A 115,343-nucleotide genomic window follows, 5' to 3' on the forward strand; every position below is an offset into this window, starting at 1 on the left:
GCACCGGTATTCCGCTGGAGACATAATGCCTCCCTGCAATGGAATCTGGACAAATGGAACGCCACGCTGTCGAACAAGTACATGAGCGGCTACCGCGACCAGAACTATGTCGATCCGCAATTCGAGCAAAGCGTCAAGGCTTACTCGGTATGGTCGCTGTCGGGCGCGTACTCGGGCTTCAAGAACACCGAAGTCACCGTGGGCGTGAAAAACCTGCTGAACGAAGATCCACCGTTCAGTAACCAGATCGGCACCTTCCAGTCCGGCTACGATCCGCGTTACGCCGATCCGCTGGGCCGTACTTTCTACGTGCGCGCCACGTACAAGTTTTAAGCTGCTGCGCAACTGATACCAGCTCAAAACTGAAAAGCCCGGAAAGCTTAGCTTTCCGGGCTTTTTTCATGCTGCGCGCCATGTTATTCCGCGTCGCCCTGCAAGCGGCGCTGCTTCACGGCCGCCGCCAGGTTTTCCAGCACGGCCACGCTGGCGCTCCAGTCGATGCAGCCGTCCGTGACGGATTGGCCGTAGATCAATTCCTTGCCAGGGATCAAATCCTGGCGCCCCGCCACCAGGTGCGACTCCACCATCACGCCGACGATGCGGCCATCGCCGGCGGCCACCTGGCTGGCGATGTCGGCGCACACGGGGATCTGGTTTTCCGGTTTTTTCGAGCTGTTCGCATGCGAGGCGTCGATCATCAGGCGCGCCGCCAGTCCCTGCGCGGCGATGGCCTTGCAAGCGTCGTCCACGCTGCTTGCGTCATAGTTCGGGGTTTTTCCGCCACGCAAGATGATGTGACAATCCTCGTTGCCGTTGGTCGAGACGATGGCCGAGTGGCCGCCCTTCGTGACGGACAGAAAATGGTGCGGTTGCGAGGCGGCCTTGATGGCTTCCACGGCGATTTTCACATTGCCATCCGTGCCATTCTTGAAGCCGACCGGGCACGACAGTCCCGACGCCAGCTCGCGGTGCACCTGCGATTCCGTCGTGCGCGCGCCGATGGCGCCCCAGCTGATCAGGTCGGCGATGTATTGCGGACTGATCACGTCGAGGAACTCGGTGCCAGCTGGCAAGCCCAGCTCATTGATATCGCGCAACAGTTCGCGCGCCATGCGCAAGCCGTCGTTGATGCGGAAGCTGTTGTCCATGTACGGGTCGTTGATCAGGCCCTTCCAGCCCACCGTGGTGCGCGGCTTCTCGAAGTAGACGCGCATGACGATTTCCAGTTCGCCCGCGAACCGCGCGCGTTCCTTGACCAGCAGGCGCGCATATTCCATCGCCGCCTTGGTGTCGTGGATGGAGCAAGGCCCGATCACCACCATCAGGCGGTCATCCTGGCCGTGCAAAATACGGTGCAAGGCGATACGGGCGCTGGCGGCGGTCAGTCCGGCTTGCTCCGAGCAGGCGAATTCGCGGATCAGGTGGGACGGCGGGGTCAATTCCTTCATTTCGCGAATTCGCAGATCATCAGTGCGGGGCATCATTTTCTCCAAAATTTAAGGAAGGGTAAAACATCCGGGTAAAAAAACCGCCATCAGTGGCGGTTTTTTAGAATTTGCTGGGATCTCGTTTTTTGCTGCTACGTGAACCGACCGCTACTCCACCGCCTTTTGGGTTGGAATTGCTAAAGTAAAAATAAGCGGTAAAAAAGTGGCGAGCAAACATGCGGTTCATCCATAAGTGATGAATGACTATAAACCTAAATTACAAGGGTTGGCAAGCGTATTTGTCGGCAAAGCCGCATGCCGCAGCCGTTTTACACTGAAAAATACGTCAAAAAGCATAAAAAGTTGCGCGCCGCGAACTGGCATCACCGCCCTGACAACGCTGTGGCCGCCGTGGCACGCACACCACGCCAATCCGTTTTGACCATGGTAATCGGCGCACTACTGATGTAGATCGAATCCCGGCCGGGCCGCACGGCCAAGACTTCAAGGTGCACCTCACCTTTTCCTGTCTGACCTTCCGGAGAATCGCATGATCTACAAAACATCCGTCCATCCACCGTTGCTTTCACCACCACGCATGGGCCTGGCCCTGGCCAGCGCCCTGCTCGCCCTGCCCGTCCTGGCACAGGAAGCGGCCCCCATCGCCCGCGTGGAAATCACCGGCTCGAACATCCGCCGCGCGCAGGCGGAAACGGCGTCGGCCGTCCAAACCCTGAACGCGGCCGACATTGAAAAATCGGGCAAGTCCAGCGTGGCCGAACTGCTGCAAACCCTGGCCGTCGACAACCAGGGCTCCGTGCCCACCACCTTCGGCAACGGCTTTGCCGCCGGCGCTTCCGGCGTTTCGCTGCGGGGCCTGGGCACGGCCTCGACCCTGGTGCTGCTGAACGGACGCCGCGTGGCGCCGTATGGCCTGGCCGACGATGGCCAGAAAGTGTTCGCCGACCTGAACATCATTCCCCTGGAAGCGGTGGAACGGGTGGAAATCCTCAAGGATGGCGCCTCGGCCATCTACGGTTCGGACGCCATCGCGGGCGTGGTCAACGTGATCCTGCGGCGCGACTACCAGGGCACGGCCATCAAGGGCAATTACGGCAAGACGAAGGAGTGGGACGGGCGCGACGCCCGTGCCGCCATCACGCACGGCTTCGGCGACATCGACAGCGACCGCTACAACGTGCTGCTGAACCTCGAGTACAGCGAAAAGGCCGCCATCTGGAACCGCGACCGGGCCGGACGGGGCGCCGTGGGCCGCAGCGACTTGCGCGACCTGGGCTTCAGCGCGCAGGAAACCCTCAGCGGCGCGGGCGCCATCACCACCAACAACGCGGCCGGCAGCGCCGTCAACGGCAATGTACGCAATCCCGACACGCTCGACTACTACAACCGCGGCAACCTGGCCGGCGTGGGTTTTACGCGGACCTTCCCCGGCGCCGCCTGCGGCAACTTCACCACGCATCCGCAGGGCGACCCGGGCGGCGGCTGCCTCACCGATGCCACGCAGCAATATGGCCAGATCCAGCCCAAGCAAAAGAACATCAATTTCTTCGGCCGCGCCGCCTGGCAACTGACACCGGCCTTGCAAACGTATGCCGAACTGAACCTGTATCACAGCGAATCGCATTCGGCCACCACGCCGTCGACGGTCAGCGGCTCGGTCGGCTACCCGGGCGGCCCCGTCAGCAATGCGGGCGTGTCGCTCGGTGCGGCCCACCCGGACAACCCGTATTTCGGCACGGCGGCGCGGCTGCGCTACCTGGCGGCCGACGTGGGGCCGCGCCTGTCGGAAGTCGACTCCACCTTCACGCGCTTCGTCGCCGGCATCAAGGGTAGCGTGGCGGGCTGGGATATCGACAGCGCCTTGCTCTACTCGCAAAACAAGGTGTCGAACGACCTGAACGGCTACCTGCAGCGCGACGTCGCCTTCGCCCTGCTCAACCCGACTGCCGCCAATGTGGCGGCGGCCAGCCTGAATCCCGCGTACGCGGCCCTGCCTGCCGGCAGCCTGTGGCGCATCGCGGAAAACGCGGGCCTCAATTCGCCCGAGCTGTACGCGGCCCTGTCGCCGCGCATCTCGAACGACGCCAAGACGCATATCGCGCAGATCGACTTCAAGGCCAGCCGCGAGGTGGCCAAGCTCGACGGTGGCGGCCTGGGCGTGGCCGTGGGCGCGGAATTCCGCCACGAATCGACGGAACTCAAGCCCACCACGGGCACGGAACGGGGCAATATCATCGGTCTCGGCTATTCCGCCTACAAGGGCAGCCGCAACGCCTCGGCCATCTATGCCGAAGTGCTGGCGCCCGTGCTGAAAACCGTGGAGCTGTCAGGCGCCCTGCGCGCCGACCATTTCACGGACGTGGGCAATTCCTATACGCCGAAAGTGGGCGTGAAATGGACGCCCGTACGCGAACTGGCCCTGCGCGGCACCTTCGCCAAGGGCTTCCGTGCGCCCAGCGCGGCGGAAAACGGCGTCGGCGGCCTGGCCGCGTTCTCCACTGCCAGCGATCCGCTGCGCTGCGCGCTGGGCGTCGAAGTGGCGTGCGATCCCGCGGCGATCGCCGTCATCACCTCGCCCAATCCGGACCTGTCGCCGGAACGTTCGCGCAGCTATTCCGTGGGCGCCGTATGGGACCCGCTGCCGCGCAGCAGCATTTCCGTGGACCTGTGGCAAATCCGCCGCAAGAATGAAATCAACCAGGAGCAGACGGATGCGGCCATTGCCGCCGGCAAGGTGGCGCGCGACCCGTCCACGGCCACGGGCATTTCCGGCGATCCCGGCGCCATCACGGCCGTGCTGGCCAACTATGTAAATTCGGCGCAAACGACGGTGCGCGGCATCGACGTCGACGCCCGCCAGCGCTTCAACCTGGACGGCGGCTACGGCAGCCTGACCTTCGACCTGAAGTGGACGCATCTGTACAAATGGCTGCGCACGGAACAGGATGGCACGCAGCGCGATTTTGCCGGTACGCATGGCAATTGCGATGTATCCAACTGCATGGGCACGCCGGACGACCGCATCAACCTGGGCGCCACCTGGGAACGCCAGAACTGGCGGGTCACGGCCAACGTCAACTACCGCGCGCCGCTCGACAATGTGCTGTTCAAGAACGACCCGGACGGCTGTGCCACGCATTTCGCCGACGGCACGGATGCGCCACGCGGCTGCCGCATCGCCTCGTTCACCACGGTGGACCTGACGGCCCGCTGGCTGGCCACGCCCAAGCTGGAGGTGTTTGCCACGGTGCAAAACCTGTTCGACAAGATCGCCCCGCTCGATCCGCTGACCTATGGCGCGACCGGCTACAACCCGCTCGACTATGCGGGCGCGGCAGGGCGATTCATCAGTGCGGGGGTGAAATACAAATTCTGAGAGATCCAGCAGCCGTGTTGGCACGGCCGATGATGTTGGCGTGATGGTGGTGTCGGGTTACGCGCTTTGCGCTAACCCGACCTACGCGAGCGCCATGTCAGAGAAAGGTCGGATTGGCGGGGCGCAGCCACGCGTCATCCGACGTTGGCCGCGCCGTGTCAAAAAATCAGGCAGTGCCGCCGACCGTGATGCCATCGAGACGCAGGGTCGGCTGTCCCACGCCCACGGGCACGCTTTGCCCCTCCTTGCCGCAGATACCCACGCCCGAGTCCAGGCACATGTCGTTGCCGATCATGGAAACACGGTTGAGCACGTCCGGGCCGTTGCCGATCAGGGTCGCGCCCTTCACCGGGTAGCTGAGCTTGCCGTTTTCGATCATGTACGCTTCGCTGGCCGAGAAGACGAACTTGCCGTTCGTGATGTCGACCTGGCCGCCGCCGAAGTTAACGGCATACAAGCCGTTTTTCACGGAAGCGAGGATCTCGCCCGGATCCTTGTCGCCGCCCAGCATATACGTGTTCGTCATGCGCGGCATGGGCAGGTGGGCGAACGATTCGCGGCGCGCATTGCCCGTCACGGGCATCTTCATCAGGCGCGCATTCATGGTGTCCTGAATGTAACCCTTCAGGATGCCGTCCTCGATCAGGGTGGTGCACTGCGTCGGGTTGCCCTCGTCGTCGATATTGAGCGAACCGCGCCGGCCAGCCAGGGTACCGTCATCGACCACGGTGACGCCCTTGGCGGCCACGCGCTCGCCGATGCGCCCCGAAAACGCGGATGAGCCCTTGCGGTTGAAATCGCCTTCCAGGCCATGGCCGATCGCCTCGTGCAGCAGGATGCCGGGCCAGCCCGGTCCCAGCACGATGGTCATGGGGCCGGCGGGCGCCGGGCGCGCTTCCAGGTTCACCAGGGCAGACTTGACGGCGTCGGCAGCGTACTGTTCCAGCACGGCATCGCTGAAATAGTCATAGCTGAAACGCCCGCCACCACCGGCCGAGCCCGTTTCGCGGCGGCCATTCTGTTCCGCAATCACGGTCAGCGACACGCGCACCAGCGGACGGATGTCGGCCGCCAGCACGCCGTCGCTGCGCAGCACCAGCACCACGTCGTACTCGCCGGCCAGGCCCGCCATCACTTGCACCACCCTTCGATCTTTCGCGCGCGCCATCTTTTCCACACGCTCGAGCAGCTGCACCTTGGCCGTGGCGTCCAGCGAGGCGAGCGGATCGTTGGGCAGGTACAGCGAGCGCCCGCCCTGCGGCTGCATCCGGCCCGCGATCTTGACCCTGCCGGCGCCCGCGCGCGCGATGGTGCGCGTGGCCGCCGCCGCTTCCAGCAGGGCCCGCTCGGAAATGTCGTCGGAATACGCAAACGCCGTCTTGTCGCCGGACACGGCGCGCACGCCCACGCCCTGGTCGATGGAAAAACTGCCCGTCTTGACGATGCCCTCTTCCAGGCTCCAGCCTTCGCTCTTGGTCGACTGGAAATACAGGTCGGCATAGTCGACCTTGTGCGTAAACATCGTGCCCAGGGCTTTCAACAGCTTGTCTTCGTCCAGGCCGAAGGGCGTGAGCAGGATATCGCGCGCCACGGCCAGATTCGATAGATTGGGTTCAAATGGGATCATAGCTCTTTCTCAACATTCAATTTACATCGTCCGGTGAGTGAGTGCCGGCAAGGACTCGCGCACGCCGGCCAAAAACACCAGGTCGATCTCGCCGCTGACCACGCCCTCGCCTTCGGGCAGCACGGCGATCACTTCGCCCCACGGGTCGATCAGCATGCTGTGGCCCCAGGTCCGCCGGCCGTTCGGATGCAAGCCGCCCTGCGCCGAGGCCAGCACATAGCACTGGTTTTCGATGGCACGCGCGCGCAGCAGCACTTCCCAGTGGGCGCTGCCCGTCGTGTGGGTAAACGCGGCCGGCACGACGATCAGCGCGCAATCGCCCATGGCCCGGTACAGTTCCGGGAAACGCAGGTCATAGCAGATGGACAGGCCGACCCGGCCAAACGGCGTCTCGATCGAGCGCACCTGCGCACCGGGCACGATGGTGCGCGATTCGTTGTACGACTCGGCGCCGCGCGTAAAACCGAACAGGTGGATCTTGTCGTAGCGGCCGGCCGGCTCGCCTTGCGGGTCGTACACCAGCGTGGTGTTCAAGACCTTGCCCTCCTGGCCGGAGATCAGGGGCAAGGTGCCGCCGATCAGCCAGATGCCGTGCTGGCGCGCCATCTGCGCCATGCCATCCTGGATCGGCCCGTGGCCGGGCTGTTCCGCATGAGCCAGCTTGTCCGTTTCCTGCTTGCCCATGATGGCCCAGTATTCGGGCAGCACCACCAGCTGCGCGCCAGCGGCGGCGGCCTGCGCCACCAGGCGGTGCGCCGTCGCCAGATTGTCTTCCACGCAAGGCGAGGAAATCATTTGTACTGCTGCAACTGTATGCATCATTGCCACCTCTTATCCTTTCGAACGCCGCGCCTATTTCGCCCCAGCCTCCACGGCTGCGGCGGCAGGAGCGGCGACAGGTTCCAATTTACCACCATCGAGCTTGGTCACGACGGGCGCTTTCCACGGGCCGGCGATCTGCATGTGGTAAGTGAGCGCCTTCATCACGGGGGCGCGCAGGAACAGCTGCGCCAGGAAGCTGCCCAGGCCGATGACGGGATTGACGGCCAGCGCGTACACGAGCGGCCCCGTGCCCAGGTTAAATTCCGGAATCACCACCACGTGCAGGTTCGTCGTTTCATTGGCGATATCGGCCGTGCCATCCATCAGCACGGTGGCCGCCACGCCATGCATCTTGAGGTTGTCGGTGGTCACCACGCCCCGCTTGATGCTGGCGTTGGCCGTGATGCCGTCGAAGGCCAGGCCTTCGGAAAACACGTCGTGGAAATCGAGTTTCAGCAAGCGGGGCAAGGCTTGCAGGCTGAGTACGCCCAACAGCTTGGCCGCGCCCGGATCCTGCTTGAGGAACTGGCCCGATTCCACGTTCATCTCGATCTGCCCCGACAGGGTGGGAATGTCGAGCGAATACGGCAAGCCGTTCCAGGCGATGTCGCCGCTCAGGCGCCCCTTGCCGCGACGCAATGTGTCGGCAAAGCCGAAGCGGTCGAGCAGCTTGCCCGCATCGACGATATCGAGGCCGAAACGCAGGCTGGTCGTGCTTTGTCCGTCCTTGATGACCCATTTGCCACTGCCGCTCAGCGCGCCATCGGGATTCGACAATTGCAGCTTGCCCACGCGCCACTCGCGCCCGCCCGCCGCCATGGTGTTATAGGCCTGCAACTCCAGCCGGCCGATCTTCTTGTTGAACAGTTCAAATTGCTCGGCAACGATATCGAGCGAGGGGATCGACTGGGCGCCGCTTTTCCCTTCCAGCAAATTCTTCACGTCGTTGGCGGCCGACTCCGGAATGATCAGCGACGACAGGCGCGCCGTCATCTTGCCCAGACCGGACGGCGTTTCCAGCCACGTCACATAGCCGGACACTTGTTTCGCGTCAATATTGGCTTGCCACACATCCTTCTGGTGCGTGGCGCCGACCACCACGTTTTCCAGCTTGCGCTCGCCCAGCATCAGTTCGCTGGCCCGGGCCGCCATCATGTCCGGCACCACGTATTGCGCGATATCGGGCGCGTCGTCCGCGCTGCCGCCCGCATCGGCTGGCGCCGCGGCGCCGCCGGCGATCTCGCTGCCGGCGGCGATCCAGCTATCCACGTCCAGGGTTTTCATATTCACGTTGAGCATCATGCCGCTGTCCGGTTCCGGCGCCGGCACGTTCACGCCGATGCCGCCGCGCACCAGGCGCCAGGCATCCTTGCCCTGCTTCTGGCGCTGGTAGCGTGCGGCAATGCCGGAGCCGAGCGCGATGCGGATATCGTCCGTGCGCAGCCCGGCCCCGTTGGCCGCATTGCCCGTCAGGGTGAATTTCACGGGCAGGCTGTCGCCGGCCGGTTTTTTCAGGGGGCGGGAAAATCCAGGCCCAGACCCGTCAAGGGCGACTCCACATTGACCACCACCTGGTGGTCGCGCGCCGTGATCAGGCCGCTGTAGCGCGCGCCGCCGTTCAAATGTTTCGCCAGGCGCTGCAGCACGGGCGCCGGATACGTCTTGCGCAAGCCATCGATGGTCATGTTGCCGGCGAGTTTCACCTGAATGGAACTGTCCGCCTGCGTGCCGCCCGAAATGGCCAGCGGCCCGCCCAGCAGGCTGCCGTTCAAGCCATTCAGGTTGACGCCCTTTTCGTTGAATTCGATCTTGCCCTGCGTGCCCAGCACGGGCGGCATGTCGTGGAACAGCACCACGTCGTTACCCGCCAGCTGCAAGCTGCCCTGCACGGTCGACTCGAGCATGCGCTCGATCGGCAAATGCAATTTGAGGGCCAGCCTGGCGTTGCCCGTCGCCGTCGTTTCATCCGTGAAATGCTCGATCCAGCCCAGCACGGGGCTGGCCGTCACGTACTTGAGGAATTCCTGCATCGGGCCGGCCGCGTTGCCGTCGATATCGAGCAAGGTGTCGAACACGGTCAGGTCGGGGATCACGGCTTTGACGTTCGTCAATGCCACGCCGCCCGTAGTGGCCGTGTCGCCGCGAATTTCCATGCGCGCCCGCTCGAACACAAAGCTGCCCTTGATCTTTTCCGCCTGCGGCCACAAGGGCGCCTTGCCCGCCAGCGGACCGCTTTCCGCAAATTCGCCGGGCGCATAGTTCAAGGTGCCGTTCTCGATCTTGCCGGCTACGCGGAAGTCGCCCCGGTTACGCTGGGCTGGCGTGTCGGCCTTGAAGGGGAAATGTTCGAGCTCACCGCGCAGACGCAGGCTGACATCGTGCGCCATGCCGCCTTCCAGCGCGCCCGTCAGCCAATGGCGCAGGTGCTCGGGCGTTTGCAGCGGCAGATAGCGGCCGATGGTATTGATCTGGAAATTGTCGATCGTGCCCGTCAAGTCGACCTGCCCCAGGTTCTTGCCGTCGAGCGGCAGGCGGTGCGTGCCTTGCAGGGCGACGCGCAAGCCTTGCTGATTGAAATCCAGCTTGTCCAGCTCGACCTGCAGCATATTGGCCGCTTCAAACGTCCAGCGCGCCTGCATCGCGAATTGTTCGAACGGCAAGGCCGGTTCGCTCAAGTACGTGGGCAATTGCAGCACCAGGTCCTGCGCGTCGATGGCAATGGTGCCGCCCTTGTCGCTGGCGTCGATGCTGCCGCTGAGTTTATCGAAGCCGGGAATGGCGGGCGCGGCGGCCTGCGCGGGGCTGCCCGCCGTCTTCGCCACGGCCAGGCGCGCCGGCTGCGCATCCAGGCCAAGGTCGATGAGTTTGCCGCGCAGACGGTAGCTGGCGGGCGCGGCCATCTCGCCTTCCCATTGCGCCGAAAAATCCTGCAAACGCCCGCGCGGCGCCAGGGCGTCGAGGCGCTGGCGCTGCTGCTCGCCCAGCGGCAGCTTGTCGGCCAGCGCGGCCAGGGTTTGCAAATCGAGCGACTTGGCCGTGATTTCCGTGCGCGCCGGCTTGCGCTTCGTGGCAGCGATGAAACGCTCGGACAAGGTCGTGGGCGGCAGGCTGAGGCCGTCGCGTGTTTCCACCGCGAAGTTCGTCAATTCCACCTGATGGCCGTTCGCGCCAAAGGTCGGCTTACCGTCAGGCACCTGCGCCGACAGCTCTTCTTTTGCCGAAATGCGTCCGCTGACCGACAGCAAGTCGAGCGGCGCGATATGCTCGCCCAGCTGCGCCTGCACATCCGTCAAGCCCACGTCGGCCGTGAAGCCGGCCAGGCGCGCGTGGTCCAGGCTCAACCAGGCGCGCAGGGCGCCCTTGCCCTGGCTCAGCTCGAACGGGTAATCGAGATAGCGGCGCCAGGCGGCCAGATCGGCGTTTTTCAGGTCCGCATACAGCTCGCCCTTCCACATCGACACATCGGAGATGCGCGTGCTGAAAGGGGGATGCGTGAAGTGAGCGCGCACATCGATGGGGGCGGCCAGGCTGGCGGGCGGCGTGGCCTGCAAGCCCAGCCGGTGACTGCGCCAGCGGTTGCGCAGCAGCAGATTGACCTGGGACAAAGCCAGCTCCGGCGTGCCGCGCGCTTCATCGGTCCAGCGCACCTTGCCGTCGCGGATGATGACGTCATGCTGCGACAGCAGCCAGTCGGCGCCCTTGCCATCGCTGCCTTGCGTGCTGTCGATCAATACCCCGGCCACGTACAGCTTGCCATCCTTGCTGCGCCGCACGTCCAGATCGGGCCGCGTGATTTCCAGGGTAGTGAAGCGCACGGAACCGAGCACGCTCCACCACGATACGGTGGCCGAGATGCTCGGCAGGCTCAGCGCCTGGCGGCCCGCCTGGTCGCGCAAGGTCACGTCGCCGAGGAAGAGATTCGGCCGCAGGCCGTGCCAGGAGGCATAAATACGCGCGATACTGACGGGGTTGCCCAGCGCGCGGCTGGCCGCCCGCTCGATATCGCCTTTGTAGTAATCAATATTCGGCAAGATCGCGTAGCGCAGGAACAGAAACAGCACGGCGAAGGCAAAATATGCGAGCAGCACCAGTTTGACGGTAAAACCCAGCACATGGTGGGTGGCCAGGTTGGCCATGCGATAGGCGGCACGCAGCCGCTGCCAGCGCAGGGCCAATGGCACATGTTCTGTCACGCTTGCTTCTGGCGGTTTTTGCATCAATAAGCTAATAAACGGGCCCGGCGTCAAATAATGGCAAAAATCGTCTGCATTCGTGGTGCGCGCCTGCATCCTTGCGCTTGCGTCTGAGCAAAGCCTCCCTTACCATCGTCCGGAAGAGCACGCACTGCCGGCGGCTTAGCGCCAGCGGCACAATTTTACCGCATCCCCCGCCGTTCGCAGCCAAGTTAAACAAGAACATGCACGCAGCATCCACGAGACCCTAACCGATACCATGAGCACACAGCCTTTGATTTCCGCCTCCCGTTTCTACCAGCGCTGGCTGGACGCCGCCCCCGAGCGCGCCGCACAGGTAGCGCAACTGGTGCGCGCGCCGCTGGACGGGCTCGACTTTGCCGCCGCGCTGGCCGGGCAGGCGAACGCCGCCACGCCGCCGCTGCCGCCCGAGCGGGCCATGCGCCGCCTGCGCAACCTGCTGGTATGCGGCCTGATCGTGCGCGATCTGGGCGGCCAGGCGGACTTGAACGAAGTCGTCACGGCCATGACGGGCTTTGCCGATTTCGCCATCCGCACGCATGTGGACGCCATCATGGCCGAGATGGTGGCCCTGCACGGCATGCCCGTCGGCGAGGAATCGGGCGAGGAACAGGCCTTGATGGTGCTGGCGATGGGCAAGCAGGGCGGCGGCGAGCTGAACGTCTCGTCGGACATCGACCTGATCTTTGTGTATCCGGAAGATGGCGACACGCAAGCGACCCAGCCAGGCCAGCGCAGCCTGTCGAATCACGAGTTTTTCATTCGCATGGGCAAGAAACTGATCGCCGCCCTGGCCGAGATCACGCAGGACGGTTTTACTTTCCGCGTGGACATGGCCTTGCGCCCGAATGGCAATTCGGGGCCGCTGGCGGCCAGCCTGAGCATGGTGGAACAATACCTGATCGTGCAGGGCCGCGAATGGGAGCGCTACGCCTGGGTCAAGGCACGCGCCGTGACGGGCAAGTCCGAAGACATCGCGTCGCTCGACGCCATCGTGCGCCCCTTCGTCTTTCGCCGCTACCTCGATTTCGGCGTCATCGACGCCATCCGCACCATGCACGGCCAGATCCGCGCCGAAGTCAACCGCCAGGAGCGGCTGCACCCGGACCGCAGCAACAACGTCAAGCTGGGCCGTGGCGGCATCCGCGAAATCGAATTCCTCGCGCAAGTATTCCAATTGATACGGGGCGGGCGCGACGCCGAACTGCGCGAGCGCTCCACGCGCGCCACCCTGCGCACGGTGGCGGACAAGGGCTTGCTGGAACCGGCCATCGTGGAACAGTTGCTCGGTTCCTACACTTTCTTACGCAACCTCGAACACCGGCTGCAGTATCTTGACGATGCACAGACACACACCCTGCCCGCGAATGACGCCGACCGTCTCACCGTGGCGCAGATGATGGGCTTGCCCGACACGCCCACCCTGCTGGCCCGGCTGGAAGTGCACCGCGTGTTTGTCGCCGGTCAATTCGACGAAATGTTCAGCGACAAGAGCAGCGGCACGCCGCCGGCCGACACGGGCATCGACCCGCAAACCTCGAACGACTGCGCCGCCTCGGACCAGCAGGAAGCCATCGAGGCGCGCTTTGCCGCCCTCGGTTTCCATGAGCCGGCCGCCTGCGCGCGCCGCCTGCTGGCCACCTGGCAAGCACCGCGCCTGCAATCCTTGCCCGAGGCAAGCCGCACGCGTCTGGTCGCCCTCGTCAATTCCGCCCTGCCCCTGATCACCGACTGCTCCGTTTCCAACGGCAACGCCAGCCAGCTGGCCACCCTGGGCCGGCTGCTCGATTTCCTGGAAGCCATCGCGCGCCGCTCGGCCTATCTGTCGCTGCTGACGGAATACCCGCACACCCTGGAGCGTGTGGTGCGCATGGTGTGCGCCAGCGGCTGGGCCGCCACCTTCCTCACGCAGCACCCGATCCTGCTCGACGAGTTGCTCGATGAGCGCATCCGCAACACGGTGCCGGATCCGGCCGCGCTGGCGCTGGACCTGCAACGCCAGCTCGACGACGCCCCCGGCGACACGGAGCGGCAGATGGATATCCTGCGCGAAATGCACCACGCGCAGCTGTTCCAGTGCCTGGCGCAAGACCTGGCGGGCGACCTGAGCGTGGAAAAACTGGCCGATTACCTGTCGCAGCTGGCCGACATCATCGTCGCCGCCACCGTGCAAGCCGTGTGGCAAACCTTGCCCACGCGCCACCGCGAGGTGCCGAAATTCGCCGTCATCGCATATGGCAAGCTGGGCGGCAAGGAACTGGGCTATGTCTCGGACCTCGACGTCATCTTCCTGTTCGACGACGACGACCAGGAAGCGCCCGGCCTGTACGCCAAGCTGGCGCAGCGTTTCATCACCTGGATGACCTCGCACACCTCGGCCGGCATCCTGTTCGACATCGACATCGCCCTGCGCCCCGACGGCGCCTCGGGCATGCTGGTGTCCAGCGTGCAGGCGTTCGAGCGCTACCAGAGCAGCGCGGCCTGGGTGTGGGAACACCAGGCGCTCACGCGCGCGCGCTTTTGCGCCGGCGACGTCAGCATCGGCAAGCATTTCGAACGCATCCGCGACACGATCTTGCGCAAGGAGCGCCCGGAAAACGGCCCGCTCAAGGGCGAAGTGGTGGCCATGCGCAAGAAAATGCTCGATGCGCATCCGCCCCGCCCCGGCAGCTTTGACTTGAAGCAGGATCCGGGCGGCATGATCGACATCGAATTCATGGTGCAATACCTGGTGCTGCAGCATGCGGCGCAGTATCCGCAGCTGACGGCCAACTCGGGCAATATCGCCCTGCTGCGCCTGTGCGGCGAGCTGGGACTGATCGACGCGCAACTGGCGACCCTCGTTGCCGACGCCTACCGCGCGCTGCGCAAGCTGCAGCACCAGTTGCGCCTGCAAGGGCAGGATCTGGCCCGCGTGGAACCGGAGCGGGTGCGCGTGCATGCGGAGAATGTCATGCGCCTGTGGCAAGCCATCTTCGGCGCCGCGGCCTGAGGCCGGCCCGGGCATGCCGCTTCATTACCTGTCCCGCCTGAGCGGATCGGCGCGCGATACGCAAGCCAATCTGCAGCTGGGCTGCGTGCTGGCGCTGGTGGCCGGCGCCGTGAACGCGGGCGGTTTTCTCGCCATCGGCGGCTATACCTCGCACATGACGGGCATCGTCTCGGGCATGGCGGATGACCTGGCGCTGGGCAACGTCACGGTAGCCCTGGCCGCGCTGGGCGCCTGGCTGGCCTTTGTCAGCGGCGCGGCCGTCACGGCCATCATGGTGAACTGGGGCAAGCGGCGCCGGCTGCACAGCCAGTTCGCCGCCAGCCTGCTGCTGGAGGCGGCGCTATTGCTGCTGTTCGGCCTGGCGGGCAACTACCTCGCGGCCATGCCCGACGTGCTGGGTCCCGTCACCATCTTGCTGCTGTGCTTTGTGATGGGCTTGCAGAACGCCATCATCACCAAGATTTCGGGCGCCGTCATCCGCACCACGCACGTGACGGGCCTGTCGACCGACATCGGCATCGAACTGGGCAAGATGGCGTATTACAACCGCAGGAAATTGCCGGACCGGATGGTGAAGGTCAACCGGGGCAAGCTGAGGACGCACAGCCTGCTGATCAGCTGTTTCTTCATCGGCGGCGTCAGCGGCGCACTGGCCTTCAAGCACATCGGCTTTCCGGCAGCCACCATCATCCTCGCCGGCGTGCTGACTTTACTGTCGGGCGTGCCCGTGCTGCGCGACTTGCGCGTCATGTGGCGCTTTTACCGGCGCCGGCTGTGGAAACAAAAATGCCGTCCAGACCAGGTCTGAACGGCATCACCTTGCTATGCTGAATTACTGCTGCGCGGTCTTGTTGCCGGCAGCCGGACCAATATAGCGGTTAATGAAGCTGTACACGGCTTCTCCCCACTTGATGTTGTTGCTTTCCTTGGACCAGCCATGGCCCTCGCCCGTCATCACCATCCATTCAACCGTATTACCTTGTTTGAGCAACTGGTCGCGCATTTTTTCGCCGTGAATCAGGGGCACGCGGCGATCTTCGCTACCATAGGCCATCAGCACGGGCGCCTTGATCTTGTCCGCATGATCGATCGCCGATACCTTCCGGAAATACACGTCGTCGGTCTTCGGATCACCGTGCATTTTCGTGCCGATGTTATCCATCACAGGACCGGAGACATCGGACCAGTTGACAGTAAACAACATTTTCACGTCCGTCACGCCCACCCAGTTGATGCCGCATTTGTACAGGTCGGGATTCTTCACCAGGCCGTACATGGTGGCATAGCCGCCATAGCTGGCGCCGATGATGCAGACGCGGTTGCGATCGACCACGCCCTGCTTGACCAGTTCCTCGATACCGTCCGTGATGTCATCCTGCATGGCCAGACCCCATTGCTTCCAGCCCGCCGTATGGTGCTTCCACCCCAGGCCGGTCGACATGCGAAATTGCGGTTGCATCACGGCAAAGCCGCGTGAAGCGAGCATCTGCGTGATCGGATCGTAGCCAAAGCTGTCGCGCGCATGCGGGCCACCGTGGATATACGCCACCAGCGGCAGGGCCTTGGGCGTGCGGCCTTCCGGCAAGGTCAGGTAGGCCGGGATGGTCAGGCCATCGCGCGCCTTGTAGCGGATAACCGTCTGCTCGGAAAGTTTCTTGCCGTCCAGTGAGGGCTTGACACTGTACAGCGGCTCCAGCGTCTTCTTCAAGGTATCGAAGTAATACAGCTTGCCCACGTTATTGACGCCGGTGGTGACAACGACGGCGCGGTTGCCGCGCCACTGGAATTCCACGTGCTCGCCAGGCAGGCTGGCGTCGAGCGAAGCCTGCAGGCGCGCATAGTCTTCGTCAAAATAATACATTTCCGGCTTCATGCCGTTGACGGCCACGCCCACCACCTTCTTGCGCGCTTCATCAAAGATCAGGCCGCCCGCGATATCGGCTTCCGCATGTTCGGCGATCAGCTCTCCCGCCGTATTGGTGGCGCTGTTCCAGATATGCACGCCGGCCTTGTCGCGGCCATTGAAGCGTCCGGCCACGAACAGGGTCTTGTTATCAAAATCAAATCCCAGCGGATTCATTTCCTTGCCTTCATCCAGATACGCCTTGTAAATCGCTTTCCACGGCGCCTTCTCGTCATCGCGCAGGTACACGGTTTGCACGATACGCTTGCTGCCGTCTTCCACCGTCATGGCCGATGCCACGCGGATCACATTATTATGGTCAAGCACCCAGCCGCTGACGGCGCCCGGATTATTAAAGGTCAACAAGGCCATGCGGCCGTTCGTCGTATCGAGGCGGAACACGTCGCTGGCGCCCAGGTCGGCATCGCGGCCCCGCTCGTTGTTGACGACAATCAAGTCGTTGCTGTCGCCGCCCACACGCTGCAGCACGGACACGGGCTTGTACGGCATGCCCGAGCTCATCGATTCCTTCACGCTGATCACCAGCTTGCGAAAGCCGCTGCCGTCGCTGTTGACGGCGAACAAACCACCGCCGGTCTGCTTTTCCAGTACTTCTTCGCTGCCTTTGCTGATGCTGAACACCAGGCGCTTGTTGTTGACCCAAATGGGGTTGGCCACGTTCCAGTCCGGATCGGAAGCCACCACGGTCGAAGCCCTGGTATCGAGATTGATGACCGCCAGCACGAAGCGCCCATTGCGCGGCGTCAACACCGCCATGCTTTGACCATCGGGCGACAGGATGGGGCGGCCGCTGAACTCCGCTTTCTTGAAAAATTCGGCAATGGGAATGGATTCGTCGGCGCGCACGCTTGCGCTGTACAGGCCGCTACTGAGTAACAAGGTACTAAGCACGACAGGAATGATGCGTCGGTTCAAGACAGTCTCCTCGATAAAAACAATGACTTTAATTTCCTTAAGGCAATCACGCACTGCTTGCCCAGCAGGACAAAAAAAGACGCCGTTACCTCACGGTCACGGCGCCTTCTTCATCATGCGCGATTACTTGAAGCTGTAATCAGCCGTGATCTGGAAATAACGGCCCATCGCGCTATGCAGCGACGAGTAGTAGTTCGCCGTGCCGTTCGGATGGAAAGGCGGTTTGCGGTCGAAGGCATTCTGGATGGCAAAGCTCAGCTTGGTGTTCTTGAAGCCGCTGTAGCTGCCGCCCAGATTAACCACGGTGAACGATGGAATCCCTTTGCACAGCTCCGGGAAGCCTTCGGTTTCAAGTACGCAATCTTGCGTACGGTCGGCAACCGATGCCATCTTGCTGATAAATACCGTATCTGCCGACAAGGCGTAGGCCGCTTTCTTCCACGCCAGGCCCAGGGTAGCTTGCACCGACGGCGTGCCACGGGTGCCTGCATACTCGATCAGGTCGTCGGTTGGCGACGGCGCGTTCTTGAACGACTGCATGTGGCTGACGTTCAGGGTTGGCTGCAAGCTGCCGTACTCACCCAGGTTGATACGGCCCGTCAGCTTCAGGTCCACGCCACGGATCTGCGTCACGGCCACGTTGGTCAGCAACATCTTGATGTTGGTGATTTCACCGGCGGTGGCACCGGCGAGCTTGTCGGCGGCGGTCAGCGGATCACGCGTGATGGCAACGGCCGGGTCGCCAGCGTAGCGGCTAGGATCGGACAGGACCTTGTCCAGGTCATAGGTACCGATTTCGTTGACGCGCTTGATCTGCCACAGATCGATCGTTGCCAGGAACGACGAGCTTGGTTCCCAGGCCAGGCCCAGGGTGTAGCTCTTCGCCGTTTCCGGTTTCAGCTCCGGATTCGCGCCGCTTTGATACGGGCTGGAAGTGGAGCAGCCCAGCTTGTATTGAGCGTTGCAACGGTAGGGATCGCGAATCGACACAAAGGCATTGCGCACGTCGGTGGAGTTTTCCACCAGGGTCGGTGCACGGAAGCCTTCAGCATAGGTGCCGCGCACCATGAACGCCGGCGTCACGCTCCACTTCAAGCCCACTTTCGGCGTGGTCGAATTGCCGTAGTCGGAGTAATGGTCGTGACGCACTGCCACTTGCGCTTCCAGCGATTTCAGCAGGGGAATCGTCGATTCCGCATAGATCGAGGAAATGTTACGGTCATTCGAAAAGCCTGGCGGCAATTGCGCCTGGTGATAGAACTCGCCTTCCACGGCAAGCGGATCAGGCGACGTGCTCAGGCTTTCGCGACGGAACTCGGTACCGACCGCCAGGCCGACGGCGCCAGCAGGTAAGTTGAACAATTCACCGGAAATCTTGCCATCGATTTGCGTCAGGCTGGACTTGAACATGTTTTTCGAATTGGCCGTGATCGAATCGTACAGGGCCTGATTGGCCGCACCGCCGCCGAAGATGAAGGTGCCGTTCTTGTAGGCATTGACGAAAGGCGTCAGCATGATCGCGCTGGTATTGCGTGAAGTCACTTTACTATCCGTACGCAACAGGGCCGTTTCCCAGTCCCAGTTCTTGTAATCACCTTTGACACCGACCAGGTAGCGGCCGAAATCGGTGGTGTTGTCCTGGCCCTGGCCTGGGAAGTCACGCAGCGAAGCGCGCACGCGCACGGTGCCGTTGCCACCCGCCAAGGTCTTGCCGTCCGGGCCAATCAGCTCTTTGGGATACTGCGGATGCGTAATCGGCAAGGCTGGCGTCACTTGGCCAGTCTGGCCGGCAACCCAGTGCAGCAGGCCGGTAACGGTGGCCTTGTTGCGGTTGAACATCAGTTCGCTGAAGACCGTGGTGCTGGCGGTCGGCTGCCAGGTCAGGCGGCTGGTGATGCCGAAACGGTCGGTCTTGCCGGCGGAATTGATGGAGCTGTCCTGGAAGTCATCGAATACGCAGGCATTGCCCAGGGCGCCTGCGCCCAGTACGCTGTCGGCCGGCACCAGACGGTCAGCCGGGCAATTCTTGTCCAACGTGCGCGACGTCAGCGCGCCGGTGGCCTTGTCGGTCCAGTAGATATTGCCTGGGTAGGTGTACAGCGAACGGCGGTCCTTGTAGCCATATGCGCGCAGATCCTGCGTGCTCAGGTAGCCGTCGCGCTTGCGCAGGTACATCGGATCGCGCTGGCGCACGTCCAGGGTGGCGTAGGCATTGAAATGGTCCTTGACCAGGCTGCCGGTACCAAAGCTGATGGTCGCACGCTTCTGCTCACCATCGCTGCGGCTGGACTGGCCCAGCGAGCCGCCCACTTCCAGACCTTCGAAGCTGTCGCGCAGAATGATGTTGACCACGCCGGCCATCGCTTCCGAACCATAAATGGCCGATGCGCCATCTTTCAGGATTTCGATGCGTTCCACGGCGCCCACGGGAATCGAGTTCAAATCGACAAACGTCGTCTGGAATTCAGGCTGCGCGTATGGCGCCAGGCGGCGGCCATTGATCAGGGTCAGAGTGGCCTGGCTGCCGAAACCTCGCAGGTTCAGGCCGGCGGCGCCAGCGCTGAAACCATTGGTGCGGTTCTCGTCGATACCGCCGACGTTCGACGAGATCGTGCGCAGCACTTCATTGAGCGACGTCGCGCCACCGCGCGTCAGTTCATCACGCGTGATGATCTGCACCGGCGAAGCCGATTCCAGCGTAATGCGGCGCACGTTCGAGCCGGTCACGTACACTTTTTGCACGGCGCTGCCGTCGGCCTCGGCCGCAGCCTTCGCCGGCGGCGCCGCCTGAGGTCCCATGCTGGCGTCCTGCGCATGAGTTACTTGAGTCAACAAACTGGTACCGGCAATTACGCCCAGCGCGAAGCGAACCAAGACCACACTAGTTTTTTCTCTGATGAACATTACTCTTCCCTTTGTGCTTTTTTATATAGTCAATTTTGTTATTGCAACTCAGATTCAGGCAGCCAGCGACGTTACATATTCCAAGCAGGCAATACGTATCCCACACGCGGTTATGCGTTGTCTGCATGAAACTTTATTATGCATGCATGTTTTTTCATTTTGTTACAAATGTTAGTTTATGTTGCTATAAAACGACTTAACGGAATATTCAATCATCAATATAAAATTTCACGATAATAAATTCGTAAAATTTCCATAAATTAGAATTAAATTTAACCGTATAAATAGTTTCCAGTTTGCTGTTTACGTTCTTATCAGAATCATGTAAGGCTAAAGACAAGCGGTTTTTATTGCAACTGAGAATGACAATGCCGTTCTGTAAAGCAAGCGGGATGGGACACGGCAGCAGGATGCTGCGGCAGAATGGGATGGTTTTTTTGCCCAGCACACATGGCGGACAAATGTAACTAATGGTAGTCGCGCATGGCACGCCGCCGGGACTGAAACACACCAGTAATGCGCGCACAGAATGTGCTCGCAAAAAAACCGCCCTGTCAGACAGGGCGGCCCGGCGCCCCTCAGAGAGCGCTTACTGCAGTGTTTTGATGAATTACTTGGCCGACATCAGTGCTACGGTGGTGTCGAGCATGCGGTTCGAGAAACCCCACTCGTTGTCGTACCACGAGGATACTTTCACCAGGCGGCCCGACACCTTGGTCAGGGTCGAATCGAAGTTCGACGACGCCGGGTTGTGGTTGAAGTCGATCGAGACCAGCGGTTCGGTCTGGTACGTCAGGATACCTTCCAGGGCGCCTTCCGACGCCGCTTTCATCAGCGCGTTGACTTCTTCCACGGTGGTGTCGCGCTTGGCGATGAACGACAGGTCGACCAGCGACACGTTGATGGTCGGCACGCGGATGGCGAAGCCGTCCAGCTTGCCATTCAGCTCAGGCAGCACCAGGCCCACGGCGGCGGCAGCGCCCGTCTTGGTCGGGATCATGCTCATGGTGGCCGAACGGGCGCGGCGCAGGTCTTCATGCATCACGTCGGACAGTACCTGGTCGTTGGTGTAGGCGTGCACGGTGGTCATCAGGCCCGTTTCGATGCCGATGGCGTCGTTGAGCGGCTTGACCAGCGGTGCCAGGCAGTTGGTGGTGCACGAAGCGTTCGAGATGACGGTGTCCGTCGATTTCAGTACCGAGTGGTTCACGCCGAACACGACGGTCGCATCGACGTCCTTGCCGCCTGGGGCCGAAATGATGACTTTTTCGCGCCGCCCTTCAAGTGAGCCGAAGCTTTCTCTTTGGTGGTGAAGAAGCCCGTGCATTCCAGCACGACGTCCACGCCCAGCTCGCCCCATGGGATTTCAGCCGGGTTGCGCTGTGCGAACACGCGGATCGGATCGCCATTGACGATCATGTTGTCGCCTTCGACGGTGACCGTGCCCGGGAACTTGCCGTGCGCGGTATCGTAGCGGGTCAGGTGGGCGTTCGATTTGGCATCGCCCAGGTCGTTGATGGCAACGATCTGGATATCCTGTTTCTTGCCGCCTTCATAGAAAGCGCGCAACACATTACGGCCGATGCGGCCGTAGCCATTGATTGCAACTTTGATCGTCATACTCTGCTCCTGATTAAAAAAGAAGGTACATGCACGCCCCCGGCGACAACATCGCCAGGACCGTTAAAAATCAATATTAGCCAGCGATAACGGCTTTCACCTTGGCGACGACGTTCTCGACCGTGAAGCCGAAGTGCTTGAACAGCACGCCGGCCGGGGCCGATTCGCCGAACGTGTCGATACCGACCACGGCGCCTTCCAGGCCCACGTATTTGTACCAGAAGCTGGTCACGCCCGCTTCGATGGCCACGCGCGGCACGCCCTTCGTCAGCACGCCGGCCTTGTAGGCGGCGTCCTGGCGGTCGTACACGTCGGTCGACGGCATCGACACCACGCGCACATTGATGCCTTCCGAGGCCAGCGCGCTGGCGGCGGCGACGGCCAGTTCCACTTCGGAACCGGTGGCGATCAGGATCGCCTTGGCGTCGGCCACGTCGTTCAGCACATAGCCGCCGCGGTAGATGTTCTCGATCTGTTCGGCGCTACGCTCCTGGTACGGCAGGTTCTGGCGCGAGAAGATCAGGGTCGACGGGCCATCCTTGCGGCGCACGGCGGCGCCCCAGGCGGCAGCCGACTCGACGGTGTCGCACGGACGCCAGTTGTCCAGGTTCGGGATCAAACGCATCGACGAGACGTGCTCGACCGATTGGTGCGTCGGGCCGTCTTCGCCCAGGCCGATCGAATCGTGGGTAAACACGAAGATCGAACGCAGTTTCATCAGGGCAGCCATGCGCAGCGCGTTGCGGCTGTAATCGGAGAACGTCAGGAAGGTGGCGCCGAACGGGATGTAGCCGCCGTGCAGGGTGATGCCGTTCATGATGGCGCTCATGCCGAATTCGCGCACGCCATAGTTGATGTGGTTGCCAGGCTGGCCCGAACGCACGGCCACGCACTCTTTCCAGTTGGTCAGGTTCGAACCGGTCAGGTCGGCCGAGCCGCCCAGGAATTCCGGCAGCGACGACGCCAGCGCCTGGATGGCGTTCTGGCTGGCCTTGCGGGTAGCGATGTTTTCTTTCTTTTCGACGCAGGAAGCGATGGCGGCGCTCAGGGCCGCTTCGAATGCCTGCGGTAAGTCGCCCTGCATGCGGCGGGTCAGTTCAGCGGCTTGCTGCGGGAATTCACGGCTGTAGGCGGCGAAACGCTCGTTCCAGTCTTTTTCCAGCAGGGCGCCCTGCTCTTTCGCATCCCAGGCCGCGTACACGTCGGACGGCATCTCGAACGGTGCGGCATCCCAGCCGATGTATTCGCGCACGGCGGCGATTTCCTTGTCGCCCAGCGCGGCGCCGTGGACCTTGTCGCCGCCTTGCAGGTTCGGCGAACCCTTGCCGATGATGGTCTTGCAGCAGATCAAGGTTGGCTTGCTGGCGGTCTTGGCGGCGGCGATGGCGGCAGCCACGGCGGCCACATCGTGGCCGTCGACGGCGCGGATGACGTTCCAGCCGTAGGCTTCGAAGCGCGCCGGGGTGTCGTCCGTGAACCAGCCTTCCACTTTACCGTCGATGGAAATGCCGTTGTCGTCGTACAGGGCGATCAGTTTATTCAGGCCCAGGGTACCGGCCAGCGCGCACACTTCGTGCGAAATACCTTCCATCAAGCAACCATCGCCGACGAAGGCGTAGGTGTAGTGGTTGACGATGTCGTGGCCAGGCTTGTTGAATTCAGCGGCCAGCAATTGCTCCGACAGGGCCATGCCGACGGCGTTGGCGATACCCTGGCCCAGCGGGCCGGTGGTCGTTTCCACGCCGGGCGTGACATCGACTTCCGGGTGGCCCGGGGTTTTCGAATGCATCTGGCGGAAGGCCTTGATGTCATCCATCGACAGGTCGTAGCCCGTCAGGTGCAGCAGCGCGTAGTGCAGCATCGAGCCGTGGCCGTTCGACAACAGGAAACGGTCGCGGTTCTGCCATTTCGGGTTCGCGGGATTGTGGCGATAGTGACCACTCCACAGGGCAACTGCGATCTCGGCCATGCCCATCGGCATGCCTGGATGGCCGGAGTTGGCCTTTTGTACAGCGTCCATTGCCAGTGCGCGGATCGCATTGGCCATTTTGGTAGTCGGGAGCGTAGTTGTCATGATGGTATGGGTCAGTCGCGAGTTTGGGATTCGTTTGCAACAGCGCGGACAGGGAAGCCGGCTGCTTTCTGTAGCCAACTATTTTACCAGACTGGGGGACCGCAAATTAGAATTGCGGCGTACTGGCCCGCCAAATGGCTATACTTTGACGTCTTTCCACCCCACTTACCCCCGTTGAGGATTTGCATGCCGCGTTTTTTCTGCCCCCAGCCGCTCGTCGCCGGCGCCACCGTCTCCCTGCCGGAGGCTGTCGCCCACCATATCCAGGTCGTGCGCCTGGCGCCGGGCGACGTCATCACCCTGTTCAATGGCGAAGGCGGCGAAGTGCAGGCGAGCCTGGTGGCGGTCGCCAAGCGCAGCGTGACGGCGCAAATCCAGGCGCAGGTGGCGCGCGAGGCGGAACTGCCGTATGCCGTGACCCTGGCGCAAGCGTTGCCGGAAGCGTCGAAAATGGACTGGATCATCGAAAAAGCCATCGAACTGGGCGCGGCCGGCATCGTGCCGCTGGCGGCGCAGCGCTGCGTCGTGCGCCTGTCCGCCGAGCGGGCCGAGAAGAAACTCGCGCATTGGCAAGCGATCATCGTGTCAGCATCGGAACAATGCGGGCGCAACCGCCTGGCGCAGCTGGCCCCATTGCAGGATTTTAATGGCTGGAGCAGTCAGCAAGATTTACATAAACGCATCATTTTGACGCCGCGCGCACAGCAGTCGCTGGCCGACTGGGCGCGTCATCAGCCGCCGCAGGCGATCACCGTGACGGTGGGACCGGAAGGCGGGTTTTCGGAAGCGGAAGAAAAGGCAGCCCTGGCCGCCGGCGCCATCGGCTTGTCCATGGGGCCGCGCATCTTGCGCACGGAAACAGCGGGCCTGACGGCGCTGGCCACCCTGGGCGCCTTGTGGGGCGGCATGTAAGGCGGCGTACGATGGACTGGCACCCAGCGCGCCACCCAAAAAATGCCCCGCAAGCTTCGCAGCTTGCGGGGCATGTTACTGGCATGACTGACCATGCCTCTTGCTATAACCGTCCGTGCATCCCGGCCTCCGCCGGCTGACGGCTGTCAACCGGCAAGGAGGAAATCACATCAGAACTTGTGGCTGTACTGGGCCGACAAGCGCACGGTGCGCGGGTTCGAATACGCATTGACCATACCGGCGGTAGGGCTGACGGCAGTACCGGCGGCGCTGGTGTTGTAGGCCTCGTCAATGGATTGCGCCACTTGACGGTTGGTTGCGTTCAGCACGTCGACTTTCAGCACGATGCCTTTGATTTGCTCTGGCTTGTAGATGAAGTTCAAGTCCAGGCGCATTTCTGTTGGCAGCGTACCGTAGGCGCCGCGGCCGTTCGGACCGGTTGGGCACAGGAAGAAGATCGAGCCGTATTGCGACAAGCCCAAGCCCTGTTGATCCATGGACGCTGGGATATTGCAAGTACGCGACATTGGACGGCCCGTCGCCACCAGCAAGTTGCCACCGACGCCAAACTGGCTCGTGAACTCATAGTAGCCGTAGGTTTTCAACTGGTGCGTACGGTTGTTAGGCAACAAGCCGCTGCCGTTGACCATCGTTTCCGGGAAGTCCCAACCCGAGCTGAAGCCCACGTCGGCCTGGCCGTTATCCGACTTGGTCTGGCCTTCCTGGTTGCCTTCGCTGCGCGACCACGTGTAGTTCATCTTGCCATACCAGCCATTGCGCATCGGATGTTCCAGCATGAATTCCAGCGCCGTGTAGGTACGCTTGGCTTTTTCCGGGAAGCCTGCATCGGCAGCCGTAATCGTCACCGCACGCTGTGCACCGTTTGGTCCCACCGGGATCATGAAGGTGTTGTCCTTGCCTGGATTGAACAGGGCGCCGTTCCAGCCATGGTCATCGAAGTACTCTTTTTCAGCGCCCGTCAGCTTGGCCGAAATGGCGCGTGGATCCGAGTAGTCATCGATCGTGTTTTTCAGCTTGCGATAGGTAAACTTGATACCGCCGTTGAAATCAGGCGTCAGCGCCTTCTCGAAGCCCAGGTTGATCTCGTCCTGGAAGTGGGCCTTCAAGTTGGTCGAAGCCAATTCATTGGCGCGTTTTTCCTGGCCAAATTCATTGTTAGCCGACACGACATTGCTGATCGGGTTCAAGCCCAGCGGTGCACCCGTGGTCGGGTTGACGCCGGTGTAGGTGTAGAACCGGTCGGTATTCAGCGAAGCGCCAGCAAAACGTACGGCCATGTTGGCCGGCAATTGCATGAAGTAGCGGCCAGCCGTACCGAAGACTTTCAGGGAACCGTCGCCATACACATTCCAGGCCGCATTCAGGCGCGGCGCCAGCATGTTTTTCTGTTCCACGAAGGTTTCGCCGATACCGTTCATATTCTTGAACGACTCATTGCGCAAGCCCAGGGTCACGACCAGGTTTTCGGTGGCTTGATAGCGGTCCTCGATGTACTGCGCCGACTGCTCGACGGACGGAGTGGAACCGCCACGCTGCAGGTTTTCACGCACGTAGTAACCTTGGGTGCCGTAACCGCCGCCAGCTGCCGGCGACATATTATGGCCAGACAATACGGTGTTCGGATTGGTTTTCAGGTAAGTCCAGGTACCGCCGCCGGCCGCTTCCGTGCCGTTCAGGGCATTGATCTTGTTGTGGTCAAGACCGCCGCGTATCGTATGCTGCTTGGCCAGTTTGTATTCCAGATCCAGGCGATAGCCGCGGTTGGTGTCTTGTGCACCGTCGCGCAACAGGGCCGAGCTGAAACCTTGCACCTGGCTAGGCTGGTAATTCACGCCTGGTACCTGGTTGTCCGGGGAAGCAACGACCGGACGCAAGCCTGGAATGTAGCCAAACGGATTTTGCTCGCGCTGGGTCTTCGCCTGGCCGATCAGGGCCTGCACGGTCAGATCGTCGGTCACATAGCTGGTCAGCTTGAGGATGTCGATGTTGGAACCCTGGGCTGCCGCCAGCGCAGCGCCGGTGGCGTTGAGGAACAGCACACCTGCCGAATAGTTCTTGAATTTGGCGCCGCCGTTCTGCACATAGCCGCGCTGCTTGGTATCGTAGTTGAAGCCGTAGTATTGATCGTCAACTTTCGACTCGTCCGAAATATGCGTATATTCGAGGCGGTTATTGTCGGTGATATTCCAGTCGATCTTGGCGATATAGCGCGGCACATCGGATTTCTGCACCAGCCAGCCAGTCTGATTGTTCACCGTGCTGGTCGATGCCAGACGTGCCGTTTCGCGGTCCATTCTGGTAAATTCACCACCCAGATAGATGAACAGCTTGTCCTTGATCAGCGGGCCGCTGACATAGGCGTTGTAGACCTTCTCGGTCAGCTTGTCGCCTTCCCGGTAGTTGTAGATCTTGCCATCCGTCTTGGGATTGGCGCCCGTATTCGGGAACATGATGTTCTTGGCCTTGCCGCGCAGCGAATCAGGCGCGTAGGTAAAGCCGGCGCCGAATTCCCAGTTATTCGTACCGCTCTTGGTGGTGATATTGACCACGCCACCCGTCGAACGTCCGAATTCGGCGCCGTAGCCGCCGGTGATGATTTGCGCTTCAGCAATCGAGCCGAAAGGCAGGGAAGAGTAACCAACCTGATACAGACTGTTGGTGACAGGGAAACCGTTGATGTACGCCGCATTTTCCGACGCGCTGGAGCCGCCGAAGCTGGCCGCGTTGTTGCCGTAGCGCGAGTCGGCGCGCGTGGTACCGCCGGCCAATTGCACAATGTTGGCGACCGTTGGCGCCAGCGGCAGGGTAGCCAGCTCGCGCGAATTGAAGGACGAACCGGAGTTGGAACTGGTGACATCGATCGCGCGGCGGCGGCTCGTCACGTTCACGGTCTGTACCTGCTGCAGCGCCACTTCGCTTTCCTGGCCGATGCGCACTTCCACGTCCTGCGTGCTGACGACGGAAGAACCTTTCAGCAGCGTGACCTTGTAGTTACCAACTGGCAGGGAAGTGATGCGGAAAGTACCGCTGGCATCGGGTGAAATAGTCCGCTTGAAGCCGTTGTCGGCACCGACGATCTGCACCGATGCGCTGGCATCCGGCGCGATCTTGCCGATGATGTTGCCCGTGGCATTCGACTGAGCCATTACCGCTGGAACAATCGCAACGCTCAATACCGATGCGCTGAACGCGATCGTTAATGCACGTGCTATTACAGTTTTTCTCAACATGTCATTCCCTATTATTTATATGAGCGCAGTATTACTGCTTTGGTAAAGGAGTTTTTCACTTACGCTTATGCGTTTTTAAACGCTTTCTACTCTCATCGCCTTGCTATCCCGCCACACAAGACATCCTCTCGGTCCACTTTGCATACGCAAAATAAAACAGAAGGACACATCGGAACATATTGAAACAGGCTGGTCAATAAAATTAGGAAAACTGTTCTGTTGGCGCAACACTTCGATTTATCCAGAAAATAGGCATGCAGAAACGCATCCAGGCTAAATGAAAACATTCGCGGACGATAACAAAACTTACTTGGGATGCCTGAAAACAGTGGCTTTGCGCCAATGGAATTAGAAAATTACCGGAAGAATCCGTTCTAAAAAAGATGAATATCAATAACCCGAAAAATAAATGACGCGCAAGACGTCATTACTTTACGGGAGGAGGCGACATATAAAATGTGAAGCCACTTCGCAATATATCGATCAGACCTTTTATGAATGGATCTATATAAAAAAATCCTCGACATAATCTCAAAACAAAATCCCGCCCTCCATCGAAGAAGCGATAGCGACGAGATACAGCGCTGCTCTTTTCCTGGAATGCGAGCAGACCAAAGATACAGAATTGCGCCGGTAAGAAACAAAACACTATCAAATCACACGCAATGGCAAGGCGTCAACAAAATCAAGCGACCACAACAAAAAAGCAACACAAATTTACCTGAAAAATAAGCCCAGGATTTGCGTGCCCCAACAAGGGGCGGCGGACGCACCAGCAACGCGCCGGCTCGCACCAGTTTGTGGCAGCCAGAAAACGCCTCCAGGTCCCGCCACGGCACCGCGGCGACAATGCGAACAGACGGCACTGCCGCCTGTTGCCCCTCCCCAAAAAGTCCGGGTAAATCTAAGCGGTGAACGATGTGGAGGTAAAATAGCGCCTTGATGCCCTCACACGGCGCCACACACTCTCCGCTAGATACGGAGCCCGGCAATTTTTGAAAATACACACCATGTTGCGACTCAACGAAGTAAAACTCCCCCTCGAACACGACGATGCAGCCCTGCCGGCCGCGATCCTGGCCCGCCTCGGCATAGCCGCGGAGGAACTGCTCGGCTTCACCGTCTTCAAGCGCAGCTACGACGCGCGCAAGCGCAGCGCCGTGGTGTTGATTTACTCGCTGCATGTGGAAGTCAAGAATGAAGCGGCCGTGCTGGCGCGCCTGGGCCACGATATCCACCTGATGCCCGCGCCCGACACCGACTATAAATTCGTCGCCGGCGGCGAACAGCTGGCCGGCCATACCAATGAACCGCGTCCCATCGTCATCGGCACGGGCCCCTGCGGCCTGTTCGTGGCGCTGATCCTGGCGCAGATGGGCTTGCGCCCCCTCATCCTGGAACGGGGCAAGCAGGTACGCGAGCGCACCGTCGACACCTTCGGCTTCTGGCGCAAGCGCGAACTGAACCCGGAATCGAACGTGCAGTTCGGCGAAGGCGGCGCCGGCACCTTCTCGGACGGCAAGCTGTACAGCCAGATCAAGGACCCCAAGCACTACGGCCGCAAGGTGCTGACGGAATTCGTCAAGGCGGGCGCGCCCGAAGAAATCATGTACGTGAGCAAGCCGCACATCGGCACTTTCCGCCTGGTCAAGATGGTGGAAGAGATGCGCGCGAATATCGAACAGCTGGGCGGCGAATACCGTTTCAGCAGCAAAGTGGTCGATCTCGACATCGTGCCCGGCCCGGACGGCGGCCAGGTGCGCGGCGTGGTGCTGGACAATGGCGAGACCATCGCCAGCAACCACGTCGTGCTGGCCATCGGCCACAGCGCGCGCGACACCTTCGAGATGCTGCACAAGCGCGGCGTGTACATCGAAGCGAAACCGTTCTCGATCGGTTTCCGCGTGGAACACCCGCAATCGTTGATCGACAGCTGCCGCTTCGGCCCCAGCGCCGGTCACCCGATCCTGGGCGCGGCCGACTACAAGCTGGTGCACCACGCCAGCAATGGCCGTTCCGTCTACAGCTTCTGCATGTGCCCGGGCGGCACGGTGGTGGCGGCCGCATCCGAACCGGGCCGCCTGGTGACGAACGGCATGAGCCAGTATTCGCGCAATGAACGCAACGCCAACAGCGCCATCGTCGTCGGCATCACGCCCGCCGACTACCCGGGCGACCCGCTGGCCGGCATGGCCCTGCAGCGCGAACTGGAAGAGCGCGCGTTCGCCCTCGGCGGCGGCAACTACGATGCGCCAGGACAATTGGTCGGCGACTTCGTGGCCGGCCGCGCCTCGACGGAATTCGGCAGCGTGGTGCCTTCTTACAAGCCGGCCGTGCACCTGACGGACCTGGCGCCCTCGCTGCCCGAATACGCGATCACGGCCCTGCGCGAGGCGTTTCCGGCGTTCAACAAGCAGATCAAGGGCTACTACAAGGCTGACGCCGTGCTGACGGGCGTGGAAACGCGCACCTCGTCGCCGATCCGCATCAAGCGCCGCGACGATGACCTGCAAAGCCTGAATACACGGGGACTGTTCCCCGCCGGCGAAGGCGCCGGCTATGCGGGCGGCATCCTGTCGGCGGCCGTCGACGGCATCAAGGTGGCCGAGGCGGTGGCCCTGTCGATGGCGGCGCGCGGCTAGGCCGTGCCCTCCCCGCCGTGCGGCGGGATGAAAAAACCGGCACATTCACGGGCCGGTTTTTTTATGCCTGCGTACCTCGTTAAAACTTGTACGAGGCATTCAGGTAACCAGTACGGCCGCGCGGATCGTAGTAGCGGTCGTCATAGCCGAATTGCTGGCCGCGGTTCACGCCGGACGTCGATGGCACGAATGGCGGACTCTTGTCGGTCAGGTTCAGCACGCCGACGGTCAGCACCCAGCTCTTGCTTGGAGTCCACACCGTTTGCCAGTCGAGGGTCGAATAGAAGCCCGCCTGCATGCGGATCTTTTCCTGCCCCGTCACAGCACCCGAAGCGTCAAGCACGTCGACCGACGTTTCCTGATCCTTGTAGCCGGACAGGAAGTTGACCGTCAGCGAGTTGGCCCAGTTGCCCGTTTTCAGGGTATTCGTCCACTGGCCGCGCGTGCGGAAAGTCACCGTGCCCAGATCGGCAAAGTTGCCCAGCGCCGAATAATACCTGCCGTTGCGTTCCAGCTGCACATCCTCGCGCAGCATTTGCGTCGCGTTCAGCTGCGACGTGAACAGGCCGATGCCGGAGCGGTAACGGGCGCTGATATCGATGTCGACACCGGTGGCGAACGATTTACCCAAGTTCTGGTTGTCAGCCAGGAAGGCCAGGTAGGTGGTACCCGTGCCCACGTCCTTGTTGACGCCCCAGGATTTCGGGAAATTGGCCGGATTGGCGAATACCAGCTGTTCGGTCAGCTGACCGAAGGAATCGCGGATCTGCACATGCCACAGGTCGGCGCCCAGGGTGATGGCGTTGATCGGTTCGTAACGGAAGCCGATAGTTGCCTGTTTCGATTTCTCCGGCTGCAATTCGCGGTTGCCGCCGGCCAGCTGGTCGTACTGGCGGTTACCTGGCTGGCATTGCGCATTGAGACGCGTGGCGATCGCCTGCAAGGCTGGCGAGCAGGTGTACTTGTCGCTGGTGACGCCATAGCCGCGCTGCAAGGCGTTGACTTGTGGCACTGTCGGCGCATGGAAACCATTGCCGACCGAACCGCGGATCAGCAAGGTGGGTGCCGGCGTCCACTTGAAGCTGGCCTTGGCCGTGGTGGCGCCGCCAAAGTCCGAGAATTCATCGAAACGCAAGGCGGCGCCTAATTCCAGCTCTTTCAGTACAGGCGCGATGACTTCGCCAAAAATGCCTTTCGACGTACGGCTGGCGCTGTACGGCTGGCTGCTGGCCGCGTCGCCGAAACGCTGGTCGCATTCCAGTCCGGTCGTGCCGCCGCACAAGGTGCCCTTCACGGGATCGGCCAGGATGCCTTGCGCAAACGGACTCGGCTTGGCAGAGAATTCCTCGCGGTTGATGTTCACGCCCATGCCCAGCATCATCGCGCCGCCAGGCAGTCGCCGCAGTTCCGTCGAGCCATTCAGGTTAATCGTTTGCAGGCGCGAAGTGCCACCGTCCCAGTAACCGGAGTACGCGGCAGCCTTGATGGCTTCCTGTGCCGCGGGAGACTGCTTGCCCGGGCCGACGAAGGGGTCGAGCAAGCCGCTCGACGTGAGGTTATTGACAGCAATGGCGCCAGGATAACCGGAAATACTGCCTTTTACGCGGCTTTCGGAGAAGTTGTAGGCAGCGTTATAGTCCCATCCGGCCAGAACGCCGCGCGTGCCGACCACCACGCTGGCAAAATCCGCCGTATCTTTCGAGGTACGCTGGCCCATGTCGAACAAGCGGTAGAACGCCGTGCTGTCGCCGGTAATTCCAGCTGGCACTAAATACTTGTCATGCAGCGGCGTGCCCGCATCGACGGCGATCGCGCCAGGTACGGGAGCGATACGCGAAGTTTGTTTCGTGCGTGACAGCAATACGTCTGCATATACTTCCTGGCCGGCGATCTTGAAGGTGCCCGATGCCATGAAGTTGTCGCGTTTGCGCTCCGGATAGATTTCCAGGTCCTTGGTGAAGTCATAGCCGCAGTAGTCATCGGCCAGGCCGCTGCCATCGTTGTACGGTTCGATCACGCGGAACGTCTTTTCCGGGCAGGAGCCGTTGGCCTTCTGGTAAGGGCTGATCAGCTGGCCATTGTCATCGGTGGCATTGGCGGGAATCGGGCTGGGCGAAAACTGCTGCTTCTGATAGCGCTTGCCATTGGCCGAGAATTGCACCTTGCCCGTGCTGGCGAACTTGCGGTCGACGGAAGCGAGCTTGTCGCGCTCGTCATGACCAAAGGTCAGCACCACGTTGTAGCCATCTTCGTCCAGGTTGCCAAAGCCCTTGGTGGCGCTGAGGCGTTTCTCACGCGCACCGTTTTTTGGCGCGGAGTAGCCGATGGACACATCGCCGATCGTCGTATCGTGCTTGGTAATGAAGTTGACCACGCCGGCGATGGCATCGGCACCGTACAGGGCGGAGGCGCCATCGGTCAGCAATTCCACGCGTTCAATTGCCGAGATAGGGATCGAATTCAAGTCGAAGCCAGCGGCGAAACCGGTCAGCGTCTGGCCGCCGAACTGGGCCAGGCGCTTGCCGTTCAGCAAGACGAGCGTACGCGTCTCACCCACGTTATGCACGGAAATACCGGAGAAACCGAAGGTGCTGCCGCCAACCGAGGAACTTTCGCTGGTGGCCCCCTGGGCGGAAGAGAGCTTCTTGACCAGATCGGTGACCGAGGTGGCGCCCGATGTACGGATGGCTTCGGCGGTCAGGACGGTGACCGGCAAGGCGCCTTCGGCGGCGATACGCTTGATCGACGAGCCGGTGACTTCGACACGCTGGATCTGCGTATCGGCGCCCTGCGCATCTTGTGCGATCGCGGACTGCGAAACAACGGACATGGCGGCAACTACACCACCGGCGCAGACGATGCGAACTGCACGAGAGATGACGGTTTCTTTAAGCATGGTGAACCCTTTTTCATTTGTACGGTTATATATGACTCCGGATTTTTTACCCGGATTGCACTCGTTCATCTAAAGGAAACGCCTCGCACGGCACCCGATCAGACACCGTGAAGTCCGCTGGGACACGTGTACAGAAATGGCACTAGGCAACTAAAAGTCAACTAGACAACTACATAGAATCACAGCAAGAATATGAGTGTCAACAGAACTCAGCATGCGTATGGCGTACATACAACATATGAAAAGCAGGGCAAAAAGGGATGGAGTGGCTTCTCCCGGCTAGCCGGGAGGCCGCGCGGTATCAACTGGCCAGCGGCAGCCTGATCTGTATATGACAGCCGGGAGTGCAGTCGATGGCGCACACCTGGCCGCCCAGTTGCTGCACGATGGTGTAGACGATGTGCATGCCCAGGCCGGAGCCGCCCTGGCCACGCTTGGTGGTGAAAAACGGTTCAAACATGTGTTCGCGCACGGCCGGCGCCAGGCCGATGCCGTCGTCCGAAAAGTCCAGCAGCAGCCAGCGCAAGGCCGCATCATCCTCGTCCGCCTCGATGCGCGCACGTATCGTGATGCGCCCCGGCCCGCCCTGCGGATAGCCGTGGCGGGCGCTGTTCATCAGCAGGTTCGAGAGGATTTGCGACAGCTTGCCGGCCGCCAGGCGCACCTGGCAATCGGGCGCGATATCGAGTTCCACGCCCAGCGCCGCCTTGCGCAGTTCCGGACTGTGCGCCGACACCAGGCCGTGCACGTAGTCGTGCAGCGCCAGGTCGGCCACGTACTCGCTGACCTGGTCCACGGCCAGCTGCTTGAAATTGCCGATCAGGTCGGCGGCGCGCGCCAGGTTACGCTCAATCAATGCCGCCGCGCCTTTGAGGGATTCGGCAATGTCGATCAGTTCGGCACGGCTGACCTTGGCGCCGCCCAGCAGCTGCACCAGCTGGTCGGCATAGCTGCCCATGCTCGACGCCGCCGTCAGCGCCACGCCGATGGGCGTGTTGACCTCGTGCGACACGCCCGCCACCAGCGAACCGAGGGCCGCCATCTGTTCCTGCTCGATCAGGTTGGCCTGCGCCGCCAGCAGCGATTCGGTGCGCACGCGCACGATTTCTTCCAGCTGCTGGGTGCGCTCCTGGTGCTGCAGCTCGGCCGCGCCGCGCGCCGAGAAGATCGACAGCAGCAGCAGGGCCAGCAAGCGCTTGTTTTCATCGATGGGACGCGTGTCGATGGCCGACAGGATGCCCAGGGTCTTGCCATCGGTATCGATCAGCGGCATGCCGACATAGCTTTCCGCATGCATGTCGACCAGGAGGGTATCGAGTGGAAAGCGACGCTGGATATCGCTGCCGTGAAAACACATGCTCTGGCAGGTCACGTCCTGGCAAGGCGTGTGCTGCAGGCTGTATTCGATGTTCGGCTGGTAGCCGTCGCCGCCCCACAGGGCCAGGGTGCGGATGCCCTCGCTGCCATCGTCCATGCGCACCAGCCGCCCGGCGATCACATAGTGCACGTCGAGCGCTTCGGCCAGGTCCTTGACGAGGATGCGCAGGAAGTCGTCGCCACGGGCGTGCGCCGTCGAGGCAGTGATCGAGCGCAGGGCCGCCTCCGCCAGGGTGCGCCGCTGCTCGGGATCGAACAGGGGTTCTTGCGAATTCACATCGAACAACGGAATACTCATGAATGCTCCTGCGCGGCACGGGAAGCGCAGGCAAAGCTGCCGGCGCGGCGATCCTCAGCAAAGGCCCGGGTCAACGGACTTGCCGCGATTGTACCCCTGGCTATTGTTTAATAATACAGATACACAGGAAATTTTTATAGCCAGCCGGAACGCTTGAACAAGTAATACATATAACCGCAGACACAGCTCATCACTGCCACGGCGGCCGGATAGCCATAATGCCAGTCCAGTTCCGGCATGAACTTGAAGTTCATGCCCCAGATGCCGGCAAACGCGGTAAACACGGCAAAGATGGCGGCCCAGGCCGCCAATTGCTTGTTCACTTCGCTCTCGTCGATGGCCACCATCGACAGATTCACCTGGATGGCCGTGCTGATCGTGTCGCGGATGGTGTCGAGCGTGCCGTTGATGCGCGCCAGATGGTCGTGCACGTCGCGGAAATACTCCTGGGTATCGTGGCACAGGGGCGGCACGCGTCCGCCGTGCAGCTTGCCCACCGCTTCCATCAGGGGCGCCACCACGTGGCGCAAGACCATGACCTTGCGTTTCAATTGATACAGCCGCTCGATATTGTCGCGCTCGGTGCCCCGGTCGAAGATGCGGTCCTCGATCAGTTCCAGCTCCGATTCCAGCGCGTCGAGCACGGGAAAGTAACGGTCGACGACGGCGTCCATCAGCGCGTACAGCACGAAGGCCGAGCCCTGGCGCAGCAAGTGCGGTTCGCGCTCGGCACGCGCGCGCACGCCCAGGAAACCTTGCGAGCTGTTGCTGCGCGACGAAAGCACGTAATTGGCGCCGACAAAGATGTCGACTTCGCCCAATACCAGTTCATTCTCGACCATTTCCACGGTTTTCACCACGGCAAACAGAGAATCGCCATATTCCTCGATCTTCGGGCGCTGGTGGCCCCGCTGCGCGTCTTCCACCGCCAGTTCGTGCAGGCAAAACTCATGCTGCATCTGTTTCAGCTCGTCCGGCGTGGCGTCGAGCAGGGCCACCCAGACGAAGCAATCGGGGCGCTCGACGTAATCGCTGATATCGTCGATCGGCAAGTCGGCCAGTTTTTTGCCATCCTGGTAGGCCACGCAGTTTATGAGCATACAGTTCCACAATCAAATGAAGACCGGACGAAACAGTCCGGCAGGCGCCAGCTTACCTTATCGCCAGCCATTGTTGTGGGTGTTGTGGCGTGCCAGGGACGCCAGGAAGGGAAGCGGACGGGGCGGGGCCCCGTCCGGACGGCAATCAGTCGTCCTTGGCGCCGTCGATGCCCAGCTCGGAGATCTTGCGGGTGATGGTGTTGCGGCCGATGCCCAGGCGCACGGCGGCGTCGTTCTTGCGCCCGTGCGTATGCTTGAGCGCCGTCTTGATCAGGGCCGATTCGAATTGCCGCCCCAGCACGGCCATGACTTCCTGCTGTCCCGCGCCCAGCATGCCGGCCGCCTGCAATTCCAGCAAGCCGATCCATCCCGGCGGCGCGCCGTTGGCGGGCGCGGCCGCTTCGAAGACCTGGCCGCCCTGCGGATGGGCAACGGCTGCGGGTACGGTCTCGCCCGCCGCCGCGCCGGCTGCGCCATCGCCCTGTCCCTGCGTCAATTCCAGCGGCAAGTCCTTGATTTCCACCGTCTGGCCCGGCGCCATGACGGTGATCCAGTTGCACAGATTTTCCAGCTGGCGCACATTGCCGGGCAAATCGAGGCTGCTGAGGAACTGCATCGTCGGCTCGCTCATGCGCTTGGCTTCCACGCCCAGCTGGCGCGCGCTTTGCACCAGGAAGTGGCGCACCAGGATGGGGATATCCTCGCGCCGCTCCCGCAAACTGGGCAGGCGCAAGCGGATCACGTTCAGGCGGTGATACAAGTCTTCGCGGAACAGGCCGTCACGCACGCGCTGCTCGAGGTTCTGGTGCGTGGCGGTAATCACCCGCACGTTTGCTTTCATGGGCTGATGGCCGCCGACGCGGTAGAAATGGCCGTCGGACAGCACGCGCAGCAAACGCGTCTGCAGGTCGAACGGCATGTCGCCGATTTCATCGAGGAACAAAGTGCCGTTCTCGGCTTGCTCGAAGCGGCCCCGGCGCGTCGTCTGCGCGCCCGTGAACGCCCCCCGCTCATGGCCGAACAGTTCGGATTCCAGCAAATCCTTGGGGATCGCCGCCGTGTTCAGGGCAATGAACGGTTGCGCCGCGCGCGGACTGTGCTTGTGCAGCGCGCGCGCCACGAGTTCCTTGCCGGAACCGGATTCGCCCGTGATGAGCACCGTCACATTCGATTGCGACAAACGGCCGATGGCGCGGAAGACTTCCTGCATGGCCGGCGCCTGGCCGAGGATTTCCGGCGTTTCCGACGGGCCCGATTCGACGCTGGTCTCGCGCAGGCTTTCTTCCAGCGCGCGGCGGATCAGCTCGACGGCCTTGTCGATGTCGAAGGGCTTGGCCAGGTATTCGAAAGCGCCGCCCTGGAAGGCCGCGACGGCCGAATCGAGGTCGGAAAAGGCCGTGATGATGATGACCGGCAAGCCGGGAAAGCGCGACTTGACCGTCTGCAGCAATTCCAGGCCGGACGCGCCCGGCATGCGGATGTCGGACACGAGCACTTGCGGCGTGTCAAATTCCAGCGCGGCGATGGCGTCGCGCGCATTGGCAAAACTCTTGGTGGCGAGATTTTCCCGCGCCAGGGCTTTTTCCAGCACCCAGCGGATTGATTCGTCGTCGTCAACTATCCAGATTGGCTTCATTAGTGTGTGCGTCCCGCAATGGATTTCATGGGTGGGATACTGCCTCGCTTATGGCAAGGGGAGAACGATCCTGAAATCGGTGTATCCAGGCCGGCTTTCGCACTCGATCACGCCCAGGTGCTGTTGCACGAAGGTTTGCGCCAAGGTCAGTCCCAACCCGCTGCCGCCTTCCCTGCCCGACACCAGCGGGTAGAAAATCCGGTCGCGGATCTGGGGTGCGATGCCCGGTCCATTGTCAATGATATGCAAGTCTAATGCCAGGTTGTAGCGGACCTTGGCCAGGGTCACCTGGCGCGCCACGCGCGTCTTGAAAATCAGCTCCGCGTCACCCGCCTCGATGCGCTCGGCCAGCGCCTGCGCCGCGTTATGCGCGATGTTGAGCACGGTCTGTATCAGCTGCTCCTTGTCGCCGCGAAACTCGGGGATCGAGGCGTCGTAATCGCGCGAAATGGTCAGTCCGCTGGGAAACTCGGCCAGGATCAGGCTGCGCACCCTTTCGCACACTTCATGGATATTCACGTCGCCCACGATGTGCGGGCGGCGGTGCGGCGCCAGCAGGCGGTCGACCAGCGTCTGCAGGCGGTCCGCTTCCTTGATGATGACTTGCGTATATTCGCGCAATTCGCTCAGGTGCAAGGCCGGCAATTCCAGCTCCAGCAGCTGGGCCGCGCCGCGGATGCCGCCCAGCGGGTTCTTGATTTCATGCGCCAGGTTGCGGATCAGCTCCTTGTTGACCTGGCTCTGGTCGAGGATGCGCTCCTCGCGGTCAAGTTTTAATTGCTGCACGTTCTCGCGCAACTCGATCAGCACGCCGTCGCGCGGTGCGTCGAGGGCGCTGACGATGCTGTGCACGCGCAGCGGCTCGCGCCCCAGCCGTTCCAGGCTCAGGTCCTGGCGCAAATCGGAAAATTTATGTTCGAGCGCCTGCGCGCAGATGCCGGCCAGCTCCTCGGGGTTGAGGAACAGCGCCGTCAGCTTTTGCCGCGACAGCGCCTTTAATGAGCTTTCCAGCAGGTTTTCCGCCGCCGCGTTGGCATAGCTGATGCGGCCGTCGCCATCGAGCAGGATCACGGCTGAAGCGAGCAGATCAAGGCCTGCCAGGTGGGCGGGACGGCTGGAATGGTTGTCTAGTGTCATGTGCTTTACCGAATATTCGCGATCTCGCGTTTCAGGGCCTCGACGTTCTGCTGTGTCCGGCTGATGTTGTCCTTCAGCTGCGCCACCCGTTCCTGGTATTTCGCATAGTTACGCTCGTTGCCCTGGCGCTCGGGTTGTCCGCCGTTAAATTCCAGGCGCTGCGCCGCCAGTTTCTGCTCTTCGCTGCGCAATTCGTCCTGCAGGATCTGGCGCCGGTCCAGGTCGCGCGCGCGCTGCTCGGCGCCATCGACCTTGGGAAACGCGCCGGCGGCCGGCGCCGCCGTGGCCGCCGCCTGTGTGGCCGGCCGGGCAGGCGCGCCGGCCAGCGGCGCCGTCTTGCGGGGCGGCTCCGTCATGGCGCCCGGTAAATCGAGCAGCTGGCAATGCGCGCCAGCCCGCTTGTCCGTGTACGTCTTGTGTCCCTGCGCATCGGCGCACACATACAACTGCCCGTGCGCCTGTGCCGCCGCGCCCAGCAATCCTGCCATCAGCGCCATTCTGTAATGCTTGGTCAATCTCTACTCCTGTCGGCACATGCCGCATCGTTCCTGGGCCGACTATACAACAAGGCACTGTGGCGCCATAACAAAAACGCGGGCAAGACCATCGCCTCACCCGCGTTTTTTATTCACTACCGGCACGTTGCCGGCGTGGCGCCATTACAGCGAGTAGTACATGTCGAACTCGGCAGGATGCGTGGTCATGCGCATGCGCTGCACGTCCTGCATTTTCAGTTCCAGGTACGCGTCGATCATCGAATCGCTGAACACGCCGCCACGGGTCAGGAACTCGCGGTCCTTGTCCAGGGCTTCCAGTGCTTCTTCCAGCGAAGCGCACACGGTAGGGATCAGTGCGTCTTCTTCCGGCGGCAGATGGTACAGATCTTTCGAGGCGGCTTCGCCCGGATGGATCTTGTTGGCAACGCCGTCCAGGCCGGCCATCAGCAGTGCGGCGAAGCACAGGTACGGATTCGCCAGTGGATCCGGGAAGCGCGCTTCGACGCGGCGGCCTTTTGGATTGGCCACGTGCGGGATACGGATCGAGGCGGAACGGTTTTTCGCCGAGTACGCCAGTTTCACCGGCGCTTCGTAGCCTGGTACCAGACGCTTGTACGAGTTGGTGCCAGGGTTGGTGATCGCGTTCAGCGCCTTGGCGTGCTTGATGATGCCGCCGATGTAGTACAGGGCGAAATCGGACAGGCCGGCATAGCCGTCGCCAGCGAACAGGTTTTTGCCATCTTTCCATACGGATTGATGCACGTGCATGCCCGAACCGTTGTCGCCAACGATAGGTTTCGGCATGAAGGTGGCGGTCTTGCCATAGCTGTGCGCCACGTTCCACACCACGTATTTCAGGTTTTGCGTCCAGTCGGCGCGCTCGACCAGGGTCGAGAACTTGGTGCCGATTTCATTCTGGCCGGCGCCGGCCACTTCGTGATGATGTACCTCAACCGGGATGCCCAGCGATTCCAGGATCAGGCACATTTCCGAACGCATGTCCTGGAAGCTGTCCACTGGTGGCACGGGGAAATAGCCGCCCTTGACGGTAGGACGGTGGCCGCTGTTGCCGCCTTCGATATCCTTGCCGGTCGACCACGAACCCTCGTCCGAACCGATCTTGACGAAGCAGCCCGACATGTCGATCTTCCAGCGCACGCTGTCGAAGATGAAGAATTCCGGCTCAGGGCCGAAGTAGGCGGTGTCGCCCATGCCCGACGATTTCAGATAGGCTTCGGCGCGTTTCGCGATCGAGCGCGGGTCGCGGTCGTAGCCCTTGCCGTCCGACGGTTCGATCACGTCGCACTGCATGAACAAGGTCGTTTCTTCCATGAACGGGTCGATATTGGCCGTGTTTGGATCCGGCAGCAAGATCATGTCGGACGCTTCGATACCTTTCCAGCCAGCGATCGAAGAACCGTCAAAGGCGTGGCCCGACTCGAATTTGTCCATGTCGAAGTGCGACACGGGAACCGTCACGTGCTGCTCTTTACCACGGGTATCAGCAAAGCGGAAATCAACGAATTTGACTTCGTTTTCTTCTACCATCTTCAAGACTTCTGCGGCTGTCATTGCCATGCGTATCTCCTAAATGAATGTGGGGTGAGCCGACCTTAGTGCGTCTGGGCTGATGAAGCGAAGCAAACATTGCGTGCCACCAAAACTCATAAGGATCATAGCAGATTCCATGCCAGCTCCCGGAGCCGCCTGGCGCCGGCGGCAAAATGGCTGCCATCCCAATGAAAGTTTTCGTGCCCGCAATTTTCCTGCTGAGTTTGCGTCAAATCAAGAATGCACTATGCAAGTGCAAAAAACAAATAACGCACCATTATCGTGCATTTTGTGCGCATTCTTGAAAAATGCCTCGTTGTGGTGCATGCGCCGGGCACCGTGGTTTCCCGTTTGCGGTGCGCGAAGGGCGCACTATAATCGTACACACCATCCCACTTTCATCGAGGACGCCATGACTACCGCCGCCGACATCCTGACCACCGCCCGCAGCCGGGCCAATGAAGGTACGCCGTATGCCGGCGCCGTGACGCCGCAGGAAGCGTACGAGCTGCTGCAGCTGGACGCAGCCGCCAAGCTCATCGACGTGCGCACGAATGCCGAGCGCGACTGGGTCGGCCGGGTCGACATCGCCGATACCCAGCATGGTGCGGTGCAGTGGGCCACCTACCCGGGCGGCATGCCGAATCCCGACTTTCTTGCGCAGCTGGCGGCCCAGGCCGGCAAGGACGAGGTGCTGCTGTTCCTGTGCCGCTCGGGCGTGCGCTCGCGCCATGCCGCCAAGCTGGCCACCGAGCACGGCTATATCAACTGCTTCGATATCCTTGAAGGGTTTGAGGGCGACAAGGATGCGGACGGCCACCGCAAACAGATCGGCGGCTGGTGCAAGGCCGGGCTGCCGTGGCTGGGCGCCTGACGCTGGTCGCCTGACTATCTGAACAGTGTTTGATCTGGCGGGCCACGCGATGGCCCGTCATCGGCTACAACCATCCATGCGCGCCCGTTTTCCTCCATTGCGGCGCAAATTCTCCTTGCGAATATGTACCTTATATAGTACAACGTAGAGGTGCGTCATGGATGCTTCCGGCCTGCGGCAGATTACCCTGCTGTTCTACGCGAACGGCAATGGCGGCGAACCCGTGCGCGACTGGCTCAAGTCGCTCCCCATCGAGGAACGCCATGTGATCGGGCAAGACTTGATGCATGCGCAATGGCGCTGGCCCGTGGGCATGCCCCTGTGCCGGCATCTCGGGCACGGCCTGTCGGAAGTGCGCAGCAGCTTGCCCGGCAACCGCATCGCGCGCGTGCTGATCTGCCATCACGGCGATTGCCTGGTGGCGCTGCACGGCTTTATCAAGAAAACCCGGACGACGCCGGAAGACGATCTGGCGCTGGCCCGCAAACGCCACAAGGAACTGACATGAACGCCACCGCTCCCCATCTCGGCAGCAGCCTCGACGACTTTTTAAAAGAGGAAGGCATCTTCGAGCAAACGCAAACCCGCGCCATCAAGGAAGTGATCGCCTGGCAACTGACGCAGGCAATGCAGGCGCAATCGCTGTCGAAGACGCGCATGGCGGCCCTGCTGCAGACGAGCCGCTCGCAGCTCGACCGCCTGCTCGACCCCGGCAGCGACGTGACGCTCTCCACCCTGGAGCGCGCCGCCGCGCTGCTTGGGCGCAAGCTGTCGGTCACCCTCGTTTAAGCAAGTTAAGCGCTCAGGCCGCTTCGCCTGCCTCTGGATGCTCGCCCATCAGGGTCAAGATGCGCTTGCGCACGAAATTGATATGGCTGCGCAAGCCATACAGGCCATCGGCGAATGACAGGGGAATCGAGATCTGGTTGACCATGTCCTCGATCTGGTCCAGCCGCTTCAATTGCTCCGCATACACCTGTGCGCGCTGCTCCTGCGGCACGTCTTCCAGCGCCTGCTCCACCGTGCGCAACTGGCCATACCAGCGGTACACGCGCGAGCGGATGCGCCACACGTACAGGGGCGGCACCACGCGCGACAGGGGCAATATCAAGGCGCCGAGCGCCACCACCAGCACCCACATGCGGTCGAAGAAATTAGCCAGCCAGAAACTCATATAGCGCTGCAGCACGGGCGCGCCATCCTTGTAGAATTTCAGCGCTTCGGGCGCGACGGGAATTTCCGTGTAGCGCGCGGACGGGAATTGCCCCTGCTGCTGGAACCAGCCCGTGCCGCCATGGATGCCGGCCGCCGCCTGCACGAACAGATCGACCAGGGCCGGATGCAAGTCTTCGCGCGCGACCAGGGTGGCGGTCGGCGCGATCAAATGATAATCCTGCGCCGGGATATTTTTGCCCAGGTCGACGATACCGCGCGGCAAGACGACATGCGTGAGGAAAGGCAATCGCCGCGTGTACGCCTCCGCTTGCGAAAAATCAAACAGCTTGATGCCCGGCGTTTGCAGCAGCATCTGGATCAGCGGCGCTTCCGGCGCCGAGCTGAACACCAGGCCGTCGATGCGCCCTTCCAGCAGCTCCACCGTGGCGGGCGTGTTTTGCAAGGCACTGACCGTCAGCTCGCTCGCTTCGACGCCATTCACGGACAGCAACTGCCGGAACAGGCTGGGCACGCCCGTGCCTTCCGGCCCCAGGTTGATCTTCATGCCCTTCAATTGCGTCAGTTCCGTCACCGCCTTGTCTTCGCGCAAGAACAGCCAGACGGGTTCCGTAAACAGGCTGCCCAGGGAGATGAGACCATGCCGTTCAGCATCGGCGTGCTCGGTCGAGCCGCTTTGCACGAAGGCGATATCGGTCTTGCCCGCGTTCAGGCGCTGCAGGTTTTCCTGCGAACCCAGCGACGGCTGCAAGGTCACCTTGATGCCGTGCTTGGCCAGGGTGGCCGCGTATTTCTTGCCGAACTCTTCGTACGCGCTATTGTCCTGTCCCGTCGACAAACTCACCTGGCGCGGCGGCGCCGGGTCGACCAGCCAGTAGGCAAGCGCGCAGAATGCGCCGACCAGCAGCAGGGTGGGACCGGCGGTGGCGAGGAAATCGCGCACGGAAAAGCGGCTGAACGCGAGGATTTTGGACATGTGGTGGCGCATAGGTTTCATGGGTGGCTACGATGCCAAGAAAACCTCAACTATGCAAGGCACTTTCACATGCGCGGCGTGGCCAAATCCGCTACAGTGGCAGATCGATCACCTGCCCTCTGGAGCCCCGCATGCTGAAAATTCTTGGAAAAGCCGCTTCGATCAATGTCCGCAAAGTCCTGTGGACGTGCGAGGAACTCGACCTGCCCTACGAACGCGAAGACTGGGGCAGCGGCTTTCGCAGTACCGACGACCCGGCTTTCCTGGCACTGAACCCGAACGCCATGGTGCCCGTGCTGCTCGATGGCGACCTGGTGCTGTGGGAATCGAACACGATCTGCCGCTACCTGTGCGCCCAGGCGGGCCGCGACGACTTGCTTCCAAGCACGCCACGCGCCCGCGCGGAAGTGGAAAAATGGATGGATTGGCAAATGGGCGATTTGAACAACAGCTGGCGCTACGCCTTCATGTCGCTGGTGCGCCACAGCCCCGCGCACCAGGATGCGGCGCAGCTGGCGGCCGGTATTGCCGGATGGAACAAGATGATGGGCGTGCTGGAGCAGCAGCTGCAGCACACGGGCGCCTTCGTCTGCGGCGAACAGTTCACCCTGGCGGATATCGTGCTGGGCCTGTCCGTCAAGCGCTGGCTGATGGCGCCCATGCAGCGCCCAACATATCCGGCCATTGCCGCGTATTACGCGCGCCTGGAAGATAAAACGGCCGTGTTTGCCGGCTAATCGAGTTCGATGGCCTCGACCGTGCCGCCGATGACATAACAGTCGCCATCGCGGCGCACCTCGTCCAGGGTCGCCGGATCGTCGTGCGTATAGGTGCCGTCGACATCGACGCACCAGGCGTCGCCGAAACGCAGCAGCTTCACGCCGCAGCAGATGCGGTTGATGAAGTTGCCCGGCGTCCTGAGCAGCACTTCCCGTACCTCGCCCACCGTGATGGCGACGTTGCGCCAGACATTGCCATCGAGCGCATGATTTCTTGCGTACAAGACGATGCGCACGGCCTGCACGCCCCCGGGCTGATACCGCTGTTCGATGGACACGAGCGCGCCATCGTCAAAGCGGTGATATTGCTGAAAAATCTGCTGCGTCTTGTCCAATTGCACTCCCTCAAAAAAACCGGCCCGTGAAGGCCGGCTTTCAGCTGCAAAAAGACCTTAATTCGTGCACTGCTTCGCCACGCCCTCGGCCGGCGCGGGCGGCTCGATCAGCGGCATCAAGCTCGGCGCCAGCGACACCAGCAGTTGCACGGGCAAGGCGCTGGTGAAATCGTAGTTCTTCGATTCCGGTCCGCGCACATACGCCGTCATGCTGCCGTAGAAGCGCTCGCCGATATTGAACACGAACGTGGCCGAGCGGTTCACATAGCGCGACTCGATCAGGCGGCCGCCGGCGCCATACACGTCGAAGCGCTGGTCGCCCGTGCCCGTCTTGCCGCCCATCGGGATCGGCACGCCGTCGGCGCCGACAAACGCCGTCTTCGCCCGCTTTGCCGTACCGTCGGACACGACTTCGCGGATGGCCTTGGCGACGGCCTTGGCCACGTCCGGCGACAACACTTGCTCCGCTTCCACCTTGCTGCCCCGCTTGACCATGGTGTCATACGGCGTGTTGGCGGCGAAATGCATGGAATCGATGCGCACGCTCGGCTTGCGCACGCCATCGTTGATGATGATGCCCATCAACTCGGCCAGCGCGGCGGGACGGTCGGCAGACGCGCCCAGGGTGGTCGCATACGACGGCACCAGCGAATCGAAGGGGTAGCCCATCTTCTTCCACTGGCGGTGGATTTCCAGGAAGCCTTCCACTTCCAGCAAGTTGGCGATGCGGCGGTCCTGCGCATGCTTGCGGTGCGTGTTGAACAGCCATTTATACACTTCCTGGCGTTCCTTTTCGCTGGCCGCCACCATCTGCGTCAGGGTGGAACCTTCATGCTGGCGCAGATACGCCACCATCCACAGTTCCAGCGGATGCACATTCGCCAGATAACCGCGGTCGGCCAAGGACCAGTTTTCCATCGCGTACTGCTGGTACATCTTGGCGACCCGCTCGGGCGGCACTTCGTTTTGCGACGGCAGGTTGGCGTTGAGGAAATCGCCGAATTCCGCCACCGTGCCCTTCGGATTGACGGTGCGGAAGATATTCGCCAGGCGTACGGGCGTCGGACGGATGCTGGCCAATAAAATCTTTTCCTGCTCGTCAACGCTCTTGCCGCGGTACTTCTGGTAGAAGCGGTGCAGGAATTCGCGCCCTTCCTTGTCGGCAAAGCGGCTCAGGTACTGCGCACGGCGCGGATCGTCCGCGTCCGCCAGCAGCGAGGCCGAAGAATCGGGGCGCGAGAACATGTAGTAGCGGGCCACGTCGCGCATCAGGCGCACGAAGACCAGGTTGGTCGACTGGCGCAGCGCCTGCTGCACCGTCATGATGCGGCTGTCGTCGAGCTTGGAGAAGTTGCCGAAATGGTGCAAGCCGCCGCCCGTGAAGAAGCCTTCGCCGGGATTCCCCGAATATTTGCGTTCCATGGCAGCCGCCAGCATGGCCGGCAAGTTGCGCGCCTCGCCCAGCGGCAAAGGTTTCAAGTAGGCAATCGCCCACTGCGACAGCATGTCCTTCGGATCGACGGCAATCTTGCCCAGTTCGGCGGCGCCCATGCCGCTGTAGCGCTGGTGCAGCTGGTCGATGATGTCCAGATACGTCACCAGGGTGCGCAGCTTGGCCGTGGAACCGAGGTCCAGCTTGGCGCCTTCGTTGATGTCGAGCGGCTGGTCAAAGTTATCCGTCTGCACGCGCAGCAAGTTGGCCTGCTCTCCCTTTTGCAGCAAGGTAAAACTGTAGACCACGTTGGCGGGGTCGCCATTGCCCAGCATGCCCTTGCCCGTCAGGCCGGCCGCTTTCGCCACTTCCGGGTCGCGCAGCTCGCGCAAGACCTTGGTGACGGCGTTTTGCGCCTGCGCGTCGAGCGTGCTGACCACTTTCAGGTCGAGGCGGTCGAGGTTGTACAAGCGCGGATCGCCCAGCATGCTGGCCAGGTGGTTGCGCACGGCATTCGAGGCCTTGCGCGTGACGAACGAGGTCGACGCTTCCGATTGCACGCCGGACGCCGTCGATGGACGCAGCTTCTCGGCGATGGCCGTATCGCGCAGTTGCGGCGAGATCACGCCCGCCTGCGCCAGCAGGCGCAGGTGGCTGTTGGTCAATTCTTCCAGGTCGGCGCCGCCGGCCACCAGATAATGCGAAGGACGGCGCTGCGCGATCAGCAGGCTCAGCGCCTGCTTGTAGGCCAGCGCGCTGCCCGGCTGGTCCATTTTTCCGCTAAGCAATGTCTTCACTTCGGCAAACGGACGGCCATACCAGACCCACATGCCGTCGCCGATGCCGTTGACTTCGCCAAAGCCGCTCTTTGCCGACAGCGGCACGGTATTGAGGTAGTTGACGACGATCTTGCGCCGCGCTTCCATGGTGTTTTCACCATCCTGGTACGAGCGCAGGCTGGCCGAAATCATCTGCAGCAGCTTGTCCTGCATGGAACTGGTGCGCCCGTCTTCCGAATGGCGGTATTTCTCGATCTGCGTGGCCAGGGTGCTGCCGCCGCCGCCGCGGTGGCCGCCGAACAGGTTCAGTGCCTTGTCGAGGATGGCCTTGCTCAGGCGGTCCCATTCCACGGCGGGATTGCGCTCGGGCGTGCCCGGATCGAGCAATTCGCGGTTTTCGATGAACAGCAGGCTTTGCACGAGCGCGGGCGGCGCTTCGGCAAAGCCGTCGAACATGCGCTCGGGATAGCTGGCCGCGAACAGGGGCGCGGCGCGGCAATCGAGGATGGTCAGCCCGGCGCGGTTTTTCTCGTGATACGTGGCAAAGATGCCCCGGTCGACCAGTTGCACCATTTTCGGCGACATGCGCGCCTGCGCCGTGACGGCATAGTCGCGCGCATTCAGCTTGGTGATGAAGTCGGGCAGGCTGGCATAGCCGAGCCGCTCGTCATACGGGCCGTGCTGCGGATAGCGGATGGCGCCCGCCGGTGCCGGGCCTGGCTCGACCTTGAACGCCAGTTGGCGGTCCAGGCGCGTGAAAAACTCGGCCTGCAGGGCCGAGGTGCGCACTTCGCGCATGACGAACCACGCCACGCCGGCGATCAGCGCCAGCACGATGATGGCAAAGATCGGCCAGATGCGCGAACGGCGCCTCTTCGGCGGGCTCGCCGGCGGCGGCGCCTCGGCGCCCGTGTCGGAGAGTGGATCAGAGGGGGCCGCTCTTGCGCGGCCAGGTTGACGCCTGTGTCTTTCATGGGATGCTGGGGTAAAGTTGGGTTTGGACGGCGCGGAAAAGGCGGCAGCGATACCGCTCCGCGCAGGATAAGACGAGGGCCGGCAAGAGCCGGTCACAACAAAGCTTGCTTAACATGATGTCCATACCAGTGAATCAAAAAACGCGCTACTGCACAGGCAGGCGGCCCCGCGTTCGACACGCAAGGCCCCTGTTCACCATTCCACCACATCGGCATGAGAACGACTGACGAGCGCGCACAAAAATCTTGCTTCATTGAAGATTTTCGCAAAAAAACAACGTCTTGGAATGTACGCTTGCGTACATAGATGCAAGGCGGGCTGGACGCCAGCGAAAAAGCCGCCGGCGCCGGGCTGGCGGCATGTCAGATGGTGGTGTATTCCGCCTGCAAGGTATCGAGCGCGGCGCGCATCTCGGCAAAGGCGGCCGCCGCCTGCGCGGGCTCGCCCTTGACGCCCAGTTCGATATGCCGGCGCGTCTGCGCATCGCCCACGCTGGGCAGGCTGAATACCTTGATCAGCGGAAACTCCGCTTCCAGACGCACCATCAGCGGCGTCAGCAGGGATTCGGCCGTTTCGTACACGAGCAAGGCATGTTCCGCATGCGGTACCTGGTTGAACAAATGGCTGTAATGCGTGTCGAGCACCCATTCGATCATGGGCCAGGACATGACAGGAAAGCCCGGCACGAAATAATGTTCGCGCACGGCAAAGCCGGCAATCTTGTTGTACGGATTCGGAATCAGCTCGGCGCCTTCGACAAATTCCGCCATTTTCAGGCGGTGCAGGTTTTCCGGCGAGTTCAAATCGGCCGGCACGCCCGCCTCCTCGCCCATTTCCGTGATCCGTTGCTGGATATTGAACTTGCCCTGCGGATGCAGCACCAGCGGCAAGCCCAGCGCATCGGCGGCCGCCTGGCGCGTATGGTCGTCCGGCGTGGCGCCGATGCCGCCAAAGCTGAAGACGATGTCACCGCTGGCAAAGCTGCGCTTGAGCAAGGCGACCAGACGGGCCGGTTCGTCGCCCACGTATTCCGCCCAGCTCAGTTGCAAGCCGCGTGCCTTGAGCATGCTCACGACTTTCGGGAAATGCTGGTCCGTGCGCTTGCCCGACAGGATTTCGTCGCCGATGATGATCAATCCGATAGCCATGAAGCTTCCTCGTAGAATGCAATAAAAATGGTCAGGCGTCCGCCGGCGCCACGTCGGTCATGCCGCGTACGCCCCGCAAACGCGCCAATGCTTCCAGACAGTAATACTGGAACCACAGACCCGTGAAGATAAAGATCAGCACATACAGCCAGATGGCGAACGCCGCCAGGAAGGGGAAGAACACCACCGACATCACGCCGCCCATCCACAGCATGCCCGGCACGGCGCCGGCCGCGCCGGAGACCATGCCGATGGCCAGCAGGGGCCAGCGCTGCGTGCGCATGATGGCGTGGCGCTCTTCCGCGCTGGCGTAATCGGCCATGGCGTCATACGCCATCACGCGGTAGGTCAGCCAGCCCCACAGCACGGCTTGCCCCGCCAGCGCGGCCGGCGGAAACGCGTACAGGGGCAGCATGAGCACCCAGACGATGATGAACAGCAAGAACGTGACCAGCGAAGTGGCGACGCTGCCCAGCAGACTGCCGCCATGCTTCTTTTCCAGCTGCGGAAAATGCCGCCCGCCGATGTGGCGGCCGATGGCCGGCATGGCGAACAGGCCCATGAAGATCAGCGCCGTCAAGATCATCAGCGGCAGCAGCATGAACATGGCGATCAGGGGCACGATCACCGCTTTCAGCATGCCCAGGCCGAAGGTGGCCAGCACCTGGCCGCTGGTGCGGAAGAAGTCATACTGCGTGAACAGCGCATGCAGGCTGTCGATCAGCGGCTGCAAGCCCACGTACAGCAGGGCGCCCCACAGGATCAGTGACAGGATGAACGGTGCTATGCTCAACAGCAATATCCTGCCGTGCAATTGCGACAGGAAGGCACGGCCATACGAATTCAGCACATTACGCATCAACGGCGTCCTTTTCGTTTGATTCTTGCAAATTCGACCATGCGGCGCAAGCCCAGCCATTGCTGCTGCCAGAAGCCGCGGCCATAGTTGCGCCCCGGCCGGCCCATGCCCTTGCTATCGATGCGGGCCAGCTGGTCGCGCACGCCCGTGCGCGCATAGCCCGCCGAGAAATTCGCGGTGCCCAGCAGCATATCCCAAATCGGCAAGACCACGCCGAAGTTGCAACCACCCAGGCTGCCCTTGCCTTTCGACTCGTGCCCCACGCCAATGGCGTGGTGCGTGCGGTGGAAACGGGGCGAGATCAGCAGCCGCTCGCCGATGCGGCCGAAGTGTATCCTCACATTCGCATGCTGCAAGCTTTGCAGGATGCGCGAAATCGAGACCAGCAGCACGTACTGGCCCGGCGGCACGCCGATACCGAGCGCCACCAGCGCCATCACCACGTCGCGCAAAAAGTCGTCGAGCAAGTGATTGCGGTCATCGCTCCACAAGTTCATGTTTTGCTGGCTGTGATGCAGGCTGTGCAAGCCCCACCACCAGCCGAAATGGTGCGAGGCACGGTGATAGCAATAGTCGACGAAGTCCAGTATCACAAAATAAATGATAAAACTGAGCAAGGGACTGATGCCGGGCAATAAGGATTCCAGGTTGAATGGATGGATATTGTCGAAGCGCAAGGCGCCTGCCAATGCATCCATCAGCGGATCGAGCGTGAAGAAGACCAGCACGGAAAACAGGCCGATGCGGTGCAGCACCGTGTAAATAAAATCGTTCCAGCGGGCGCGCGGGTCCGTGATCTTTTGCGCGGGTATCCAGGCTTCGAGCGGGCGCAGCACGAGAAACAGCAGCACCAGTTCGCACAGGCCGATCAGCAGCCATTCCGTGCCTTCGAACGCCTCTTCCGTGAATTCGCCAAAGCCCAGGTGATACACAAGGGGATTCACCACAGTCTGGAACAGCCAGCCTTGCGCTACGCCAAACGCATCGACCACGGCGTCGATCGCCGGGGTGACGAAACTGAGGATGTCGGCGGCGATCATGGCTGGCCCTTCTTCTGCGCGTAGGCAGGATGCTCGCGCAGGGTGGCAAAACAGAAACCCTTGTCTTGCAGGCCGGAAATCAAGGCATCGAGGTTGGCCGGCGCCCACGGCTCCTTGCGCGACCAGATGCCCATGTGCGCAATGAAGATGTCGCCGCTGCGCAAGTTCGCCAGCGCCTTTTTCAGCAGCATGGCGTTTGGATACTTATCGCTGGGCAGTTCATCGCCGGAATACCCCGCCGGCGCCCAGCCCGCATGCTGGTAGCCGCAGGCGCTGCCGGCCGCCAGGGTGCGCGGCGACGTATAGCCGCCCGGCGCACGCCAGAACGGGTCGAGCTTGCGGCCCGTCAGTTCCTGGAAGCGCGTATCGACGCGGCGCAATTCCTCGCAGAACTGCTGATCGGTGAAAGACGCCAGCTTGCCGCCATCCTTGCCGAACTGGGGCTTGACCTGGATCAAGCCGTTGGCCAGATCCTTCTTCCAGTACACGTGGTCAAACGTATGCGTGCCGAACGCATGGCCTTCGGCAACCCGGGCTTTCCAATACGGCGCCCACGAGGCATCGAGCGAATAGTCGCCGCGCGTCGTCTTTTCATTGGCCAGGAAGAAGGTTGCCTTCACATGGCGCTTGTTCAGCACGTCGGCGATCAGTTGCGCTTGCGACTGGCTGCCCGTGTCGAAGGTCATGTAGATCGTGCCCTTGCAGGCGTCCTGCGCCGAAGATACGGCTGGTACAGCTGCGGCAGGTGCGGCGGCATGCGCGGCCGTCAGCATGGTGCCGGCGCACAGCAGCATGGCGGGCACATGGCCTGCGGAAATCAGGCGTTTCATCATCACACCCGTCATCACATGCGCGGTGAGTGCGTGGCGAAATATACGCCATGGGGCGAGCGGCCCACGGGGATCGTCTTGATCACCTTGCGCGTGGTCAAATCGATCACGGCCACTTTCTTGATCCAGCGCAATGTCACCCACATGGTCTTGCCATCGGGCGTGATTTCCATGCAGTCCGGGCCACCGGGCACGTTGATGGTGCCCACGTTTTCCAGGGTTTGCTGGTCGATGATGTTGATCGTGTTCGACACGCGGTTCGACACGAACGTCATGCGATTGTCACCCAGCGCGCGGAAATTATGCGTGCCGGCGCCCGCCTTGATGCGCTTGACGGTCTTTTGCGTGCGCCAGTCGATCACTTCCACGTAATCGCTGCCCATGATGCCGACCAGCAAATACTTACCGTCGGGCGTCATCGTGATGCCGGCCGGCGCCGGGCCGACGGGCATGGTCCATTTCACCGTCTGCGTGGCCAGGTCGATGGCGCTGACCTGGTTGCTGCCCTGCTGCGTAATGAACGCCATGCTGCTGTCGGCCGTGAAGGCCATGTGGCTGGGCAGCTTCGGCAGCGGGATGCGCTTGGCCAGGGTCAGGTTCTTGCCGTCGTAGCGGTACAGGTCGATGCGGTCCAGGCGCAGCGAGTTCGAGATGAACCACTTCTGATCCGGCGAAAAGCCGATCTGGTAGGGGTCGAGGATGTTGCTGATGCGGCGCTGGATCTGGCCCGACACGGGGTCGAGGAAGATCAGTTCGTTGCCGACGGAACTGGCGACGATCAGCGACTTGCCGTCCGGCGTCTCCATCAGATGATGCGGTTCCTTGCCGACGGCAAAGGTGGACAGGGGGGCGTAGGTTTTCTGGTCCAGCAGTTGCACCGTAGCATCACGGGAATTGAGTACCACCACCACTTCGGCTTGCGCCGTCGATATTGCGGAAACCAGGCACAGCGAGGAAAAAACAAGGCGGCGTAGACTGCGGAACATGGAAGAAATCACTGTTAAATACAAAACATGCATTTTACGTGGAACACTGTATTTATTGTGTGAATTCCCCCTTAAATGCAAGCGGCAGCCACACTCGCCGTCATTTCCCCATTTTCCCCTGCGCCGGGCCTGGAATGGCGCTTTGCAACTCATTGCTCTACAATCTGTAGCTTTCATCGCCTACACAAGGATTATCATGACCACCACCACTACCGCTTCCGGCCTGCAATACACCGATACCGTCGTCGGCGAAGGCGCTGAAGCGCAAGCCGGCAACAATGTTGTCGTGCATTACACGGGCTGGCTGCAAAACGACGACGGCAGCGCCGGTTCGAAATTTGACTCGAGCAAGGACCGCAACGACCCATTCGAATTCCCGCTGGGCGCAGGCCGCGTCATCCAGGGCTGGGACGAAGGCGTGCAAGGCATGAAAGTGGGCGGCAAGCGCCAGCTGATCATCCCTGCGGCACTGGGCTATGGCGCACGCGGCGCCGGCGGCGTGATTCCACCGAACGCCACCCTGATTTTCGACGTCGAACTGCTGGGCGTATAAGAACCGAGCAGGCCGCGATCCATCGATTGCGCCTGGCGCCGCCCCTGTGCAAGCAGCGGCGGCGCTTTTTGTTTTGAATATGTCCTCTAATGCACGGCACGCTTTTTTCACTATGATGTCAGGCACTGCAGCACGCACGGTGGCCACTCCGCCGCACCTGCCGCACTTTTCCAGCGATTCCATCAGCACACAGGAGCCATCATGAGTTTACAAGAGCAATTCGACCAAGCGCAGCTCGATTCCAAGACCCTGTCCGAGCGTCCGGACAATATGACCTTGCTGAAAATCTATGCCTTGTTCAAGCAAGCATCGAGCGGCGACGCCACGGGCGAACGTCCCGGCATGACCGACTTCGTCAACCGCGCCAAGTTCGACGCCTGGGCGGCCCTGGCCGGCACCTCGAAGGAAGAGGCGCAACAGCAATACATCGACCTGATCGAAGATTTGAAGGACTGATCATCCCCCTGCCCCGGCACAGCCCGGGGCAATGTTATTATTTCCGCATGACACCATCACCGATTTCCCTGGCCCATGCCACCGACCTGCCCCGTCTGTTCGACGTCTGGCACCTGTCCGTACGCGCCACCCACGATTTCCTCGCCGACAGCGATATCGCTTTCCTCATGCCCTACGTTCGCGATGAGCTGGCCAGAGTGACGGCGGACCATCTGCTTCACGTGCTACGCGATGCCAACAGTGTCCCGTACGCCTTCCTCTGCGTCGAGCACGCCAAGATCGAGATGCTGTTCGTGCATCCCGATCAACGCGGCAGCGGCGCCGGCCGCACGCTGGTCCGGTACGCCATCACGGCCTTGGGTGCCACGGCCGTCGACGTCAACGAGCACAACACGCAAGCGCACGGCTTTTACCGCCACCTGGGTTTTATCGGGGAAAACCGGTCGGAATGCGACCCCTTTGGCAAGCCTTTCCCCATTTTGCACCTGAAACTGGCCGAAAACGGCTGAAAACTCACAAAAAACCACCAAAACAGGCCGTTAACGCAAAAGTGGCTACCAAACCGGTAGCCACTTTTTTACGCCTGTATCAGCCGTAATTTACTTTTTTGCCGCCGCCAGCGCTTGCGCGATCCAGCCGTCAAACTTTTGCTGGTGATACTTGATCCAGCCGGCCGTATGGCGGGCGATATCGGCCTGCGTGTTTTCGCCGCGGCGCATGCGCTCGTTCTGCGCATTGATGTCCGCCACGGGCAATTGCATCACTTCGAACAGCTTGGCTGCGGCCGGGTTTTTCTCCGCCCAGGCCTTGTTCGATACGATGCGCGCCGTGTTGACGGCAAAACCGTAGTCGCTGCCATCGTCGAGGCGGGTGTTCACCTTGTCCGGATTGGCCGAGAACGGCACTTTCAGCCAGACCACGTCCTTGCCCGGCACCAGCACGCCGCTGACCCAGTACGGCGTCCACGTGTAGTACAGGATCGGTTCGCCACGCTTGTAACGGCCCAGGGTGTCGGCGATCAGGGCCGCATAGCTGCCCTGCACGTGCGTCACCGTTTCGCGCAGTTTGTACGCATCCATATGGTTCTCGATCAGCGCTTCGCAGCCCCAGCCCGGGTTGCAACCCGTCAAATCGGCCTTGCCATCGCCATCGTGGTCGAACAGCTTGGCCAGGGTGGGATCGCGCAACTGGTCGATATTCGTGATGTTGTACTTCTCGGCAGTCGCCTTGTCGATCAGATAACCTTGCGCGGCAGGACCCGCATACTGGCCCGTGCGCAGCAGCTTGGCGTCGCCGCCCGCATTGTTATAGAAATCCTTGTGCATCGGGTCCCAATGCACGGCCATGAAGGTGGCGTCACCGTTGGCGATGGCGATATGCGCGGTCGGATATTCCACTTCCTTGATCGGCTGCACTTCGTAGCCGAGCTTTTCCAGGGCCTTGTCGACCAGCATGGTCTGGAAGGTTTCTTCCGCAATCGAGCTTTGCAGCGGCTGCACCTTGATGCCCTTGCCGGGCAGCGCATCGGCGGCCGGCGCCTGCGCCATGGCCAGGCTGGTGGTCAGGGCCATGGCGGCGATCGCCAGGGCGGAAAACAGCTGGAACTTGCGCTGCGATTTTTGCGTCTCTTTAAAATGTGCGATTTGATGCATGTAAATCCTTTCTTATTGTGCGTTGGCCAGCGTTGCTTGCTGTTCAACATTATTTTTCTCCGTATTGCCGCGCACCAGGCGCAGCACGAAACCGGCGGGACCCGTCTGATACCAGTGGCGCACGCCGCGGCGTGGCTGGCCCATCGCTTGCGTCAAGCGGTCCAGGGTGATGGCCAGCAGCACGATGCCCAGGCCGCCCACGGTTGCCAGGCCCATGTCCAGGCGGCCGATGCCGCGCAATACCATCTGGCCCAAGCCACCCACGGCGATCATCGAGGCGATCACGACCATCGACAGCGACAGCATCAGCGACTGGTTGATACCGGCCATGATGGACGGCATGGCCAGCGGGAATTGCACGCGGGTCAGCAGCTGCCACGGCGAGGCACCGTAGGCGCGGGCCGCTTCGATCAGGTCCGGACGCACCTGGCGGATGCCGAGGTTGGTCAAACGCACCAGCGGCGGCAGGGCAAAGATGATCGTCACGATCACGCCCGGCGCATTACCGATACCAAACAGCATCACCACCGGCACCAGGTAGACGAAGGCGGGCGTCGTCTGCATGGCGTCGAGCAAGGGGCGCAGGATATTCTGCGCGTGATCGCTGCTGGCAAGGAAAATACCGAGCGGCAAACCGATGGCCAGGCAGAAGGCCAGCGACGTCAACACCAGCGACAGGGTGGTCATGGCTTCCGGCCAGATGCCCAGCATCGACACGAGCAGCAGCGCCAGCACGGTGCCGATGGCCAGGGTGCGGCTCGTGAATTGCCACGCCAGCAAGCCGATGATGGCGATCACCGTCAGCGACGGAGCGGCCAGCAGCACGCCTTCCACGCCGGACAGCACGCTGTCGATCGGCGCGCGCACGGCCTGGAAGAAGGGACGGAAATGCGCCACGACCCAGCCCAGGCCCTGGTTGATCCAGCTTTCCAGCGGCAGCGAGCCGTCGAAAATCTGCGTCAGGTGAAAGCCGGTCGCGTGTTCCGGTTGCACGGCAGGCGCGGCGGCGTCGAGCCACGCGGTGCTGGCGTCGGTGGGCGGCGTCAGCGCCCAGGGATTGATCTGGACGGCCTGTTCAACAACAGGTTCTACTGTGGAAACGGTGCTTGGGTTCATGCTTGTCCTTTCTGTTGTTGTTCGGCAATGGCTGGCGTGTCGCGGTCGAGGAACTTCAGCAAGGTCGTCTTGCTGATGGCGCCGCGGAAGCTGCCGTCATTGGCCACCACAGGGACGGCGTAAGGCAGTTGCGCCACCTGGCCGAACAGGCCGGCGACTGGCTCGTCTGCATTGATGGTCTGCACGTCGGGCAGATAGGCATGCGCCAGGCCCAGCGGACCGACATGGCCGTCGAGCGCATTGCGCAGCGAATCGGCCGAGACGACGCCGAGGAACTTGCGCTGCGGATTGACGACATACGCAAACGCGCGATCCTGCTCTTCCAGCATCGACAGCGCGGCGCGCGAGCCGCGGCTCGGCGACTCGGACACGACGATCTGGCTCTTGCGGGCGATATCGCTGGCCTTGAAGACGGCCGCCGCATCGACGCCGCGCACGAAGTTGCGCACGTAATCGTTGGCCGGCTTGCGCAGGATTTCTTCCGGCGTACCCACCTGCACCACGTGACCGTCTTTCATGATGGCGACGCGGTCGCCGATGCGCATGGCTTCGTCGAGGTCATGCGAAATGAAGACGATGGTGCGGCGCTTGATTTGCTGCAAACGCAGCAGTTCCGATTGCATTTCCGTACGGATAATCGGATCGAGCGCGGAAAACGCTTCATCCATCAGCAGAATCGATGGATCGCAAGCCAGCGCACGGGCCAGGCCCACGCGCTGCTGCATGCCGCCCGACAATTCGTCAGGATAGCTGGCGCCGTAGCCGTCCAGGCCCACCTGCTCCAGCGCTTGCTGGGCCAGCGCATGGCGCTCGGCCTTGGGCATGCCGGCCAGTTCCATGCCGAAGGCAGTGTTGTCGAGCACGGTAATTTGCGGCAGCAGCGCGAACGACTGGAACACCATGCTGATGTCCTTGCGGCGCAGGGCCCGCAGCTGGGCGTCCGGCAGGGTGTTGATGTCGTTGCCGTCGATCAGGATGCGGCCGGCGGTGGGCTCGATCAGGCGGTTCAGCATGCGCACCAGGGTCGACTTGCCCGAACCGGACAGGCCCATGATGACGAAGATCTCGCCCGCTTCAATGGTAAAGGTGGCGTCGAAGACGCCGATGGTGCAGTCGGTCTTGGCCAGGATGTCCTGCTTGCTGGCGCCCTGACGGACGAGTTCAAGTGCTTCTTCTGGCTTGTCGCCGAACACTTTGAACACATGGTCGATAATGATTTGTTTTGCCACGATGTGGTTCTCCCTCGATTTGACGAATGGATTGAAACCCAGCAAGCTGCCAGCTTGCGGCGGGAATCAGCAAACCCTGTTGCGTCGGCTACGCCACGGCGCGCAATGCGCACGGGAGCGACAGGAAACAGGGGGTGACACGCGTGTGACCAGCGGATGGCCAAAGCCGGTGCCGGGGTGCCGTGTGCGTGCTAAAAGAGGCTGTGGTTCAGGACTTTTAACAACGCTAGCGCCATGCAAATACATGGCACCAAATGTATTTGACCGAAAAAAATCGACCAAGCTACTTTTAAACTGGATGCGGGTGTAAAACCCGAAGAATTATTCACCACTCAGCGAGCGGAGAGTACTGCGAAGCAGAAGGTGAAACGCGGTGTAGCTGTTGTAAATATGACTCAAGTATAACGCAAAAAGCCACCAAAGTCCAATGGCTTTCCAAATAGAAATGTGCTAGCAATGTTCGCCAGCGTACAGTCGGACGTAAAAAAGGCGAAAAGCGACATGTTTTCATCGTCTTTTCGCCCATCGCCGCGACACGCTCCCTAGCATCAAACAGGGCGCCAGACAAGCGGGTGAAACGCCGTCAAGCTGACTCGGTAAACACCTTGCGCATCTTCTCGGCGATCTTGCCTTCAATCGTGGAGGCGAAGGCGCTGAGCATGAAGCCCAGCTTGATTTGCAGTTGCGCCTGCTCTTTTTCCAGGGTCAGCGAACCATCGACGCCGCTGCGCTCGAAGCGCAGCACATCACCATCCCAGGCGCACGCCAGGTCATATTCCTGGGCCAGCTTGTCGGCCACTTGCTGCGCCGCTTCGCGCGCCTTTGCTGCTGTCAGCTTATGTTGCTGAACTATATTTATATCCGCCATCAAACGATCCTTTTATTATAAAAACGGGGGCAATACGGCCAGCATCATACCAGCCGCCATGCGGCGGGCACGACCGCAGCGGGCGCCGGGCGGCTAAAAAGCCCGTCCTTCCCGCATGTCGTTTGCGCGCGATCAAACCGGACGCGCCGAAGCGGGATGACTATTCCAATTCCAGTTGCGCGTGTCTTGGAGAGCTACCATGGACCAGAAAGTCATCGTGCCGGTCGAAGCCGTACTGACCAAATGCGTGTCCCTGCCCGTCGGCTATGTCCCTACCCCCTCGGCGCCCTACCGCCAGCACCGCAAGAATGCGCAACTGACCCTGCAGCCGGGCCCGCCACGCCTGACGGAGGCAACGGTGCGCAACCTGGCCGCCGTGCCCGTCGGTTCACGCGTGCTGATCTGGAAGCAAGATCCGTCCGTCAGCGACCTGGGCACCCGTAAAGCCTTTTTGCCCGGACTGATCCTGCAAGGCCCGCGCGACGCGCGCATCACGTTTGGCGAACCGGGCATCGCGCAGGTCAGCCCGAATGCCTTCGGCGACTTCATCGTCTCGCCCAACACCGACCAGTTCGACGCCGTGCACACGTTTGCCATCGTGCGCATGACGCTCACCATGTACCAGCGCGCGCTGGCCAGCAACGACACGGCGCCGCCCCTGCCCTGGCAATGGAACAGCGCCAGCAATACGGCACCGCTGCGCGTGTTCCCGCATGGCTTGCCCAACGTCATGAATGCGTATTACAGCCGCAGCGACAAGGCCCTCAAGTTCGGCGACTTCATCCCCAGCGGCGCCACCGAGCGCGTCTACACCTGCCGCTCGCTCGACATCGTCTCGCATGAAACGGGGCACGCCGTGCTCGATGGGCTCAAGCCGAATTGGCTGCTCAGCAACAATCCGCCGCAAACGGGCGGCTTGCACGAATCGTTCGGCGACCTGACGGCCATCTTCCTGGCCCTGTCGCAGCTGGACCAGGTGGAAGCGGTGATCGCGCAAACGAAATCCGACCTGCACGACAAGACCTTCCTGGCCGACCTGGCGGAACAGTTCGGTCTGGCGCTGGGCCGGCCGAATGGCTTGCGCAATGCCGACAATGACATCAAATTGTCCGAAGCGGGCACGGAAGTGCACGCCATCTCGCAAGTATTTACGGGCGCCATCTACGACATCCTGGCCGACATCTTTGCCCACGAACGCCAGCCCCAGCTGGAAGACGACGCGGCCGTGCTGCACCGCTGCGGCGATTACCTGCGCAGCCTGGTCCTGCGCGCCCTGGTGGCATCGCCCGACCAAGCCGCCACCTATGCCGATGTGGCCGGCCACATGCTGACGATCGCCCAGGCCGATGGCAATGGCGCCTACCTCGATTTCATCCGCAACAGCTTTACCGTGCGCGAAGTGCTCAAGGCCAATGCCATGACGGAGGATGGGCAAATGACGTTTGCCCCCGATATCGTCGATGAAGACGGCGCCGTGCAAGACCGGCGCGCCTGCTGCGGTACCATGAACCATGCGGAATACAGCGAATCGGACCAGTTGCTCGAAGCGGAACGCGAAGCGCTGGCGGCCTGGTGCCGCAGTTACGGTCCCCGGTAAACAGCCCCATATAAGGCAGCGCACCGGCGCGTCCGCTTCAGGCCAGCCGCACCAGCGGCAGGCCATGGCGCGGCCCACACCACCCACAACAGCAAGGAGCAGCATGAAAATTTCAGCCCGCAGCAGCGGCGGCTTTGCCGGCCTGAGCGAACAGTACGAGATCGATACGCAAGCCCATCCGGCTGGCCCCCACCTGGAAGCGGCGCTGGCCAGCAGCGGCTTTTTCACGCATCCGCAGGCCACGGATGAACAGGTGGGCGCCGATATTCCCCACTGGCAGATCACCGTCGATGCGCCCACCGCACGCCGCACCATCACGTTTGCCGAGGATGGCAGTGCTGAAAATGCACGGTGGCAGCAATTGCTGACGCAAATACGCGCCAGCGCCTGATTGTTGCGGCACTTATTTGTGCCGATCTTGACTTGAGTAAAACAAAAACACCACACGGCAAGCCAGCACGTCACCCGCCCTGCCCTCTGCAGTATCGGGCGACTGTCGCGTTCTTGCCGCGTTCTTCATGGCAACGTCACGGATAGTCGCTGAACTGCCCGCTCTGCGCGGCAATGCGACTACCAAAAAATGAATTTGCTTATATGTATTGTATATAAGCGGGATTTGTGAGAAATAGCGAATTGCCTTAAAATACAATGCTTTGCTTTAGTATGCGCCGCCGAGGTTCCTGCAGGCGCTACAGCACCTCCCCCAAATTGATAGGACTGTTATGACCCACGTTGTCACCGAATCCTGCATCGCCTGTCGCTATACCGACTGCGTCGATGTCTGCCCGGTAGATTGTTTCCGGGAAGGCCCGAACTTCCTGGCAATCGATCCGGACGAATGTATTGACTGCGCCGTCTGCGTGGCAGAGTGCCCGGTGAACGCGATTTTCGCGGAAGAGGACGTGCCGGGCGACCAGCAAGCCTTCATCAAGATCAACGTCGATCTGGCCCGTAACTGGCCTTCGATCACCAAGACGAAGGCTGCCTTGCCGGAAGCCGAGCAATACAAGGACGTCAAGGACAAGCTCGACATGCTGGTGCGCTAAACGCACGGCAGCTGCGGCGGCAATTCCGGCGGGGATGGATACTCTTCCCCGCAGGGGCGTGGCGGCAAAGAACAGACAAAAAGCAGCGGAAACGCTGCTTTTTTTGCTTTTAAAGCATCGTTGCAGGTCTATCCACGTTACTGTGGCGCGCTGTCACAAGTATGCGCAAACTGTGGACCTATGCGCGGTAAAGCACATTTTGTCCTCAACAAATATCGTAAAATTGGATTATGATATTTGAGCCGATATTGGCGCTTGGAATCAAACAAGGACTCTATATGCTTTACCAACTGCACGAACTGCAACGCTCTTTCCTCACTCCGGTGATGCAATGGGCAGACATGTCCTCCAAGTTATTTACCAACCCGGTTTCTCCACTGGCCCACACCCCGTTTTCGCAACGCATCGCAGCCGGCTACGAGCTGATGTACCGCCTTGGCAAAGACTACGAAAAACCACAATTCGATATCAAATCCGTTCTCGTCAAAGGCGAGAGCGTCGACATCCGCGAACACGTTGTCGTGACAAAACCGTTTTGCCGCCTGATTCACTTCAAAAAAGAAGCCACTGGCTTGCAACAGCCCAAAGTTTTGCTGGTTGCCCCCCTGTCCGGTCACCACTCGACCCTGCTGCGCGACACCGTGCGCGGCTTGCTGGCCGAGCATGATGTCTACATCACCGACTGGACGGACGCGCGCATGGTACCGCTGACGGAAGGCCCGTTCCACCTCGATGACTACATTTATTATGTGCAGGAATTCATCCGCCTGCTGGCGCCTGATTTGCACGTGATTTCCGTCTGTCAACCGACCGTGCCCGTGCTGGCGGCCATCTCGCTGATGGCGACGGCAAAAGATCCGCACATGCCGAAAACCATGACGATGATGGGCGGCCCGATCGACCCGCGCCGCTCGCCTACGCAAGTGAACAACCTGGCGACGGAAAAGAAATTCTCGTGGTTTGAAAACACCGTGATCTACGCGGTGCCGCCGAACTACCCGGGCTTTGGCCGCAAGGTGTATCCGGGCTTCCTGCAGCACGCCGGCTTCATCGCCATGAACCCGGGCCGCCACGCGCAAAGCCACCGCGAGTTCTACATGCACCTGGTGACGGGCGATGACGAGCCGGCGGAAGGCCACCGCCAGTTCTACAACGAGTACAACGCCGTCCTGGACATGCCGGCCGAGTACTACCTGGAAACCATTAAAACGGTTTTCCAGGAATTCAGCCTGCCGAAGGGTACGTGGAAAGTGGGAGGCCAGCTGGTGCGTCCGCAAGACATCACGAACGTGGCGCTGTTCACCGTGGAAGGCGAGCTGGACGATATTTCCGGCGCCGGCCAGACGCAGGCGGCGCATGATCTGTGTTCCGGCATCCCTGCCGACATGCAGCAAGATTTCGTGGCGCCAAAATGTGGCCATTACGGCATCTTCTCGGGCCGCCGCTGGCGCGAGATCATTTGCCCGAAGATCGGCGAATTCATTCAAAAACACGGCTGATACACGGCATATCCATCGAAACGCCACGCCAGTTCATACTGGCGTGGCGTTTTTTTACCCCGCTCACGCGCGCTCGATTTTCACCGTCGGGCGCGTATTGACAAAGATTTGCTCGACCCTTGGCTCGCCCGGCCCCGGCTTCTTCATCGCATAGCCATTCACGGGCTGCGAACGGTTCACCCACAGCGCGTAATACAGGTGGTCGGCGCGCGGATCTTCCGTATTCGGGTGGATCAATATCGTCAGTCCCAGGCTGTTGAGCTGCAGCCATGGCACGATCACCGATAACAGGTCATTGCTAAAGCCAAAGTAAAACGACGGCGTCACGTGCGGGCCGCGCGGCTCCAGGTTCCAGTCGCCCAGCTCGATCCGAAAGCGCTCGGCCGCCCACTTGCGTATCAGCGCCGCCTTCTGGTAACTGTCTTCGTCAAAATAGATATGCGCGTGATAGCTCTCGATATCCGTATAGGCACGTGGTGCCGACGGCAAGGTTTCCTCGCCGGGCCGCACGCTGACGGGACGCGGCGTGGGCGCCGTATCCGTATGCTCGCCCCATGGACTTTTGCCGGGCGCCGGTTTCGCGCGCTTGACGGCGCCCTCCTGTGCCAGGGCCGTCCCCGCCAGGCCGGAGGCGGCCAGCGCTGCCACCAGACCGCCGCCGCGCAAGACCGTGCGGCGTTGCGGAGAAAGGAGATTCGCCCATTCCAGATCGATGGCGGCGTGTTGATTTTTGTCAGACATAGGATTTCCTGTTCTTGATGATCGGTAGAGGGATGCGGTAAATCAGAACGAGACGGTGGCGCGGGCGTAGTAATAGCCGCCCAGCACACCCAGCGGTCCCGAGTTGTCATACGCGCCCGTGTACTGCGCCAGATTCGCGGCGCTGCGCGCCTCGCGTGGCACCTGGCTCGGTTTCTGGTCGAAGACATTGTTGGCGCCCACCGTCACGTTGATGCGCTTGCTGACGTCGTAGCCGACGCTGACATCCGTCACGAAGGTCGCCTTCAGCTGGTAATCGCCGCCCGTGATGGCGTTCAGACGCTTGAGCTTGCCGTAGCGCGTTTCGCGTACATTGAATGTCCAGCCGGCTTTTTCATACGCCAGCGTGAGGATTTCCTTGTCGCGCGGGGCCCGGTACAGCAAGTCGTACTCGGCCGACTTGCTCAGGGTGCCGATGTTCGGCAAGCCTTGCAGCACGGCGGGAAGTTCCGCCTTGCCCACCAGGCTCGTATGGTTGAGATTCGCGGCCGCCGTCCAGCGCAGCTTGCCATCGGCCACGCGCAAGACATCCTCGGCCGTCAAGTCGACGCCGCGCGTGCGCGTGTCGCCCACGTTGGCAAAATAATGCGCGACCAGGCCATTGCCCACCGTCAGTCCCGCCGAACGCAGCAGGTTTTCAATGACGGTCGCTTGCGCCGCGGTCAGCGGCCGGCCGCTGCCATCGAGCGCCACGCCCGAGCTGCGATCGATGCCGATGTTCGACGATACGCCCAGGCGGTCGCTGACCCTGATTTGATACGCGTCAACGGCCAGGCGCAGGGTCGGCGTGGGATTGAAGGTCAGCCCGGCCGACAGATTCGTCGATTTTTCCGGTTTTAATGCTTGCGCGCCCAAGGCCCGCGCGGCACCGGAATTGGGCTGCGCCAGGGTGTACGGCACGCCCGCATGGTCGGACGTGTTCGAATACGATTGCGTCACCAGGCTAGGCGCATGGAAACCGTTGCTGACGGTGCCGCGCACGGCGACCGTGGGCGTGAGGTCATAGCGGGCCGACAAACGGCCCGTCGTCTTGCTGCCGAAATCGGAATACTTTTCGGCACGCAAGGCCGTGTCGAGCAGCCATTGCGGCGTCAGTTTGGCGCCCAGGCCGATATACGCCGCATAGCTGTGGCGCGCCGTGTCGGACGAATCGACGGGCAGGTAGCCTGCCAGCGCCGACGAACCGCTGCCCTGCCAGGAAGCGGGTTCACCCGGGCTGCGCTGCTGCGTTTCATGCGAGTACTCGAGACCGACGCTGAGGTCGGCCGGTTCGCTCAAGCCCAGCTGCACGGGGCGGCGCGCGTCCGCATTCGTCGTCGAGCGGCTGTAGCGCTGATTGCCGATGTCAAAATCCGTCTTGCCGCCCGGATAAGCCAGCGAATAGTTGGCCGAGTGCTCCACGCCCACGTCGATATCGTCGCGTCCGTAGGTGCTGCTGATATCCCAGCTCCAGCCGGCCGTCTCGCCCTTGATGCCGCCCGTCAAGGAAAAGTCGTTTTCGCTCGTCGTTTCATATGGCGTGAAGCCGTCGGGATACACGGCCAGCAAGCCTTTGTTGTTATTGAAAATAGTATTGGGCAAGCGGAAATTCTGCGCCGAGCGGGCATTGCGGTGCGCGTAGGTACCGAAACCGTACAGTTGCACCTCGTTCGACAGGTCATAGCCGAGATTGGCGCTGAGCGAGGCGGTCGTACTTTGCGGCACACCCGTATTGCGCCACGGATTGCTGTTGCGCGTCGCGTCGGCCGGGTTCGGCGACGCGCCGGCCGGCAAGCTGTTGTTCGGCCCCAGTTTGACCAGCTGGCCATCGCTGTTGCGCACGGCCGGATACGACAGATAGGCGGGATTCAAGCCGAAATTGCGCACGGCGATACCCTGGCGCTGGACTTCGGCGCCGAAGTGGGCAAAGCCGTGTTCGCCCAGGCGCGTGCCGCCATCGATGCGCGCGGAACCGTTCGTGCCGTCGCCCGCGTAGGTCGAGCCGAGTTGCGTGCTCAAGCTGCCCTTGTCATCCGCTTTCAGGATGATGTTGATGACGCCGGCGATGGCGTCGGAACCGTAGATGGCCGAGGCGCCGTCGCGCAGGATTTCCACGCGGGCGATGGCGCCTGTGGGGATCAGGGCCAGGTCGGTGGCGACGGAACCGGGAAAGCCATCTTCATTGACGATGGCCGTCGTATGCCGGCGCTTGCCGTTGACCAGCACCAAGGTATGCGACGGGTCGAGGTTGCGCAGCTGGCCGGCGCGCACGATGCTGCCCAGGTCGGGCTGCACGCGGGCAGGCAAGTTAAACGATGGCAAGGCCGTATCGAGCGCGTCGAGCAAGTTCAGTTTACCGGTCGCCTGCAATTGCTGCGCGCTGATCACGTCGATCGGCGCGGCACTGTTGGTTACCGTGCGGCCCGTGCCGCGCGCGCCCGTGACGATAACGGCGTCCAGCGGCCCGCCAGCCAGCGCGTCAGCGCCGTCCGGCGTGGCTTGCGCACGGGCCGCGCCAGGCGCAGCCAGCACGAGCACGGCCAGCGAGACGGCGTGCGCCAATTGCCGCAAACGGGGAACGGGTTCTTGCTTGTGAATCAATTCCGGCATACGAAAACATCCTTTTAAAGTCGTCAACACAGTGGCTGCAGACTAAAGGATGGACAAACAAACAAGAACGAATGGTTTCGTATTTAGATATTTCGTTTTGGCAACTAACAACAGTGCCGCGGCGCGTCAGGGGAGGATGGGGCCGTCGCCAGGCTCTGGTCGAGCCGCTTCCAGTAATCGCGTTCGAGGCGGGCCGTATCGATATCGCGCGCCGCCTCGTTGAAGCGCTTTTGCCGCGCCGCCCCCTCGGCATCACGCTGGAAGCACACGTGCACAGGGCGCTCCTTGAAGACGGTATCGATGACGGCGATGCGTTCCCGTTCGGCCTTGCTGAAATTGCGTCCCATCAGCAAGTGCTGCAGGACATGGCGTTCGATGACGATCACGCGGTAGCGCTTGATCAACAGTTTCTTCAGGTTCGTCGCGTCGTTCAAGCCCTCTTCCGTCTTCAGCTCGCCGCGCGCCACCATGCCATCGAATTGCTCTCCATTCGAATAGCCGGCCACGGTGCCGATGCGCAGCTGGCCCAGATCGGCCAGAGTGGCACCGGGCACGCCATCTTCCTTCAGGTAGGCCAGCACACCTTGCGTGTTGCCAACCGGAACAGAAAAATGGCAGAGTTTTTCCCGTTCGGGCGTGCGCCAGACGGCCAGGAAACCGGCGTAGCGGGGACTGGCCAGGCCAAACTGCATGGCGCGCTTCCATGGAAAATACTCATATTTGACGACGTAGCCCATGCGTTCGAAGATGGCGCTGACCATGGCGCCCGACATGCCGTCGGCAGGCAGGCTACGGGAAATGAAGGGCGGCCAGTCTTCCGCCGCGAAACGGACGATGCGCGAGCCGGCAGAGCCCGGCGCCGCCATGGGGGAACCAGCCTGCCCGTGTGCAAGGGCAAGTGTAGAGGACATGAAGAAACAGAAGGGCAAACCAACTGTCCGGAGGAAACGCATGTTTTGCTCCTATGGCCTGGCGCGCATTGCAATGCAGGCGCGGCAACAGGACTGGCGGTCGGCTTTTTTGATCACTACCTTGATAAAAATCATGCTCCCACAAAAAAGAAATTGCAAAGTTGTTTATTTGCACTTTGACATTCCCAGAGGAAATAAAATACGATTGCGGCGCGCCTGCAACAGCCGGCCCTGGCACCCGCTATCCCCTCCTACAAAACAGGTTTTTACTTGTGCGCGCGCCGGATGGCCGATAATGGCGTTTTACCGTGGAAGATGACCGTGCCGCACCCTGCCCCTCCCTCACTTGCCGACCAGATCGAAGACTTGCTGCCGCAAACGCAATGCACCAAATGCGGCTACAACGGCTGCCGCCCGTATGCGGAAGCGATTGCCGCAGGCAATGCCGACATCAACCAGTGCCCACCGGGCGGCGCGCAGGGCATCGTGCGCCTGGCCGGCTTGCTGGGCAAAAAAGTCATTCCGCTCAATCCCGTCAACGGCCTCGAACGTCCGCGATCTGTCGCCTACATCGACGAATCGCTGTGTATCGGCTGTACCCTGTGCATCCAGGCCTGTCCCGTGGACGCCATCGTCGGCGCCGCCAAGCAGATGCATACGGTGGTCACCAGCCTGTGCACGGGCTGCGACCTGTGCGTGGCGCCCTGCCCCGTCGACTGCATCGTCATGTACCCCGTCAGCGGCGACGCCACGGGCTGGGATGCCTGGAGCCAGATGGATGCCGACGACGCGCGCGCGCGCCACGATTTCCGCACGCAGCGGCTGCGCCGCGAAGCCGAGGCCAACGACGCGCGCCTGGCCGCCAAGGCCGTCGCCAAGATGCAGGAAGTGACGCAGGAAGTGCCGGTCACGCCAGATGAACTGGCGGAGAAGGAGCGCAAGCGCGCCATCATCGCCGCCGCCATGGAGCGCGCGCGCGCCAAGGCCGCCGCCAGCACGGACACCGCCCCGCCAGCCCCCACGACACCGAAAAAAGACGCATGAACGCTGCCAAACGCCTGGAAATCTTTACGCGCTTTCGCGCCGCCAACCCTTCCCCGAAAACGGAACTCGAATACACGACGCCGTTCGAGCTGCTGATCGCCGTGCTGCTGTCGGCGCAGGCAACCGACGTGTCCGTCAACAAGGCCACGCGCCTGCTGTATCCGGTCGCCAATACGCCGGCCAAGATACTGGCCCTGGGCGTCGACGAGCTGGCCAGCTATATCCGCACCATCGGCCTGTTCCGCACCAAGGCGAAGAACGTCATCGCCACCTGCCAGATCCTGCTGGAACAGCACGGCGGCGAAGTGCCGCGCGACCGCGCTTCGCTGGAAGCCTTGCCCGGCGTGGGCCGCAAGACGGCCAACGTGGTCATGAACACGGCGTTTGGCGAACCGACCATGGCCGTCGACACGCATATCTTCCGCGTCTCGAACCGCACGGGCATTGCACCGGGCAAGAATGTCGATATCGTCGAACAGAAACTGCTGAAATTCATACCCAAGGAATTCCTGCACGACGCCCACCACTGGCTCATCCTGCACGGCCGCTACACCTGCACGGCGCGCAAGCCGCAATGCTGGAACTGCATGATCGCCGACCTGTGCGATTACAAGGACAAGTCGCCGATGCCGGCCGTGGTGTAAAGCAATGGCCCGAATAGGGCCGATGGAGTGGTGGCGTCGGATTACGCGCGACGCGCTAATCCGACCTACAGCAAGACCATATTGTCGCGGTGGATCAGCTCATGGCCTTCCATGTAGCCGAGGATGGACTCGATCTCGGTGGACGGCTTGCGCATGATGCGGCGCGCTTCGCCGCTCGTGTAGTTCGACAGGCCGCGCGCCACGGGCACGCCATCCGCATCGACGCAGGTGATGACGGCGCCGCGGCCGAATTCGCCGTTCACGCCCGTCACGCCGATCGGCAGCAGCGACTTGCCTTCCTGGCGCAGCTTTTGCACGGCGCCCGCGTCCAGCACCACGGCACCGGCCGTGTGCAGATGATCGGCCATCCACTGCTTACGCGCCGTCAATTGGCCCGTTTGCGCCAGCAACTGCGTGCCGATCGCTTCGCCCTGTGCCAGGCGGCTGAGCACGTCGCTGTCGCGGCCCCAGGCGATGATAGTGTGGGCGCCGGACTTGGCGGCGCGCTTGGCGGCGAGGATTTTCGTCAGCATGCCGCCACGGCCCAGGCTGGAACCGGCGCCGCCCGCCATCGCTTCCAGGGCCGGATCGCCGGCGATGCCTTGCGTGATCAGATAGGCGTTCGGGTCCTTGCGCGGGTCGGCCGAGAACAGGCCGTGCTGGTCCGTCAGAATGACGAGGGCATCGGCCTCGATCAGGTTGGCCACCAGGGCGCCCAGGGTATCGTTGTCGCCGAACTTGATTTCATCGGTGACGACCGTGTCGTTTTCATTGATGATCGGCACCACGCCCAGGCGCAGCAGGGTCGTCAGGGTGGAGCGGGCGTTCAGGTAGCGTTCGCGGTCGGCCAGGTCGGCGTGCGTGAGCAGCACCTGTGCCGTGCCGAGGCTGTGGGCGCGGAAGCTGCTTTCATAGATTTGCGCCAGGCCCATCTGGCCAACGGCGGCGCACGCCTGCAATTCGTGGATATCGGTGGGGCGCTGCTCGAAACCGAGGCGCAGCATGCCTTCGGCGATGGCGCCGGAGCTCACCAGCACGACTTCCTTGCCGAGGGCACGCAAGCCGGAAATCTGCGCGGCCCAGCGGGCGATGGCGGCATGGTCGAGTCCGCGGCCATCGTTGGTGACCAGCGAGGAGCCGACTTTGATGATGATGCGGGTAGCTTTTTGAATCACGGAATCCATGGGGCGGCGCTCTTCACTTAATAGACGTCAGCGCGCAGGACGCAGCAGCAGCAAGGCCAGCCCCGCCGTCAGCTCCATTGCGCACATGAACAACACAAAACCCTGGGGCAAGCCGAAGCTGATGGCCGCGAACAGACGGCCGGCGGGCTGCGCCAGGACCAACATTGCAGTGATATCGCCGAGGACGGGCGGTTCGCCCTGCCGTGCCGCGAACAGCGCCAGGAGCGCGGTAGCGCCCCAGACACCGACATGGGAAGCGTAGAACTGGCTGTAGCCATCGACGCCGTTGAGGAAGATGCCCATGCCGGCCGCCATGTCATCGGCGAACAGCAGACAGGCGACCGCGCTCAGCCCGTAAGCATACGCGATCAGATGCAATACACGACGCTGCCACGCCTGCTTGCGTGCGGACGCGGCAGCGGCCGTCTGTACCGACATCAGGGTAAGGCGCTTAGTCGAGGATCTTGAAACGCGGATCATCCGGGTCGATCGACGAGATACCGCGTGCTTCTTCGGTCATCTGCGTTTCTTCGGCACGGCTTTCGCTGTGTTTCTTCTCTTCCAGATGCTGGTAGATCGCATTGACCAGTTCCGGGCAACCCTGGTGGTTCAGCGCGGAGATCTCGAAGACGGGACCTTTCCAGGCGAAACGCTTGAGGAAGTCCTTGACGATCTTCTTGCGCTCTTCTTCCGGCACCATGTCGAGCTTGTTCAACACCAGCCAGCGCGGCTTGTCGACCAGCGACTCGTCGTACTTCTTCAATTCCTTGACCAGCGCCTTGGCTTCCTTGACAGGATCGACGTTGGTTTCGAACGGCGCCAGGTCGACGATGTGCAACAGCAGACCCGTGCGCTGCAAGTGGCGCAGGAATTGATGGCCCAGGCCCGCGCCTTCGGAAGCGCCTTCGATCAAGCCGGGAATATCGGCGATCACAAAGCTCTTCTCGTGCGACACGCGCACCACGCCCAGGTTCGGGTGCAGGGTGGTAAACGGATAATCGGCGATCTTCGGACGCGCGTTCGAGACGGCCGAAATGAAGGTCGACTTGCCGGCGTTCGGCATGCCCAGCAGGCCCACGTCGGCCAGCACCTTCAGTTCCAGGCGCAGTTCGCGGCGTTCGCCTTCCTTGCCCTCGCCTTTTTGGCGCGGTGCGCGGTTGGTCGAGGACTTGAAGTGGATATTGCCCCAGCCGCCTTCGCCGCCCTTGGCCAGCAGTTCGATCTGGCCGTGTTCGGTCAGATCGGCCAGGATTTCACCACTCGCGTTGTCGATGATCAAGGTGCCGACCGGCATGCGCAGGTGGATGTCATCGGCGCCCTTGCCATAGCAATCTGCGCCACGGCCAGGCTCGCCATTGCGAGCCTTGTGCATTTTGGAGAAACGGAAATCGACGAGCGTGTTGATATTGCGGTCGGCAACGGCCCAGATGGACCCGCCCTTGCCGCCATCGCCGCCATCGGGACCGCCGAAAGGCCGGAATTTTTCACGGCAGAAAGATGCGCAGCCGTTGCCGCCATCGCCCGCGATGACTTCGATTTTTGCTTCGTCGATAAACTTCATAATTTTGCCGCCATAAAACTAAAAAGGCTCTACCTTGGGCAGAGCCTTTCGATTGAAGGCTTGCGCCTTACATCATGCGATCATTGCGGAGCGAACTGGCGCTCCGCGATGAATTACGCTGGTACTGCTTCGTTTGGTACAACGGTCACGAATTGCTTCGAGCCGGCACCTTTGACAACGAACTTCACTTTGCCCGCGATCAGCGCGAACAACGTGTGGTCCTTGCCCATGCCTACGCCTTCGCCGGCGCGCACTGGGGTGCCGCGTTGACGAATGATGATGCCGCCAGCATTGATAGCTTGGCCGCCGTAGACTTTAACGCCCAGACGTTTTGATTCTGAATCACGGCCGTTTCGCGTTGTGCCGCCGCCTTTTTTATGTGCCATTTAAGACTCCTTGATAGCTGATTATGTAGACAAACTGCGTCAAACAGCGGCGATTAGCCGTTGATCGAAACGATTTGGATTTCGGTAAAATTCTGGCGATGGCCTTGATGCTTTTGGTAGTGCTTACGACGACGCATCTTGAAAATTTTGACCTTATCATGGCGACCATGCGCCACAACCGTAACCAGTACCGTTGCACCTTCGACCAATGGAGCACCAAACTTGATGCTGTCGCCCGCGCCTACTGCGAGCACTTGATCGATGGTGATTTCGGAACCAATGTCTGCCGGTATCTGTTCTACTTTAAGTTTTTCGCCAGCGACAACTTTGTATTGTTTGCCACCGGTTTTTATGACCGCGTACATGATTTGAAACCTCATCAAATGTTGAAAGAATTTGTCCCACTGTCACGCAAAGCAAGCCGTACCCAACAGGGGGAACCAGCGATTATACACGGACTGAGAAATTGCGTCAAAAACTATTCACAAAGCTTGACGATCGTGGTATGTCGACAACCTGGCCATCATGTCAGGCTTGCGCCAGGCGGACAGGAAAACGCGCGCCAGTGCCAACAAGATCAATCAATTGCTCTACAGCCATAGGCAAACGTCACGCACGCGCAAGCCTTGTCGTATAATCGCGGCACCCACAATCTAATGCAGGTTCGCCTTGTCTGACGCTAACAAACACGTTAACCAAAACACCATCGTGCAAACGATTGCCGCCGATATGGACGCAGTCAATACGGTGATCCGCCAAAAGTTGCACTCCGATGTGATTCTGATCAACCAGATCGCGGAATACATCATCAGCGCGGGCGGCAAACGCATCCGTCCCGTGCTGATTTTGCTGGTGGCCAATGCCCACGCCTATCGCGGCACGGCGCACCATGAACTGGCCGCCGTGGTCGAATTCATCCATACCGCCACCCTGCTGCACGATGACGTCGTCGATGAATCGTCGATGCGCCGCGGACGCCAGACGGCCAACGCCCTGTTCGGCAATGCCGCTTCGGTGCTGGTGGGCGACTTCCTGCACTCGCGCTCCTTCCAGCTGATGGTGTCGCTGAATAATATGCGCGTCATGCAAATCCTCTCCGACGCCACCAACGTGATCGCCGAAGGCGAAGTGCTGCAGTTGTTGAACATGCACGATCCGGACGTGACGCAGGAAAGCTACCTGAACGTCATCCGCTCGAAGACGGCCAAGCTGTTCGAAGCGTCGGCGCAACTGGGCGCCCTGATCGCCGGCGCCAGCGAAGACGATATCGAAGCGGCTGCCGAATACGGCCGCTCGCTGGGCACGGCTTTCCAGCTGATCGACGACGTGCTCGACTATGCAGGCGACGCCGCCGAAATCGGCAAGAACGTGGGCGACGACTTGCGCGAAGGCAAACCAACCATGCCGCTGATCTGGCTGATGGAAAACGGCACCCCGGAGCAACGTGAACTGGTGCGCAGCTGCATCGAGCAAGGCGACGAACAGCATTTCGATGCCATCCTGGCCGCCATCACCAATAGTGGCGCCCTCGACTACACGCGCAAGCAGGCGGAAATCGCCGGCCAGCGCGCCGCCGATGCCATCGCCGGCTGGCCCGACAGCGTCTACAAGCAATCCATGCTGCAACTGTGCTCGTTTGCCGTGGACCGCAATCACTGATCGCGTTGTACTTATATGCAATACAAAACGGCGCTACTGGCGCCGTTTTTTTATGTCCCGCTCATTTCACCGGCTTGCCGTCGGCGCCGACCACGGCCTGGCCATCTTCCTTGGCAAATGCTCCTTGCTGCGGCAGCGGCAAAATCTCCAGCACCTTTTCCGACGGCCGGCACAGACGCACGCCCAGTTCCGTGACGACGATGGGGCGGTTGATCAGAATAGGATGGGCTTGCATGGCGTCCAGCAGGGCCGCGTCTGGCAAGTCAGTATTGGCCAGGCCCAGCTCGTCGTACAGGGCGCCCTTGTCGCGCATGACGGCGCGCACGGACAGGCCCGCGCGGGTGATCAGGTCGACCAGCTCCTCACGCGTCGGCGGATGCTTGACGTAATCGATGATGACGGGCTCCACGCCCGTGTTGCGGATCAGGGCCAGGGTATTGCGCGAGGTGCCGCACGCCGTGTTGTGATAGATCGTGATCGTCATGTCGTGATGTCCTTTACATTGGGTTCGCTGACGCAGCAAGGGGCGCCGGCGCAGCAGTTCTCGGTCAGGAAGGCCAGCAAGCCGTTCATGCCCGCATAATTGGCCGCGTAGATGATGGAACGGCCCGTCTTGCTCGCCGTCACCAGATTGGCGTGCGCCAGTTCTTTCAGGTGAAACGACAGGGACGAGGGCGCGATCGCCAGCGCGTCGGCGATTTTCGTCGCGGCCATGCCTTGCGGCCCCGCTTGCACCAGCAGGCGGAACACGGCCAGCCGCGATTCCTGCGCCAGCGCGGCCAGTGCCACGATGGCGGAGGCACTCGTCAGCGGTGTCGCCCCGTTCGCTATTGTCTTTTCATTTTCCATACTTCAATAATAGTCGAATTATTGAATAATCTCAAGCGCGATGTCTTACGTAACCCAGCGCACCGACCGTCGTGGCCTATCGGTCTACCTTAATGAAAAATCATTGCGATTGGCTTACCATGACACGCTCAACCCCGCTCAACATCCTCGGCTGGAGCCTGGCCGCCCTGCTCGCCTTGGTCGCCATCGTGGCCATCTTCGTGCTGACCTTCGACTGGAACCGCGCCCGTCCCTACATCAACGAGAAGGTATCGGAAAGCACGGGCCGCAGCTTCGTCATCGGCGGCGACCTGCAGGTGACATGGAAGCAGGGCCTCAAAACGGAACCGGGCTGGCGCCGCTACGTGCCGCGGCCTGTCATCAGCGCCCACGACGTGCGCATGAGCAACCCGGACTGGGCCACGGCCGGCCCGCAACTGGCCAGCGCCAGACGCATCGACGCGGCCATTCACCCGTTGCCCCTGCTGCAGCACCGCGTGGTGCTGACGGACCTGGCGCTCGACGCGCCCAATATCGCCCTGCAGCGGCGCGCCGACGGCAGCAACAGCTGGACTCTGAAAGACAATGGTCCCTCGGCATGGGACGTGGAAATCCAGCGCATGGCCTTCGCCGACGGCGCCATCCGCTACCTGGACGAAGGCATCGCCCTGGACGTGCACGCCAAGGTCAGCTCGACGGCACCGGACGCCACGCCGGGCGATGCGTCAGGCAACGCTCCCGTACAGAAATACGGCATCGAATTTACCCTCGGCGGCAGCTACCGCAATGCGCCCGTGACGGGCGGCGGCAAGGCGGGCGCCGTGCTGTCCCTGACCGACAACAACACGGTCTATCCCGTGCAGGCGCATGCCGTGCTGGGCAAGAACAAGGCCAGCATCGATGGCACCCTGACCGACCCGCGCTCGCTGTCCGGCATCGATTTACAGCTGAGCCTGGCCGGCGCCAGCATGGCCGATCTGTACCCGCTGACGGGCCTGCTGCTGCCGGAAACGCCGGACTACGCGACCACGGGACGCCTGCTGGGCAAGAAAGACGGTGCCAGCTGGAACTGGACCTACCAGAACTTCAAGGGCACGGTGGGCCGGAGCGACCTGGCCGGCACCCTGCAATACCTGCCGCGCCAGCCCCGCCCCTTGCTGCGCGGCGAAGTGACGTCGCAGCAGCTGCGTCTGGAAGACCTGGGCCCCACCATCGGCGCCGACAGCAATGCGAAGAAACAGGCGCGCGGCAAGGCGCCCGTGCAACCCGATAATAAAGCCTTGCCTGTGGAACAGTTCAACACGGCGAAATGGGATGCGCTCGACGCCGACGTGAAATTTACGGGCAAGAAACTGGTGCGCACGCATGACATCCCGCTCAACGACATCGTCGCCAACATCCGCATGAAGGACAAGGTGCTGAGTCTGACGCCGCTCAACTTCGGCATGGCCGGCGGCGACATCACCTCGAACATCACGCTCGACGGCCGTCAAAAGACCATCGCGGCGCAAGCCAAGGTGGCGGCGCGCCACCTCAAGATACGCGAACTGTTTCCCAAGCTGCAATCGATGCAAGCGAGCTTCGGCGAAGTGTATGGCGATGCGGCGCTGACGGGCCACGGCAATTCCATTTCCGCCATGCTGGCCAGCGCGAATGGCGAACTGGCGGCCACCGTCAGCGAAGGCTCCGTCAGCCAGTTCATGCTGGAACTGGCGGGCCTGAACCTGGCCAACGCCGTCTTCGTGAAAATCTTTGGCGACAAGCAAGTCCACCTGAACTGCCTGGCCAGCGATTTCGCCGTCACGAATGGCCAGGCCGACGTGCGCCGCTTCGTGCTCGACACGGACACGGCCGTGGTGAACATCACGGGCAACGTCAACCTGGCAAACGAAACCCTGAACCTCGACGTGCGCCCCCGCACCAAGGGCGCCCGCATCATCACCCTGCGCACGCCGCTGTATGCGAAAGGCACGTTCAAGAACCCGGATGTGGGCCCGCAAAAAGGCCCGCTGGCATTAAAGGCCGGCGCCGCCGTGGCCCTGGCCACCGTCGTCACGCCGCTGGCCGCCCTGCTGCCGCTGGTCAACGTCGACAAGGCCCCCGACACGGATTGCGCCGCCGTCATGGCGCAAGCGAACGCCACGCGCAAGGCCCCCACTTCGCCGGCCACAAATGCACCGGCGAAAAAGGTCAGCGAAGCGGACATCAACAAGGCGCAACAGGAAAAGAAATAGACCTTGATGCAGCCGCTTGAAACCCGTTCCGCCATCTGCTGTAATGAAGGAAAGCGGGGTGTGGCTCAGCCTGGTAGAGCGCTGCGTTCGGGACGCAGAGGCCGGAGGTTCGAATCCTCTCACCCCGACCAGCATTCCCCCTGCCTGCACTGCGCACTCCTTGACCCACGCGTTGGCGTGTTGCCGGGAAGTATGATATTAATTGCATCATTAGTATCCTGATCACTTCTCGCGCAAGGGCCTGACCGATGTCTTTCCTGATAGTTCTGGCCGCACTGGCCTTCCTGATGCTGGCCGCCTACCGCGGCTACAGCGTGATCCTGTTTGCGCCTGTGGCCGCGCTCGGCGCCGTGCTGCTGACCGATCCGTCCGCCGTGCCGGCCGTCTTCAGCGGTATCTTCATGGAAAAGATGGTGGGCTTCATCAAGCTGTATTTCCCCGTCTTTTTGCTGGGCGCCGTATTCGGCAAGCTGATTGAACTGTCCGGCTTTTCCCAGTCCATCGTCATGGCGGCCATCCGCTACATCGGCAGCGCGCGCGCGAATGCCGTGATCGTCGCCGTGTGCGCCGCACTCACGTATGGCGGCGTGTCGCTGTTCGTGGTGGTGTTTGCCGTGTATCCGTTCGCGGCCGAACTGTATCGCCAGAGCAATATCCCCAAGCGGCTGATGCCGGGCGCCATCGCCCTGGGCGCGTTCTCGTTCACCATGGATACCCTGCCTGGTACGCCGCAGATCCAGAACATCATTCCCACCACTTTTTCAATACGACCGGCTGGGCCGCGCCGTGGCTGGGCACCATCGGCGCCGTGCTGACGGTGATCATGGGCCTGGCCTTCCTGGAATGGCGCCGCCGCTCCGTCATGGCGACGGGGGAAGGTTACGGAGTGGAAGCGGAACAGGCCAAGACCGATGGCGGCGACTTGCCCCATCCTTTGCTGTCGGTAGCGCCGCTGGTGCTGGTGGGCGTGGCCAACTTTGCGCTGACCAAGCTGATTCCCCACTGGTATGGCGCCAGCTACGTGCTCACCGCCGAGGCCCTGCCGGGCCTGCATGCGCCCGTGTCCACGTCGATCGCTTCCGTGACCGGTATCTGGGCCGTGGAAGGCGCCTTGTTACTGGGCATCTTGCTCGTGTGCATTACCGCCTTCGGGCGCATCCGCGCCGCCTTTGCCGAAGGCACCAAGGCGGCCGTCGGGGCGCGCTGCTGGCGGCCATGAATACGGCGTCCGAATACGGCTTCGGCGGCGTCATCGCGGCGCTGCCCGGTTTCCTTGCCGTCAGCAATACCTTGCGCAGCGTGCCCGATCCCCTCGTCAACGCGGCCGTGTCCGTGACGACCCTGGCCGGCATCACGGGCTCGGCCTCGGGCGGCATGAGCATCGCGCTGGCCGCCATGTCGGACAGTTTTATCCAGGCCGCGCAGCAGGCCCATATTCCGCTCGAAGTCATGCACCGCGTGGTGGCGATGGCCAGCGGCGGCATGGATACCTTGCCGCACAATGGCGCCGTGATCACACTGCTGGCCGTCACGGGCCTCACGCACCGCCAGTCCTACCGCGATATCTTCGGCATCACCGTCATCAAGACGGTGGCAGTGTTCCTCGTCATTGCCATCTATTACATGACGGGGCTGGTCTGAGGGTCGGGGCAAACTACAGGCGCGACGACGATGCCGGCTTCGACACAGCGTGCGCCGGCTTGAACAGGTGGCTGATGCCCATCGTCAGCAGCGGGCCGGCCAGCGCCAGGTAGGAACTGTCCACGCCATACGGATTGCCCGCCAGGAACCAGCCGATGGTGGCGATCACGGAAACGATCACGCCGACGAAGGCGCCGCGCGGCGTGCCGAATTTCGGCGCATAGAAGGCCATCAGCACCAGCACGGCCAGGGTGGCGCGCAGGGCCTTGCCGAGGAAGGCGATCATCAGCAGTTTTTCCGCATACAGCGCCAGCACCAGCGGCAGCAGGCCGGCCACGACGATGGCGATGCGCAGGAACATCAGCGATTTCGCGTCATTCTTTGCCTTGTTGTACCAGGGATCATAAAAATCCTTCATGGCCAGGGTGGCCGATGCCAGGGTGGTGGCGGAAATGCCGCCGAACAGGGCGCCGGCCAGGCCGACGATCATGATGCTGGCGGAAAACGCGGGCATGTGCGCGATCAATGTCGGAAAGGCGTCGATCGACTTCATGCCCGGATACAGCACGGCGCTGCACATGCCGATCAGGGCCGCCATCAGGCCGAACGGGATCATCAGCGAGGACACGTAATAGCAGGCGCGCTTGGCCACGGCCGGGTTGTCCGTGCTGACCAGGGCCTGGATCACGTACTGCGTGGCGAAGATGGAACCGATGCCGCCGATCATCCAGGCGACGATCTGGCCCCAGCCGATCTCGACCCAGTTGAACATCTTGGCGGGCAATTGCGCCTGCAGCGCGCCGATGCCGCCGGAGGCTTCCAGCGCATAGGCCAGTGCCAGGATCACGCCCAGGTACTTGACGATGGAGTGGGCGAAATTGGTGTACACGACCGAGCGCATGCCGCCCAGGCTGACGTAGATCACGGTAATGGCGCCCACCAGCAAGATGGCCACCGTCTTGTTGATGTGCAGCACTGCCGCCAGCACGGCGCCGCCGCTCGCATACAGGGCCACGGCAACGATGCTCAGCGCGACGATGGTGAGGATGGACGCCGCATAACGCACGGGCTCGCCATACGTTTGCGCCAGGATGCCGGAAATCGTCGACTGCCCGCTTTCCTTGTATTTCTTGACCAGCACGATGGCCAGCAGCAAGAAGCCCAGCGACAGCGCCACCAGATTCCAGGCGGCGGAAATGCCCAGTTCATAACCCTTCTGGGCCGTGCCGATGCTGACGGAACTGCCGATGAATTCCGACAATAACAACGCGCCGATCAGGTAGGCGGGATAGTTGCGTCCGCCCGCCGTCATGCCCTCGGCGCTGTTGGCATGCTTGCGCACGCTATAGGTAATGTACGACATGAGGGCGAAATAGCCCACCGTGATCGCCGCGATGATGATCAATCTGTTTTCCATCCGTCTACTCCAAGTCTGCTTTTCTTATTATTATTTTTCAAGAAAGCTTCCCCTGCCGCATGCCGGATGAGCCGGTGGCGGTGCTCAGGGGAAAGTCAAATTCCTGCCATACCGATACGGTACAACAAGCCTCACAACAAAAAGGTCCGCAGCTGCGCCGTAAACAAGTCCGCCGCCTCGACGTTCGAGATATGCGAGGCGGGCAGGCTTGCCAGGCGGGCGCCCGCGATCTGCCGCTGCAGCCAGCGGCCGTCGTCGAGGGTGGTCACGGGATCGTGCTCGCCCGCGATGATCAGGGTCGGCACGCTGATCGTGCCGACGCAGGCGTGCAAGTCCGCCTGGGCCAGCACGTCGCAGCAGGCCGCGTAACCGCCGGCATCCTGGCTGCGCAAGGTGGCCACCATGCGCGCCACCGTGTCCGGCTCGCGCGCGATAAACTGCGGCGTGAACCAGCGCGTGGCGGCACTCGCGGCCACCGCGGCCATGCCGTCGCGGCGCACGTGCTCCGCCCGCAGCTGCCACGGCGCGGCGCCGCCGATGCGCGCCGCCGTATTCGCCAGCACGAGCTGCGTCAGGCGCTGCGGCTGGTGTATGCCCAGCCACTGGCCAATCAAGCCGCCCATGGAAATGCCGCAGAAGGCGGCGCGCGCGATATCGAGGTGATCGAGCAGCGCCGCCACATCCAGGCCCAGCCGCCCGATGCCGAACGGCGCGCCGGCGCTGCCGGACTGGCCATGGCCGCGCGTGTCGTAGCGCACGACAAAAAAGTCGCCGGCCAGCGCGGCCGCCTGCGCCTCCCACATGGACAGGTCCGTGCCGAGGGAATTCGACAGGACCAGGCAGGGCTTGCCGCGCTCGCCATCCGTGCGGTAATGCAGGCCGATACCGTCCACCTCGCACGTTTTCCCGGCAGTGTCGTTGCCTGTACGCGTCATCGCCTGTCTCCTCAGGAATCGTCGTCGCGCACCGACGAAGGATGGCGGCACAGCGGCATCACGTCGATCTGCATGTAAGGGAACAGCGGCAGCGAGGTCAGCAAATTATGCAGCTCGTCCACGCTGTCCACGTCGAAGACGCTGATGTTGGCGTACTGGCCGGCGATGCGCCACAGGTGGCGCCATTTGCCCTCGTGCTGCAGGCGCTGCGCCAGTTCCTTTTCCGTTTGCTTGAGCTGCGCCGCCTGCTCGGCGGGCATGTTCAACGGCAGGTTCACGTTCATGCGTACATGGAATAACATGGTTTCTCCTTATTGGCGTTGCATGGAACGCAGCTTGTCCAGGTCGATCTCGACGCCCAGGCCCGGGCCAGTCGGCACCTGCAGCATGAAGTCGCGGTACACGAGCGGCTCGCGCAAGACTTCCTGCGTCAGCAGCAAGGGGCCGAACAGTTCCGTGCCCCAGGCCAGTTCGGCAAACGTCGAGCAGACGTGGGCCGTGGCGGCCGTGCCGACGCCGCCTTCGAGCATGGTGCCGCCGTACAGGCCGACGCCCGCCAGGCGCGCCACGGTCGCCACTTCCAGCGCGGGCAGCAAGCCGCCCGACTGGGTGATTTTGACGGCAAACACATCGGCCGCATCGGCCTGCGCCAGCGCCAGCGCATCGGCGGGGCCGTGCAAGGCTTCATCGGCCATGATGGCCACGTCGAAGCGCTGTTTCAGGCGCGCCAGCGCGGCGCGGTTGCCCGCCTTCACCGGTTGTTCGATCAGGTCGATGCCGCCCGCTTCCAGCGCGGCGATGCCGCGCACGGCGTCCGTCTCGCTCCAGGCCTGGTTGACGTCGACCCGCACGCTGGCCCGCTCGCCCAGCGCCCGCTTGATTTCCAGCACGTGTGCCACGTCGTCCATCACGTCGCGCAGGCCGATCTTCAGCTTGAAGATGCGGTGTCGGCGCAGGTCCAGCATCTTTTCCCCTTCGGCGATATCGCGCGCCGTGTCGCCGCTGGCCAGCACCCACGCCACGGGCAGCGCATCGCGCACGCGGCCGCCCAGCAATTCAGACAGCGGCACGTTCAGGCGGCGCGCCTGGGCGTCCAGCAGGGCCGTCTCGATCGCGCACTTGGCGAAGCGGTTGCCCTGGATGGCCTTGCGCACCCTGGCCATGGCCTTGGCCACTTCGCTCGCTTCCATGCCGACCAGCAGCGGTGCGATATAGGTATCGATATTCGTCTTGATGCTTTCCGGGCTTTCGCCGCCGTAGCCCAAGCCGCCGATGGTGGTCGCCTCGCCCCAGCCCGTGATGCCGTCGGTACAGCGCAGCCGCACCAGCACCAGGGTCTGCGTATGCATGGTGGCGACGGACATCCGGTGCGGGCGGATGGTTGGCACATCGACCAGGTAGGTCTCGATATTTTGAATCATATTTATTCCGTATAATTCTGTGGAGTGGTGACACCATATTCCCCGAATGTCCCCACGTCCAACACCGAGTTGGTATCAAACCTATACCTGAAAGGTATGAAGATGGAATTACGGCACTTGCGCTACTTCGTTGCGGTCGCAGAGGAAAGGAACTTCACGCGGGCCGCCGCGCGCCTGCACATCGCGCAGCCGCCGCTGAGCCGGCAGATGCAGCAGCTGGAAGAAACGCTGGGCGTGGCGCTGATCGAAAAGGGCTCGCGGCCCTTGCGGCTGACGGAAGCGGGCGAGTTCTTCCTCGCCCATGCGCGGCCCCTGCTCGACCAGGTGCGCGACCTGCAGGCGATGACGCAGCGCGTGGGCAAGCTGGAACGCACCCTGTCGATCGGCTTCGTCGCCTCGACCCTGTATGGTGAATTGCCCGACATCGTGCACCGCTTTTGCGAGCGCCATCCCGAGGTCGACGTGACCCTGCATGAAATGACGACGGTGCAGCAGCTGAAGGCCCTGAAGGAAGGCCGCATCGACGTGGGCTTCGGGCGCCTGAAAAGCGAAGACCCCAGCATCCGCCGCATCCTGCTGCGCGAAGAGCGGCTGGTGGTCGCGCTCCCGCCCGGCCACCGGCTGGCCAAGGGGAAGGCGGATTGCGCCTGACGGAGCTGGTGCATGAAACCCTGCTCGTGTATCCGAAAGCACCCCGCCCCAGCTTTGCCGACCAGGTGCTGGCCATGTTCAGCGAAGGCAATGTCACGCCCGGTCCCGTCACGGAAGTGCGGGAGCTGCAGATTTCCATGGGACTGGTGGCGGCCGGCCAGGGCATTTCCATCGTGCCGGAAAGCGTACAAGCCATGCATCACCGGAACGTCGTGTACCGCAAGCTGGACGACAAGCATGCGTTCTCGCCCATTTTATTCAGCATGCGGCATATGGACCGCTCGCCGGAACTGGAAAATCTCCTCGCCGCCGTGTATTCGATCTACGATGAACACGGCATCGCGCACGTCAAGGAAAGCCTGTCGCCCTCACGCTGACAGCGGCGCGTCGGCCAGCAATGCCGGGCGCAGCGCGCGGATGCGCAGCTCCGTGAAATAGCCGCCCGCCTCGTTATAGCGCAGGTAGTGGCGGCCGCAGTCCAGGCAGCGGGCCACCTGGCTCAGGTTCGCGGGATAGTAGCGCGGCGCGATGGGCGCATCGGCGCTGTCGTAGCGCGTGCCGTGCGGGTGGAATTCCGCAAACGTCGGTTCCTCGTACGGGTCTTCGCGCAGGGTGCCGATTTCTTCAAAGCGGTCCAGCTCCAGCGAGGTGGGAAGACGCTGCCAGGCATCGAGCGGGACGGCGCAGCAGCTGCATTTTTGCGTGACGCCTGCCGACGCGGCGGCCAGCGTGGACAGGGCGGGGAAGTCGATGAATATCATGTTCAGCCAAGGCAAAGGGGCGGCCCTTGGCAACGAGCCTGGCCGCGCCCCTTATTTTAGCGCAGCCACATCCGGCCGACACGCGGCCCACATTTTGCCAGCCCCAGTTCCAGCAGCATCAGCATGCAGCCCGACACGAGCAGCAGCGGCATCAGCGCGCACATGCCGGCCGCTACCAGCCAGGCCAGCGTGGACGGCGAAGTCCAGGCGCCCGGCAGCAGCTTGGGCAAGCCCAGCGAGCCTGGCAGGCGCCGCTTGAAGAACATCACCCAGCCCGAGACCAGCGAAAACAGCACGCTGGCGCCGAACAGCAGCAGCAAGGCCTGGTTCCACCAGCCGAATTCGCCGCGGTGGAACGGGATGCCGATGGCCGTGGCCTTGCCGAACGCCGTCTGCGCTTCCCAGCCCGCGTAATACAGGGGCTTGCCGCTGTAGGCGTCGAATTGCAGGTCGAAGCGCAAGGTGGGCTGGCTGCGGTCGGCCATGGTGGCGCGCCACACATCGTCCTGGCTGGCCGGCGCCGTCAGCTGCACGGCGATGGCGGGCGCATGGCTGCGCGCCACTTGCCAGGCATCCTGCCAGTCGAGCGGAGCGCCCTCCTCGCGCGAATGCAGGCCACGCGGCACGGGCGGCGGCGCCTGGCCGCTGACGTCGCGCAGCGTGCGGATACGCCCGCCCGCCTGCTGGCTCCACGTCAAGCCCGTCGTCAGGATCACGACGCTGACGATGCCGAGCGCGACGCCGAGAAAAGCATGCCACTGGCGCCAGCCGTTGCGCCCCCGCGCGCCCCGCTTCGGCAAACCCGCTTGCGCGCCGCGCGGCCACCACAGCACCACGCCCGTCACCAGCATCACCATCAGCCAGCTGGCGGCCAGCTCGATCATCCAGCGCCAGCCATCGTTTTGCAGCAGGCGCGAATGCAGCTTCTTGGCCCAGTTGCCGAAACGTTCGCCGCTGGCCAGGCGGCCCAAGACGCGCGCATCGTAAGGGTTCACGTAGACGATGACGGCTTGCGCAGGCAGGCCGAATTTTGGCTTGACCGGCGCGGCATGTCCGCCATGGCCCGCATGTTCATCGGGCGCGCCGCCAGGCGGCGCGAACGCCACCTGCACCGCATCGTCCCGTTGAAACGGCGGCACCACTTGCTGCACCGTCCAGCCACGCGGGGCCGCCCGCTCCGCTGCCGCCACGGCGGCGTCCAGCGGCAGCATGGACGCCTGCGGCGCCACATGGTCGAGGTGCTGGTACAGCCTGGCCTCGATCTGCGGCGTGAAGATATAAAAAATGCCCGTCAAAGTCGCCACCAGCGCGAATGGCGAGGCGATCAGCGCGGCCCAGAAGTGGATGCGCCAGTACAGGCTCTTGCGCCGTGCGACAAGAAAAGTTGCGTCGTCCATGGCCATCCTCACAGTCCGCCATAGGTATAGGCGAGGCCCAGCATCACGCTGCGCGGCGCGCCGGGCGTGTACTGGTTCTGGCTGTTCGGCGCATAGCTGCCCGTGCCCGCATAGCTGCTGCTGGCCGAATCGGCATAGCGCTTATCGGCCACATTGCGTACCTGCGCCCACGCTTCCAGGCCGCGCGCGAGCTGATAGCTGGCACGCAGGTTCAGCAGCGCGTGGCCGCCATACTCCACCGTGTTGGCATTATTCATCCAGTAGCGGCCCTGATGCACGGCTTCGAGCGCGATACGCGCGCCCGTCACGGGCTTGTAGCCGATCTCGAACGAGGTGATGTCGCGCGGCGCCTGCGGCATGGCGCGGCCGCTGTAATCGAGGGTACTGGAGACCTGATAGCGCAGATAGCGGTGGCGCGCGATGGCCGTGGCGAAGCGCGCGTCGAAGGGGCCGCTGTCGTAGTTCAGGCCAAGCTCCAGCCCTTCGCTGCGCGTGCGGCCCGCATTGCGGTTTTCGCTGTTGCCCGGCGAGAGCGTGTAGCTGACGATGGTGTCGCGCCCGTCGAGCCGGTACAGGGCCGTGTCGAGTTTCAAGCGGCCCTGCAGGAAGGCCCAGCGCAGGCCCAGTTCATAGTTGTTGTAGACGGATGGCTGCAGGTCGGCGATGCCCGTCTTGCCATACAGCTGGCTCACTTCGGGCGGCGTGAAGCCCTGGCTGACGTTCGCATACGCGCTGCCCGCATGGCCGATGGCGTAGGTGGCGCCCAGCTTCGGGCTCGCATGCGAAAAACTGCGCGACTCGTCGGGCGCGCCGTAATTGACGCTGCCGCCCGGCGCCAGATTGTTGCGGTAATCGTAGCGGATGGCGTCCGAGCGTCCGCCCAGCACCACGCGCGTGCCCGCCAGCGGAGAAAATTCCCACTGCGCGAAGACGGCCGTGTTCAAAATGTCCGTCTGGTAGTCGCGCACGCCCTGCGGATTGCTGACATTGGCCAGCGTGTATCGCAGATAGCGGCCCGTGGCCGCATCGCGCACGATGGAGAGATTGTCGCTGACAAAGGGATTGTCGCTCCTGTCCACGTACACGCCGGCGACCAGGCGCGAACGCAGCCACGCGAATTCCTGCTGGTGTTTCACGTCCAGCCCCAGCGAATCGACATGGTTGTTGTTGATGACGCCCTTGCACAGCATGCCCGCGCAGCTGCCGATGGAATACGCGGGAAGCTGCCCATGGTCGTTCTTGCGTGTAAACACGGTGATGGTGCTCGTGCCATTGGCTGTCGTCGCGCCCTCCCATGCCAGGTTCATGCGCGTGGTCTTGTCCTTGCGGTAGGTGAAGGTATTGAGGCTCTTGCCGGGGGCATGGCGGTAATCGTCCTCGAACAGGCTGCCCGTCATGGCCGCATCGAGATCCGTGTGCACGAGGGTGGCGCGCAGCCGCGACGCGGGGCCGAGCGCATAGTCGGCGCGCAGCGAGAACGAATCCTTGTCGCCATAGCTGTACTCTTGCCAGTTGTCGCGCGAGCGGCGCGAGCTGTAATGGGAGAAACGCAGTCCCAGCGGCCCCCAGGTATCGCTGGCGGCCGTGTCGTAGCGGGTGAAGCCGCCCACGTTGTCGCGCCGCACGCCCACCTTGGCCGTCGGCGTCGCGCTGGCGCCGGCCGTGAGGAAATTCACGGCGCCGCCGACGGCATTGCTGCCGTACAGCGACGAGGCGGCGCCCTTCACCACTTCCACGCCGCTGGCGCCCGCCATGTTCATCTCGTTGAGCGAGTTGTGGTTGAAGACGCCCAGCGGGCGGATGGGTATGCCGTCTTCCAGGTACTGGTAGACGGCATTCGTGCCAATGGGCTGGCGGATGCTCATGCTGTGCTGCTCGTTGCCCAGGTCATTCCAGTACACGCCGGCGATGCGGTTGAGGATATCGCCCATGGTCCTGGGCTTGTCGCGTTCCAGGGTCTTGGCGTTGACGACGCCGATCGCCTGCGGCGTCTCGGACAGCCACGCTTGCGCGCGCGAGCCGGAAACGACGACCGTGTCGATGGCGTGGTCAAGTTGCTGCGCCTGCGCGCAGGGATAGGCCAGGGCGATGGCGACGGCCAGCACCAATAATGTCTTGTTCATGTGATTCTCGTTTAAGTGTGCGGATGCGGCGCGTCACACCGCAAGGTGGACAGCGCCAGCATTGAAAATGCAAAAACTTAAATGAGACCGGGCGGCGCGCGCGACTGCGCGGTGGACCAGATGAACAGCGGAGATGGGGACTGGTAGTACAGGGCCGGGAAGATGGCCGTGCCGCTGGCCACAAGCAGCGGCAGCACGGGGCTGGCCGGCGGCAAGCCGACGGAAGCCGCATGCGTGGAACAGAAGGCGCAATGCTCCATCTGCATGGCCTTGCCGCCGGATTTGCCATCGGCGGCGCCGTCATCGGCTGGATCAAGCTGCACAAAACGGATGCCGGCCACCGAGCAGATTTCCGCCCAGCCGGAGCCGGACTCCTGCTTGGCGCTGGCGACGGCCTGGGAAATCGACGGCGCGAGCGCCGCCAGCAGGATCGCGAAACAGGCGATCCAGGCGGCAAAGCGGCGCGTGAACAAGGTCATTCCCATGGCCGCATTTTACCAGCGGCCGCCGGGACTGGGTAGCGGAAAGCGGCTCAGGCGGCCGGGCAGGCGGCGCTGCCGTTGTCAAAAGCGCGCACGACGCTGGCCGCATCGGCGGCGATGCTGTTCACGGCGCGGCGGTGACCGAGCACCAGTTCATCATAGCCGGCGCCCACCTTTTCATTGGCGATCGTGCGGCAAGTGACCACCTTGCCGCTGGCCAGCTGGCGCACGCTCCACACGGCATCGATCAGCGCATACTGGCCCATCACGGACTCGAAACGCTGCACGTTGGTGCTGATGCGGTACACGGGCAGATTGTCCGGATGCGGCGTGCGGAACACGTCGATGGCGCCCAGGTCGTTCGTCACGGCCGTCGACAGCGCCTGGCCGATCTCGCCGGCCAGCGGCCCCGCCCAGCGCTGCTGCTCCAGCAATTCGATGCGCCCCGACGGCGCCGTCACGACGAACTGGTTGCGGCTCACCTGCTGCGGCACGCTGACGGCCAGCACCTCGACATAGTATTTCACGGTCTTGGCCGGCTGCGCGTCGGCGCCGCCGCTGAGCGTATAGAAATGCTCGGGCTGGGGCGTGGAGCAGGCGCCCAGCAGGCTGGCGGCCAGCAGCGCGGCAAACATCGGCTTCATCATTTTTTCATCTCCTTTTTTACCGCGGATCAGGGACTCGGGATGGCGTTCCAGGTAATCCGACAGGGCATTGAGCGATTGCAGGGTTTGCGTCAGCTGCTGCAAGGCCTGGCGCACGTCCGACTGCAGCGGCGAATCCTTCTGCAGCACCTGTTCGGCCGTGCCGAAGGTCTGCTTCGCCGCCGTCAGGGTGTCGCGCATTTCCGGCACCACCTGGCCATCGAGCTGCTTGAACAGCACATTGGCCTGCTTGATCGTGGCGTTGAGGTTATTGCCGATCTCCGCATACGGTACCTGATCGAGCTTGCGGGCGATGCTGGCGATCTGCGTCTGCAATTCATCGAGGGTGTTCGGCACGGTCGGCACTTCCAGCGGATACCTGTTCGAATCGAGCGCCACTTTCGGCGCTTTCGGGAAGAAGTCCAGCGCGATGTACAGCTGACTGGTCAGCAGGTTGCCCGTGCGTAGCTGGGCGCGCAAGCCGCGGCTGACCATGCGTTCGAGCAGCTGGTGGCCGGCCGAGCCTTCCTCATCGTCGACGGCCGCCTTGAAGCGCATGCCCAGGCGGGCCGGGTACAGATTGACGGTGACGGGCATGCGGAAGTTCTTCTTCACGGGGTCGAACTCGATGCCGACCGAGCGCACCTCGCCCAGCACGATGCCGCGGAAATCCACCGTGGCGCCGGGCTGCAAGCCGCGCAGGGACTGGTCGAAATAGAATACGGTGGTGATGGCCTCGCCATCGGGCTCGCGCATGGCGCTCGCCTCGTCGGCCGCCAGGCGGTAATTGGTGCCGGCCGGCGCCGGTTCGACGGGCTTGCGGCCGTTTTCCGCCTCGAAGGCGATGCCGCCCACCAGCATGGCGGCCAGCGATTGCGTATTCAATTTGAAGCCGTTGGAATCGAGGCGCACGTCGACGCCGCTGGCATGCCACCAGCGCGCATCCTTGCCGACGAACTGGTCGTACGGCGCATTCACGAAGACCGACATGGTGATGCCGTTGCCATCCTTGTCCAGCGCGAAGCTGACCACCTTGCCCACCCTCAGGCGGTGGAAGAACAGGGGCGAGCCCACGTCGACGGAGCCGAGGCTGTCCGCATGCAGCGTGTACAGCTTGCCCTTCTGGTCCCCTGCCACGGCGGGCGGACTCTCCATGCCGATGAAGTTCTCCTTCTTCTGTTCCGACTTGCCCGTGTCGACGCCGATGTAGGCGCCCGACAGCAAGGTGCCCAGGCCCGTCACGCCGCTGGCGCCGATCTGCGGCCGCACCACCCAGAAGCGCGAATCGGCGGTGGCGAAGCGGCGCGCTTCCTTGCTCATGTCGATCGTCACGAGGACCTTGCTCAAGTCGTCGCCCAGGGTGATGGCGCGCACCTGGCCGATGTCGACATCCTTGTACTTGACCTTGGTCTTGCCCGGCTCCAGGCCTTCGGCGCTCTTGAAGCTGACCGTCACCGTGGGTCCCTGGTCGAGGATGGACTTGGCGGCCAGGCCGGCGCCGATCAGCGCGGCCAGCAGCGGAATGAGCCACACCAGCGACGGCAGCCAGCGGCTGCCCTGTTCCACATCGGGTTCCGGCAACGGGGGACGCCCTGGCCGCCCTTTTCGGCAAGACCGCCCGCTTCTTTGTCAGACATGCTGTTCTCCAATCACTGTATTGTTTCCGGTATTTGCCACCACCACGGGTTCTTCCTCGCCAGGCACCTGCCCGTCGACGGGATCCCAGATCAGGCGCGGGTCGAACTGCATCGCCGCCAGCATGGTCAGCACCACCACGGCGCCAAAGGCCAGCGCGCCGGGACCGGCCGTGATCACGGCCAGCGACTTGAAGCGCACCAGCGCCACCGTCAGGGTGACGACAAAGATGTCGAGCATGGACCAGCGGCCGATGAATTCGACCATGCGGTACAAGATGGTGCGCTGGCGCGGCCGCCAGCGCGAACGCCGCTGCGCCGTGAACGCCAGCAGCGCCAGCACGCCCAGCTTGAGCATCGGCACGACCACGCTGGCGATGAAAATGATGATGGCCAGGCCCTTCGAGCCGCTGGTCCAGAACAGCACCACGCCGCTCATGATGGTGTCGTCCTGCGCGCCGAACAGCGATTGCGTGACCATCACGGGCAGCAGGTTGGCGGGAATGTAGAGGATCATGGCGGCGATCAGCAAGGCCCAGGTGCGGTTGATGCTGTCCGGTTTGCGCACGTGCAGGGCCGTGCCGCAGCGCACGCACGCCAGATGCCTGCCCTTGCCCAAGGGCGGCGCCACCAGGCCGCAGGCATGGCAGGGCACCACCTTTTCACCGGGCGCGAAGGCCTTGTAACGGATGCCGGGCAGCGCTTGCCGGGTCAGGTCGTCGCCCAGGTTCCACAGGGCCTTCGGGTCGAACGAGACGACGATGGCCAGCAGCACGGTGAGCGCGCCAAATGCGAACAGGCCAGGTTGCGGCAGCACCGTGGCCAGGCTGGTCATCTTGACGACGGTGATCAGGATGCCGATCATCAGCACCTCCGTCATGCCCCACTCGCGCGCCGTCTGCACGGCGCGCAGCACCCGGTTAAAGCCCGGCACCTTGACGCCGCCGCGCAAGCCCAGTGCCACATACAGCAGCGAACCGAGTTCGATGGCGGGAAAGAGGATGGTAAACAGGAAGACCATCGTGGCCACGATGTGCATCTGCTCGGACCACAGCACGCGGATGGAGCCGAGCAAGGTGGCGCTGGAAGTGAGGCCATTGACGTCGAGTTCGACGATGGGAAAAAACTGGGCGATCAGGAAGACAAAGGCGGCGCCCAGGGTGAGCGCCACCACCTTGCTCAATTCGGCCGATGCGCCGCGCGCGTGGGCGCCCCGGTACAGCACCGAGCGGCAACGGATGCAGCGCGCCTTTTCGCGGGGACGCAGCGGACGTTTGCGGTACAGCACGCCGCAGTCATGACAGCTAATCAGGTCGTATCGGTGCACAGTGTGAAGTTTGCCGGCGCGGGGAAGCGCGACTATCCCATGTCAATGCCAGCCATCATGACAGAATTGGCATCTTCCTGCACTACAGCACTATTCATTTGCACTCCTCCGTAGCAGCGCCTCCACGGCGCGGCCGATTTGCAGCACCGTATCGTCGGCGCCGGCCAGGCCGCAGATGCCCAGGCCCACGGGCAGCTCGCCGTCGGCATGGCAAGGCAGCGACAGCGCGCAGCCGTCGAGGAAGTTGATCACGCTGGCATTGCGCAGCACCAGGCCGTTCGTGGCAAAAAAGTGGCGTCGTCCGCTTCCAGCGGCGCGAGCTGCGGCGCCAGGATAGCCACGCTGGGCATCAGCCAGGCGTCGAACGGCGCCAGACGCTGCCCGGCGACGGCGATCAGGCGCGCACGCGCGTCGAGCAAGTCGATGTAGTCAAACGCGCCCTGCTGCTGGCCGCGGCGGATGCGCGCCGCCACGCGCTGGTCGTACTGCGCGCCCTTCTCTTCCAGTAACGCCCTGTGCCAGTGCCAGGCTTCCGCCGCCACCAGGCCACCGCCGCCATTGATCGTTGGCAGTTCCAGCAATTCGGGAAAATCGAACCGTTCCACCAGGGCGCCGGCTTGCCGCAGTTTGTCCAGCGCGGCATCGAACGCCCGCTGCACCTGCGGCGCCACGTGCGTACCGACATAGTCAAGGGTAAAGCCGAAGCGCAAGCCTTTCAGTGCCGGCGCCTGCGCGCGGATGTCTTGGCCCGACAGCGCTGCGTACAAAATGGCGCAGCAATCGACGCTGTGCGCGATGGGGCCGGCCGAATCGAGGGAGCGCGACAGGGGCACGGTGCCGGCCAGCGACACGGAAGCGGCCGTCGGCTTGAAGCCCGTCAGGCCGCAAAAGGCGGAGGGAATGCGGATCGAGCCGCCCGTATCCGTGCCCAGCGCGCCGGCCGCCATGTCCAGCGCCACCGTCAAGGCGCCGCCCGATGTCGAGCCGCCCGCCACGCGCGCGCCGTCGTGCGGATTGCGCGGCGTGCCATAGTGGGGATTCAAGCCCAGGCCGGAAAACGCGAATTCGCTCATGTTGGTGCGCCCCAGCAGGACGGCGCCGGCCGCGCGCAGGCGCGCCACGGCAAGCGCATCGGCCACGGCGGGCGGCGCGCCGGCCAGCGCCAGCGAGGCGGCGCTGCTGACCTGTCCCTTGACGTCGAACAGGTCCTTGATCGAAATGGGCACGCCGGCCAGGGGCGAGGCAATGATGCCGGCGGCGCGCGCCGCGTCGCTGGCGCGGGCTTCCATCAGCGCCTGCTCGCCATCAAGGCTGACATAGGCATGGCCGCCCTGCGCCCGGTGCGCCTCCGCGCGCGCCAGCATCTGCTCCGTCAGTGCCACGCTGGTGATGCGGCCGGCGGCCAGGTCAGCCGCCAGTTCCCTTATCGTCTTCTTGCCAGTCAAATCCATGCTGCCTCCCCGATTTCCCAGGCATGCATCTTACCGGATGCCAGCGGCATGGTCGCGGTCCAGTCAGGCGGCCAGGAAGTCGAGCAGGGTCAGGGCGACGATCTTGCTGGCCTTGCGCAAATCATCGAGCGCCAGGCGTTCGTCGGCCTTCTTCGCATTCGATTCGGGCACCGTGCGCGGGCCGGCGCCATACAGCACGGCGGGGATGCCCCGCTCGCCATACAGGCGCGCATCCGCATACAGAGGGGTGCCGACGGCGGGAATCGTTTCGCCAAGGATGGCTTGCGCATTCTTTTGCAGGCTGCCGACCAGCTGCCCGGAACCGGGCAAGGGCCGCAGCGCATGCGACAGCAGCAGGCGGCGGATCTCGATGCGGATGCCGGGCTCGCCCCGCACGGCGTCCTCGATCAGGGCGCGCACCTGCGCTTCCACCACCACCGGATCTTCCTCCGGAATCATGCGGCGGTCCATCTTCATGACGACCTTGCCCGGCACCACATTCGTGTTCGTGCCGCCGTCGATGCGGCCCACCAGCATGGTGGGCGAGTCGATGCCCGCCACTTTCGATTTGATCTTTTTCAGCTCCGGCAGCTGGCCATAGATGGCGTTGAGGATCTTGTTGGCCGCCTGCAGCGCATCGTGGCCCGTTTCCGGCATGGAGCCGTGGCCCGACTTGCCGTGCACGGTGATTTCCAGCTGCAGGCAGGCGTTGTGCGCCGTGACGATGCCGTAGCTGAAACCGGCCGCGATGACGAAATCGGGCTTCGTCAATTGCTGTTCCAGCAGCCAGCCCGGCCCCAGCAAGCCGCCGAATTCTTCGTCGTAGGTAAAATGCAGTTCCAGCTGCCCCTTCAATGGAATGCCCAGCGCTTCGAGCGCGCGCGCGGCAAACACATAGGTGGCGAAATCGCCTTTCGACACGGCCGTCGCGCGGCCGTAGATATAGCCGCCGTCGATCTGGCCGCCATATGGCGGATACGTCCAGTTGTCGCCGGGCGGCACCACGTCGCCATGCGCATTCAGGGCCACCGTCGGCCCGCCTGCCGCATACGGGCGGCGCACGATCAGGTTGGTGATGCTATGCATGCCGTAGGCTGCCACCTGATCGGCAGGCACGGCGTGCTTTTCGGCGTTCCAGCCATACGCCTGCAGCAGCTGCGCCACCAGCTCCGCATGCGGCGCGTTATTGCCGGGCGGCGTATCCGTCGGCTGCCGCACCACCTGCTGTAAAAAGGCGATCTCCTCGTCGAAGTGCTCGTCGATCCAGGCCGTGATTTTTTCCGCGTGCGTCGTCATTTTGCTCCTTGCATGGTCTGTTGCAGCCAGGCGCCCAATTCGCTGCGCTCGGCCTCCGTCATATTGGTCAGGTTCCCGATCGGCATGGCTTTGAGCTCGATGGCCTGCTTGTAGATTTGCGCCGCGTGCTGGCGAATCTCCGTTTCATTATCCAGCATCATGCCGGCCGGCGCCGTGGCGAAGCCCGGCTGCGTGGGCTGCGCCGAATGGCAGGTGGCGCAGCGCTGGGCGATGATGGCATGCACGCTCTTGAACTGCGCCGCCGGGTCCACCGCCGGCACGGCCGCCAGGGCCACGGGCGCCTTCGGCGCGATGGCCACGGCCACGCCCACCAGCAGGGCCACGCCGAGGGCAGGATAGCGCCACTCGACGCGGCCCTTGTGTCGCAGGTTGAAGAAGTGGCGGATGAAGACGCCGGCCGCCATGATCAGCGCCAGCACCAGCCACGCGTGGTCGTTGCGGTAAGTCATCGCGTAGTGGTTGCTGATCATGATGAACAGCACGGGTAACGTAAAATAATTGTTATGCACGCTGCGCTGCTTGGCCTTCATGCCATGTTTGGGATCGGGCAGCTTGCCGGCAGCCATGGCCTCGACCATCTTGCGCTGGCCGGGAATGATCAGCATCAGCACATTGGCCACCATGATGGTGCCGATCATGGCGCCCACGTGGATGTAGGCGGCGCGCCCGCTGAGCAAATGCGTGAGCACGTACGCGGCGCTGACGATCAGCGCGAACACCGTCACGCCGAACCACAGTTCATATTGCGCCAGCTTCGAGCGGCACAGCAGGTCGTACACGGTCCAGCCGATGACCAGGGTGGCGATGCCGATGCCGACGGCCTGGCCGCTGGAGATATCGGCCACGGTCTTGTCGATCATCATGGCCTGCGCATTGAAGTAATACGCGATGGTGAGCAGCGCAAAACCGGACAGCCAGGTGGAATACGCTTCCCACTTGAACCAGTGCAGCTCCTTCGGCAGTTCGGCCGGCGCCACCAGGTATTTTTGCGGGTTGTAGAAGCCGCCGCCATGCACGGCCCACAATTCTCCCGACACGCCCTTCTTCGCCAGCTCGGAGCCGGGTGCGGGCGGACGTATGGAATTGTCGAGCCAGACGAAATAAAAGGAAGCACCGATCCAGGCGATGCCCGTGATGACGTGCAGCCAGCGGACGATCAGGTTCAGCCACTCAAGGCCGTACGGAATCAGGTAGGCAAATACTTCCATAAATTTCCTCTAGTCAGACCGAACCCATATTCGTGCCAATCTACACAAGATAAACGGATTTACCGCCCATCACATGAAAAATATCGTATATTTGACATATTCAAATCGATATACAACAGAGGCGCCGCCACATGTCCAGCCTGCCGCAACACCTCGACCTGCACCTGATCCGCATCCTCTACCTGCTGCTGCTGGAAAAGAATGTCTCGCGCGTGGCGCTCAAGCTCAATCAGCCGCAGCCCTCGATCTCCGCCTCCCTGCGCAAGCTGCGCGAACTGACGGGCGACCCGCTGCTCGTGCGCGGCGCGCGCGGCATGGTGCCGACCCAGCATGGCGAAAGCCTGCTCAATCCGGCCAAGCGCATCCTCGACCAGACGGAAAGCCTGTTCGTCAAGAAGACGCCGTTCGTGGCGCAGGAAGAGGCGCGCACCTTCCATATCGCCGCGCCCGACTACCTGGACAGCCAGTTCCTGCCCAACGTGGTGGCCCTGCTGCGCCGCGGCTCGCCGAAAAGCCGCGTCGTGCTGCATAGCCTGGGGCCGGGCATCGACCATATCCGCCAGCTCTCCGACGGTGGCCTGGACCTGGTGATCGCCAACTGGGACGAGCCGCCCGCCCACCTGCACATCTCGAAGCTGTTCGAAGACCCCATCATCTGCGCCATGCATGCGGAAAACGCCTATGCGCGCCGCACCGCCAGCGACGCCATGACGCTCGACGATTATCTGAGCCTGCCCCACGTGGCGCCGTCGCAGATGATGCCCGGCTACCACGGCGTGATCGATTCCTTCCTCGAACGGCAAAACCTGCAGCGCAACGTGGTGGTGGAGTCGGCGTATTTCGGCCTGATCCCCTACATGCTGACGCAGACGGACCTGGTGCTCACCACGGGCCGGCAATTCATGCGCTTCTATGAAAAGACCCTGCCGCTGAAAACATATACCGTGCCTTTGAAATTCCCGCCCATGCGCTTTTACCAGCTGTGGCACCAGCGCGTGCACCAGGCGCCCGAACACAAATGGCTGCGCGACCAGGTCAGCGCGGCCGCCAAGGCGCTGGTGCAGCGATAGCCGCTATCAGCACGCGCATATAATGGAGGCAGGAACGGGGCGCTATCATCACCGCTTGCATGATCGGAAAACCATGACCACCCTTTCAGACCTGAACGCCGGCAGCCAGGCCGATTTTATCGCCCACCTGCACGGCATCTACGAACACTCGCCCTGGATCGCCCAGCGCGCGGCCGCCGCCCGGCCGTTTGCCAGCCTGACGGCACTCAAGACGGAGCTGCAGCGCGTGCTGGCGCAAGCCTCGCCAGAAGAACAACTGGGACTGATACGCGCCCACCCGGAACTGGCCGGCAAGGCCGCCATCGCCGGGCAGCTGACGGCGGAATCGACGCGCGAACAGGCCAAGTCCGGCCTGAACCTGTGCAGCCCTGAGGAATTCGCCACCCTGCAGCGGCTCAACAGCGAATACAACGCCAAGTTCGGCTTTCCCTTCATCCTGGCCGTCAAGGGCCCGACGGGCCAAGGCTTGACGCGCCAGGACATCATCGCCACGTTTGCGCGCCGCCTGAAGAACCGGCGCGCCGATGAACTGGCCGAATCGCTGCGGCAGATCAAGCGCATCGCCGAGCTGCGCCTGAACGACCTGTTCGACGTGCGCCTGGACTTCGGCCCCGCCATCATGCAGCAGGCGGAAACCCTGGCCGGCTGGAGCGACAGCGATTACAACCTGACCTGCGCCTACCTGACGCCGGCGCACCGCAAGACGGCCGCGCAGCTGGCCGACTGGATGCGGGACGCGGGCATGCAGGTGCACATCGACGCCGTCGGCAATGTCGTCGGGCGCTATCTGTCCGACGCGCCCGGCGCGAAGACCCTGATGACGGGATCGCACTACGACACGGTGCGCAACGGCGGCAAGTACGACGGCCGGCTGGGCATCGTGCTGCCGATCGCCGTCGTGCGCCATCTGCACGAACGGGGCGAAAAGCTGCCGTTTCATTTCGAGGTCGTCGGCTTCGCCGAAGAGGAAGGCGTGCGCTTCAAGAGCACGTTTTTGGGCAGCACGGCCGTCACGGGCAAGTTCGACGTGTCGCTGCTGGAGCAGTTGGATGCGGACGGCGTGAGCATGCGCGACGCGCTGGCCGCCGCCGGCCACGAGGCGAGCGCCATCGGCGCCATCGCGCGCGATCCGGCCAGCCTGCTCGGCTATGTGGAGGTGCACATCGAGCAGGGACCCGTGCTGCTCGAGCGCGACCTGCCGCTGGGGATCGTCACGGCGATCGCCGGCAGCTCGCGCTACCTGGTCAGCCTGGGCGGCGTGGCCAGCCACGCGGGCACCACGCCCATGACCATGCGCAAGGACGCGGCCAGCGCGGCCGCCGAAATCATCCTGCTGGTGGAACAGCGCTGCAGCCACGGCGAAGCGCTGGTGGGCACCGTGGGCCAGCTGCAGGTGCCCAACGGCTCCGTCAACGTGATCGCCGGCGCCTGCACCCTGTCGCTCGATATCCGCGCGGCCAGCGATAGCGTGCGCCAGGCTGCCGTCGACGATATTTTGGATGGCATCGCCGCCATCTGCGCGCGGCGCCAGATCGACTACCAGCTGGAACTGCTGTTGTCGGCGCGCGCGGCGCCATGCGCGCCATGGCTGATGGCACAGCTGGCGCAAGCCGTGGAATCCGTCGGCATCGCACCGTACGCGCTGCTGTCGGGCGCCGGCCACGACGCCATGGCCATGGCCGCCATCACCGACGTGGCCATGCTGTTTACCCGCTGCGGCAATGGCGGCATCAGCCACAACCCGCTGGAAACCATGACGGCCGACGACGCCGACATCGCGGCGCGCGCGCTGCTGGCGTTTTTGCGCCACTTCCAGCCCAAGCCGCAGGGATAGCGGTCGTGGCTACACGGCCACGGCCCGCTCCAGCATCGCATGCAGCAGCACGTTGCAGCCCGCTTCCAGGTGCTCGGGCCTGGCGTCTTCGATTTCATTGTGGCTGATGCCGTCCTTGCACGGCACGAAGATCATGCCGGCCGGCGCCAGCCGGGCCGCGTAGATGGCGTCGTGGCCGGCGCCGGACACCACGTCCATCACGGAGTAGCCGAGTTTGGCCGTGGCGTTGCGCACGGCGCCCACGCAGTCGGGGTGGAACGGACATGGCGGGTAGTAGGACACCCTTTCCAGTGAAATGCCCAAGCCTGTTTTTTCGCGCGTGGCATCGATGAAGGCCGTGATCTCGCCATGCATGGTGTTGAGCAGCTCGTCGTTCACGTTGCGCAGGTCGATGCTGAACTTGACCTCGCCGGGGATCACGTTGCGGCTGTTCGGAAAGACCTGCACCATGCCCACCGTGCCGCGCCCGTACGGCGGGTAGCGGTTGGCGATGGCAACGACTTCCTGCATGATGGTGGTGGCCACCTGCAGCGCATCCTTGCGCAAGCCCATGGGCGTGGGACCCGCATGCGCTTCCATGCCCGTCACCACGCAGTCGTACCAGGACAGCCCCATCACGGCCGGCACCACGCCGATAACCTTGTCCGCGTCTTCCAGCACGGGGCCCTGTTCGATATGCGTCTCAAAATAGGCGCCGATCGGATGGTCGCCCGGCACCTGCTCACCTTTGTATCCGATGCGCGCCAGCTCCTCGCCCACGGTCTTGCCTTCCGTGTCCTTGGCCGCATACGCTGTTTCGAGCGAAAAGGCGCCGCAAAACACGCCCGAGCCCATCATCACGGGCACGAAGCGCGAGCCTTCCTCGTTGGTCCAGAAGGCCACTTCGATCGGTGCCTGCGTCTTGATCTTCAGATCGTTCAGGGTGCGCACCACTTCCAGGCCCGCCAGCACGCCGTAATTGCCGTCGAACTTTCCGCCCGTGGGCTGGGTGTCGATATGGCTGCCCGTCATCACGGGCGGCAAGGTATTGTCCATGCCGTCGCGGCGCATGAAGACATTGCCGATCTGGTCGATCGTGATGCTCATGCCCGCCTCGCGGCCCCAGCGCACGACCAGGTCGCGGCCTTCTTTGTCGAGGTCCGTCAGGGCCAGGCGCTTGACGCCGCCCTTGGGCGTGGCGCCGATCCGCGCCAGTTCCATCAGGGCCGCCCACAGGCGCTCGCCATTGATACGCAATGCATCCATCGTCAACTCCTTATGCGGTGGTGGCGGCAAACGCGGGGCGTTCGATATAGCGCCCCGCTCCTTCGACGGCCATCAGTTCGCCCTGCTGGAACACCACCTTGCCGGCGGCAATCGTGGTGCGGGGGATGCCGCGCACGGTGCGCCCTTCGAAGACATTGAAGCCTCCCTTGGCGAACTGGGTGGCGGCGGAAATGGTGCGCGTGCCTTGCGGGTCCCACAGCACGATATCGGCATCGCTGCCTGCGGCGATGACGCCCTTGCGTGGATACATATTGAAGATCTGCGCCGCATTGGTCGATGACACCTTGACGAATTCGGACGGGGTGAGCATGCCCGAATTGACGCCAGCATCCCACACGACGGCCATGCGTTCCTCGACGCCGCCGCAGCCGTTCGGGATGCGCGTAAAGTCATTCTTGCCGGCCGCCTTCTGCTCGGCGCAGAAGGTGCAGTGATCGGTGGCCGTCGTGTGCAGGTTGCCGCTTTGCAGGCCGTGCCACAATGCCGATTGATGGTGCTTGCCGCGGAACGGCGGGCTCATGACGTGGCCCGCCACGTAGTCGAAATCATCGCTCTGGTAGACGCTGTCGTCGATCACCAGGTGGCCCGCCAGCGCTTCACCATACACGCGCTGGCCGTTGGCGCGCGCCCGCGTGATCGCGTCGAGCGACTCCGCGCACGAGACGTGCACGATGTACACGGGAGTATTGAGGACGTTGGCAATGGCGATGGCGCGGTTGGCCGCCTCCGCTTCCACGGCCGGTGGGCGCGACAGCGGATGCGCCTGCGGCCCCGTGATGCCTTTTTTGAGCAAGGCTTGCTGCAATTGGAAAACCAGCTCGCCATTCTCCGCGTGCACGGTGGGCAGCGCCCCCAGTTCCAAGGAGCGGGTAAAGCTTTTCACCAGCGTTTCATCGTCGGCCATGATGGCGTTTTTATAGGCCATGAAATGCTTGAAGCTGTTCACGCCATGCTCGCGCACGAGAGTGCCCATCTCTTCATGTACCTGCTCGCTCCACCAGGTGATCGCCACGTGGAAGGTATAGTCGCCGGCCGCCTTGGCCGACCACTCGCGCCACTGGTGATATGCCTCGATCAGCGACTGCTTCGGCGCGGGAATGACGAAGTCCATGATAGTGGTGGTGCCGCCCGCCAGGCCCGCCGCCGTGCCCGTGAAAAAATCGTCGGACGTCACCGTGCCCATGAAGGGCAAATTCATGTGCGTATGGGTGTCTATCCCGCCCGGCATCACGTACAGGCCGCCCGCGTCGATCACCGTGGCGCCGGCCGGCAGCGCCAGGTTCTCGCCGACGGCGGCGATGGTGTCGCCCTCGATCAGCACATCGGCGCGAAACGCGCGGTCGGCGTTGACGACGGTACCGCCACGTATCAGTGTAGTCATCTTGTCTCCTTCTCGAAAAGATCAGGACTGCGTCGCCTGCTGCACGCGCGCAGCTACCTTGCCCTTCATCATGACGCCGTAGACGACGGCGGCGATGGCCACGCCCACGAACCAGGCGTAGGTATAGATGGTTTTGAAGCCTTCGCCCACGCCGGGAAACGCCGTGGGAAAGGCCGCGTTCAGAAAGCCCGGGATATTCGGCAGCACGGCGATAATGAAGGCGATCAGCGCCGCCATGTTCCAGCCATTGCCATACGAGTAGACGCCGTCGTCGCGGTACAACTGCCTGACGTCGAGCTGCGTCTTGCGCACAAAATAATAGTCGACGATGAGGATGCCGGCGATGGGGCCCAGCAAGGCCGAGTAGCCGATCAGCCAAGTGAAGATATAGCCCTGTGTCGATTCGAGCACCTTCCACGGCATCATGACGATGGCGATGAAGGCCGTGATGTAGCCGCCCATCTTGTACGAAATCTGCTTCGGCGCCAGCGAGGAAAAGTCATACGCCGGCCCCACCAGGTTGGCCGCGAGGTTGACGCTGACCGTGTCGATCAGGAGGATGATCAGGGCGATCAGCACGGCGGCGCCCGTCATGCGGCTGGCCAGATCGACGGGGTCCCAGATGGCCTTGCCGTACATGACGACCGAACCGGCGGTAACGATCACGGCCAGCATGGCCAGCAAACCCATGGGCACGGGCAAGCCGACCGACTGCCCCACGATCTGGTCGCGCTGCGTCTTGGCGAAGCGCGTGAAGTCGGGGATGTTCAAGGCCAGGGTGGCCCAGAAACCCACCATGGCCGTCAACGATGGCCAGAAGACGCTCCAGAACTGGCCAGCCTTTTTACCGCCGGCGATGAATTGCGATGGCTGGTCCAGCAGGCTGGCCACGCCGCCGGCCTTGCTGTGCACCCAGTACAGCAGCACGAAGCAAATCAGGATTTTCAGCGGCGCCGTATAGGTTTCCAGTTTGCGGATCGATTCCATGCCATGCAGGATGTAATAGAACTGGATGGCCCAGAAGGCCAGGAAGCACAGCAGCTGGCTGCCGTTGATGCCCAGGCCCGCGATCTTTTCGCCGCCCAGTTCATGCCCCACCAGCACGCCCATCAGCGTGTAGATCATCTGTCCGCCGAACCAGGTCTGGATGCCGTACCAGCCGCAGGCGACGATGGCGCGCATCAGGGCCGGCAGGCGCGCGCCCATGGTGCCGAACGAGGCGCGCGCCAGCACGGCATACGGGATGCCGTACTTGGTGCCCGCATGGCCGATCAGCAGCATCGGCAAGAGCACGATGGCGTTGGCGAGAAATACCGTGAGCACGGCCTGGTAGCCGGACATGCCGCTGTCGATCAGGCTGGCCGACAGGGTGTAGGCGGGAATGCACATCACCATGCCCACCCACAGCGCGGCAAAGTGATACCAGCGCCAGGTGCGCTGCGCCGCCGTGGTGGGCGCCAGGTCTTCATTCCAGAGTTGCGTGTTGCCTGAATAGTCGTGGTTCACAGGGTTGCTCCATCGGTTGGGAGGTTGGGCGTTTTAAAAACGGCTGCGGCCTAGCTTACTGCAAAGTTGGGCAACTGTTTATAAAATATATGTACGCAAAAAACGTGCCCTATACCGACTCCGCCAATGCCCGAGGGTTGCGCGGATCCTGCGTCCAGTTCATGTACGGCTTGCCCGTGGCTTGCGGCACCATCGTGATGCAGCCCTGCACCGGACAGGTGATTTCGCACAGGTTGCAGCCCACGCATTCCTCCTTGATCACCTCATACGTGCGCGTGCCGGCGGCGTCGATCAGCTGCGCAATCGACTGGTGCGAGGTATCTTCGCAAGCCACGTAGCACTTGCCGCATTTGATGCAGTCGTCCTGGTTGATCTGCGCGATCACCTGGTAATTCATGTCCAGGTATTTCCAGTCCGTCGTGTTGGCCACGGCCTTGCCGGAAAAATCGCTGATGCGTGCATAGCCCTTCTCGTCCATCCAGCGCGACAGGCCATCCTTCATCTCGTCGACGATACGAAAACCATGCAGCATGGCGGCCGTGCACACCTGCACGCAGCCGGCGCCCAGGGCGATGAATTCGGCCGCGTCGCGCCAGTTGCCGATGCCGCCGATGCCGGAAATGGGCAAGCCGCGCGTCTGCGGATCGCGCGCGATTTCCGCCACCATGTTCAGGGCGATCGGTTTCACGGCCGCGCCGCAATAGCCGCCGTGCGTGCTGGCGCCGCCGACAATCGGCAAGGCCACCATGCGGTCCAGGTCCAGCGAGGTGATGGAATTGATGGTGTTGATCAGCGAGACGGCGTCCGCGCCGCCCGCCTTGGCCGCGCGCGCCGGCATGCGCACGTCCGTGATGTTGGGCGTGAGCTTGACGATGACGGGTAACTTGCTGTGTTTCTTGCACCAGGCGGTCACCATCTGCACGTACTCGGGCACCTGGCCCACGGCGGCGCCCATGCCCCGCTCCGGCATGCCGTGCGGGCAGCCGAAATTGAGTTCGATGCCGTCCGCGCCCGTCGCCTCGACCTTGGGCAGGATGTCGGCCCAGTAGTGCTCTTCGCAGGGCAGCATCAGCGAGACGATCATGGCGCGGTCGGGCCAGTCCTTTTTCACCTGCGTGATTTCGCGCAAGTTGATCTCCAGCGAGCGGTCGGTAATCAGTTCGATGTTATTGAAGCCGACCACTTCGCGGTTCTTGCCGTACAGGGCGGAATAGCGCGACGAGACGTTGACGGCGGCAGGGTCTTCGCCCAGCGTCTTCCACACGACGCCGCCCCACCCCGCCTCGAAGGCGCGCACCACGTTGTAGGCCTTGTCGGTCGGCGGTGCGGACGCCAGCCAGAAGGGGTTCGGCGCCTTGATGCCGCAAAATTCGATGCTGAGATCAGCCATTATGCAGCCTCCACTTTATTCAACAAATCGGTATGGATGGCCAGTGCGGCCAGCTTGCCATGCTGGACGGCCTGCACCGTCAAGTCCTGCCCCGGCGCCACGCAGTCGCCGCCCGCATAGATCCCCGGCAGCACCGTGCGAAAACCCGCATCGACGGCGATCTTGTCGCCTTCGCGCTGCAACAGGGATGCCATCGGGTCATGCAGCACCTGCGTATCGAGGCTCTGGCCGATGGCCTTGAAGATGGCGTCGGCCGCCACGTCGAAGGTTTCGCCCGTGCCCGCCAGACGCGTGCCCCGCATGGCGGTTTTTCGAAGCGCATGCCGGCCACCTTGCCTCCGCTATCGAGCAGCACCTGCTGCGGCTGGGCCCACGTCAGCATGCGCACCTGGTTGGCCTTGGCAATCTCCTGTTCGTGGTGGGTGGCCGTCATGGCGTCGAAACCGCGCCGGTAGACCAGGGTGACTTCCTCGGCGCCCAGGCGCTGGACCTGCACGGCCATGTCGATGGCCGTATTGCCGGCGCCAATCACAAGCGCGCGTTTCGGCACGGGCAGCGCGGCCAGGTCGTCCGCCTGGCGCAGCGCGCTGATATAGTCGACGGCGGCCAGGAGACCCGGCGCATCTTCGCCCGTCAAGCCCAGCTTGCGGCTGGCGCCCAGACCCAGGCCGAGGAAGACGGCGTCGTACTGCGCATGCAAGTCGCGCAGCTGCACGTTTTCGCCCAGCGCCTGGCGACATCGGATGGTGATGCCGCCTATGCCCAGCAGGAAGTCGATTTCCTTTTGCGCGAAATCGTCCGTCAGCTTGTACTTGGCGATGCCGTATTCATTCAGGCCGCCCGCCTTGCCCTCTTTTTCAAAGATCACCACGTCGTGGCCCAGCATGGCCAGGCGGTGCGCGCACGACAGGCCGGCTGGTCCCGCGCCGACGATGGCGACGGTCTTGCCCGTGGCGGCCGCGCGCCCGAACGGGTGGCTGGTGAAGTGCATGTGGTCGACCGCGTAACGCTGCAAGAGGCCGATCTTGACGGGCTGGCCTTCGGCGTCGTGATTGCGCACGCAGACGTCTTCGCACAGGATTTCCGTGGGACAGACGCGCGCGCAGCTGCCGCCCAGGATGTTCTGTTTCAGGATGCCGGCGGCGGCGCCGTTGATGTTCTTGTCGTGGATATTGCGGATGAAGCTGGCCACGTCGATTTCCGACGGACAGATACGGCTGCACGGCGCGTCGTAGCAGTACAGGCAGCGGGCGCTTTCGATGGAGGCCTGGCGCGCCGTCAAGGGCGGTGCCAGGTCCGTGAAGTGGCCCGCCAATTCCTCGTTGGGCAGGGCGGGATGCGGTAAATAACTCAAGGACTCGATCATCGCGGTTTCCTTTTTTGTGCGGCCGATGTTTGACTTAAAACCCTTACTTCATCTGGGGAAAAGCAAATTCCACACCAGCGCTTGCCGTGTTCGGCCAGCGCTGCATCACGGCCTTGTGGCGCGTGTAGAAGCGCACGCCTTCGGGGCCATACGCGTGGTGGTCGCCGAACATGCTGCGCTTCCAGCCGCCGAAACTGTTGAAGGCCATCGGCACGGGCAAGGGGATGTTGACGCCCACCATGCCGACCTGGATCTGGCGTACGAATTCGCGCGCCACGCCGCCGTCGCGCGTATAGATGGCCACGCCGTTGCCATACTCGTTGGCGTTGATCAGCTCCACCGCATGCACCACGTCAGGACACCGCAGCACGCACAGCACGGGGCCGAAAATTTCTTCCTTGTAGATGCTCATGTCGCGCGTCACATGGTCGAACAAGGTGCCACCGACGAAGAAGCCGTTCTCGCGGCCAGGCACCACGTGGTTGCGGCCATCGACCACCAAAGTCGCGCCCTGCTCCACGCCCGAGGCGATGAGTTTTTCGATACGCTGCTTGGCTGCCAGCGATACGACAGGTCCCATTTCCGCACCATCTTCCATGCCGTCGCGCACTTTCAGTGCGGCCGTGCGCGTTGCCAGTGCATCGATCAATTTGTCGCCCGCGTCGCCCACGGCCACGACGACGGAGATGGCCATGCAGCGCTCGCCCGCCGAACCGTAGGCCGCGCCGATCAGCGCATCGACCGTCATGTCCATGTCCGCGTCGGGCATCACCACCATGTGGTTCTTCGCGCCGCCCAAAGCCTGCACGCGCTTGCCGCTGGCGCTGCCGCGCGCATAGATGTATTCCGCGATCGGCGTCGAGCCGACAAAGCTGATCGCCTGCACGACGGGGTGGTCGAGCAAGGCGTCGACCGTCACCTTGTCGCCCTGCACCACGTTGAAAACGCCGTCGGGCAAGCCTGCATCCTTGAGCAGCTTCGCGTGCAGCAGCGAGGCCGACGGATCGCGCTCGGATGGTTTCAAGACGAAGGTATTGCCGCAGGCAATCGCCACCGGGAACATCCACATCGGCACCATCACGGGAAAATTGAATGGCGTGATGCCGGCCACCACGCCGAGCGCCTGGCGCATGGACCAGGCGTCGATGCCGCGCGAAATCTGGTCCGTGAATTCACCCTTCAACAGTTGCGGTATGCCGACGGCAAATTCCACCATCTCGATGCCGCGCGCCACTTCGCCCTGGGCATCGGCAAGGTCTTGCCATGCTCGCGCGTGAGCATGGCGGCAAATTCATCCGTGTGCTGCTGGCACAGCTGCAGGTAGCGGAACAGGACCCTGGCGCGCGTCAGCGGCGGCGTAGCCGACCACGAGGGAAAGGCGGCGGCGGCCGCCTGCACGGCCGCGTCCACGTCTTCCACGGTGCCCAGCGCCACGCGCGCCACAGGCTCGCCCAGGGCCGGGTTGTAGACGTCGCCGTAGCGGCCGCTTTGGGTGTCGACCTTGGCGCCGTTGATGTAGTGGGTGATGGTGTCGAGCTGTGTGTTAATTTGGTTCACGTTATTTCCTCTCTTTACCCCAAGGGCAAATTCTGGGGTCAGACCCGGCGGGTCTGACCCCGGGGTTCAATCGAGATTCTTTAATAATGTGGCCAGCTTGCCGAACAGCTCGTCGACATGCTGTTTTTCCAGCACCAGCGGCGGCGACAGCGCGATGATGTCGCCCGTCGTGCGTATCAGCACGCCGTCGGCGAAGGCCTGCTTGAAGGCGTTGAAGGCGCGCGTGCCCGGCTTGCCGGCGATGGGATCGAGCTCGATGCCGGCGATCAGGCCGATGCTGCGCAGGTCGATCACGTGCGGCAAGCCTTTCAGCGAGTGCACGGCGTCGCTCCAGTACGCCTGCATCGCTTTCGCGTGGCCCAGGATGTCCTGTTCCTCGAACACCTGCAAGGTCGCCAGCGAGGCGGCGCAGGCCAGCGGGTGGCCGGAATACGTGTAGCCGTGGAACAGTTCGATGCCCGGCGGCGCATCCATAAAGGCGTCGTGGATATACTTTTTGCTGAACACGGCGCCCATCGGCACCATGCCGTTGGTCAGACCCTTGGCCGTCGTCATCAGGTCCGGCTCGACGTCGAAATAGTCGGCGGCGAACGGCGTCGTCATGCGGCCGAAACCCGTGATCACCTCATCGAAGATGAGCAGGATGCCATGCTTGGTGCACAGCTCGCGCAAGCGCTTCAGATAGCCTTTCGGCGGAATCAATACGCCCGTGGAGCCGGCCACCGGTTCGACGATGACGGCGGCGATCGTCGAAGCGTCGTGCAGGGCGACGATACGTTCCAGCTCGTCGGCCAGGTGGGTGCCGTATTCGGGCTCGCCCACCGTGTAGGCGTTCTGGTTCAGGTTATGCGTGTGCGGCAGGTGGTCGACGCCGGGCAGCAAGGGCCCGAAGGTCTTGCGGTTGCCGCCGATGCCGCCCACGGAAATGCCGCCGAAGCCCACGCCGTGGTAACCGCGTTCGCGGCCGATCAGGCGGGTGCGTGCGCCCTCGCCGCGCGCCCGGTGGTAGGCCAGCGCGATCTTCAACGCCGTGTCCACGGCCTCGGAGCCGGAATTCGTATAGAACACGTGGCCAAATTTATGCCCCGTGTAATCCATCAGTTTTTCCGCCAGATCGAAGGCGGCCGGATGGCCCATCTGGAAGGTGGGGGCGAAGTCGAGCTGGCCCACCATCTCGCGGATGGCGCCAACGATTTTCGGCTGCGCATGGCCGCACGGCACGCACCACAGGCCCGCCGTGCCATCGAGGATAGCGTTGCCATCGACGTCCTTGTAGTACATGCCTTCGGCCGACACCAGCAAGCGCGGATGGGCCTTGAAATCGCGGTTGTTCGTAAACGGCATCCAGAATGCCGACATCGATTCCGGCCTTGTTTCGTTCATGACCTTCTCCTTGGGATGGGCTGGCGCGGGGGCCAGGATCGTTTTTGACGAAGCGTAAAATAATTTACCAGTTGGCAAAAAGCTGATGTAATAATAGACAGGCCATCCCCAATGGCACAGATACACAAACGGCAAAGTATCCCAACCGTACAGGTCGAAAAACCACTACAGTTTTGTGCAAGGCAGCAAAGGAGCCACCGGTGACACACAACGTGAAGCAGGACGAGGGCGAAGGTCACGCCAGCGGCTGGCCCGTGCTGGACATCGACCGCCAGAAGAAGGGCGGCCTCGTCGAGCAGATCGTCATCGCCATCAGCGTCATGGTGGGCAGCCGCGCCCTGCGTATCGGCACGCGCATGCCGTCCGTGCGCCAGTTCGCCCGCTGCAATGGCGTGTCGACCTTTACCGTCGTCGAATCGTATGACCGCCTGGTCAATCTGGGCTTGCTGTCGTCGCGGCGCGGCTCCGGCTATTTCGTCGCGCGCCACGATATCGCCGCCTCGCCGCAGGCGGCCCTCATTGCCAACACCCTTGCGAGTCCTACCGCCATCGACGCCCTCACGCCGGACCTGTATTCGGGCGTGTCCGACGCCCTGCCCGTGGGAGCGGGCTGGCTGCCGCCCGAGATGTATGGCGAAGCGACGGTGCTCGACGCCGTGCGCCAGGCCATGCGCATTCCCGCCAGCCGCCTGCGCGGCTATGGCCACCCTCTCGGCTTTCCCTCGCTGCGCCAGCACCTGGCAACCAGCCTGTCGGAAGAGCTGTTCCAGGTGGAGCCGGACCAGGTCCTGCTGACGCACGGCGCCACGCATGCCTTCGACTTGATCCTGCGCAGCCTGACCAAGCCGGGCGACACGGTGCTGGTGGAAGACCCCGGCTACAGCAACCTGCAGTCGCTGATACGCCACCATGGCTGCATCCCAGTGGGCGTCCAGCGCGGCGAAGCGGGCCTCGATCTCGATGCGCTGGCCGTTGAAGCCGCGCGCACCCAGCCGAAACTCATGTTCGTCAACACGGTGCTGCAAAATCCGCTCGGTACTTCCCTGAGCCAGGCGCAGGCGCACCGCCTGCTGGCGCTGGCCGAGCAATTCGATTTCTGGCTGGTGGAAGACGATATCTACCGCGAACTGGCGGCGCGCGGCGAAGCGTCGCTGGCGGCGATGGACGGCTTGCGCCGCGTGATCCGCGTGGGCAGTTTTTCCAAGACCCTGTCGCCCGTGCTGCGCGTGGGATCGATTTGCGCCTCGCCGCCGCTGGTGGCAGAACTGGTGCGCGTCAAAATGCTGGCAGGGTTGACGACGTCGGAAATCAACGAGCGCGCCGTCTACCACGCCATCTCTGCGCGGCCCTACAAGCGCATGGTGGAGCGGCTGGTGGCGCAACTCGAAGCGGCCCGCGAGCGCAGCATCGACTGCCTGGCGCAGGCGGGCATGGCGCCAGTGGCGCGCCCGCGCGGCGGCATGTTCGTCAGCGCCGGCTGGCCCGACGTGCAAACGCCGGAATGGAATGGCAAGATCATCGCCGACATGGCCTTGAAGGCGGGCATCCTGCTGTCGCCGAACGAGTTTTTCATGCTGCGCGCGCCCGAGACGGTATGGTTCCGCTTCAACGTGGCCTACACCGATACCCCCGTGCTGCAGGCCTTCCTGCAATCGATACGCCCACGCTAGAGAATCCGCCATGGCCAGCGACAAATCCCCTGCCCTCTCCGTGAAAAATGCCGGCGGCCGGCGTTTGCAAAACCGCGACCGCCTGGAAGCGGATATCCTCGAACAAGCCGTGCGCGCCTTCGCCGAATGCGGCTATGAGGGCGCGTCGATCGCCAGCATCGCCGAGCGGGCCGGCCTGTCGAAGCAAAACCTGATGTATTACTTCCCGTCCAAGCAGCTGCTGTACCAGCGCGTGCTCGACGACGTGCTCGACGACTGGCTGGCGCGCATGGAATCGCTGGCCAATGAACACGACGAGCCGCGCGACGTGCTGCGCGCGTATATCGGCGCCAAGCTGCGTTTTTCGCGCGAACAGCCGTGGGCCTCGCGCGCGTATGCGCTCGAAGTGATCAATGGCGCGCCCCTGTACGGCGCGCAGATACGAGAAAGAGTCGTGCCCCTGCTGCGCAAGGATATCGCCGTCTTCGAAGCGTGGATCGCGGCCGGCAAGATCGCGCCCGTCAACGCCACGCACCTGATGTTCGCCATCTGGGCCATGACGCAATCGTATGCGGATTTTTCGGCGCAGATGGCCCTGGTGCTGGAGCGCAAGCAGCTCACGCGCAAGGATTACGAGGATGCCGAAATCCTGATCGCGCACATGGTGCTGGCGGCGGTGTCCATGCCGCCGGCAGGCGAAAAAACCGCCTCGACAGGCGGTTTCCTGAACGGCGCGAACGCTTACGCTGCCGTCCTGCTCTTGCGGCGGCGCGCCATGAAGCCGACCAGGCCCAGGCCTGCCAGCAGCATCGCATAGGTTTCCGGTTCCGGCACGGCCGACACATAACCGGCTACATTGGTGGCGTTGAAATAATGGTTCGCATTGACCTGGATGTTCGAGGCCCAGTTCCCCACCACCACGCTGCCGTTGATCTGGCCATTGCCGCCGGCCAGGGTCGCCAGCGGCGCCAGGACGCTGCCGTACAGGCCCACGCCGTTCAAGGTGATGGTTTGCGCTTCATAGAAGTTGTACAGCACATTGTATTTGCTGAAATCGCCGTAGCCGCCGGACAGGTTCACATTCGTGCCGCTGATATTGAGGATCAGGGTGTCGTTCGTGTGCAGGTTGCTGAACTTGAAGTTGTTCACCGAGCCCAGCGCCGCGGAAGTCAGGTCGAACACTTGCACATTGCCCGTGCCGCCCTTCAGGGTCATGCCGCCATAGGCCACCGAACTGCTGCCCGTCGATGCCACGTTGGCCAGCGAGGTCGAAGTGTTTTTCAGCTGGGCCGACGTCGCGGCGAACGATACGGGCGAGGCCGTGGTCTTGCTTGCCGTGTTCAGGCCCACGCTGCTCGTCGTCGTGCTGCCGCCCACATAGTAATTGCCGTTCTTGATCGAGCCGGAGCTATAGTTCAGGTTGCCGCCAACGACCAGCGCATAACCGGTGTTGCCATGCGTGACGTAGGCATCCTTGTTCTTGTCATTGACCGAATAGTTCGATGCCGTCAAGTTACCGGCAACCAATACGCCGCCTTCGACATCGCTGCCGGACGCGCTGAAGTTACTGAGGGAATACAAATTGGCGCCACCGATGCCCAAATCGACAACACCGGCTTGCGCGGCGCCGGCGGCAAACGCGGTCGACAGAACGAGAACGAATGATGATTTGAGCATGATTGACATTTTATTTCCAAAAAGAAAATTAACTTGACGCCAGAATATCATATCCATCGCGTTTGACATGTCGCAAATCAACAACTTTTGTAACAATAATGAAAACATAGTTGCACAATGAGAATCATTCTCCTCGCGCTGCCCGGAGAACGCCCCAGGCATCCGGATGACGCTTGGAACAGACGGGCAAACAGCCGTCTGTTCTGCACGTTCAATATTGCTTAGAAGCGCAGCCAACTTGGTGATACGATCGCGGCAGCGCCAGACCAGGCCAGCCCACAGAGTACGAAATCATAAGGATGAAGCACGCATGAAACGATTGTCCCTAGGCGCACTGATGCTGGCATATGCCTGCGGCGCGCAAGCCGATGTGTTTAACATGATCGACAACCAGCCGCTCAGCGAAACCTGGCTCAACGCGGGCTTTTATTCGTATCACTTTCAGCGCGACAAGAACCTGAACGACAGCAATCCGGGCCTGGGCGCCGAATACCGCTTTTCCACGGTCGCGTCGGTCACGGCCGGCCGCTTCTACAATAGCGACCGCGCCTACTCGAACTACCTGGGCGTGTACTACCAGCCGATCAAGGTGGGCCCGCTGCGCATCGGCGCCGTCGTTGGCGGCTTCAGCGGCTATCCGAAGATGCGCGACGGCGGCTGGTTCCCGGCCCTGGTCCCCACCATCAGCTATGAATACCAGCGCGTGGGCGTGAATATCGCCATCGTGCCGTCCTACAAGGACCGCCTGTATGGCGCCCTCAGTTTCCAGCTGAAACTGAAGGTATTCGACTAACCGTTTGTCCCGGCCTGTCGCCGTTCGGTCCGCCATTCCTGCGATTCGTCGCATACGCAATGCCCGGCAGCAAGGATTTGCCTATAGTGGATTCATCGCCAGCATGCATACGGCAGCGGCACCCACACGACAGGAGAACGGCATGAAAGACATCAATCCGGCACCGGGCAGCACTTCCTTCAGCGCTTTCTGGAACGAGCTGTGCGCCTATGCGCGCCAGGGCATGGCCGCCATGCGCGCCATGTCCTGGCCCATGTTGCTGGCGTGCTGCCTGGGTCTGGCGTTCCTGATCACCATCTTGCCGCTGGCCATCATGCTGTTTGCCCTCGTCATGCTGCTCAGATGGGCGAGCAACAGCGACGATACGGGCGCGGACACGAAGGCGGCGGGCGCTCAGCAGCCACCGCAGTAAAATTTGCGTTGTGGCAGGAGTGTCATGATTGTTTTATGGCACTATGGATGCGCGCAGCATTGACAGGCGTCAATACCATCCCGATGGATGGTGCGAACGCGGAACGCCGCGCATCCTGGACGATCGAAGCTACTCCCCACCTGCCATAGGAGTTTTCAGATGACCAATACAGCAAAAGCGACAACCGCGACCACTATCCCCTGCCTGCGCTACCGCGACGCGCCCGCCGCCATCGAATGGCTGTGCAAGGCGCTCGGTTTTGAAAAGCAATTGATCGTGCCCGATGGCGAAGGCGGTGTCGCGCACGCCCAGCTCAGCTTTGGCAACGGCATGGTCATGGTGGCGCCCGCCCTCGACAGCGACTACGGCCGCCTGATGAAACTGCCAAGCGACGTCGGCGGCGCCAACACGCAAAACTGCTACCTGGTCGTCAGCGACGCCGATGCCGTCTACCGCAGCGCGCGCGAAGCCGGTGCCGAGATCGTGCTCGACATCAAGGATGAAGATTACGGCGGACGGGGCTTTACCTGCCGCGACCCGGAAGGCCACATCTGGAGCCTGGGCACCTACGATCCATGGTAAAACGGAGAACAATGATTATCAGCACCCTCACCGCCGCCAGCCTTGCGCTGATCGGCGGTTTCCTGTCCGCTCCCGTCCTCGTCGACGAGCACCTCAACCGCATCCACGCACCATCCGGCAAGGCGCCGTCGCCAGCGGCCATGGCCCTGCACCAGAGCCTGTGGATCGCCGACCTGCACGCCGACAGCCTGCTGTGGCAACGCAATCTGAACCGCGACAGCCAGCGCGGCCATGTCGACTTCCCCGCCTGCAGCGGGCCAACGTGGCGCTGCAAGCCTTTTCCGTCGTCACCAAGACGCCGCGCAAGATGAATATCGCGCGCAACGGCGGCGACACGGACAACATCACGGCGCTGGTGGTGGCGCAAGGCTTGCCGCCCGCCACCTGGAACAGCCTGCTGGCGCGCGCTACTTACCAGGCCGACGAGCTGCGCCAGCAAACAGCCAAGAGCCATGGCAAGGTGCGCGTCATCGGCAGCCGCGCGCAGCTGCGCAGCTTCATCGCCGCGCGCGAAAAGGACCCCGCCCTGCTGGCCGGCTGGCTGACACTGGAAGGCGCGCATGCGCTCGAAGGCAAGCTGGACAACCTCGATACCTTGTACAAGGCCGGCTTCCGCATGGCCGCGCCCACGCATTTCTTCGATACGGAACTGTCCGGCTCCCAGCACGGCCTGAAAAAGGCGGCCTGACGCCGCTGGGCCGGCAATGGCTGCGCGACATGGAGCAGCGCAAGATGATCGTCGACCTGGCGCACGCCTCGCCGGCCACCATCGACGACGTGCTGACGTTGGCGAAACGCCCCGTGATGGTCTCGCACACGGGCGTGCGCGGCACCTGCGCCAACGGGCGCAACCTGAGCGACGCCCAATTGAAACGCATCGCCGCCCAGGGCGGCCTGGTGGGCATCGGTTTCTGGAATACGGCCGTCTGCGGCAAGGACGTGGGATCGATCGCGCGCGCCATCAGCTACACGGTCAAGCTGATCGGCGCCGAACACGTGGCCTATGGCTCGGACTTCGACGGCGCCGTCACCACGGCCATCGATGCGGCGGGCTTGCCGCGCTTGACGCAGGCGCTGCTGGATGCTGGCCTGTCGGAAGCGCAGATCCGCCGCGTCGCCGGCGCGAACGTGCGCGACTTCTTGCTGAAAAACCTGCCCGACGATGACGCCTAGACTAGCCTAGCGCCTGGACCAGGGCCTGGCTCGCCACCTGGCGCGGCCGGATGCGTATCAGCTTGCGGTACAGGGGCGGCATCGACTCGCACAGCGCCAGCAGCGCGTCTGGCGCCATGACCGGACGCACGTACTGGAACTGCGCGGGATTATTCTCCGGCAGCGCCCCTTCCATGGTGGAGCCGTAGGCGCCCAGGGTCATGAAACTGGCGGCGCTGTCGTCCGGGCCGATGGCCAGCACGAAGGTGCCGTGCTTGGGGTGGCCCAGATAGCTTTTGATTTCCTCCTGCAGCGCCGGCGCCGCATTCGCCATCAATTCATAGCGCAGCTGCGCGTACTGGCGCGTGCATTCCATGAACGGCGTGCGGATATCCGACTGGCTCAACTTTCCCGGCATGCACAGCAGCAGGTTGCCGAAGGAATCGAGCAAGGCGGCCGCATCGCCCTGGCCGCCATCGCGCAGGTCCTGCTCCATGGCCGCCTGCAGGAATGGCGCCAGGCCCGCATCGGGCGCGTGCGGGTCGCAACGGTAAGTCAGGGCGTCGGGATAGCGGCGGCGCAAGGCGCGCACCACGGCATGCTCGGGCGGCAAGGCGGCGGGATCGCGCAGGGGCACGTCGTCGCCGGCGTTCAGCAGCTGCATCACCTGCGCCGATGTCGCTTCGAACACGAGCGAGCACA

Annotated in this window: 86 protein-coding genes, 1 tRNA gene and 8 pseudogenes (2 of these 95 running past the window's edge); 34 read left to right on the forward strand and 61 right to left on the reverse strand. The window is 62.6% G+C overall.

Features of this window, described 5'->3' with window-relative positions; translation table 11 throughout:
• On the forward strand, nt 1–333 hold the 3' portion of the coding sequence (locus ACRHIG_RS28725; RefSeq protein ID WP_475416409.1) for a TonB-dependent receptor. It extends 2,319 nt beyond the left edge of the window; 333 of the gene's 2,652 nt are visible here — the last part of the coding sequence; its start codon lies beyond the left edge, outside the window; it ends in the stop codon at nt 331–333.
• 83 nt (nt 334–416) lie between these two features.
• Here ACRHIG_RS28725 and aroG read toward each other — a convergent pair whose 3' ends face one another.
• The gene (gene aroG, locus ACRHIG_RS28730) at nt 417–1,481 is read right to left on the reverse strand and encodes a 3-deoxy-7-phosphoheptulonate synthase AroG (RefSeq protein WP_489628720.1); all 1,065 of its coding nucleotides are present in this window, start codon (nt 1,479–1,481) and stop codon (nt 417–419) included.
• A 496-nt stretch (nt 1,482–1,977) separates the two neighbouring features.
• Here aroG and ACRHIG_RS28735 point away from each other — a divergent pair, with 496 nt between their 5' ends.
• Nucleotides 1,978–4,824 carry a TonB-dependent receptor gene (locus tag ACRHIG_RS28735; RefSeq protein ID WP_489628721.1) on the forward strand — a complete coding sequence of 949 codons (2,847 nt, stop codon included), beginning with the start codon at nt 1,978–1,980 and terminating at the stop codon, nt 4,822–4,824.
• Between the two features lie 166 nt (nt 4,825–4,990).
• Here ACRHIG_RS28735 and tldD read toward each other — a convergent pair whose 3' ends face one another.
• The 3 genes and pseudogenes from tldD to ACRHIG_RS28750 form a co-directional block, all read right to left on the reverse strand.
• Nucleotides 4,991–6,451 carry a metalloprotease TldD gene (gene tldD / locus ACRHIG_RS28740; protein WP_489628722.1) on the reverse strand — a complete coding sequence of 487 codons (1,461 nt, stop codon included), beginning with the start codon at nt 6,449–6,451 and terminating at the stop codon, nt 4,991–4,993.
• A gap of 21 nt (nt 6,452–6,472) precedes the next feature.
• A complete protein-coding gene (locus ACRHIG_RS28745) occupies nt 6,473–7,273 on the reverse strand; it encodes a carbon-nitrogen hydrolase family protein (protein ID WP_475416412.1) in 801 nt (266 codons plus the stop codon).
• A gap of 30 nt (nt 7,274–7,303) precedes the next feature.
• Nucleotides 7,304–11,562, reverse strand: a pseudogene (locus tag ACRHIG_RS28750) (YhdP family protein).
• A 163-nt stretch (nt 11,563–11,725) separates the two neighbouring features.
• On the opposite strand from ACRHIG_RS28750, the gene glnE reads away from it, so the two are divergent.
• Both glnE and ACRHIG_RS28760 read left to right on the forward strand, forming a co-directional pair.
• Nucleotides 11,726–14,479 (forward strand): bifunctional [glutamate--ammonia ligase]-adenylyl-L-tyrosine phosphorylase/[glutamate--ammonia-ligase] adenylyltransferase, encoded by a 2,754-nt coding sequence (gene glnE, locus ACRHIG_RS28755; protein WP_489628723.1) that lies wholly within the window; start codon nt 11,726–11,728, stop codon nt 14,477–14,479.
• A gap of 13 nt (nt 14,480–14,492) precedes the next feature.
• A complete protein-coding gene (locus ACRHIG_RS28760; protein ID WP_489628724.1) occupies nt 14,493–15,287 on the forward strand; it encodes a YoaK family protein in 795 nt (264 codons plus the stop codon).
• 24 nt (nt 15,288–15,311) lie between these two features.
• Here ACRHIG_RS28760 and ACRHIG_RS28765 read toward each other — a convergent pair whose 3' ends face one another.
• The 4 genes and pseudogenes from ACRHIG_RS28765 to tkt form a co-directional block, all read right to left on the reverse strand.
• A complete protein-coding gene (locus tag ACRHIG_RS28765) occupies nt 15,312–17,318 on the reverse strand; it encodes a S9 family peptidase (protein ID WP_475416416.1) in 2,007 nt (668 codons plus the stop codon).
• Nucleotides 17,319–17,441: 123 nt separating this feature from the next.
• Nucleotides 17,442–20,117 carry a TonB-dependent receptor gene (locus ACRHIG_RS28770; RefSeq protein WP_489628725.1) on the reverse strand — a complete coding sequence of 892 codons (2,676 nt, stop codon included), beginning with the start codon at nt 20,115–20,117 and terminating at the stop codon, nt 17,442–17,444.
• 715 nt (nt 20,118–20,832) lie between these two features.
• Nucleotides 20,833–21,842: pseudogene (gap, locus tag ACRHIG_RS28775) on the reverse strand (type I glyceraldehyde-3-phosphate dehydrogenase).
• Nucleotides 21,843–21,918: 76 nt separating this feature from the next.
• Nucleotides 21,919–23,916 carry a transketolase gene (gene tkt / locus ACRHIG_RS28780; RefSeq protein WP_475417424.1) on the reverse strand — a complete coding sequence of 666 codons (1,998 nt, stop codon included), beginning with the start codon at nt 23,914–23,916 and terminating at the stop codon, nt 21,919–21,921.
• Nucleotides 23,917–24,102: 186 nt separating this feature from the next.
• On the opposite strand from tkt, the gene ACRHIG_RS28785 reads away from it, so the two are divergent.
• A complete protein-coding gene (locus ACRHIG_RS28785) occupies nt 24,103–24,828 on the forward strand; it encodes a 16S rRNA (uracil(1498)-N(3))-methyltransferase (RefSeq protein ID WP_489628726.1) in 726 nt (241 codons plus the stop codon).
• 170 nt (nt 24,829–24,998) lie between these two features.
• On the opposite strand, the gene ACRHIG_RS28790 is transcribed toward ACRHIG_RS28785, so the two are convergent.
• The gene (locus ACRHIG_RS28790) at nt 24,999–27,995 is read right to left on the reverse strand and encodes a TonB-dependent receptor (RefSeq protein ID WP_475417426.1); all 2,997 of its coding nucleotides are present in this window, start codon (nt 27,993–27,995) and stop codon (nt 24,999–25,001) included.
• 1,094 nt (nt 27,996–29,089) lie between these two features.
• Here ACRHIG_RS28790 and ACRHIG_RS28795 point away from each other — a divergent pair.
• Nucleotides 29,090–30,721 carry an NAD(P)/FAD-dependent oxidoreductase gene (locus ACRHIG_RS28795; RefSeq protein ID WP_475417427.1) on the forward strand — a complete coding sequence of 544 codons (1,632 nt, stop codon included), beginning with the start codon at nt 29,090–29,092 and terminating at the stop codon, nt 30,719–30,721.
• Nucleotides 30,722–30,800: 79 nt separating this feature from the next.
• Here the strand turns inward: ACRHIG_RS28795 and ACRHIG_RS28800 are convergent, their stop codons facing one another.
• The 7 genes from ACRHIG_RS28800 to glnA form a co-directional block, all read right to left on the reverse strand.
• Nucleotides 30,801–33,617, reverse strand: coding sequence for a TonB-dependent receptor plug domain-containing protein (locus ACRHIG_RS28800; protein WP_489628727.1), 2,817 nt, complete (start codon nt 33,615–33,617; stop codon nt 30,801–30,803).
• A 301-nt stretch (nt 33,618–33,918) separates the two neighbouring features.
• Complete coding sequence (locus ACRHIG_RS28805) at nt 33,919–35,292, reverse strand: ATP-binding protein (RefSeq protein ID WP_475417429.1); 1,374 nt, start codon at nt 35,290–35,292, stop codon at nt 33,919–33,921.
• A gap of 134 nt (nt 35,293–35,426) precedes the next feature.
• Entirely contained in the window at nt 35,427–36,392 is a 966-nt protein-coding gene (corA, locus tag ACRHIG_RS28810) for a magnesium/cobalt transporter CorA (RefSeq protein WP_034760218.1), read from the reverse strand.
• A 145-nt stretch (nt 36,393–36,537) separates the two neighbouring features.
• Nucleotides 36,538–38,028, reverse strand: coding sequence for a nitrogen regulation protein NR(I) (gene ntrC, locus ACRHIG_RS28815; protein WP_489628728.1), 1,491 nt, complete (start codon nt 38,026–38,028; stop codon nt 36,538–36,540).
• A gap of 48 nt (nt 38,029–38,076) precedes the next feature.
• Nucleotides 38,077–39,165 (reverse strand): nitrogen regulation protein NR(II), encoded by a 1,089-nt coding sequence (gene glnL / locus ACRHIG_RS28820; RefSeq protein ID WP_070291140.1) that lies wholly within the window; start codon nt 39,163–39,165, stop codon nt 38,077–38,079.
• A 5-nt stretch (nt 39,166–39,170) separates the two neighbouring features.
• Nucleotides 39,171–39,653 (reverse strand): DUF4124 domain-containing protein, encoded by a 483-nt coding sequence (locus ACRHIG_RS28825; RefSeq protein ID WP_128140903.1) that lies wholly within the window; start codon nt 39,651–39,653, stop codon nt 39,171–39,173.
• Nucleotides 39,654–39,824: 171 nt separating this feature from the next.
• The gene (gene glnA, locus ACRHIG_RS28830; RefSeq protein ID WP_070219258.1) at nt 39,825–41,240 is read right to left on the reverse strand and encodes a type I glutamate--ammonia ligase; all 1,416 of its coding nucleotides are present in this window, start codon (nt 41,238–41,240) and stop codon (nt 39,825–39,827) included.
• A gap of 385 nt (nt 41,241–41,625) precedes the next feature.
• On the opposite strand from glnA, the gene ACRHIG_RS28835 reads away from it, so the two are divergent.
• The 3 genes from ACRHIG_RS28835 (at nt 41,626) to ACRHIG_RS28845 (ending at nt 42,876) form a co-directional block, all read left to right on the forward strand.
• The gene (locus tag ACRHIG_RS28835; protein WP_489628729.1) at nt 41,626–42,087 is read left to right on the forward strand and encodes a rhodanese-like domain-containing protein; all 462 of its coding nucleotides are present in this window, start codon (nt 41,626–41,628) and stop codon (nt 42,085–42,087) included.
• 157 nt (nt 42,088–42,244) lie between these two features.
• Complete coding sequence (locus ACRHIG_RS28840) at nt 42,245–42,595, forward strand: type II toxin-antitoxin system RelE/ParE family toxin (RefSeq protein ID WP_489628730.1); 351 nt, start codon at nt 42,245–42,247, stop codon at nt 42,593–42,595.
• Complete coding sequence (locus ACRHIG_RS28845; protein WP_475414384.1) at nt 42,592–42,876, forward strand: helix-turn-helix domain-containing protein; 285 nt, start codon at nt 42,592–42,594, stop codon at nt 42,874–42,876. Before ACRHIG_RS28840 ends, ACRHIG_RS28845 begins: the two co-directional genes overlap by 4 nt.
• 13 nt (nt 42,877–42,889) lie before the next feature.
• Here ACRHIG_RS28845 and ACRHIG_RS28850 read toward each other — a convergent pair whose 3' ends face one another.
• Nucleotides 42,890–44,236 (reverse strand): TAXI family TRAP transporter solute-binding subunit, encoded by a 1,347-nt coding sequence (locus ACRHIG_RS28850; protein ID WP_489628731.1) that lies wholly within the window; start codon nt 44,234–44,236, stop codon nt 42,890–42,892.
• A 131-nt stretch (nt 44,237–44,367) separates the two neighbouring features.
• Here ACRHIG_RS28850 and ACRHIG_RS28855 point away from each other — a divergent pair, with 131 nt between their 5' ends.
• Nucleotides 44,368–44,973 (forward strand): glutathione S-transferase family protein, encoded by a 606-nt coding sequence (locus tag ACRHIG_RS28855; RefSeq protein ID WP_489628732.1) that lies wholly within the window; start codon nt 44,368–44,370, stop codon nt 44,971–44,973.
• On the opposite strand, the gene ACRHIG_RS28860 is transcribed toward ACRHIG_RS28855, so the two are convergent.
• The 7 genes from ACRHIG_RS28860 to ACRHIG_RS28890 form a co-directional block, all read right to left on the reverse strand.
• A complete protein-coding gene (locus ACRHIG_RS28860) occupies nt 44,970–45,350 on the reverse strand; it encodes a hypothetical protein (protein WP_489628733.1) in 381 nt (126 codons plus the stop codon). The two genes, ACRHIG_RS28855 and ACRHIG_RS28860, sit on opposite strands and share 4 nt — an antisense overlap.
• 57 nt (nt 45,351–45,407) lie before the next feature.
• Nucleotides 45,408–48,395 carry a transglycosylase domain-containing protein gene (locus ACRHIG_RS28865; protein ID WP_489628734.1) on the reverse strand — a complete coding sequence of 996 codons (2,988 nt, stop codon included), beginning with the start codon at nt 48,393–48,395 and terminating at the stop codon, nt 45,408–45,410.
• A 503-nt stretch (nt 48,396–48,898) separates the two neighbouring features.
• The gene (locus ACRHIG_RS28870) at nt 48,899–49,684 is read right to left on the reverse strand and encodes a competence/damage-inducible protein A (protein WP_489628735.1); all 786 of its coding nucleotides are present in this window, start codon (nt 49,682–49,684) and stop codon (nt 48,899–48,901) included.
• A 31-nt stretch (nt 49,685–49,715) separates the two neighbouring features.
• Nucleotides 49,716–50,543, reverse strand: a complete 828-nt coding sequence (locus ACRHIG_RS28875) for an EI24 domain-containing protein (RefSeq protein ID WP_489628736.1) — start codon at nt 50,541–50,543, stop codon at nt 49,716–49,718.
• On the reverse strand, nt 50,543–51,583 hold the full coding sequence (locus ACRHIG_RS28880; protein WP_489628737.1) for a sterol desaturase family protein: 1,041 nt from the start codon (nt 51,581–51,583) through the stop codon (nt 50,543–50,545). The genes ACRHIG_RS28875 and ACRHIG_RS28880 overlap by 1 nt, the downstream gene beginning before the upstream one ends.
• The gene (locus ACRHIG_RS28885) at nt 51,580–52,416 is read right to left on the reverse strand and encodes a polysaccharide deacetylase family protein (protein ID WP_489628738.1); all 837 of its coding nucleotides are present in this window, start codon (nt 52,414–52,416) and stop codon (nt 51,580–51,582) included. Before ACRHIG_RS28885 ends, ACRHIG_RS28880 begins: the two co-directional genes overlap by 4 nt.
• A gap of 11 nt (nt 52,417–52,427) precedes the next feature.
• Complete coding sequence (locus tag ACRHIG_RS28890) at nt 52,428–53,399, reverse strand: YVTN family beta-propeller repeat protein (protein WP_489628739.1); 972 nt, start codon at nt 53,397–53,399, stop codon at nt 52,428–52,430.
• Between the two features lie 196 nt (nt 53,400–53,595).
• Between ACRHIG_RS28890 and ACRHIG_RS28895 the strand changes: the two genes are divergently transcribed.
• From ACRHIG_RS28895 to ACRHIG_RS28905, 3 genes are all read left to right on the forward strand, one after another.
• Nucleotides 53,596–53,952, forward strand: a complete 357-nt coding sequence (locus tag ACRHIG_RS28895) for an FKBP-type peptidyl-prolyl cis-trans isomerase (RefSeq protein ID WP_475414394.1) — start codon at nt 53,596–53,598, stop codon at nt 53,950–53,952.
• Nucleotides 53,953–54,153: 201 nt separating this feature from the next.
• On the forward strand, nt 54,154–54,408 hold the full coding sequence (locus tag ACRHIG_RS28900; protein ID WP_071325159.1) for an acyl-CoA-binding protein: 255 nt from the start codon (nt 54,154–54,156) through the stop codon (nt 54,406–54,408).
• Nucleotides 54,409–54,455: 47 nt separating this feature from the next.
• Nucleotides 54,456–54,917 carry a GNAT family N-acetyltransferase gene (locus ACRHIG_RS28905; protein WP_489628740.1) on the forward strand — a complete coding sequence of 154 codons (462 nt, stop codon included), beginning with the start codon at nt 54,456–54,458 and terminating at the stop codon, nt 54,915–54,917.
• Nucleotides 54,918–55,007: 90 nt separating this feature from the next.
• Here ACRHIG_RS28905 and proX read toward each other — a convergent pair whose 3' ends face one another.
• The 4 genes from proX to ACRHIG_RS28925 form a co-directional block, all read right to left on the reverse strand.
• Nucleotides 55,008–56,060, reverse strand: a complete 1,053-nt coding sequence (gene proX / locus ACRHIG_RS28910; protein ID WP_489628741.1) for a glycine betaine/L-proline ABC transporter substrate-binding protein ProX — start codon at nt 56,058–56,060, stop codon at nt 55,008–55,010.
• Nucleotides 56,061–56,072: 12 nt separating this feature from the next.
• Nucleotides 56,073–57,176, reverse strand: coding sequence for a glycine betaine/L-proline ABC transporter permease ProW (proW, locus tag ACRHIG_RS28915; protein ID WP_489628742.1), 1,104 nt, complete (start codon nt 57,174–57,176; stop codon nt 56,073–56,075).
• A complete protein-coding gene (gene proV, locus ACRHIG_RS28920; RefSeq protein WP_076569217.1) occupies nt 57,173–58,405 on the reverse strand; it encodes a glycine betaine/L-proline ABC transporter ATP-binding protein ProV in 1,233 nt (410 codons plus the stop codon). The genes proW and proV overlap by 4 nt, the downstream gene beginning before the upstream one ends.
• A 583-nt stretch (nt 58,406–58,988) precedes the next feature.
• Nucleotides 58,989–59,273, reverse strand: a complete 285-nt coding sequence (locus ACRHIG_RS28925; protein ID WP_475414398.1) for a polyhydroxyalkanoic acid system family protein — start codon at nt 59,271–59,273, stop codon at nt 58,989–58,991.
• Between the two features lie 199 nt (nt 59,274–59,472).
• Here ACRHIG_RS28925 and ACRHIG_RS28930 point away from each other — a divergent pair, with 199 nt between their 5' ends.
• The 4 genes from ACRHIG_RS28930 to ACRHIG_RS28945 all read left to right on the forward strand — a co-directional run bounded on the left by ACRHIG_RS28930 (nt 59,473) and on the right by ACRHIG_RS28945 (nt 63,415).
• Nucleotides 59,473–60,870, forward strand: a complete 1,398-nt coding sequence (locus tag ACRHIG_RS28930) for a gluzincin family metallopeptidase (RefSeq protein WP_099410296.1) — start codon at nt 59,473–59,475, stop codon at nt 60,868–60,870.
• Nucleotides 60,871–60,973: 103 nt separating this feature from the next.
• Nucleotides 60,974–61,261 carry a protealysin inhibitor emfourin gene (locus ACRHIG_RS28935; RefSeq protein ID WP_475414399.1) on the forward strand — a complete coding sequence of 96 codons (288 nt, stop codon included), beginning with the start codon at nt 60,974–60,976 and terminating at the stop codon, nt 61,259–61,261.
• A gap of 331 nt (nt 61,262–61,592) precedes the next feature.
• The gene (gene fdxA / locus ACRHIG_RS28940; protein ID WP_010395176.1) at nt 61,593–61,916 is read left to right on the forward strand and encodes a ferredoxin FdxA; all 324 of its coding nucleotides are present in this window, start codon (nt 61,593–61,595) and stop codon (nt 61,914–61,916) included.
• A gap of 278 nt (nt 61,917–62,194) precedes the next feature.
• Complete coding sequence (locus tag ACRHIG_RS28945) at nt 62,195–63,415, forward strand: polyhydroxyalkanoate depolymerase (protein ID WP_489628743.1); 1,221 nt, start codon at nt 62,195–62,197, stop codon at nt 63,413–63,415.
• Between the two features lie 63 nt (nt 63,416–63,478).
• On the opposite strand, the gene ACRHIG_RS28950 is transcribed toward ACRHIG_RS28945, so the two are convergent.
• The 3 genes from ACRHIG_RS28950 to ACRHIG_RS28960 form a co-directional block, all read right to left on the reverse strand.
• Nucleotides 63,479–64,156, reverse strand: coding sequence for a DOPA 4,5-dioxygenase family protein (locus ACRHIG_RS28950; protein ID WP_489628744.1), 678 nt, complete (start codon nt 64,154–64,156; stop codon nt 63,479–63,481).
• A 42-nt stretch (nt 64,157–64,198) separates the two neighbouring features.
• Nucleotides 64,199–66,763, reverse strand: coding sequence for a TonB-dependent receptor plug domain-containing protein (locus tag ACRHIG_RS28955; protein WP_489628745.1), 2,565 nt, complete (start codon nt 66,761–66,763; stop codon nt 64,199–64,201).
• A gap of 104 nt (nt 66,764–66,867) precedes the next feature.
• Nucleotides 66,868–67,629 carry a substrate-binding periplasmic protein gene (locus tag ACRHIG_RS28960; protein ID WP_489628746.1) on the reverse strand — a complete coding sequence of 254 codons (762 nt, stop codon included), beginning with the start codon at nt 67,627–67,629 and terminating at the stop codon, nt 66,868–66,870.
• A gap of 360 nt (nt 67,630–67,989) precedes the next feature.
• On the opposite strand from ACRHIG_RS28960, the gene rsxB reads away from it, so the two are divergent.
• Nucleotides 67,990–68,718, forward strand: coding sequence for an electron transport complex subunit RsxB (gene rsxB / locus ACRHIG_RS28965; RefSeq protein WP_475414403.1), 729 nt, complete (start codon nt 67,990–67,992; stop codon nt 68,716–68,718).
• The gene (gene nth / locus ACRHIG_RS28970) at nt 68,715–69,362 is read left to right on the forward strand and encodes an endonuclease III (protein WP_219133028.1); all 648 of its coding nucleotides are present in this window, start codon (nt 68,715–68,717) and stop codon (nt 69,360–69,362) included. The genes rsxB and nth overlap by 4 nt, the downstream gene beginning before the upstream one ends.
• A gap of 65 nt (nt 69,363–69,427) precedes the next feature.
• Here nth and proB read toward each other — a convergent pair whose 3' ends face one another.
• From proB to rplU, 5 genes are all read right to left on the reverse strand, one after another.
• A complete protein-coding gene (proB, locus tag ACRHIG_RS28975; RefSeq protein WP_086137518.1) occupies nt 69,428–70,546 on the reverse strand; it encodes a glutamate 5-kinase in 1,119 nt (372 codons plus the stop codon).
• A 27-nt stretch (nt 70,547–70,573) separates the two neighbouring features.
• A complete protein-coding gene (locus tag ACRHIG_RS28980) occupies nt 70,574–70,984 on the reverse strand; it encodes a hypothetical protein (RefSeq protein WP_489628747.1) in 411 nt (136 codons plus the stop codon).
• A gap of 13 nt (nt 70,985–70,997) precedes the next feature.
• The gene (obgE, locus tag ACRHIG_RS28985; protein WP_071325171.1) at nt 70,998–72,107 is read right to left on the reverse strand and encodes a GTPase ObgE; all 1,110 of its coding nucleotides are present in this window, start codon (nt 72,105–72,107) and stop codon (nt 70,998–71,000) included.
• Between the two features lie 113 nt (nt 72,108–72,220).
• Nucleotides 72,221–72,493 (reverse strand): 50S ribosomal protein L27, encoded by a 273-nt coding sequence (gene rpmA, locus ACRHIG_RS28990; protein WP_070219281.1) that lies wholly within the window; start codon nt 72,491–72,493, stop codon nt 72,221–72,223.
• 53 nt (nt 72,494–72,546) lie between these two features.
• Nucleotides 72,547–72,858 carry a 50S ribosomal protein L21 gene (gene rplU / locus ACRHIG_RS28995; protein WP_034754730.1) on the reverse strand — a complete coding sequence of 104 codons (312 nt, stop codon included), beginning with the start codon at nt 72,856–72,858 and terminating at the stop codon, nt 72,547–72,549.
• A gap of 304 nt (nt 72,859–73,162) precedes the next feature.
• On the opposite strand from rplU, the gene ispB reads away from it, so the two are divergent.
• Entirely contained in the window at nt 73,163–74,152 is a 990-nt protein-coding gene (gene ispB, locus ACRHIG_RS29000) for an octaprenyl diphosphate synthase (protein WP_322427377.1), read from the forward strand.
• Nucleotides 74,153–74,213: 61 nt separating this feature from the next.
• On the opposite strand, the gene arsC is transcribed toward ispB, so the two are convergent.
• Both arsC and ACRHIG_RS29010 read right to left on the reverse strand, forming a co-directional pair.
• On the reverse strand, nt 74,214–74,636 hold the full coding sequence (gene arsC / locus ACRHIG_RS29005; RefSeq protein WP_489628748.1) for an arsenate reductase (glutaredoxin): 423 nt from the start codon (nt 74,634–74,636) through the stop codon (nt 74,214–74,216).
• Nucleotides 74,633–75,001: an ArsR/SmtB family transcription factor gene (locus ACRHIG_RS29010; RefSeq protein ID WP_475414408.1), complete on the reverse strand. Its 369-nt coding sequence runs from the start codon at nt 74,999–75,001 to the stop codon at nt 74,633–74,635. The genes arsC and ACRHIG_RS29010 overlap by 4 nt, the downstream gene beginning before the upstream one ends.
• 119 nt (nt 75,002–75,120) lie before the next feature.
• Here ACRHIG_RS29010 and ACRHIG_RS29015 point away from each other — a divergent pair, with 119 nt between their 5' ends.
• From ACRHIG_RS29015 to ACRHIG_RS29025, 3 genes and pseudogenes are all read left to right on the forward strand, one after another.
• Nucleotides 75,121–77,214 carry an AsmA family protein gene (locus ACRHIG_RS29015; RefSeq protein ID WP_489628749.1) on the forward strand — a complete coding sequence of 698 codons (2,094 nt, stop codon included), beginning with the start codon at nt 75,121–75,123 and terminating at the stop codon, nt 77,212–77,214.
• A 54-nt stretch (nt 77,215–77,268) separates the two neighbouring features.
• Nucleotides 77,269–77,345 (forward strand) — tRNA-Pro (locus ACRHIG_RS29020).
• Between the two features lie 117 nt (nt 77,346–77,462).
• Nucleotides 77,463–78,855: pseudogene (locus ACRHIG_RS29025) on the forward strand (GntP family permease).
• Nucleotides 78,856–78,868: 13 nt separating this feature from the next.
• Here ACRHIG_RS29025 and ACRHIG_RS29030 read toward each other — a convergent pair.
• The 4 genes from ACRHIG_RS29030 to ACRHIG_RS29045 form a co-directional block, all read right to left on the reverse strand.
• Nucleotides 78,869–80,272: a sodium:solute symporter family protein gene (locus ACRHIG_RS29030; protein ID WP_489628750.1), complete on the reverse strand. Its 1,404-nt coding sequence runs from the start codon at nt 80,270–80,272 to the stop codon at nt 78,869–78,871.
• Between the two features lie 131 nt (nt 80,273–80,403).
• Nucleotides 80,404–81,207, reverse strand: a complete 804-nt coding sequence (pcaD, locus tag ACRHIG_RS29035; RefSeq protein WP_489628751.1) for a 3-oxoadipate enol-lactonase — start codon at nt 81,205–81,207, stop codon at nt 80,404–80,406.
• An 11-nt stretch (nt 81,208–81,218) separates the two neighbouring features.
• Nucleotides 81,219–81,509 carry a muconolactone Delta-isomerase gene (catC, locus tag ACRHIG_RS29040; protein ID WP_489628752.1) on the reverse strand — a complete coding sequence of 97 codons (291 nt, stop codon included), beginning with the start codon at nt 81,507–81,509 and terminating at the stop codon, nt 81,219–81,221.
• Between the two features lie 9 nt (nt 81,510–81,518).
• Nucleotides 81,519–82,628, reverse strand: a complete 1,110-nt coding sequence (locus ACRHIG_RS29045; RefSeq protein ID WP_489628753.1) for a muconate/chloromuconate family cycloisomerase — start codon at nt 82,626–82,628, stop codon at nt 81,519–81,521.
• Between the two features lie 102 nt (nt 82,629–82,730).
• Between ACRHIG_RS29045 and ACRHIG_RS29050 the strand changes: the two are divergent.
• Nucleotides 82,731–83,656, forward strand: a pseudogene (locus ACRHIG_RS29050) (LysR family transcriptional regulator).
• Here ACRHIG_RS29050 and ACRHIG_RS29055 read toward each other — a convergent pair.
• The 10 genes and pseudogenes from ACRHIG_RS29055 to ACRHIG_RS29100 form a co-directional block, all read right to left on the reverse strand.
• Nucleotides 83,648–84,040 (reverse strand): hypothetical protein, encoded by a 393-nt coding sequence (locus ACRHIG_RS29055; RefSeq protein WP_475414416.1) that lies wholly within the window; start codon nt 84,038–84,040, stop codon nt 83,648–83,650. The pseudogene ACRHIG_RS29050 and the gene ACRHIG_RS29055 sit on opposite strands and share 9 nt — an antisense overlap.
• A gap of 56 nt (nt 84,041–84,096) precedes the next feature.
• Nucleotides 84,097–85,437 (reverse strand): PepSY-associated TM helix domain-containing protein, encoded by a 1,341-nt coding sequence (locus tag ACRHIG_RS29060; RefSeq protein WP_489628754.1) that lies wholly within the window; start codon nt 85,435–85,437, stop codon nt 84,097–84,099.
• An 8-nt stretch (nt 85,438–85,445) separates the two neighbouring features.
• Nucleotides 85,446–87,560: a TonB-dependent receptor family protein gene (locus tag ACRHIG_RS29065; RefSeq protein ID WP_489628755.1), complete on the reverse strand. Its 2,115-nt coding sequence runs from the start codon at nt 87,558–87,560 to the stop codon at nt 85,446–85,448.
• Nucleotides 87,561–87,637: 77 nt separating this feature from the next.
• Nucleotides 87,638–88,045 carry a DUF2946 domain-containing protein gene (locus ACRHIG_RS29070; RefSeq protein WP_489628756.1) on the reverse strand — a complete coding sequence of 136 codons (408 nt, stop codon included), beginning with the start codon at nt 88,043–88,045 and terminating at the stop codon, nt 87,638–87,640.
• 47 nt (nt 88,046–88,092) lie between these two features.
• Nucleotides 88,093–88,689, reverse strand: coding sequence for a PqiC family protein (locus tag ACRHIG_RS29075; protein WP_489630891.1), 597 nt, complete (start codon nt 88,687–88,689; stop codon nt 88,093–88,095).
• Nucleotides 88,690–90,267: pseudogene (locus ACRHIG_RS29080) on the reverse strand (PqiB family protein); the annotation flags it as partial.
• Between the two features lie 48 nt (nt 90,268–90,315).
• The gene (locus ACRHIG_RS29085; protein WP_489628757.1) at nt 90,316–91,608 is read right to left on the reverse strand and encodes a paraquat-inducible protein A; all 1,293 of its coding nucleotides are present in this window, start codon (nt 91,606–91,608) and stop codon (nt 90,316–90,318) included.
• A gap of 129 nt (nt 91,609–91,737) precedes the next feature.
• A pseudogene (locus tag ACRHIG_RS29090) lies at nt 91,738–93,098 on the reverse strand (amidase).
• Between the two features lie 63 nt (nt 93,099–93,161).
• Entirely contained in the window at nt 93,162–94,394 is a 1,233-nt protein-coding gene (locus ACRHIG_RS29095; protein ID WP_489628758.1) for a M20/M25/M40 family metallo-hydrolase, read from the reverse strand.
• Nucleotides 94,391–95,623, reverse strand: coding sequence for a urate hydroxylase PuuD (locus tag ACRHIG_RS29100; RefSeq protein WP_489628759.1), 1,233 nt, complete (start codon nt 95,621–95,623; stop codon nt 94,391–94,393). The genes ACRHIG_RS29095 and ACRHIG_RS29100 overlap by 4 nt, the downstream gene beginning before the upstream one ends.
• Nucleotides 95,624–95,754: 131 nt before the next feature.
• Between ACRHIG_RS29100 and ACRHIG_RS29105 the strand changes: the two genes are divergently transcribed.
• Nucleotides 95,755–96,693: a LysR substrate-binding domain-containing protein gene (locus tag ACRHIG_RS29105; protein ID WP_489628760.1), complete on the forward strand. Its 939-nt coding sequence runs from the start codon at nt 95,755–95,757 to the stop codon at nt 96,691–96,693.
• Between the two features lie 73 nt (nt 96,694–96,766).
• Entirely contained in the window at nt 96,767–98,527 is a 1,761-nt protein-coding gene (locus ACRHIG_RS29110) for an allantoate amidohydrolase (RefSeq protein ID WP_489628761.1), read from the forward strand.
• Between the two features lie 9 nt (nt 98,528–98,536).
• Here ACRHIG_RS29110 and ACRHIG_RS29115 read toward each other — a convergent pair whose 3' ends face one another.
• From ACRHIG_RS29115 to aptA, 7 genes and pseudogenes are all read right to left on the reverse strand, one after another.
• On the reverse strand, nt 98,537–99,772 hold the full coding sequence (locus ACRHIG_RS29115; RefSeq protein ID WP_489628762.1) for a Zn-dependent hydrolase: 1,236 nt from the start codon (nt 99,770–99,772) through the stop codon (nt 98,537–98,539).
• Nucleotides 99,773–99,782: 10 nt separating this feature from the next.
• Nucleotides 99,783–101,174 carry a dihydropyrimidinase gene (hydA, locus tag ACRHIG_RS29120; RefSeq protein ID WP_489628763.1) on the reverse strand — a complete coding sequence of 464 codons (1,392 nt, stop codon included), beginning with the start codon at nt 101,172–101,174 and terminating at the stop codon, nt 99,783–99,785.
• Nucleotides 101,175–101,195: 21 nt separating this feature from the next.
• The gene (locus ACRHIG_RS29125; protein WP_489628764.1) at nt 101,196–102,680 is read right to left on the reverse strand and encodes an NCS1 family nucleobase:cation symporter-1; all 1,485 of its coding nucleotides are present in this window, start codon (nt 102,678–102,680) and stop codon (nt 101,196–101,198) included.
• Nucleotides 102,681–102,789: 109 nt separating this feature from the next.
• Nucleotides 102,790–104,070 carry an NAD-dependent dihydropyrimidine dehydrogenase subunit PreA gene (gene preA / locus ACRHIG_RS29130; RefSeq protein WP_489628765.1) on the reverse strand — a complete coding sequence of 427 codons (1,281 nt, stop codon included), beginning with the start codon at nt 104,068–104,070 and terminating at the stop codon, nt 102,790–102,792.
• Nucleotides 104,070–105,436 (reverse strand): annotated as a pseudogene (locus tag ACRHIG_RS29135) (NAD(P)-dependent oxidoreductase). The gene preA and the pseudogene ACRHIG_RS29135 overlap by 1 nt, the downstream one beginning before the upstream one ends.
• A gap of 43 nt (nt 105,437–105,479) precedes the next feature.
• Nucleotides 105,480–106,993, reverse strand: a pseudogene (locus ACRHIG_RS29140) (CoA-acylating methylmalonate-semialdehyde dehydrogenase).
• A gap of 66 nt (nt 106,994–107,059) precedes the next feature.
• Entirely contained in the window at nt 107,060–108,376 is a 1,317-nt protein-coding gene (gene aptA / locus ACRHIG_RS29145; protein ID WP_489628766.1) for an omega-aminotransferase AptA, read from the reverse strand.
• A 200-nt stretch (nt 108,377–108,576) separates the two neighbouring features.
• Between aptA and ACRHIG_RS29150 the strand changes: the two genes are divergently transcribed.
• Both ACRHIG_RS29150 and ACRHIG_RS29155 read left to right on the forward strand, forming a co-directional pair.
• Nucleotides 108,577–110,046, forward strand: coding sequence for an aminotransferase-like domain-containing protein (locus tag ACRHIG_RS29150; protein ID WP_489628767.1), 1,470 nt, complete (start codon nt 108,577–108,579; stop codon nt 110,044–110,046).
• Nucleotides 110,047–110,056: 10 nt separating this feature from the next.
• Nucleotides 110,057–110,842, forward strand: coding sequence for a TetR family transcriptional regulator C-terminal domain-containing protein (locus ACRHIG_RS29155; RefSeq protein WP_489628768.1), 786 nt, complete (start codon nt 110,057–110,059; stop codon nt 110,840–110,842).
• Here the strand turns inward: ACRHIG_RS29155 and ACRHIG_RS29160 are convergent.
• Entirely contained in the window at nt 110,767–111,711 is a 945-nt protein-coding gene (locus tag ACRHIG_RS29160; protein WP_489628769.1) for a choice-of-anchor A family protein, read from the reverse strand. The two genes, ACRHIG_RS29155 and ACRHIG_RS29160, sit on opposite strands and share 76 nt — an antisense overlap.
• A 301-nt stretch (nt 111,712–112,012) precedes the next feature.
• Here ACRHIG_RS29160 and ACRHIG_RS29165 point away from each other — a divergent pair, with 301 nt between their 5' ends.
• The 6 genes from ACRHIG_RS29165 to ACRHIG_RS29190 all read left to right on the forward strand — a co-directional run bounded on the left by ACRHIG_RS29165 (nt 112,013) and on the right by ACRHIG_RS29190 (nt 114,662).
• Nucleotides 112,013–112,495 (forward strand): hypothetical protein, encoded by a 483-nt coding sequence (locus ACRHIG_RS29165; protein ID WP_489628770.1) that lies wholly within the window; start codon nt 112,013–112,015, stop codon nt 112,493–112,495.
• A gap of 142 nt (nt 112,496–112,637) precedes the next feature.
• Nucleotides 112,638–112,907: a hypothetical protein gene (locus tag ACRHIG_RS29170; protein ID WP_475414076.1), complete on the forward strand. Its 270-nt coding sequence runs from the start codon at nt 112,638–112,640 to the stop codon at nt 112,905–112,907.
• A gap of 159 nt (nt 112,908–113,066) precedes the next feature.
• Entirely contained in the window at nt 113,067–113,489 is a 423-nt protein-coding gene (locus ACRHIG_RS29175) for a VOC family protein (protein WP_475414077.1), read from the forward strand.
• Nucleotides 113,490–113,500: 11 nt separating this feature from the next.
• Nucleotides 113,501–113,800, forward strand: coding sequence for a hypothetical protein (locus tag ACRHIG_RS29180; protein WP_489628771.1), 300 nt, complete (start codon nt 113,501–113,503; stop codon nt 113,798–113,800).
• Complete coding sequence (locus tag ACRHIG_RS29185; RefSeq protein ID WP_489628773.1) at nt 113,752–114,177, forward strand: hypothetical protein; 426 nt, start codon at nt 113,752–113,754, stop codon at nt 114,175–114,177. The genes ACRHIG_RS29180 and ACRHIG_RS29185 overlap by 49 nt, the downstream gene beginning before the upstream one ends.
• A 29-nt stretch (nt 114,178–114,206) precedes the next feature.
• Complete coding sequence (locus ACRHIG_RS29190; RefSeq protein ID WP_489628774.1) at nt 114,207–114,662, forward strand: dipeptidase; 456 nt, start codon at nt 114,207–114,209, stop codon at nt 114,660–114,662.
• 1 nt (nt 114,663) lies between these two features.
• Here ACRHIG_RS29190 and ACRHIG_RS29195 read toward each other — a convergent pair whose 3' ends face one another.
• Nucleotides 114,664–115,343: the 3' portion of a hypothetical protein gene (locus ACRHIG_RS29195; protein WP_489630917.1), read on the reverse strand. The gene runs 166 nt beyond the window's last position; 680 of the gene's 846 nt are visible here — the last part of the coding sequence; its start codon lies off the right edge, out of view; it ends in the stop codon at nt 114,664–114,666.

The sequence above is a fragment of the Janthinobacterium sp. C22 genome (assembly GCF_057919405.1).

Coding starts and splice junctions, on each gene's coding strand:
- ACRHIG_RS28795 (WP_475417427.1), top strand. CDS start 29,090: ATGTTGCGACTCAACGAAGTAAAACTCCCCCTCGAACACGACGATGCA.
- hydA (WP_489628763.1), bottom strand. CDS start 101,174: ATGACTACACTGATACGTGGCGGTACCGTCGTCAACGCCGACCGCGCG.
- preA (WP_489628765.1), bottom strand. CDS start 104,070: ATGGCTGATCTCAGCATCGAATTTTGCGGCATCAAGGCGCCGAACCCC.
- glnL (WP_070291140.1), bottom strand. CDS start 39,165: ATGACACTAGACAACCATTCCAGCCGTCCCGCCCACCTGGCAGGCCTT.
- ACRHIG_RS28890 (WP_489628739.1), bottom strand. CDS start 53,399: ATGTTCCGCAGTCTACGCCGCCTTGTTTTTTCCTCGCTGTGCCTGGTT.
- ACRHIG_RS28980 (WP_489628747.1), bottom strand. CDS start 70,984: ATGTCGGTACAGACGGCCGCTGCCGCGTCCGCACGCAAGCAGGCGTGG.
- ACRHIG_RS29100 (WP_489628759.1), bottom strand. CDS start 95,623: ATGGAAGTATTTGCCTACCTGATTCCGTACGGCCTTGAGTGGCTGAAC.
- ACRHIG_RS28785 (WP_489628726.1), top strand. CDS start 24,103: ATGCCGCGTTTTTTCTGCCCCCAGCCGCTCGTCGCCGGCGCCACCGTC.
- ACRHIG_RS29010 (WP_475414408.1), bottom strand. CDS start 75,001: ATGGAAAATGAAAAGACAATAGCGAACGGGGCGACACCGCTGACGAGT.
- proW (WP_489628742.1), bottom strand. CDS start 57,176: ATGAACCCAAGCACCGTTTCCACAGTAGAACCTGTTGTTGAACAGGCC.
- nth (WP_219133028.1), top strand. CDS start 68,715: ATGAACGCTGCCAAACGCCTGGAAATCTTTACGCGCTTTCGCGCCGCC.
- rsxB (WP_475414403.1), top strand. CDS start 67,990: ATGACCGTGCCGCACCCTGCCCCTCCCTCACTTGCCGACCAGATCGAA.
- ACRHIG_RS28825 (WP_128140903.1), bottom strand. CDS start 39,653: ATGGCAGGATTGCTGGGCGCGGCGGCACAGGCGCACGGGCAGTTGTAT.
- ACRHIG_RS29175 (WP_475414077.1), top strand. CDS start 113,067: ATGACCAATACAGCAAAAGCGACAACCGCGACCACTATCCCCTGCCTG.
- tkt (WP_475417424.1), bottom strand. CDS start 23,916: ATGACAACTACGCTCCCGACTACCAAAATGGCCAATGCGATCCGCGCA.
- ACRHIG_RS28790 (WP_475417426.1), bottom strand. CDS start 27,995: ATGGCTCAGTCGAATGCCACGGGCAACATCATCGGCAAGATCGCGCCG.
- ACRHIG_RS29115 (WP_489628762.1), bottom strand. CDS start 99,772: ATGGATGCATTGCGTATCAATGGCGAGCGCCTGTGGGCGGCCCTGATG.
- glnE (WP_489628723.1), top strand. CDS start 11,726: ATGAGCACACAGCCTTTGATTTCCGCCTCCCGTTTCTACCAGCGCTGG.
- ACRHIG_RS28895 (WP_475414394.1), top strand. CDS start 53,596: ATGACCACCACCACTACCGCTTCCGGCCTGCAATACACCGATACCGTC.
- ACRHIG_RS28950 (WP_489628744.1), bottom strand. CDS start 64,156: ATGTCTGACAAAAATCAACACGCCGCCATCGATCTGGAATGGGCGAAT.
- ACRHIG_RS29155 (WP_489628768.1), top strand. CDS start 110,057: ATGGCCAGCGACAAATCCCCTGCCCTCTCCGTGAAAAATGCCGGCGGC.
- ACRHIG_RS28735 (WP_489628721.1), top strand. CDS start 1,978: ATGATCTACAAAACATCCGTCCATCCACCGTTGCTTTCACCACCACGC.
- ACRHIG_RS29165 (WP_489628770.1), top strand. CDS start 112,013: ATGAAACGATTGTCCCTAGGCGCACTGATGCTGGCATATGCCTGCGGC.
- arsC (WP_489628748.1), bottom strand. CDS start 74,636: ATGACGATCACGATCTATCACAACACGGCGTGCGGCACCTCGCGCAAT.
- fdxA (WP_010395176.1), top strand. CDS start 61,593: ATGACCCACGTTGTCACCGAATCCTGCATCGCCTGTCGCTATACCGAC.
- ACRHIG_RS28835 (WP_489628729.1), top strand. CDS start 41,626: ATGACTACCGCCGCCGACATCCTGACCACCGCCCGCAGCCGGGCCAAT.
- ACRHIG_RS29095 (WP_489628758.1), bottom strand. CDS start 94,394: ATGACGACGCACGCGGAAAAAATCACGGCCTGGATCGACGAGCACTTC.
- ACRHIG_RS29180 (WP_489628771.1), top strand. CDS start 113,501: ATGATTATCAGCACCCTCACCGCCGCCAGCCTTGCGCTGATCGGCGGT.
- rplU (WP_034754730.1), bottom strand. CDS start 72,858: ATGTACGCGGTCATAAAAACCGGTGGCAAACAATACAAAGTTGTCGCT.
- ACRHIG_RS29030 (WP_489628750.1), bottom strand. CDS start 80,272: ATGGAAAACAGATTGATCATCATCGCGGCGATCACGGTGGGCTATTTC.
- ACRHIG_RS28850 (WP_489628731.1), bottom strand. CDS start 44,236: ATGTCCAAAATCCTCGCGTTCAGCCGCTTTTCCGTGCGCGATTTCCTC.
- ACRHIG_RS28805 (WP_475417429.1), bottom strand. CDS start 35,292: ATGAGTATTCCGTTGTTCGATGTGAATTCGCAAGAACCCCTGTTCGAT.
- ACRHIG_RS28870 (WP_489628735.1), bottom strand. CDS start 49,684: ATGGCTATCGGATTGATCATCATCGGCGACGAAATCCTGTCGGGCAAG.
- pcaD (WP_489628751.1), bottom strand. CDS start 81,207: ATGACGCGTACAGGCAACGACACTGCCGGGAAAACGTGCGAGGTGGAC.
- glnA (WP_070219258.1), bottom strand. CDS start 41,240: ATGGCAATGACAGCCGCAGAAGTCTTGAAGATGGTAGAAGAAAACGAA.
- ACRHIG_RS28855 (WP_489628732.1), top strand. CDS start 44,368: ATGCTGAAAATTCTTGGAAAAGCCGCTTCGATCAATGTCCGCAAAGTC.
- catC (WP_489628752.1), bottom strand. CDS start 81,509: ATGTTATTCCATGTACGCATGAACGTGAACCTGCCGTTGAACATGCCC.
- ACRHIG_RS29060 (WP_489628754.1), bottom strand. CDS start 85,437: ATGGACGACGCAACTTTTCTTGTCGCACGGCGCAAGAGCCTGTACTGG.
- ACRHIG_RS29110 (WP_489628761.1), top strand. CDS start 96,767: ATGACCACCCTTTCAGACCTGAACGCCGGCAGCCAGGCCGATTTTATC.
- ACRHIG_RS28900 (WP_071325159.1), top strand. CDS start 54,154: ATGAGTTTACAAGAGCAATTCGACCAAGCGCAGCTCGATTCCAAGACC.
- ACRHIG_RS28800 (WP_489628727.1), bottom strand. CDS start 33,617: ATGCTTAAAGAAACCGTCATCTCTCGTGCAGTTCGCATCGTCTGCGCC.
- ACRHIG_RS28760 (WP_489628724.1), top strand. CDS start 14,493: ATGCCGCTTCATTACCTGTCCCGCCTGAGCGGATCGGCGCGCGATACG.
- ACRHIG_RS28885 (WP_489628738.1), bottom strand. CDS start 52,416: ATGATGAAACGCCTGATTTCCGCAGGCCATGTGCCCGCCATGCTGCTG.
- ACRHIG_RS28935 (WP_475414399.1), top strand. CDS start 60,974: ATGAAAATTTCAGCCCGCAGCAGCGGCGGCTTTGCCGGCCTGAGCGAA.
- ACRHIG_RS29105 (WP_489628760.1), top strand. CDS start 95,755: ATGTCCAGCCTGCCGCAACACCTCGACCTGCACCTGATCCGCATCCTC.
- ACRHIG_RS29015 (WP_489628749.1), top strand. CDS start 75,121: ATGACACGCTCAACCCCGCTCAACATCCTCGGCTGGAGCCTGGCCGCC.
- ACRHIG_RS29160 (WP_489628769.1), bottom strand. CDS start 111,711: ATGTCAATCATGCTCAAATCATCATTCGTTCTCGTTCTGTCGACCGCG.
- ACRHIG_RS29045 (WP_489628753.1), bottom strand. CDS start 82,628: ATGATTCAAAATATCGAGACCTACCTGGTCGATGTGCCAACCATCCGC.
- ACRHIG_RS29070 (WP_489628756.1), bottom strand. CDS start 88,045: ATGGGAATGACCTTGTTCACGCGCCGCTTTGCCGCCTGGATCGCCTGT.
- ACRHIG_RS29190 (WP_489628774.1), top strand. CDS start 114,207: ATGGAGCAGCGCAAGATGATCGTCGACCTGGCGCACGCCTCGCCGGCC.
- ACRHIG_RS29065 (WP_489628755.1), bottom strand. CDS start 87,560: ATGAACAAGACATTATTGGTGCTGGCCGTCGCCATCGCCCTGGCCTAT.
- aroG (WP_489628720.1), bottom strand. CDS start 1,481: ATGCCCCGCACTGATGATCTGCGAATTCGCGAAATGAAGGAATTGACC.
- ACRHIG_RS28955 (WP_489628745.1), bottom strand. CDS start 66,763: ATGCCGGAATTGATTCACAAGCAAGAACCCGTTCCCCGTTTGCGGCAA.
- corA (WP_034760218.1), bottom strand. CDS start 36,392: ATGCTCATAAACTGCGTGGCCTACCAGGATGGCAAAAAACTGGCCGAC.
- ACRHIG_RS28945 (WP_489628743.1), top strand. CDS start 62,195: ATGCTTTACCAACTGCACGAACTGCAACGCTCTTTCCTCACTCCGGTG.
- ntrC (WP_489628728.1), bottom strand. CDS start 38,028: ATGAAGCCAATCTGGATAGTTGACGACGACGAATCAATCCGCTGGGTG.
- ACRHIG_RS28905 (WP_489628740.1), top strand. CDS start 54,456: ATGACACCATCACCGATTTCCCTGGCCCATGCCACCGACCTGCCCCGT.
- ACRHIG_RS28960 (WP_489628746.1), bottom strand. CDS start 67,629: ATGGCGGCGCCGGGCTCTGCCGGCTCGCGCATCGTCCGTTTCGCGGCG.
- ACRHIG_RS29075 (WP_489630891.1), bottom strand. CDS start 88,689: ATGATGAAGCCGATGTTTGCCGCGCTGCTGGCCGCCAGCCTGCTGGGC.
- ACRHIG_RS28930 (WP_099410296.1), top strand. CDS start 59,473: ATGGACCAGAAAGTCATCGTGCCGGTCGAAGCCGTACTGACCAAATGC.
- ACRHIG_RS28770 (WP_489628725.1), bottom strand. CDS start 20,117: ATGGGACCTCAGGCGGCGCCGCCGGCGAAGGCTGCGGCCGAGGCCGAC.
- ACRHIG_RS28840 (WP_489628730.1), top strand. CDS start 42,245: ATGGATGCTTCCGGCCTGCGGCAGATTACCCTGCTGTTCTACGCGAAC.
- ACRHIG_RS28745 (WP_475416412.1), bottom strand. CDS start 7,273: ATGATGCATACAGTTGCAGCAGTACAAATGATTTCCTCGCCTTGCGTG.
- ACRHIG_RS28845 (WP_475414384.1), top strand. CDS start 42,592: ATGAACGCCACCGCTCCCCATCTCGGCAGCAGCCTCGACGACTTTTTA.
- aptA (WP_489628766.1), bottom strand. CDS start 108,376: ATGAACGAAACAAGGCCGGAATCGATGTCGGCATTCTGGATGCCGTTT.
- ACRHIG_RS28925 (WP_475414398.1), bottom strand. CDS start 59,273: ATGGCGGATATAAATATAGTTCAGCAACATAAGCTGACAGCAGCAAAG.
- ACRHIG_RS28875 (WP_489628736.1), bottom strand. CDS start 50,543: ATGCGTAATGTGCTGAATTCGTATGGCCGTGCCTTCCTGTCGCAATTG.
- rpmA (WP_070219281.1), bottom strand. CDS start 72,493: ATGGCACATAAAAAAGGCGGCGGCACAACGCGAAACGGCCGTGATTCA.
- proB (WP_086137518.1), bottom strand. CDS start 70,546: ATGGATTCCGTGATTCAAAAAGCTACCCGCATCATCATCAAAGTCGGC.
- tldD (WP_489628722.1), bottom strand. CDS start 6,451: ATGATCCCATTTGAACCCAATCTATCGAATCTGGCCGTGGCGCGCGAT.
- ACRHIG_RS29170 (WP_475414076.1), top strand. CDS start 112,638: ATGAAAGACATCAATCCGGCACCGGGCAGCACTTCCTTCAGCGCTTTC.
- ACRHIG_RS28880 (WP_489628737.1), bottom strand. CDS start 51,583: ATGATCGCCGCCGACATCCTCAGTTTCGTCACCCCGGCGATCGACGCC.
- obgE (WP_071325171.1), bottom strand. CDS start 72,107: ATGAAGTTTATCGACGAAGCAAAAATCGAAGTCATCGCGGGCGATGGC.
- proX (WP_489628741.1), bottom strand. CDS start 56,060: ATGCATCAAATCGCACATTTTAAAGAGACGCAAAAATCGCAGCGCAAG.
- ACRHIG_RS29055 (WP_475414416.1), bottom strand. CDS start 84,040: ATGATATTCATCGACTTCCCCGCCCTGTCCACGCTGGCCGCCGCGTCG.